The 83,500-nt window shown below is 55.3% G+C and carries 63 protein-coding genes, 1 tRNA gene and 3 pseudogenes (1 of these 67 cut by a window edge); 23 read left to right on the plus strand and 44 right to left on the minus strand.

Annotation, left to right across the window (positions count from 1 at the left end; all coding sequences use genetic code 11):
* Positions 1-360, plus strand: the final stretch of a protein-coding gene (locus ACR0DU_RS18820) for an L-malyl-CoA/beta-methylmalyl-CoA lyase (RefSeq protein ID WP_480876562.1). Its footprint begins 603 nt before the window's first position; the window shows 360 of its 963 coding nt (coding positions 604-963); the start codon falls outside the window, past its left edge; its stop codon occupies positions 358-360.
* A gap of 48 nt (positions 361-408) precedes the next feature.
* Here ACR0DU_RS18820 and ACR0DU_RS18825 read toward each other — a convergent pair whose 3' ends face one another.
* Both ACR0DU_RS18825 and ACR0DU_RS18830 read right to left on the minus strand, forming a co-directional pair.
* A complete protein-coding gene (locus ACR0DU_RS18825; RefSeq protein WP_480456072.1) occupies positions 409-987 on the minus strand; it encodes a PA14 domain-containing protein in 579 nt (192 codons plus the stop codon).
* Between the two features lie 119 nt (positions 988-1,106).
* Positions 1,107-1,559, minus strand: coding sequence for an Lrp/AsnC family transcriptional regulator (locus tag ACR0DU_RS18830; protein WP_319546047.1), 453 nt, complete (start codon positions 1,557-1,559; stop codon positions 1,107-1,109).
* Between the two features lie 74 nt (positions 1,560-1,633).
* Between ACR0DU_RS18830 and ACR0DU_RS18835 the strand changes: the two genes are divergently transcribed.
* Positions 1,634-2,230, plus strand: coding sequence for a LysE family translocator (locus ACR0DU_RS18835; protein ID WP_480876566.1), 597 nt, complete (start codon positions 1,634-1,636; stop codon positions 2,228-2,230).
* Between the two features lies 1 nt (position 2,231).
* Here ACR0DU_RS18835 and ACR0DU_RS18840 read toward each other — a convergent pair whose 3' ends face one another.
* Entirely contained in the window at positions 2,232-3,065 is an 834-nt protein-coding gene (locus ACR0DU_RS18840) for an AraC family transcriptional regulator (RefSeq protein WP_480876568.1), read from the minus strand.
* Positions 3,066-3,187: 122 nt separating this feature from the next.
* Between ACR0DU_RS18840 and ACR0DU_RS18845 the strand changes: the two genes are divergently transcribed.
* A complete protein-coding gene (locus ACR0DU_RS18845; RefSeq protein ID WP_480456068.1) occupies positions 3,188-4,150 on the plus strand; it encodes an acetyl-CoA carboxylase carboxyltransferase subunit alpha in 963 nt (320 codons plus the stop codon).
* A 4-nt stretch (positions 4,151-4,154) separates the two neighbouring features.
* On the opposite strand, the gene ACR0DU_RS18850 is transcribed toward ACR0DU_RS18845, so the two are convergent.
* The 3 genes from ACR0DU_RS18850 to ACR0DU_RS18860 all read right to left on the minus strand — a co-directional run bounded on the left by ACR0DU_RS18850 (position 4,155) and on the right by ACR0DU_RS18860 (position 6,768).
* Positions 4,155-5,285, minus strand: coding sequence for a lytic murein transglycosylase (locus ACR0DU_RS18850; protein WP_480876572.1), 1,131 nt, complete (start codon positions 5,283-5,285; stop codon positions 4,155-4,157).
* A gap of 112 nt (positions 5,286-5,397) precedes the next feature.
* Positions 5,398-6,045 carry a GntR family transcriptional regulator gene (locus ACR0DU_RS18855; RefSeq protein ID WP_319546045.1) on the minus strand — a complete coding sequence of 216 codons (648 nt, stop codon included), beginning with the start codon at positions 6,043-6,045 and terminating at the stop codon, positions 5,398-5,400.
* Between the two features lie 30 nt (positions 6,046-6,075).
* Positions 6,076-6,768: a M48 family metallopeptidase gene (locus ACR0DU_RS18860; RefSeq protein WP_480876575.1), complete on the minus strand. Its 693-nt coding sequence runs from the start codon at positions 6,766-6,768 to the stop codon at positions 6,076-6,078.
* A gap of 100 nt (positions 6,769-6,868) precedes the next feature.
* Between ACR0DU_RS18860 and ACR0DU_RS18865 the strand changes: the two genes are divergently transcribed.
* The 3 genes from ACR0DU_RS18865 to ACR0DU_RS18875 all read left to right on the plus strand — a co-directional run bounded on the left by ACR0DU_RS18865 (position 6,869) and on the right by ACR0DU_RS18875 (position 8,399).
* On the plus strand, positions 6,869-7,192 hold the full coding sequence (locus ACR0DU_RS18865; protein ID WP_010443532.1) for a TIGR02300 family protein: 324 nt from the start codon (positions 6,869-6,871) through the stop codon (positions 7,190-7,192).
* Between the two features lie 139 nt (positions 7,193-7,331).
* A tRNA-Ala gene (locus ACR0DU_RS18870) sits at positions 7,332-7,407 on the plus strand.
* Between the two features lie 392 nt (positions 7,408-7,799).
* Entirely contained in the window at positions 7,800-8,399 is a 600-nt protein-coding gene (locus ACR0DU_RS18875) for a hypothetical protein (protein WP_480876579.1), read from the plus strand.
* Here the strand turns inward: ACR0DU_RS18875 and ACR0DU_RS18880 are convergent.
* Positions 8,307-8,948: pseudogene (locus ACR0DU_RS18880) on the minus strand (transposase); the annotation flags it as partial. The gene ACR0DU_RS18875 and the pseudogene ACR0DU_RS18880 overlap by 93 nt on opposite strands.
* A 45-nt stretch (positions 8,949-8,993) precedes the next feature.
* Between ACR0DU_RS18880 and ACR0DU_RS18885 the strand changes: the two are divergent.
* The 6 genes and pseudogenes from ACR0DU_RS18885 to ACR0DU_RS18910 form a co-directional block, all read left to right on the plus strand.
* Positions 8,994-9,515: pseudogene (locus ACR0DU_RS18885) on the plus strand (UbiX family flavin prenyltransferase); the annotation flags it as partial.
* A gap of 109 nt (positions 9,516-9,624) precedes the next feature.
* Entirely contained in the window at positions 9,625-10,254 is a 630-nt protein-coding gene (locus ACR0DU_RS18890; RefSeq protein WP_480876582.1) for a polysaccharide deacetylase family protein, read from the plus strand.
* Positions 10,255-10,715: 461 nt separating this feature from the next.
* Positions 10,716-22,592, plus strand: a complete 11,877-nt coding sequence (locus ACR0DU_RS18895; protein ID WP_480876584.1) for a hypothetical protein — start codon at positions 10,716-10,718, stop codon at positions 22,590-22,592.
* On the plus strand, positions 22,589-30,364 hold the full coding sequence (locus tag ACR0DU_RS18900) for a hypothetical protein (protein ID WP_480876587.1): 7,776 nt from the start codon (positions 22,589-22,591) through the stop codon (positions 30,362-30,364). Before ACR0DU_RS18895 ends, ACR0DU_RS18900 begins: the two co-directional genes overlap by 4 nt.
* Positions 30,365-30,394: 30 nt before the next feature.
* The gene (locus tag ACR0DU_RS18905; RefSeq protein WP_480876590.1) at positions 30,395-31,498 is read left to right on the plus strand and encodes a hypothetical protein; all 1,104 of its coding nucleotides are present in this window, start codon (positions 30,395-30,397) and stop codon (positions 31,496-31,498) included.
* Positions 31,499-31,522: 24 nt separating this feature from the next.
* Positions 31,523-32,314, plus strand: a complete 792-nt coding sequence (locus ACR0DU_RS18910; RefSeq protein ID WP_480876593.1) for an alpha/beta fold hydrolase — start codon at positions 31,523-31,525, stop codon at positions 32,312-32,314.
* 800 nt (positions 32,315-33,114) lie between these two features.
* Here ACR0DU_RS18910 and ACR0DU_RS18915 read toward each other — a convergent pair.
* Genes ACR0DU_RS18915 through ACR0DU_RS18945 form a run of 7 tightly spaced genes read right to left on the minus strand, consistent with a single transcriptional unit; the run spans position 33,115 to position 40,477 of the window.
* Positions 33,115-34,773, minus strand: coding sequence for a Na/Pi cotransporter family protein (locus tag ACR0DU_RS18915; RefSeq protein ID WP_480876596.1), 1,659 nt, complete (start codon positions 34,771-34,773; stop codon positions 33,115-33,117).
* 39 nt (positions 34,774-34,812) lie between these two features.
* Positions 34,813-35,607 (minus strand): metallophosphoesterase, encoded by a 795-nt coding sequence (locus tag ACR0DU_RS18920; protein ID WP_480876599.1) that lies wholly within the window; start codon positions 35,605-35,607, stop codon positions 34,813-34,815.
* Between the two features lie 2 nt (positions 35,608-35,609).
* Entirely contained in the window at positions 35,610-36,419 is an 810-nt protein-coding gene (locus ACR0DU_RS18925) for a carbohydrate ABC transporter permease (RefSeq protein WP_170352096.1), read from the minus strand.
* Positions 36,416-37,309: a carbohydrate ABC transporter permease gene (locus ACR0DU_RS18930; RefSeq protein ID WP_117872581.1), complete on the minus strand. Its 894-nt coding sequence runs from the start codon at positions 37,307-37,309 to the stop codon at positions 36,416-36,418. The genes ACR0DU_RS18925 and ACR0DU_RS18930 overlap by 4 nt, the downstream gene beginning before the upstream one ends.
* A 59-nt stretch (positions 37,310-37,368) precedes the next feature.
* Positions 37,369-38,625, minus strand: a complete 1,257-nt coding sequence (locus tag ACR0DU_RS18935; protein ID WP_480876602.1) for an ABC transporter substrate-binding protein — start codon at positions 38,623-38,625, stop codon at positions 37,369-37,371.
* A gap of 56 nt (positions 38,626-38,681) precedes the next feature.
* Complete coding sequence (locus tag ACR0DU_RS18940; protein WP_480876605.1) at positions 38,682-39,698, minus strand: ABC transporter ATP-binding protein; 1,017 nt, start codon at positions 39,696-39,698, stop codon at positions 38,682-38,684.
* 2 nt (positions 39,699-39,700) lie between these two features.
* The gene (locus ACR0DU_RS18945; protein WP_480876608.1) at positions 39,701-40,477 is read right to left on the minus strand and encodes a DeoR/GlpR family DNA-binding transcription regulator; all 777 of its coding nucleotides are present in this window, start codon (positions 40,475-40,477) and stop codon (positions 39,701-39,703) included.
* A 268-nt stretch (positions 40,478-40,745) separates the two neighbouring features.
* Between ACR0DU_RS18945 and ACR0DU_RS18950 the strand changes: the two genes are divergently transcribed.
* From ACR0DU_RS18950 to ACR0DU_RS18975, 6 genes are all read left to right on the plus strand, one after another.
* Complete coding sequence (locus ACR0DU_RS18950; protein WP_170398787.1) at positions 40,746-41,630, plus strand: HAD-IIA family hydrolase; 885 nt, start codon at positions 40,746-40,748, stop codon at positions 41,628-41,630.
* A gap of 1,072 nt (positions 41,631-42,702) precedes the next feature.
* Positions 42,703-43,056 (plus strand): roadblock/LC7 domain-containing protein, encoded by a 354-nt coding sequence (locus ACR0DU_RS18955; protein WP_170407448.1) that lies wholly within the window; start codon positions 42,703-42,705, stop codon positions 43,054-43,056.
* A 111-nt stretch (positions 43,057-43,167) separates the two neighbouring features.
* Complete coding sequence (locus ACR0DU_RS18960) at positions 43,168-43,845, plus strand: response regulator (RefSeq protein WP_480876612.1); 678 nt, start codon at positions 43,168-43,170, stop codon at positions 43,843-43,845.
* Positions 43,832-45,202: a sensor histidine kinase gene (locus ACR0DU_RS18965; protein ID WP_480876615.1), complete on the plus strand. Its 1,371-nt coding sequence runs from the start codon at positions 43,832-43,834 to the stop codon at positions 45,200-45,202. The genes ACR0DU_RS18960 and ACR0DU_RS18965 overlap by 14 nt, the downstream gene beginning before the upstream one ends.
* 92 nt (positions 45,203-45,294) lie before the next feature.
* On the plus strand, positions 45,295-45,618 hold the full coding sequence (locus ACR0DU_RS18970) for a hypothetical protein (protein WP_480876617.1): 324 nt from the start codon (positions 45,295-45,297) through the stop codon (positions 45,616-45,618).
* Between the two features lie 526 nt (positions 45,619-46,144).
* Positions 46,145-47,509, plus strand: a complete 1,365-nt coding sequence (locus ACR0DU_RS18975; protein WP_480876619.1) for a sensor histidine kinase — start codon at positions 46,145-46,147, stop codon at positions 47,507-47,509.
* Positions 47,510-47,693: 184 nt separating this feature from the next.
* Here ACR0DU_RS18975 and ACR0DU_RS18980 read toward each other — a convergent pair whose 3' ends face one another.
* The 5 genes from ACR0DU_RS18980 to ACR0DU_RS19000 form a co-directional block, all read right to left on the minus strand.
* Positions 47,694-48,365, minus strand: a complete 672-nt coding sequence (locus tag ACR0DU_RS18980; protein WP_480876622.1) for a response regulator transcription factor — start codon at positions 48,363-48,365, stop codon at positions 47,694-47,696.
* Positions 48,366-48,461: 96 nt separating this feature from the next.
* Entirely contained in the window at positions 48,462-50,045 is a 1,584-nt protein-coding gene (locus tag ACR0DU_RS18985; protein ID WP_480876625.1) for a sensor histidine kinase, read from the minus strand.
* A 1-nt stretch (position 50,046) separates the two neighbouring features.
* Entirely contained in the window at positions 50,047-51,576 is a 1,530-nt protein-coding gene (locus ACR0DU_RS18990; RefSeq protein WP_480876627.1) for an ABC transporter transmembrane domain-containing protein, read from the minus strand.
* Positions 51,573-52,637 carry a DUF1611 domain-containing protein gene (locus ACR0DU_RS18995; RefSeq protein ID WP_170766188.1) on the minus strand — a complete coding sequence of 355 codons (1,065 nt, stop codon included), beginning with the start codon at positions 52,635-52,637 and terminating at the stop codon, positions 51,573-51,575. Before ACR0DU_RS18995 ends, ACR0DU_RS18990 begins: the two co-directional genes overlap by 4 nt.
* Before the next feature lie 219 nt (positions 52,638-52,856).
* Positions 52,857-53,267 carry an EF-hand domain-containing protein gene (locus ACR0DU_RS19000; RefSeq protein WP_480876630.1) on the minus strand — a complete coding sequence of 137 codons (411 nt, stop codon included), beginning with the start codon at positions 53,265-53,267 and terminating at the stop codon, positions 52,857-52,859.
* A 365-nt stretch (positions 53,268-53,632) separates the two neighbouring features.
* Here ACR0DU_RS19000 and ACR0DU_RS19005 point away from each other — a divergent pair.
* Positions 53,633-54,389 (plus strand): IS5 family transposase gene (locus tag ACR0DU_RS19005; RefSeq protein WP_480876632.1). Its coding sequence is split into 2 segments (ribosomal slippage): positions 53,633-53,958 and positions 53,957-54,389, totalling 759 coding nucleotides; the frame shifts between segments, so codons are not numbered across the junction.
* 113 nt (positions 54,390-54,502) lie between these two features.
* On the opposite strand, the gene ACR0DU_RS19010 is transcribed toward ACR0DU_RS19005, so the two are convergent.
* Positions 54,503-54,790: a potassium channel family protein gene (locus ACR0DU_RS19010; protein WP_480876635.1), complete on the minus strand. Its 288-nt coding sequence runs from the start codon at positions 54,788-54,790 to the stop codon at positions 54,503-54,505.
* A gap of 54 nt (positions 54,791-54,844) precedes the next feature.
* Between ACR0DU_RS19010 and ACR0DU_RS19015 the strand changes: the two genes are divergently transcribed.
* Positions 54,845-55,507, plus strand: a complete 663-nt coding sequence (locus ACR0DU_RS19015; RefSeq protein ID WP_480876638.1) for a hypothetical protein — start codon at positions 54,845-54,847, stop codon at positions 55,505-55,507.
* Between the two features lie 351 nt (positions 55,508-55,858).
* A pseudogene (locus ACR0DU_RS19020) lies at positions 55,859-55,974 on the plus strand (IS5/IS1182 family transposase); the annotation flags it as partial.
* 23 nt (positions 55,975-55,997) lie between these two features.
* Here ACR0DU_RS19020 and ACR0DU_RS19025 read toward each other — a convergent pair.
* From ACR0DU_RS19025 to ACR0DU_RS19075, 11 genes are all read right to left on the minus strand, one after another.
* Positions 55,998-56,483, minus strand: a complete 486-nt coding sequence (locus ACR0DU_RS19025) for a prepilin peptidase (protein ID WP_480876641.1) — start codon at positions 56,481-56,483, stop codon at positions 55,998-56,000.
* Positions 56,473-57,285: a helix-turn-helix transcriptional regulator gene (locus ACR0DU_RS19030; protein ID WP_480876644.1), complete on the minus strand. Its 813-nt coding sequence runs from the start codon at positions 57,283-57,285 to the stop codon at positions 56,473-56,475. The genes ACR0DU_RS19025 and ACR0DU_RS19030 overlap by 11 nt, the downstream gene beginning before the upstream one ends.
* 266 nt (positions 57,286-57,551) lie before the next feature.
* Positions 57,552-58,553: a type II secretion system F family protein gene (locus ACR0DU_RS19035; protein WP_480876647.1), complete on the minus strand. Its 1,002-nt coding sequence runs from the start codon at positions 58,551-58,553 to the stop codon at positions 57,552-57,554.
* A gap of 10 nt (positions 58,554-58,563) precedes the next feature.
* Positions 58,564-59,535, minus strand: a complete 972-nt coding sequence (locus tag ACR0DU_RS19040) for a type II secretion system F family protein (protein WP_480876650.1) — start codon at positions 59,533-59,535, stop codon at positions 58,564-58,566.
* 3 nt (positions 59,536-59,538) lie between these two features.
* Positions 59,539-60,927: a TadA family conjugal transfer-associated ATPase gene (locus tag ACR0DU_RS19045; RefSeq protein WP_319546039.1), complete on the minus strand. Its 1,389-nt coding sequence runs from the start codon at positions 60,925-60,927 to the stop codon at positions 59,539-59,541.
* A gap of 14 nt (positions 60,928-60,941) precedes the next feature.
* On the minus strand, positions 60,942-62,150 hold the full coding sequence (locus ACR0DU_RS19050; protein WP_480876653.1) for a CpaE/TadZ family protein: 1,209 nt from the start codon (positions 62,148-62,150) through the stop codon (positions 60,942-60,944).
* A 24-nt stretch (positions 62,151-62,174) separates the two neighbouring features.
* On the minus strand, positions 62,175-62,870 hold the full coding sequence (locus tag ACR0DU_RS19055; RefSeq protein WP_010443525.1) for a TadE/TadG family type IV pilus assembly protein: 696 nt from the start codon (positions 62,868-62,870) through the stop codon (positions 62,175-62,177).
* On the minus strand, positions 62,867-63,373 hold the full coding sequence (locus ACR0DU_RS19060) for a TadE/TadG family type IV pilus assembly protein (protein WP_480610201.1): 507 nt from the start codon (positions 63,371-63,373) through the stop codon (positions 62,867-62,869). Before ACR0DU_RS19060 ends, ACR0DU_RS19055 begins: the two co-directional genes overlap by 4 nt.
* A gap of 5 nt (positions 63,374-63,378) precedes the next feature.
* On the minus strand, positions 63,379-64,947 hold the full coding sequence (locus ACR0DU_RS19065; RefSeq protein WP_480610203.1) for a pilus assembly protein TadG-related protein: 1,569 nt from the start codon (positions 64,945-64,947) through the stop codon (positions 63,379-63,381).
* Between the two features lie 23 nt (positions 64,948-64,970).
* A complete protein-coding gene (cpaB, locus tag ACR0DU_RS19070) occupies positions 64,971-65,786 on the minus strand; it encodes a Flp pilus assembly protein CpaB (protein ID WP_010443522.1) in 816 nt (271 codons plus the stop codon).
* A gap of 134 nt (positions 65,787-65,920) precedes the next feature.
* Complete coding sequence (locus ACR0DU_RS19075; RefSeq protein WP_010443521.1) at positions 65,921-66,094, minus strand: Flp family type IVb pilin; 174 nt, start codon at positions 66,092-66,094, stop codon at positions 65,921-65,923.
* Between the two features lie 336 nt (positions 66,095-66,430).
* Between ACR0DU_RS19075 and ACR0DU_RS19080 the strand changes: the two genes are divergently transcribed.
* Positions 66,431-67,147 carry a DUF6629 family protein gene (locus tag ACR0DU_RS19080; RefSeq protein ID WP_170782038.1) on the plus strand — a complete coding sequence of 239 codons (717 nt, stop codon included), beginning with the start codon at positions 66,431-66,433 and terminating at the stop codon, positions 67,145-67,147.
* 400 nt (positions 67,148-67,547) lie between these two features.
* On the opposite strand, the gene ACR0DU_RS19085 is transcribed toward ACR0DU_RS19080, so the two are convergent.
* From ACR0DU_RS19085 to ACR0DU_RS19140, 12 genes are all read right to left on the minus strand, one after another.
* Positions 67,548-69,329, minus strand: a complete 1,782-nt coding sequence (locus ACR0DU_RS19085) for a thiamine pyrophosphate-binding protein (RefSeq protein ID WP_480876658.1) — start codon at positions 69,327-69,329, stop codon at positions 67,548-67,550.
* Positions 69,329-70,738 (minus strand): aldehyde dehydrogenase family protein, encoded by a 1,410-nt coding sequence (locus ACR0DU_RS19090; protein ID WP_480876661.1) that lies wholly within the window; start codon positions 70,736-70,738, stop codon positions 69,329-69,331. Before ACR0DU_RS19090 ends, ACR0DU_RS19085 begins: the two co-directional genes overlap by 1 nt.
* A complete protein-coding gene (locus ACR0DU_RS19095) occupies positions 70,719-71,633 on the minus strand; it encodes a sugar phosphate isomerase/epimerase family protein (RefSeq protein WP_480876663.1) in 915 nt (304 codons plus the stop codon). Before ACR0DU_RS19095 ends, ACR0DU_RS19090 begins: the two co-directional genes overlap by 20 nt.
* A 154-nt stretch (positions 71,634-71,787) precedes the next feature.
* Positions 71,788-72,978 (minus strand): Gfo/Idh/MocA family protein, encoded by a 1,191-nt coding sequence (locus tag ACR0DU_RS19100; protein ID WP_480876666.1) that lies wholly within the window; start codon positions 72,976-72,978, stop codon positions 71,788-71,790.
* Entirely contained in the window at positions 72,971-73,645 is a 675-nt protein-coding gene (locus ACR0DU_RS19105; protein WP_480876669.1) for a hypothetical protein, read from the minus strand. The genes ACR0DU_RS19100 and ACR0DU_RS19105 overlap by 8 nt, the downstream gene beginning before the upstream one ends.
* A complete protein-coding gene (locus ACR0DU_RS19110) occupies positions 73,635-74,822 on the minus strand; it encodes a Gfo/Idh/MocA family protein (protein WP_480876672.1) in 1,188 nt (395 codons plus the stop codon). The genes ACR0DU_RS19105 and ACR0DU_RS19110 overlap by 11 nt, the downstream gene beginning before the upstream one ends.
* The gene (locus ACR0DU_RS19115) at positions 74,812-75,627 is read right to left on the minus strand and encodes a citryl-CoA lyase (protein ID WP_480876675.1); all 816 of its coding nucleotides are present in this window, start codon (positions 75,625-75,627) and stop codon (positions 74,812-74,814) included. Before ACR0DU_RS19115 ends, ACR0DU_RS19110 begins: the two co-directional genes overlap by 11 nt.
* Positions 75,627-77,477, minus strand: a complete 1,851-nt coding sequence (locus tag ACR0DU_RS19120; protein ID WP_480876677.1) for a bifunctional sugar phosphate isomerase/epimerase/4-hydroxyphenylpyruvate dioxygenase family protein — start codon at positions 77,475-77,477, stop codon at positions 75,627-75,629. The genes ACR0DU_RS19115 and ACR0DU_RS19120 overlap by 1 nt, the downstream gene beginning before the upstream one ends.
* A 38-nt stretch (positions 77,478-77,515) precedes the next feature.
* Positions 77,516-78,811: a TRAP transporter large permease gene (locus tag ACR0DU_RS19125; RefSeq protein WP_170473842.1), complete on the minus strand. Its 1,296-nt coding sequence runs from the start codon at positions 78,809-78,811 to the stop codon at positions 77,516-77,518.
* Entirely contained in the window at positions 78,808-79,383 is a 576-nt protein-coding gene (locus ACR0DU_RS19130; RefSeq protein WP_170473839.1) for a TRAP transporter small permease, read from the minus strand. Before ACR0DU_RS19130 ends, ACR0DU_RS19125 begins: the two co-directional genes overlap by 4 nt.
* A gap of 29 nt (positions 79,384-79,412) precedes the next feature.
* On the minus strand, positions 79,413-80,423 hold the full coding sequence (locus ACR0DU_RS19135) for a sialic acid TRAP transporter substrate-binding protein SiaP (protein ID WP_010443510.1): 1,011 nt from the start codon (positions 80,421-80,423) through the stop codon (positions 79,413-79,415).
* A 102-nt stretch (positions 80,424-80,525) separates the two neighbouring features.
* Positions 80,526-81,608 (minus strand): Gfo/Idh/MocA family protein, encoded by a 1,083-nt coding sequence (locus tag ACR0DU_RS19140; protein ID WP_480876682.1) that lies wholly within the window; start codon positions 81,606-81,608, stop codon positions 80,526-80,528.
* A 209-nt stretch (positions 81,609-81,817) separates the two neighbouring features.
* Between ACR0DU_RS19140 and ACR0DU_RS19145 the strand changes: the two genes are divergently transcribed.
* Positions 81,818-82,471: a GntR family transcriptional regulator gene (locus ACR0DU_RS19145; protein ID WP_010443508.1), complete on the plus strand. Its 654-nt coding sequence runs from the start codon at positions 81,818-81,820 to the stop codon at positions 82,469-82,471.
* A 524-nt stretch (positions 82,472-82,995) separates the two neighbouring features.
* Here the strand turns inward: ACR0DU_RS19145 and ACR0DU_RS19150 are convergent.
* Complete coding sequence (locus ACR0DU_RS19150; protein ID WP_480876692.1) at positions 82,996-83,496, minus strand: transglycosylase SLT domain-containing protein; 501 nt, start codon at positions 83,494-83,496, stop codon at positions 82,996-82,998.
* Between the last annotated feature and the right edge of the window lie 4 nt (positions 83,497-83,500).

An 83,500-nucleotide genomic window follows, 5' to 3' on the forward strand; every position in this document is an offset into this window, starting at 1 on the left:
CACTGGGCGCAAGCCGCCATCGTCGCCGCCTGCCGCACCCATGGCGTGCTGCCGGTCGATGGCCCGTTCGGCGATTTTTCGGATGATGAGGGATATATCGCGCAAGCCAAACGCTCGGCCACACTAGGCATGGTTGGCAAATGGGCCATCCACCCCAAGCAGATTGCATTGGCTAATCAGGTTTTCACCCCGTCAGATGAGGCGGTGTCTGAAGCGCGCGAAATTCTAGCCGCAATGGAACAGGCAAAGGCCAACGGTGAAGGCGCAACCGTCTACAAAGGACGTTTGGTGGATATCGCCTCGATCAAGCAGGCCGAAGTCATTGTAGCGCAGTCCGAACTGATCGCGGCAGGCGGCTAGCGCACAAATTAAAAAGGCGCTCGATCGAGCGCCTTTCATTTTATGTAATCAGCGGCCGAAAACGTCGTTGGGTGTCCAGGTAATTCTCTGACCCTGTTTACCCCATTTCATCATCAAGCAAGACGTACCGTATTTCTGAAAGTACTTGATGTTGAGAGGATACCAACCAGCTTTCGGAACTTCGACTTCGGTCCGTTGGTTAGCCTCACAGCCTTGGCGACCATTGACATATCCAATTTGCTGCCCACCGACCCACGCATCAATCCCGTCATTCGACCAGGTTTCAAGCTCGTATATCCCGGGTGAATCAAAACGAATATAACCCGTGATTTCCGCGGCAACATTGAAGGCTTCGTTGAAAGTCAGGACAGGATCGCCCTCATTCGTATCACGGTAGTCCAGCCCTCTAAGTGGCGCGCCGGGCTTGGCCTTCCTCAATAGTTGTTTAACTTTGGCGAGGTTTTGGATTTTGCGAGGCGGATTACCTTCCCAGCTATACTTTGCATTCAACCCCGCTTTTGGACTGGGTTGAGGATTTGCAGGCGTTAACTTCAAAGGTGCAGCCGTCGCCGCACCCGCAAAAACTGCTAAGACGGCAACAAGCGCTCCGGTCCGGAAAAATTTCATGGTCTTCTCCCTGAATTCGCGCCCGCTTGGGGATCAATCCCTGCCGGCGACACTGTTGCAAAGACCTTAGGCTGTGAATTTTTGACCTGCAAGGTGGTTAGAATTCACTTTTTCGGCCTTTACGCGCGCATATCCTTGGGCGACCCCATAACCACATATGAGGTAATCGAGGTCACATGCGGAAGCGTTCCCAATACCTCAGTATGGAAGGTTTTGTAGGATGCGAGGTCTGCACATTCGACCCGCAAAAGGTACTCGATCGTGCCGGTGATATTGTGACATTCGACCACCTCGGGCGCCTGCTGCAGTGCTTCTTCAAATCCTTCTTGGGCGGCCTTGGTATGCTCACCCAGCCCGACGCCGATATAGGCAACAAAACCTATGCCCAAGGCAGACGGATTCAGAACTGCGCGATAGCCTGATATTACACCCGCGCGCTCCAACTCTTGCACCCGACGCAGACAGGCAGACGGCGACAGGCCAACGCGGTCGGCAAGATCGAGATTGCTGATACGACCATCTTGCGACACTTCTCGCAATATATGTTGATTAATTCGGTCAATCTTCGCCATTTGTTGTGAGCAATATCCTATGGCCGCACAAAAAAAGCAATTTCATTCGCCGCGATTGGCGAGAAAATGCGTTCATGACATACGAGATTCTGATGGCCCTGATCGTGTTCGCCTTTGTGTCCTCGATAACTCCGGGGCCAAACAACCTCATGCTCATGGCGTCAGGTGCAAATTTTGGCTTCCGGCGAACGATACCACATATGTTGGGTATCGGGTTGGGTTTTACCTTCATGGTATTGCTGGTGGGCACAGGGCTGATTCAGGTTTTCGACCGATTCCCGGTTAGTTATACGGTGCTTAAGATCGCATCCGTAATTTACCTGCTGTATCTGGCATGGAAGATCGCACATGCAGCGCCTGTAAAGGGACAAGCAGCAAGCGGTACGCCGATGACGTTCCTTCAGGCTGCCAGCTTTCAGTGGGTCAATCCAAAGGCCTGGGCCATGGCGCTTACGGCAACTGCAGCATATGCGCCGGGACAAACGCTCGAAGCCATCATACTGGTTGCGCTGGTGTTCGGAGCGATCAATCTGCCATCGGTCAGCGTGTGGACGGTTCTGGGCCAACAAATGGCGCGGGTCCTGACCAACCCGCACCGCTTGCTGATATTTAACTGGACGATGGCCGTACTTCTTGTTGCATCGCTTTACCCTGTTCTTTGGCCGCACTAAGTCATTTGAGCGGTAGGCAGATTTCGGTCAGCAGGTCCTCGGGGGCAGTTTCACGCGGATCATTCAGATAGATTTCATAGCAAGGCTGATCGGCAGGCTCCTCGCCAGAATCAGGCAACCAATTTCCGAACAGTGTCTGATAGGCGGCGTGTATGCCGGAATACGGGCCTTTGTAGGTCAGAACCGCCGTCTTGCCGCCAGGGATGCTGAGGTCTTCCATCCCCTCCGGAATATCTTTGCCGCAGAATTGAGCCCCGGCAAAGCTGCGCAATTCATCTTCCTGCACGTCTTCGGGGCTGTCGAGATAGAGCCCGATCATCGGGCCGACCTGTGGCCACAGTTTTCGGGATTCGCATAGGGCACCAAAGGCCTCAAAACTGCGGCCAATCTCGGCATAAGCCCCTTTATGCGGAAGTGCTACGACACGGCGGGACGGTTCGGTGCGGGTTGTCACGGGATGCATGGGGTATTCTCCGGTTTTGAATTTTGGATGAGCCGGCAGAATCTGCCCCGCCTTGCGAAACACGGTGGGGCTGCTGCCGTAGGCCTCGGAAAAGGCTCGCGCAAAAGATTTCAGGTTCGGATAACCAATATCGGTTGCTATCTGCGCAACAGGCCTTTCCGACTGCACCAACCAACAGGCGGCACGATGCAATCTGATCCGGCGCGCAGCCTGCGCGCAGGTTTCACCGGTGATGGCACGAAACACGCGATGCCAATGAAATCGTGACATCGCCGCGACATCGGCCAAGGCATCCAGCGACAAATCCCCAGCGGGGTGATCGTGGATATAAGCCAACACGCGCAACACGCGATCTTCATAGCTGGCGACCATCGGTATCCTTCCTAAATCTTCGCCCGCCTGTCTTCGCATATTGTGAAACCACAAATCTTGCTGAGTTGCATCCGGGACAAGCATTAGTCATATAGCAGGGAACTTCCGCGTTGAGAGGCGTCATGACCCAGTATCTGGATTTCGAAAAACCGCTGGCCGAGATCGAAGGCAAAGCTGAAGAGCTGCGCGCGCTGGCCCGCGCCAATGAAGAGATGGACGTGGCCGAAGAAGCTGCCGCGCTGGATGCCAAGGCCGCCAAACTGCTGGATGAGCTCTATGGCGACCTCACTCCTTGGCGGAAATGTCAGGTCGCGCGCCACCCGGAGCGGCCTCATTGCAACGATTACGTGGACGCGCTGTTTACCGAATTCACACCTTTGGCCGGTGACCGGAACTTTGCCGACGATCTGGCGGTCATCGGTGGATTGGCGCGGTTCAACGATCAGCCGGTGATGGTGATTGGCCATGAAAAAGGCAGCGACACCAAATCGCGGATCGAACGTAATTTCGGTATGGCCCGCCCCGAAGGCTATCGCAAAGCCGTGCGCCTGATGGAGATGGCCGGTCGCTTTGGTCTGCCAGTGATCACCTTGATCGACACGGCCGGGGCCTATCCCGGCAAAGGCGCGGAAGAGCGCGGCCAGTCCGAGGCCATCGCGCGTTCAACCGAGATGTGCCTGAAGATTGGAGTACCACTGGTTTCTGTCATCATCGGCGAAGGCGGATCGGGCGGCGCGGTTGCGTTTGCGACAGCGAACCGCGTGGCGATGCTGGAGCATTCGGTCTACTCGGTGATTTCGCCCGAGGGCTGCGCTTCGATCCTGTGGAAGGATGCCGAGAAGATGCGTGAAGCCGCCGAAGCGCTCCGTCTGACGGCTCAGGACCTGCACAAACTGGGTATCTGTGACCACATCATTCCAGAACCCAAAGGCGGGGCGCATCGCGACCGCCCTGCAGCGGTTGAATCCGTGCGGACTGCAATTGCTTCGATGCTGAAAGAGCTTGACGGAAAAGATGCGGCTGCCCTGATCAAGGACCGCCGTCAGAAATTCCTGGATATCGGCTCAAAAGGGCTGGCGGCTTAAGCCGTCAGCCTCCCAAACTCTGCAACAACGCCACTGAAGGCTGACCGGTTACGGGCAGCCCGTTGGCGCGTTGATATGCGCTGATTGCGGCCTCGGTGTTTTTCCCGATCACTCCATCTGCACCCTGCGTGTCATAGCCCGCAGATGTCAGGCGGCGCTGTAGTTCTTTACGATCGTCAAGCGTCAACCCGGTTGCATCCGGCCCGAATGAGGCCTGGAACGGTGCCCCGCCCGCGATCCGATCCGCAAGATGGCCCACACCAATCGCGTAACTGTCCGAGTTGTTATAGCGCTTGATCACTTGAAAATTGCGGAACACCGCAATGCGTGGTCCGGGCGTCTGAGGTTGTAACACTGCCACCGGAGAGCCCGAGACTGTACCGACTTCCCCACCCCAAGGCTGACCCCGCACCCAACCGGCGCGCGACAGATACGCGGCGGTTGAGGCCAACGAATCTGCCGGATCTTCGGACCAAATATCGCGGCGTCCATCACCGGTGAAATCAACGGCATAGGCTAGATAAGAGGTAGGGATAAACTGGGTGTGCCCCATCGCTCCGGCCCAGCTGCCGGTCATGTTGGCCGGGGTTGTATCGCCCTCTTGAATGATCTTCAGCGCCGCCACCAGTTGCTTTTCAAAGAACGCCCCGCGCCGCCCATCATAGGCCAGCGTCGAGGTCGCCGAGATCACCGGCACATCACCGCGCCGCGCGCCATAGCGGCTTTCTAGCCCCCACACTGCGACAACGATTTCCTTGTCGACGCCATATTGCGCTTCGATCTGCGACAGAGTCCCTGCGTGCCGCACAAGCATCTGTTTGCCGGTGCTGATCCGCTCGTCCGACGCGGCAATGGCCAGATAATCCTCAAGCGAGCGCTTGAACTCGACCTGATTGCGGTCGCGCTCGATCACATCGGGCAAATATCCCGCCCCCTGAAAGGCGCGATTTAGGGTAGATTGAGAGATACCCTGCGACGCTGCCCGGCCTTTGAAACCAGCAACCCACGCATCCCATCCAGCGTTCGGGACAGCACGCATTCGTGACGCTGGAGCACTGGTTGGTGCGCTGCCGGTTGAACAGGCTGCCAACAGGGTCGACCCTAGCCCGATAGAAAAAGTTCTTCGATTGATCATGATTGAAATCTGCTCTTGTTGTGATTTGCTTTCAGGATAACGCAGCCCGCCCGTTCAGACCAGCAGAGCAGCACCTGAAACCAACCTGTCGATGAGATGGGCAACAAGCCGCTCAGGTTACGAGCAGACGCAATCCCTGCGTCACGTCCGAGCGCACCGCCAATCTAAGACCTGGCTCATCCCCGGCCTTGAGCGCTGCGATAATCAAACGGTGGTAATGCGGCGGCTCAGTTCGTCGCAGCCGGCCATAAAGTGCCCTCATCGTGGGACCAAGCTGCAGCCAAACGGTCTCGGCCATCGCAAGCATCGCGGGGGCCTGTGCGCGCAGGTACAGCGTCCGATGGAATTCCAGATTGGAACGGATATAACCAACCGCGTCGCGTTTGGTGACCATCTCGGCGACTGTCATGTTGATGCTTTGCAGCCGGTCAATCAGCGCCATGTGCGCGCGTGGCAGGGCACGACTGGCCAATTCAACCTCAAGCAGCGCACGCAATGCGGCCAACTCCTCGATCCGATCCCGTGTCAGTTCAGGGGTCGACACGCGGCCCGAGGTGGACAGCGACAGCGCGCCTTCCGCCGCCAGCCTCCGCACTGCTTCGCGCGCAGGCGTCATCGACACACCGAATTCCTTGCCTATACCGCGCAATGTCAGCGCCTGCCCCGGAGCCATCTCACCATGCATGATCCGAGACCTGAGTGATCGATATACTCGATCATGGGTGGCGGTGTGAGACTCGGCGGGGCGTGTGGTCAGCATGAGCTTATGTGATCACAAACTTTCCCGGCGTCAAGCGGCGGGTTCGAAGCGATAGCGGTGAAGTTCAGCCCCATTGTCGCGCAACCAGCGGCGGGCCTCTTTGTACGGGCCAAATATCCGCTCGACCTGCGCCCAGAAGGCGGGAGAATGGTTCATTTCGATCAGATGCGCCACTTCATGAGCGGCCACATAGTGCAGCACCTCAGGCGGTGCGAGGATCAGTCGCCATGAAAACATCAACGCACCAGCAGAACTGCAGGATCCCCAACGCGAACGCGTATCACGCAGCGTAATGCTACGATACGAACGACCCAACATCGCCGCATAGTCATCACACGCTCCGGTCAAACGATCGCGGGCAAGTTCTTTGAGAAACCGGGCGAGTCTCCGCGCCTCCGCCCCGGCAGGAACACCGATCTCGTCACCTTTCAGCAGCACCCGCCGACCTGAGATTTGAACGATTCGCCGTGCTTTTCCCTCTATTGATATGGATTGACCGAACTCAACGGTTTCCTGGTCTGGCCCGTCCTGAAGATGACCGCGAATCCAATCCTCTTTCTGATGCGCGAAATCCAGAGCCTCGGCTTCGGGGACACCTTTCGGGTAGGTCAGCGTAACCCGCCCATCCAATTGGGAAATCCGCAAACTGATCCGTCTTGCCTGCGCAGATTTGCGCAATGTCAGCGGCACCGGAGGGGTTCCAGGCAATGCGTGTCGCCCCATGGGCCGATCTCCTTCGCGCAAAGGCTTTGACAGTGCCTGCCGCTTATGGCAGGTGACCTGAATCATTGATGAGATTCACCTGATATCAAGGGGATTTGATATGCCCAAGGAAGAATGGGGCGTAAAGCGTGTTTGCCCGACCACTGGTAAACGCTTTTACGACCTTAATAAGGACCCGATCGTAAGCCCCTATACCGGCGAGATCGTTGAACTGGAAACCGGCAAAAGCCGGATGATCGCGGCAGATGCCGAAGATGCGGCTTCGGTTAAAGCACGTGAAGCTTCGTCGGACGAAGATATCGTGTTGGATGATGACGACAACGTCGATGTCGAACTGGACGACGATCTGCTGGACGATGATGACGACAGCGACAACGTTTCGCTGGACGATATCAAGGACATGTCGTCAGAAGACGAAAATTGATGGGTTTCGAGGCAGCCCCGGCTGCCTCATCCCAGTCCACTGGATCGGTTCGCACTTTTTCACCGAATCCGATTTTTGGACTTGCACTCTACGGCGACGTCTCATAAACGTCCGTCCACCGCTTTGGCGGTACCTGCATGGGGCCTTAGCTCAGTTGGGAGAGCGCTTGCATGGCATGCAAGAGGTCAGGGGTTCGACTCCCCTAGGCTCCACCATTTTTCTCCTTGATCCGACACCCATAGTTCTTCCTTTTTGGCAGCAAGATTTTCCTTTGGTGGAAAATTCTCCATACATTTTGTTAATTTGCGAATTTCTTCGAACTTTTAGGACAATGCGGCCTATGGGGTTCTGCATGCAGCCGTCACCACGCCATGTCCAATTGGTAGCTGTTTTTTTGCCATAAGCGCATCGTCGCCGTTTTGAATACAAGCATTTGTGCTGACGTTTCGCCAATCCACCTGCTTTCCCGACGACTAGGCCTCCAACTTTTACAAGCCCAAGATTCAAAAAACTCTGTTCGATTCCTATCTTGCACAACATTAGATGGTTAAATGACAATCGCTGATCGAGACCGCGATCTTTGTGATCATTCTTCTGAGACGAAAATATGATCCTCTACAAGACAATCGCCTTGCAGTATGGGCGCTATCTCGAAACCGGCCAGCCCGGAGACGAGTACGATCTCGTGGCTCGTTTGGGTCCAGAAGAGGAAACCCGCGTGCAACGGCGAGGTATCCTCCACGATCTCGCCGCGGCCCGCATATACCTGCTTGACCATCGCGCTGCGAATTACCTGGATAGCCTGCGAATGGATGTCCAGGGTATGCCGTGGGAGGATCGACCGGAAGCCCACATCCAGGACTATGTCCGAGAAGTTGATTTCCCGCAGGACTTGGTTTGGATCGAGTATGACAGCCAACAACTCTGGAAGGACCGCATTGCGCGCGGCCTGACGACCATGAGCGAGTACGAGCTGAGCAACTTTCACCAACGCGGGTTCCTATTCGACAATCGGTCTCCGGACACGCTGACCGTGCGGCTCTTCACTGCCATAACCGATCGTATCTTCTGGGACCCGCCTGTCACACTGGTTCTGAACAAATCACAAGGCGGCCACATGATTGCGATACTCCGGCCTCAGCCGAACACACGAGCCATCGTTCAGCCAGAGCCGCCCTTTCTTCGGTTGTTTCACTGGCACTTTTAGCCCCTCTCGTCGCCAAAGCCGTTCATTTCGCCCATCGCTGACAGACCATCCAGCCTCTCTCAGCAATGCAGCGATCCTGCGATAGCCATATCGGCCGTATTGACGGGTCAGCTCGATCATGTCGGCCACCAATCGGTCTTCGTCTGCGCGACCTTGTGGGACACGCCGTTGCGTGGACCGGTGTTGTCCAAGCACGCGGCAGGCGCGTCTCTCGGAAACGCTCATGTTGGTTGCGAACATGGTCAATACAAGCACGACGACGAGCGGGGCTCAGTAGTTTCCCTTCGCGGCTTCCGTCAGGATCAGCTTGTCCAACGTCAGATCGGATACCGCACGTCGCAGTCGCTCATTCTCTTTCTGAAGCCGTTTCAGTTCTTTCAACTGATCTACGCCCATTCCGCCGTACTTCTTGCGCCAGCGGTAATAGGTTTGTTCAACAACACCGATCTGCCTGATCGCATCAAGACGGGACATGCCTTGCCCCATCAGAACTTCAACCTGCCGTAACTTCGAGACAATCTCTTCGGGCTTCGGTCGCTTGTTTGCCATTCGTGGTCCTCCGTTTCCTAAACATAGCGGTGGACCAGTTCAGTTGGGGAGGCTCACGCCGCGCGATGGCTGGCCCGGCTGAAGGTCGAGGTTGATCTTGTGGTCAGCCCGGCGGCGCAGCGGACGCTGGCGCAGGAATGTGGCCCCGATGGCTTTGCCAAATTATGCGGTCTGGCGACCCGCCATCACGCCGAGACCGATGTGGGGGCCAGTATCGCGTCCGGTTCAGTTCCGGTGGCGGGGATGATCGTCGCGCCCTGTTCGATGCGATCCCTTGCAGCGATTGCGCATGGTCTGGATGACAACCTGCTGACGCGCGCGGCCAGCGTACAGTTGAAAGAGCGCAGGCCCCTGATCCTGCTGACCCGGGAAACGCCGCTGACCCTTGCCCATTTGCGCAACATGACAGCAGCGACGGAAATGGGGGCGGTGATCATGCCACCGGTTCCGGCCTTCTATCTCGGCCCGCGCGACACAGCCGATTTCGTTGATCAGATTGCGGCGCGCGCCGTCGACAGCCTGAGGCTTGGCGATCCGGTGGCGCAAAGATGGCTGGCAACCGCATAGACGGTAACGGTCATTCAATTTGCACGGCCTCTGATCAGGTTATTTCAACAGAAAACTTGCCCGCCACCGGCAGCGCGGCTAGCTTTCTGTCGGAAAGGGGGGAAACAACATGCCGCAGACATCCAAGAAAAAACCGCAGGTAATTGTTCCGAACTATCTGGACCTCAAGTCGGGGGACAGAAAGGTTTGGATTACAGTGGATGACGGTCCTCATGAAAAACACACGAAAACTGTTTTGAAAGCGCTGGCGGACAACAATGTTCGCGCAACTTTTTTCCTGTTGGGGGTCAATTTAAAAGCAAATCCAAAGGTGCTGAAGGAAATTGTTGCAGGTGGGCATCGCATTGGAAACCATGCCTATTCCCACAAGATTCTGACCGACAAAACTGAAAAGCAAATAAAGTCGGAAATAGAACGGTGTGAAAAGCTGATTGGAGATTCAATCGGCAAGGACAAGTTGTTTCGTGCGCCTTATGGAGCGATGAACAAGAAAGTGGAAAAGGTTGTTCGTGACCTTGGCTATCGCCATGTGGGCTGGAACGTAGATACCGAAGATTGGAAGCCCGAAAACCAACCTGACGGTTGGGTCCAACAGGGTGTAGAACAAATTCGAAAACGATCCAGTAACATTGTTCTGGTCCACGACATACATCCTACAACAGCGAGATATTTTGATACCTTTTTGAAACGTGTCGCCCAGATATCGAAAGTGAAGTATCAATCTCCGACGGATCTGTAGCGACAGATCAAATACGACTCGAATCTTGCTGCTACGGAGGTGCAGCCGCTCAAATTTCTACTGCACAATTGCCTCGAATTACGAGCGCAATCTGCGAATTCTGCGGTCGCTCGAAATCTTGTAGCGAAGCCTTTTCGATTAGCGTGTTACGAACGCATGACCTGCAAGAGGCTTGACAGAACTCTATCTGCGATCCACTCTGAAGAGCGTTGTCGGAACTGGATTTTCGAATGTTGAGTAAGGCGTTTGCTGTATTGCTCAGCTTTTATGGAATGCAATTTTCGTATGCCAATAGATCGAGTTGGAATACGTGGAACATAATTTTCAAGATCGATTTCATAATCGAGAGACGCCCGGAATTATCTTCGAAACCTGATTTGCAATTTTCATAGGATTGTGATGCATCAAGCATATCTTGAACTCCCAAATACGCATCAGACTGCAGTAGAGAGCCGGACCAGATGGCCGATGTAATCCTGCATCAAGCCGGTTTACGGATTGCGCTTGGTCAGGGTGCGGGCGCTGGGTCGGAACTGAGTTTTGATCGCCTGATCGTGACTAAAGAAGGCACTGCTGATACAGCGACCTTGGTTTTGGCTGAACCCATCGTTTTTGATCCGCCCGATTTTGAAATACTGTTCGATAATAGCCGTAATTTGCGGTCCTTCGAACGCATTGCCTCAGACCGGCGCACCCGGGATCGGGTGATGGCCCGGCTTGGGCGGCTGCGCAAGGAGTTGGCACGACAGACCGTCAGGACCGACGGAAGTGAGCTCGGTTTTTTTGGCATCACAAACGGCCTTGCGGCAACGCAAACCGGGTTTTCTCTGGATCTCCCGATCCTGTCGCCTGGCGGCGGACCTCTGATCAGGCTGAGAGCGTGGGCGAGTGCCAATACCAAACTTCGTGCGCGGGCCAATGACCTCAACATCAACGTCTCTGACATTGATGTATCGATTGCCTTGGAGGTTGTTGCCGAGGTCAGCACAGATGGTGTTGTTAAGGCCCTGAACGCTGCTATCCGGCCAATAGCCCGAGGGTTGGAACAGATCCTGCCCGATATCTCAGGAATCCCGTTTGATTCACTCAAGTTTGACGGCGTGCAACTGCCCGATTTCAGTTTCCTGCAGTTGCCAGTGCCTGACATTCTGCGCACTTTGACTGACGATTTATCCGTCGCTGTCATTTCCAGCGATTTCACAACAACAGTCACCGTGCAGGGTGGCGACCTCGACATTGTTTGCAGCGCCTCAAGTGCAGAAATGGTGGTGCGCTGGAAAACGTCGGACATTCTTAAGGCAACCATCACAGATTATGCTTTCGGTCTACAGGATGGCCATCTGAGCAGTGAATTCGGCACGATCACGATCGTGCCGAACGATGTTGCCATCGGCGAAGAGTTCGAGTTCGGCGGTGGGGCGTTCCCGATCCTCGGCAGGGTTCGTCTGGGCCGCGTCAAGGATGTTCAGGTCGATCTGAACGATGGGATGGAGATCACCGCCACATGGGAGTTCAGCCGCATCCAGGTGGAAGTAACCGGAGATCCGCAAACGCGGCTTGCGGTATCGCTGGATGTTGTGACGAGATCGAAAAACGGCGAAGTCGATACCTCAATTGCCAATCTTATACTTTTGGATCTGGGCGGTGCCATCACTCTGCCCGAGGTGGATCTGCCCGAGATTCCAGACGATTTCCTGCCCATTCCATTCATCATTCCACCGGATCTGACCGAGCTTGAAGAATTCGTGAAGCGGCTTGCACGCATTTTGGCGGCTCTGTTGGAGTATGCGGCCAAAGGGCTTGGCGCCGTGGCAGGATTCCTGTCGGAGATCATCGAGAGTGCTTTTGATGTTCTCTCCGATATTCTGCGCAAACTTCTGGGATTGCTGCACGGCGCGACCAAAGGTCTGCTGATCGAGGTGCGGCTGGACAAGAAGACCTTTAAACCCATTCAGATTGTGGTCACAGGACCGACTCCCACCGCTCCGGAAGGAAGGGAATTGTTCGCCGATATCGGTGTCCTACAGGTCGAGATCGGAAACTTCACGCAACCCGCATTTGTATTTGACCTCCGGGACAGTTGGGCCGGGCTGATCTTGTTGAACAAGGAAACCGGGGAAAATACCCACGATGTGGCGATAAGCACGGACCTTTGGTTTGCTCCGGAAAATGGACCGACGCAGTCGGTCGGCACCGTTGGAGATGAGGCCCGGGATCCGTTGATACAGGTCACGGCCGACCTCAAGGATACCGGAGCAGGGTTTCCTGAACTTGTTTTGATGGCGTTTCAGGACGGCGAGGCTGCATTCTTCAAAAAACTCCAGAACGGAAGCCAGAACGCCGTCACATACAAAGATGACAATGGCGCGGACATAACGATCCGAACAGTGAGCGGTCTGCAACGACCGCGTGATCTGAGCTGGGAACTCGGACAAGAAGATATCGACATCAAGGTCAATGCCGAGGGTTTAAGGGAGAAGGCGCTGGCGCTTTTGCCAAGCGGTCCCAAGCGCGGTGGAGGCGGTTTAGCCGATAGCCTGTCGCAGCGTATCACAGTCACAGACATCACAGAAGGGGACCATGTTGTCGACGGGGCTGTGCAGGTGGTGCTGGACGTCAAAATCGAGGTCGGCACTGCACCCGATGCCCTGACCTTCGAGACCGTACTTACGCTGGGCCTGAACCTCACCACGTTGAAGACCTCGTTGAAGGGGGACGAAATCGCCATCAAGGCGGAAAACGGGGATCGCCGGGAACTGAATGGGTTTGGCCTCAGGCTGCTTGTGACACCCAATGATGCGCACGAGTTGTTCGTTCTGAGTTTCAGGGAGGGTAACCCGCGGGTCGATCTGGCTGACAACGCAAAGATGGAAGTTATCTATGACCGGTTGTCCAGTTCCGGACGTGGTCTGATCCTGAAGGCCAGTGAATTCGGCATCGGACATGGCGGGCTGGATTTGGTAGCGCAGGCCGAACCGGAAGAGCCGGTGCGGCTGGCGGGGGTTGAACAGGCGTTTCGCTTCACTTCTGGCGGTATCCGTATCGAAAGCGGAGAGCTGATCGGCGGCTCACTCAGCGGCTCGGGTCCCTTGCCGCCAGCCTTGATAGGCGACGCGATCGCGCAGATAACCCTGACCTTTGGTGCCAGAAACGGTCGTTTCAAAGTTGTGGCGGCCAAGGCCGATTTTTCAAAAAGGGGTGAGCCACTTTATTCCACCGGAACGCGCTTTCGGGTCACGCTCGACAAAGTTGAACTCGATTATCGGGACGTGGATTCCGGGGGCGAACATTTCTTCTTTTTACTCTGGGGTGAAGCTGCTTTTGAACCGGCAGCCGGAGAGTTTGCCGCCGGGTTGATGAAGAATCTGCGATCTGTTGCGATTAAGCTCGAGGCCGCGCCGCTGACCGGAGATGCGAGTGAGCTACTCAAGCACATCTCGTTTTTGGTCGAGATCGATCCGCCGTTCCGGGAATCCTTGTTTGACATTTTTGGGTTCGAACTTCGGGGCATCGCTTTTCATCCACGCAGTGATGCGTGGTCTGACACACCACCAGCAATCGGCCTGAACGGCCAGGTGTTTGTCTCGGGTTCGAACGACATTGTACAGGCGGCTATCAATTGCCATGAACTGCTGATCACCTATCCCGACAGCGATAGCCCGCTGCCCAGATTGCGCGCGGATGGATTGACCGTGATGCTGGAAATCGGCGGTCTGGCCAGGGTCGAAGCCACTGCAGTAGCTGTGGACGATAGCATTCCCTCTCTGTATGCGCCGGTGGCTCTACCTGCGGATGTAACGGCTAACGGGTTTCTCGCCTCCGGCCGGGTCGATATTTCCGGTCTGGGCGCCTATGCTGGTGCGATGGGCTTTCTGGAGTTGCACAAGGAGTCCACGAACAAGCGCAAGCACGCCATGTTCCTGTATGCGCAGGCCGAAAAGCTGGCTGAGCGTGTTGATACCCCGATTGGACCGATCTGGATCAGAGAAGTCGGCCTTGGTCTCGGGCTGAACTATACGCTGACCGCGCTGGCCGCCGCAGATCAGGCCAAAAGCCCGAGAGAACTGGTTCGTTCCCTGGATGAAGTCTCGAAATACCAGGGGAATCTGACCACCTTCAAATCGTGGACGCCGCAATTTGACAAGGACGCACTCACGCTGGCGCTGAGGGGCATGTTGTCTTTGACCAGTGCCTCGCAAAGCTCTGCCGCGTATAACGAGGCCAATGAAAAAACCATCGCCAACCCGTTGTTGATGGATATCGTTCTGGCACTGCGCACGGACCTGACCTTTTTTGCCAATGTCCGGGGCTGGATCGCAACCAACTACCAGGATTGGTTTGATGCTTTGGCATCGGATGCCTGGAAAGAACAACCCACAATGCGCGGATATTTGTACTTTTCGGTGCCCCGCAAAGAATTCCTTGCCCGCTTTATAGCCGACGGAAAGGGCCATATCGGAAACCACCCGGAACTGGATGAAAACTTCAAGAAGGCGCTGCAGGCAAGCCGGTTTGCAGCGACACTGTATATTCGTCCAGGGCTATATCACATGGAACTGGGCTGGCCATACGAGCTTGGCTTTGATCTTGGCAAACGCAGTGACAATTTCTGGCTCAGCGTTTCCGGAGGCACGATTTTCCGCATCGAGGATGCGACAGCCCTGCTGGGCGTTGCCTTCCGCGCCAGCGGCGAGATCAATTTCGAGGGCCGGGTCGGTGGTTCCAGCCTCGGTGCAGCGGTGGTCGCGCGGGCCAGCTTTGCCATTGGCGCGAAGTTCATTGCCTTTCTTGCCCCGTTCGAGCCCAAGGACACGATGTTCTATGGTGATGTTTACCTGTCGATCACCGTGGATTTCGGGGTCTCGTTCTGGTTGGAGATCGGATCAGGCCGGTTCAAGGTACGTTTCAGCATCAGCTTCTCGATAATGCTGACCGTGTCGGTCGCTGCCGAGGTTGTGCTGGGTGTGGGCGGGGTCGGCGCCCGGGTTCAGGCCGCCGTCGGCGTTCGGGCCTTTGGGCGGACCCTGGCCGTTGGAATCGGGTTCTCATTCGGCGACAGCAATCTTGAGCGCGCGCGCGCGCGGGTGGCGCGTTTCATGACCCTGGGTCTGGGCGTCGATTTGCCTGACGGAGATGTGCTGCACACTCCCGCGCCGGTGCCGGAACCTGCTCGAAAACAGCGCGCGCAATCCTCTGATGCCCAACTGAATACTGAGACCCCGCCGCCGCTGCCGGTACTTGACGATGATGCCCCGCCGATAACGCAGGGTGTTGTCGGTGATCCGATCACGAAAACCGAGTTCTGGGCCATGTTGGTACAGTTGCAGAGTGATCGCGAGAACCCCGATCGCTCGGTTTACATCATGCAACTGTTGCCGAAGGACTTGTCCCGGTTTGGGGACCAGATGCCAGATGACATCCCGTCGACCTTCTTTGCTGAACCCTTTGGTCTGAAACAGCAGGAAGGTGGCCAGAACGGGCCCTTGGAGACCGATCTGAACGGGCACACTCAAACCGGCGACTATATTTTGCGTTCGACCGACGGCTTCCCGGGTCGTGTGCTGGGCGACGATGGCTGGCAAGAAGCACCTACCACTGTTGTCGACGGAGAAACTGTAATGCGTCTGCACGCGGCGCTAGGGCGCGTGATCGAGGGCCAGTTGAACCTCAACACGCTATTGGCTGATTGCTTCTTATCCGGCCCCCGCCTGAATGACGGATCCCTCACATTCACAGAACCCACGCCGGTCCTGTTCGCTTCCCCTCGTGATCCATCGGGCGCTGTTGCGTCCAAAGCGCTGCGCGAGCAATCCACCCGGCTGGACCTGAGCACCGACGGTGAGGATGCAGACGCAGCGCGCAAGCGGCTCGCCTCGATCAACACGAACGAGCGCCGTAGCGCGCTGATCGGCAAGATTGGAGAGAGCCTGCGCGATCTGGCCGAGCGCGCGCGGGAGCCTGATTTTGATGAATCCGAGTGGCTAGCGTCACCAGGCGGGATTGATGCGCGTCATTTCGGTTTGACTTTCCGCGTCACCGGCACCGAGATCGCAAAGTGGTTCGGAGCGTCGTCGGCTCTGACGATTGCCAAGCGCATAGGTGAGGACAGCTGGTCCGATCCAGTGGACATTGAATTGCTGCGCCACCCTGATCAGAGCTTCGAGAATCGTGAACCGATATTGAGAGACGCAGAAGTGCGCCAGACCTCAAGAGGGCTTGACCTGATCTGGGATCTGGAGCCGGAATTTGGATCGTCGAAAGATTTCCTATCGGATCCGGAGACTTTCCTGGACTACTACTCCATCGAACGCAGCTTCGAAGGTATCGATTTCAACTGGAGTCAGGAATTCCGGACGCGAACGACCACGCCCTTGCAGTTTCACGACGATGGAAACAACCTGCTGATCACACGTGAACGCGCGCAGGTGCATCTTAATGATGATCTGACCGGTGGTGGAGTGCCCGAGGATTTCCGCGCGCTGGTTCTTGGCACGCCGATCCCATCGGGGCGCACCGCTCTTGATGTCTGGAATGACGTGGCGTTGGGTCGCGACGCGGTCACAGTGATCTATAAGATCACGGCAGTTGACGAAATGGGCACCCAGACCACTCAAAGGGTATTGGAACGCAAGATCAATCGCCCCGCTGACGTGCTGAAGGCACCGATCAGCGCCAGTCTGACGATCGTATTCGATTCCGGGATGGCCGAAGCCAGCGGATCGGATGTGCCGGGTCTGGCGTTCGAACTGATATTCGCCGACCGGCAGGAGGCCGAGGCAGAGGCCCGGCGCATCGATAACGCGCAGGAACGGTTCCCGGCCTCAGAGTATCTGCTGCGTGTCCGAACCGCCCGGATATTGGGGGGTGGCCAATATGGTTCCGATGCGGTCGACGATGCACGCAGTGCACCGAGCGCGCAAGCCATTGAGAAAAAGCAGGAAGATGATCAGGATTTCCTGCTGGTCTACGCTGGATCGGGCTCGGCCGGGGAGCCCGCCGCGCTGAGCGTGACTTTGCGCTACGGCGACGAGGATGAGGCCGTCGCGGGTGAGTTTGGCTTTGAGGTTAGGTTGCCCGACGGCGCGGAACCACCCGTTGGCACGACCGAGAAAGAAGCGCTGCTGGCCGCACTGGGTTTGGTCGGTTCGCTTGATGGCAATGGCCGCCGCGTCTTTTTGCAACGCCAGCAGGGAACCGAACGGTCGAAGATCCGGTTGAAATCCAGTTGGGTTATTGCGCAAACCCAGTTGATTATCCAGCCTCCGAACATCCCGGAAACCGCTGGGACCGATGGCGCAAAGCCTTCGGCATATAACAGCATTGTGGAAATTCTCGAACGTCCGGCAAAGCTTGAATTCCCGGCTCTTGACCGCCGCTTTTTGCGGCGTGATGCAGGCCGATTGGAACTAAAGCTGCCCGACCCGGATATGTCCTTGCAGGACCTGCTGACGCCCGAGGCGAAAGGGGAGCGTATTTTGCGCCGCCCCGATCCCGAATTGCGTGCCGCCGTTGAATTGGAGGTCAATGTCCACGGTATTCAGCGACCGTTGAATCTGCAGAGCGATGCCGAGCACCCGGGCACTGAACATGTCATGTGGCCGCGGCACTGGATCGAGTATGCTGGAGGTTTTGACATATTTTCGTTGGACCCTGCGCGGCTGCGGTTGACGGCTGATCGTCCGGGTTTCGATACCTCTGAGGCGTCGCTTCGTCGGGCGGTGCAAGGTTTGGCGCAGCGCAAAGCAACGATTAAAGTCCTGCCCCGGTCTTTGGCAGGTCTTTTCCCGGCGACGGTGCCGGATTTCAAAACTCTGGCGCCACATTACCCGAGTCTTTCCCGCCGCACAGACCCTGCGCGCAGCAGAGATCGCCGTGAGGCACCTTGGTACGGCCCGGCGGAAAGCCTCGTCGCATTCCCGACCGCCCGCCTGCGCCGATGGCTACTTCCCGACCCGTCCGAGGCATCCATTTCACATCTTCTGGACAGGTTTGACGCGCAAGCTTTGGAAATTGAGATTACGCATCAACCCCTGAATACCGGGACCGTGGTGGGCAGGATCGACCTGGGTCAGGTTGGATTCTCCATCGACATGCAACATTGGTCACCGGGTGGCGAACCAGATCCGAATAACCGCCAGCGTGTGTTTCAAAAAACGGCTGAGTTCAGGCACATCACAACCATTTCCGATCCCGACGGAAAGGCATTGCGTACAAGAGACATACGAGCGGCTTTGCGCAGCTTGCGGTTTGGTCTCGTGCATGATGTGACCAGTGAAAACTGGTCCGCGCAGGTCAATGCTGACCGCGCTTATGCCGAGTGGCGTCGCAGCCTGACGGCGGATCGTTTGGACGGCTTGGCCGACGAACTGAACCATCTGAATATTCAGATCAAGGTTTCGACCATCGGAAAGAACCATGTTCTGAGCCCGGAAGATACGCCGCCGCCACGTCGTAGAGAGGATTTCACGGTTGCGTTGCACAGTGATTTGCACCCGGTGCTTGAGGACGCCTTAGCTGAGCTGGCCTATGCGCCTTACGTGCAGGGTTCTGACCATCCCGGCGAGGTCTATCGTGCCTATGAATCGGTGCGGGAGCCGCGCGCTCCGCTGGATATTGCACCCGGATCAGATGCGCCAGACGATGCCAAACCCCTGGAAGCATTCCTAGATGCCTTTTCTCCTACCGTGGATCCGATTGGCTGGGGGGCTCTGCGTGCCCTTGGTCTGGCGGAAGGCCTGCGGGTTTATGACATCGAAAGGGAGCGCTATGTGGCGGGTGGCGCGCTTTTGAACAAGGTCAATGAAGCCTTCGCCGCCGCCCTGTCGGTCTACGGCGCTGCCCCCGAGGATGCGGACGGCAATATCAGTCTGGGCCGGGGGCTGAACGATCCGCGCAATCTGGGTGCGCCTTTTGTAGAGCTTTTGGGGCAGGCCAGTGCATTTATGTCCGTTGGATCCTATGACGGGAGCGATCCGGCGAATGCTGGGGACTGGGAGGATATCGATACCAGTTCCGAAGCCAACATCGTTCAGATCAGCCTGCGACCGCGTCCCGCGCAGCAGGCGGTGTTCGATAACCGGCAAGATAACGAAATGGCGCCCTATCCGGTGCAGTATCTTGTATTGCGCAAAGCCGATGACCCTGTTGAACCACCACAAGATGATGCGCACGAACCGATCACGTTGGATCTGGGGGACGAGATGGCCTTTGTGGCTGATCTTATCCTGCAGGCTGATGTCACCAACCAAAGCCGTAGTCGGCAATGGATGCCCGAAGAATTGGCAAACATCCTGTTCGACCCTGAGATGGCAGGGGAACGCAGCGCCAAACCGGTTTTGACCTCTGATATGCTTAGGCGTATTTCGGCGCTGAAACCGGGTGAGATCGTCGGTTATCTTCGCATTGCCTGCGTAGGCCGGATGCACGAAGGCGTGGTTGGGCCGCCGGCCTTACGCGGGATTTGGCAGCGCGCACTGGACCGGATGCTAGCACCGCTGTCGCATATCGTGGTCCCCGCCCACGATATGATATCTCATCCCCGCTATTTCGCGGTAGACGGCCATCCAGAGCAAAGCGCGCCAATTCCCTTTGACCGTTTCTCGCGGTTGGCGCCGGAATTGTTGGGTATGATCGAATTCGGCGTTACACGGGCCGAGGCCGATGGCCCCCACCACCGGGAATGGGAACGGCCGCTTCTCATGATGCTGTGCCATTTGCCCCCCGGGTTGGCGCCGCGCCTTCCGCGCTGGCACTACAACGATACGCCCGTGCGCAAGGACATCGTCGAGGTCGCCAGCGACCTAGCAGCCCGCATGTCGAAATGGAGCGAGCGTTTCTTGCGTCATGGCACGGGTTTGGGGGTCGGGTTGGAGGGCCCCGTTGACAGCCCGCCAACTGATCGCAACCGTATTGATCTGGCTCTGATCGGGATGACAACCGAAGACGCCATGGCGCGGGTCCCTGACGCGAATGGCCGTGTGCGGGTCTTTTTCGTGGAACCGACCCGAAACGGGCGCGAGGTGCTCTACGCTGTACGACCCTTTGGACGTTATGCGCTGATTGACGCACAGTTGTCTGGCAGGGTTCGCGTGCCAGAACTGGCATCTGCCGCCCTCGAAACCGATTGGAAACGCAAGTTTGTCCATGCCTCGCTGCCCCGCAGCCGCCCGCTCGACAAACCGGCAATCTTGTCGATCGCGCAGATCCCGGGCGACGGGGCGACTCATGCAGGCGAGGTTGAGCTGGTTGTCGGACGCACACCCGATCAGATGATCGCACTTGGCAACACGCCTGCCGAGCGCGCGTTGCAGCCTGCCTGGTCGGCAGTGGAACTGCGGGCCGATTTCCCGGCCAAAGCCGAGGGGCGCAAGCTATTTGGTTCGGACTTCGATTGGAAAACACATGTGTTGTCGCCAAGTGATGATCAGACCGTTTCCGCTACAAGCCTGACCGGCGAGATTATCACGCCTGACGATCTGCTGGAAATGCGCCGCCGGGTGCCGGACGCCTGGCGTGGTTCAGTTAGGTATGGGTTCCGTGGTTTACCGCATTTCCTGCGTGTAACCGCTTTGGCGCATCAATCTGCAGGGGTTGTGGTTTCGGATCCATCCGGTGTCGTTCTGCCCGAAGCCGGCGGTGTTTTGCGGTTTCCGCCTGTTCCAGTCGCTCGTGAGAATGATCCGGGCGATCCGCGGCCCGGTTGGGGTGTTACCGCCGACCCGTTCTGGTGGCTGGAACGGATTGAACACCGTACAGAAGTTGACGGAACCTACTGGCCGCAGACGATTACCGAAACCTTGGTCATGCACTTCGATCTGCCGATGATCCGCAATCTGGATCTGATGCCGGATGTAGATCTTCGCGCCCTCACGGCTGGGGAATTTGCGCGCGTGCCCGGTACTTATCGTTTGCCGGATGCGAAAGTGAGCTATCAGATCGCAGCGCTTTCGAATGACAACACCGTTGTCACGCCGCAAATTGAAATCCTGCCCACTGTCGAAGGTGCACCAGGGCCAACCGCGGGCACGGTGCCGGTGGCTACAAACCCTGTTGGCGAGGGGCTCTACGCGGGCACCTTATCAGGAAGACGCTTTACCAGCGTTTCGCAGATCGAGATGCCTCAGGCCAAGGACGCTCAAGGGCAGACTATTGACATGAGTGACGAAGATGCGCCCGAAAAAACAGCCAATTGGCGTCTGAAGGCACAGGCAGAATTACCTGACCGTAGCGTCACAGCGTGCGAGTTCACAGTCGTTGCGGACCTGAACGCCAAAGCGCAGAGTTTTGGCGAACAGCCTTCATGGTCTGCTGAGTTGAATGTCGCGGGTTGGTCGGAATGGGCGCCCCGGCGCAAAGTGACAATAGTCTACAGCTATCCCGGTACAAACCCCGACGCGACAAAGGCTGCTGCCAAACAGGCCCATGATGCCTTGGCGCGGTATATTGGGGATTTTGGTGCTCTCCGCATGCGTGATCTTCTGCTCGCTCTGTCAGAGATCGATGACAGTCAGCCGGAACTTATCCCTATTGAGATCGGCGAAAACATAACGGTGACGTTTGACCTTCCCATGGGTATCGTCTCTCCCACTGGTGCTGGTGATCTACGCATTTCCGACAGCAACTCGTATCTGCCACGCTACCATTGGCAAAAACCGGATGAACCATATGACTTCGTGAAGTGGATGAAGCATACGCGCGCGATCCTCACGAATATCGACGACCCAGATAGGCGCGATTTCGCCCGCGAGCTTACAAAGAATATGCGTGATTTTGACGTCATGAGATTGAGACAGGAAACGCTTGATCGCGAAATAACCAGCGTGGTGACGTCAATTGAACCAAAGAATCTTCCCTTCCCATTCCTGTTTTTCGAATGGCGCAGGTTCAAACCCGATGACCCTGACGCAGGAAGTTTCGGCAGGCGAATTGCGCAGCTAATCGTAGCAATTGCCAATCTGCTGCCCGAGCAGGGAGATCCGTATCTTCTTCGCCGTTATTGGGAGGCCCGTGTCAGGGGTTTGGTAGAATTTAACCATACCGGTCTGAATGAACTCGTCCTGCCGCTACCAGCCATCCTTTCCGGCCAGAACATCGAAGCGCCCGAGTGGTCCGAGGCGCGCAGTGACGAAGTGCAAATGCATCTGGGTCTGCATCGTTTGCCCTCTGAAACTGAACTGGACACCTTGACCGAGGTGTATCCGCAGGCGCTTGAGACGGTCGAGAAGCTCATCGAAGCTGAATTGTTGGGGGCAGGCGGTGTTCGTGTGACCGCCTTCCGAGGTGCGGCGGCGCCCGCCAGCCTTCGAATCAAACCGAAGATTCAGGGAGGTCAGTCATGATCGGACCGGGCCTGCGCCAGATTTATGTCGAGGGACCGAGGGCTAAAGACGGTCCTATCTACCGGCTGGTTTGTGACGTCGTTTACGATGACGACAATACGTTGCAAAACGCGGTAGACCGGATGCCAGCGCTGCGCGCCATGGGGCTAAATCCACCACCTGCGAATGTCGTTGAGATCGGAAACATAGGTGGGGCCGGTCCCGATCTGGAAAGGCTGGACTTTCTGGCGCCATCGCTGATGCGGGCGCGAGTCGATCCCGCATCCGGTCGACTACCGACTATCGCCGCACCTGTACATCAGGAAGGCTCCGATAGCGAGGTGCACTATGCCGAGGATCGGGTGAAGGATCTTGTTTTGGTCCCCAATCAGACTTGGCCGGTCGAAACGGACGCCAATCAAATCTTGGTGCCTTCCTTCCGTTTGGCAGCGGGATCGGTAGCGGTCCGGCTGCGGACCGAAGATGATCATGACGCGGCATTTGCGCGTTTTTTGAACTACGACAGAGCCAACAATACGGTGTTCGGGGGGTGGCGCCTGTTTGAGGCCACAAGCGTTACCTCCGACGAGGGACTGCTTGCCCATCTGGTACCAGAAGGGGTGGAACTGGATGTTCTGATGCCCAATCCCGTCAAGGCCATGATCGGAACCGGGGCATCGGACTTGCCCGCGCGGTTACGCTTGGAACCCGATGGCGCCGACGGCTATCGCGCCCAGGTGGTTGGGGGGCCGACTGCGGAAGCCGCCGACGCGCTGGCAAAACACCTTTCCGAGCTTTCAGGAGTATTTGGCGGGTTGCGGCGTCAGCAATCCCCGCTGGATATCCGCATTGATCAGGATCTGGAATTACCCCCCTATTTGTGGCTTTTTTCCGTCGTCGGAGGCAGATTGTTCGCATCTGAGAGCCATGAGTGGCGTCTTCGATTGGCCCCGGAAAATCTGATCATGCGACTTCATAGCGGGAACAGCCCGAATTCGGGCCGCCCGGCTGTTGCGCGGCTTAATCTCGATGGTGGTGGACCGGTATTTACCCGGGTTGCGGACACGGTCGGTATGGAATTAGCGCGGGGCTCCGGCACTGCAGGGACCGTTAAGGCGACCTATGGTCGCCGTCAGCCCGGGACAGCTGGGCTGCCACCGGTCGCCGAAAGCGCCGAGGTAGGGACAATCGGCTTGGAGACGCTGCAGGTTGACGTGCCTGACGTCTATCTTCCTATGGCCGAGGCAGTCGCGCGGGAGAGGGAGCAAAACCCTGCCACTGTGCCCACAGCCGTTGGGCAGGCATCTCCGGAACAACACGCGCAGGATCTGTTCCTGATGCTGGACAACGGAACCCTTCAGGTATCGCCGCTATCTGGTCGATTGAAAGAGCCGGTCATCAATCAAGAGCAGGCTGCGTTCGATGGCGGGATCGTCTTTGGCTTTGAAAACGCGACGCTTGAGTTGGATCGTGCAACGGCCCTGACCGTGCGGGCGACTTGGGCGAACCTGTCGGTCGTTGACATCACAATCAGCGTAGGCGGTGTAAGCGGTGGGTTGCGGAACGCCGTATGGATGGCATTGGAGGCGCCGACGCCCGAGCGCTTGTTGCCGACCGGTCACGCCGATCCAGCCATGAGCCGCGAAATTGTTGCCGTTATCGGTGGCTCTCGTCTGGCTAATTTCCATCTGACGATCCAGAGCCGGTCGGATGTGAATATCGACTGGAAACTGCAGGCCTTTGGCGCTGATCAGCGCCCAGCACGCGATCTGGTATATTGGGTCGCTTCCGACAGATTGCCGTTGGTTTCGGCCATGCCGATGCTTGCGCTGGGCGATGAGGGGGCGGGCCCTTCGGATCTTCGCAATCTGGTGCCGCGCGGTGTCGATGCGGACAGTGATTGGTGCCTTCGGTCGAGTCCCGGCGACGGATTACCCCTACTCGAAGATGATACGCCAATCGCGCTCCGTGACTTTGATTGGCCATGGCCTGATCTGATGTCTGATGCAGGCTTGTCCTGGGGTAGATTGGCCATACCGATGGTCAATCCTCTGGCACCGGGCGTAGAATATTCATTCGACCAAATATCGCGCGAGGTTACACATGCCTCACTACGCTATGACTTGCCGATATTGGACGAGTTTTTCGCGGGCCTGTCTGCAGATGACCCGCCAGAGCCAGAGGATGGGCAGAGTGGCCCTGAGCAGCAGAACCGGCAGGCGCGGACCTTTGACCGACGTGTGCAAGGGGTCCTGTCGCCTGTGGTAATGCAAGCGCATTGGCACGAACAGGCGATCAGGCTTGGGTTATCCCGAACCCAGATGGCCCGCGCCACCGCATGGAGCGACATTGATACCGAGGGTACGCAAGGTCCAGGAAATCTGGTGCGCGGCATTGATTCGACGGCGCAAGTCCAGTTTCCGGATGCCTATTCACTGACCGACTATGCCCGGGATTTGTCGCTCGGTGCTTATTCCATCGCCTGGCCCTTGCAGTTGCCGACCCGATATTCCGGTGAGGACGCGCTGATTGGTCTTCGCGGTGAATATGTGATCAACGGCAGCGTGATAGAGCCCCTGACGACATCCAATCAGGACGAAACGCATCTGCGGATCGAAGGGTTTGCCACGGCTCTCTACGAAGAGTCAGAAGATGTTCTACATGATGCCAACAGGACGGGTTTCAAGCGCGGACCCGAGTCAGAGAGCGCTACGGTCTTTGAGCGCATCGCCAAGGTCACAGGCCCTCAGGACGGGGCCGAGGAACAAACCGTAACGCTGCATAGTCTCGTCGAGCCGATAGCATTGGACGGGGATCTTATGTTCTGGGCGCGGGATCTGCCCTTGAAGGGAGGGGTTTTCGAAGGCAAGGACTCCCCTCTTGAGGCGTATCTCGGCCCGACCACAAACCCCTTCAAACCCGGTCAAAGCGCCTTGTCCCTGTACGAATGGCGTTTCGGGCGGGCACCGCAAAGCAATATGCGGCCAGGCTATTGGTTCCAGCGCGGTTTGCTTCGGTATTGGCCGCTCCGATTGTTACATTACCAGCCCAACGTGCGGTTGAAGTTACTGTGCCGGATCGAAATGGCCGGTCCCTTGCCGGACGATGTCAAAGGTCAGGCCAGATTCCAAAGCGATCGACCCTATGAAACCGGGGATCTGGTGGAATGGGACTACGATCTGAGTGCGGAACCCCGTGCGCGGGTCATGGAACTGGTTGCTGGGGCGGAGACCTTGGAATTCACAGGCGTCGAGCCACGGCTGAGTTTTTTGCTGTCTGTAACGATGGCAACGCATCTGGCTGGCGCAACCCATCTGTCCGACGAACCGGAGGCGCGCCGGGCGATCCGCTTGTCGGGGAGGCTTGGAACCGACGGAAAACTGGTTGATGTCCGTCTTGAGTTTTCGATGCTTGGCCGAAACCTCGTGGTCGATCTTGAGGAGGAAACATCAACGCTCGAAGATAAAGATGTTCTGTTCCGGTTGAAAACGCGCGACGCGCATCTTCCGCATTTTGGTTTTTCTTTGGAGAACCTGCGGTTGAATGCCACGACAAGCCGACTTGATGCTTGGTTGGTTGGCGGAATCCCAATCGATGGCCCGCAGGAAAATAGGCCCATGGCGTTGTTGTGCAAACATGAAGCGGGTGCCTACAAAAGCTATTGGTTAGGGTTGGGCGGGCTAACCTTTGCTCAATTGGATGCTGATCATGATCGTGGCACGTTGCAGCTCGCGACTAGGGAGGGGCCATTGCTGACCGGTGCGCCCATATCCGGTTTGCCAGTTGACCGGGGGCTGCTTGAAATGGCCGCGGTGTTGGTTTTGACCGCGCCGGACCCAGAGCATGATGATCCAACGCATTGGCGGGTCGATACAGGCCATGTGACCGCGAAGCTGACCGCTGATCTGAAGACGGGGGACAGTGGTTCGCAAGTAACCCTCTATTCATCCACAGATGTGGGTCATGGCGACGATGGCAAAGCCGGGGTCAAAGTCACTTCGAATATCCGGCTTGACTGGGTTGCGGATGCTCCTCGGACCAGTGGCGTTCAATGGGATCCCGAAGCTATCAAGGTGATCGAAGAGGATCCGGCACAATTGGGCAATCCGTCCTCTACAATGCTTGAGATCGAAGGCTCTCCCGCCACGAAACGTTATGAACATCGCGTCAGAACGTCGTTGCAGGGCCACGCCCTGGAGACGGATCTTTTGCAACTGGCCAGCGCGCGTGTGGCGGGTAGTGCCGAAGTGGTGCAGCTTGCGGATCAGATACCGGTCACACTGTTTGTCGAGCATGAACTAATCAAAGATGCAGGCGGCAAGCGGATATTGTCTTGGGCTGCTCTGGAACCGGCCGTGTTGACGCAGGCGCGATTGTGGGCAATCGGTTATGATCCGGATTCAGATGGTGACGATGCCCGGGTCTTTGGACCCAGATACAAGTTTACTGCCAACAAATACCGGGGAGAGCCACAAAGCGGCATATCACATCCCGGCATCGGTACACGCCGTGAAATGTTGGGTGGTTTTGATGACCGGTCGATTTGGGACGGTGCCGTTGTGACAGCGGATCGGGATCCGATTGTGTTGATCGGAGGTGGTCCGGGGCTGGTCCAGTTTGATGCCAGCACTATGGTTTTCGGTCTTCCCTGGGTCATCCCGTTCCAGACGCAAAGCTTGCCGCCCATATTTTCGAATCTGATGGCGTTCGACGGCATCCGGCGCAAATGGCGGGCAGCACGATTTGACGCGACAGTGACCTCACCCGGACCATCCTTACCGGATGCCCCCCTCCCGGTCCCGCATGACGCGCGCGGCGCGAGCGATATCAGAAAATTCCTTATCAAGGGGTTGCCGGTTGAAAACGGGTTCGCGTATCGGGCCATGGCGCGGCTGGTCGAGCAAACCTTTGTGGAACCTGCCGAAGCCGGAGCCGACGTACCAGACCGTACAGTGCCGATTTTCCTGTATGCACTGGTCGCATTGCGCGCTTTGTTACAAAAGATCGGTGGTGGCGAACAAGCCGTGCTGTCGGTTGCGACGCTCCATCCGATACGTCGGTTTGACGATGGGGGTCTCGAGGATGCGTTTGCGCAGCTTACTATCGCAAAGGCAGACCCTGCACCGCACGTGCCTGCCGCATCCAAGAGTATCATTCCAACTGGTCACATTGAGTTGGTGGCGTTGCGGCGCGGCGGCCTTGTAGAACGGCGGCAACTGCAGCAGGCCCCGGCAATCGATCCGCAAAACGCAGAATTGCACATCAGCGATATCGGGGCCGTCGCGGATGGTTATGGGCCGGTATTACTGAGAAAGATGGCAGAGAACCTGTTGGAACGCCCCGATGCGGCGCTGTTGGTTCAAAGCGATTCCGAAGGCCGCGCAGAAGCACTGTGGGGTATCCCGTTTTTACCCGAACCGCGCCCATTTGGTGCAGATGCAGGCGCGCTGACGGATCCCGGTCACGAGGTCTATCCATCACCGGCCATGGGTTGGCCGGAATTTCCGTGGATTGGGGGCGGAGGCAAGCCTGGGCGGAGTGCGGCCCTTCTGGGCTTGCGGACCGGCGGCGATGATCCGGTTCTGTCGCCGGCAGCGGGATTGTCAGCGCGTTCGGCAGGGTTTGCGTTGGCTGCACCTGCCGCAGCGCCAGAAAACTCGGTGGATGCGCGGTATGTCGCTACGCAGGCAAGGGCGTTGTTTGAACATGGTTCGTCATCCGATCAAATAACCTTTCCTAGCCCTCCGTCCCGCAACATGCAAATTATGTCACCGCGCGCGCGAACCCCGCTTTGGGAACCACGAGAAAAAGCAATGCGCGAGGCGGGATCCCAAGGAGATGGCGGTTCGGACGCCCTGGCTGAAACTGTGAATATCCTGCCCCTGGGGTACAGCCGCAGCCTGATTGGAGAACGCCCCGGAGCCTTTGAAACCATGGTCGATTGCGTGCTTCAGGACGGTAGCGGTCGGCGGTCTGATGAGGATGGCGATTCGCTGTCCAAGACAGCATTGCACGAAAGCTCGGTGGCGTTTGGACGAGCGGCCTCGGTGGCACCGTTGGTCATGCGTCAATTACGCATCCCGCGAAGCCCGGCCCTGCCGGTTGGGCAACTCGACGGCAGCGTGGATGAGGCGTTCGATCCCGCTGTTCGTCGGCGGACCTATGTTTCCTTCGGCGATCTTTCCGGCGCGGCGGAGTCGGACCCGAGACCCGATCCGATCGCTAACCATCTGGCCCGTCCGTTCCCGGCCAGTTTCTGGCGCGGGAAACTTGAGGATACCCCGTTTCGCATCGTTGTCGAATTGCTATCGGAAACACTGCAAGCCCCCCAGATCGAGGCCGCGATGGCCAGCGGGCGGGGATATGACGTGCAACTCAATGCACGGGTGCTGAGTGACGGGCGAGTGCCTATGTCAGAGCGTCAGGCAATCGAGGCCCTGCAAAGTAGTGGCGTTTTGCCGTCCACGGGAGCTGAAATCGGATCGAAGAAAGTATCTACGTTTGACGCCTGGATAGCCATCGGCGTCCGCCGTTTCGACGCGGTCGCCATTGCACTGGGCCATGATCGACTTGCCCCATTCGTCCAGACAGATGCAGGCAATGGCGCTGCGACTGAGCCAGCGCCCATAAGCGAAATTGACGGGGCGGATCGTGTCATTCAGTTGCGGGTTGAATTCCCGCCCGATCGTGCGGCCGATTTTCTGGAAGAACTGGTCGCCCCGGACGCAAATGAACGTGCGTCGCTGCATCTTGCGATGCGCGATATCGGGGGTTCGCCCGACACACTGGACACGAGCGCCGTGTCGCGCTTCGAGATACGCCGGATGGAGGTGCTGGAACCGGCCGGCGTCGAGGGCATTGAGACTTTCAAGCTGACAGGCGGCTTACCAAGATCGATCTCGCTGCAACTGAGCCGGGCGCCTGCTCAGCGATTGTCGCGGGCCGTGACATCCACGACCTATCTCTTCGCTGATCCAGCCTTTGATCGAATACTGACCACGCCCGCCGGGCACTCCAATATCGTCAAGCAGGTCACGACAAACGAAGAGTTCGACTGGCTTCTGGCGCTGGACCGTATGCAATATGATGCGGATGGTACGCTGTTCCTTACATTTGGCAGGTTGGATGCAGCCGAAGGTGGGATGCTGTCGCCCAATACTATGGCTGCCGAGAACGCTAATCTTAGTTTCCGTGCCACGTTCCCCGGTGCGACGAAGGCGGTTGATCTCAGGCTTAGCCCGGGTGAGATGCCTGCCAGCTATCTGATAAATGAAGCTCAGACTTATGCCATCCCGATATCGATGCTTACGTCAGCAATGGACACGGAATCCCAGGTTGAGATCCCTGCAGGATCCAGACCCCCGCCCGGCAGTAAAATAGAAATACAGGTGTCGGATTTTCTTACGGTTGGTGGCGTGCAATCCGGCACCCTGATTTATGTTTTCGAACTGGCCAAAAAGATTAAGAATCCTGCGCCCGCGGCTGTCTATTCCACCTTGCGTCTGGATGGGACCTTTGAGGGTGACAAAGTTCCGACGAACCCACAAATATTGCTGCACCGGACTGCACCGATGCCTTCACGCACCGATTTCCCGGATTTGCTGGATGATCTCGCACGCGGCAGCGTGCGCCGCAGCGCAATTTTTGAATGGACGCATCGCAGTGCGCGGCACGTCGCGTCCGAAACACAGTCCTTTCTGATAAAAACCGACCGTTCCGGCGGGGCGCAACTGCCAGTTCATGCATCAGATTTTCAGACGATCAAACGAAAACGCGCAGGCCGAGCGCCATGAGATTTCGCACTGACGAAAGGGGGGAATGAAATGAACAACCCAGGTATTGGCAAAATATTCTTGATCGCGGCGGCCTTTTCAGGCGCGTCGCTTCTGGCGGGGCTCGCGATATTTTTTATCCGGGCCAATGATGTTGTGCTGACATTCCACACGGATATCGAGGGTTTCTGGAACCGCATCTACTATTTGTTTGCCCTGTCGGTTCTTGTTGAGCGTTCAGTGGAAGTATACCTTAAAATCGGCAATCTGGACGGTGGAAAAACCAACCCGCAAACGGGCGGAGTGACACCGCCCGCTACCTCGATGGCGATCACGGCGGCGCTGGCCATATCGGTCATTTTGGCGATTGTCGGTGTCCGCATATTGGATTCGCTGGTCGATATGACCATCGCCCCCGGTGTGGACGGGGACAAGGTTCTTGCACAAACACTATTCTTCGGGATTGATGTGCTTATTTCCGCAGGTTTGATGGCTGGTGGTTCTGCTGTCTTCCACCCGTTGATCAAAAGTCTGACGTTAGTGTTCGAGGGAATGCAAGCCGGAGCCCAAGGGCGTCTTGATGCCCAGAACGGAGGCGGGCAGGTCATAGCCGCGAAATCTTCGTCAGATGTGGTTGATCTCAGCACGGATGAGTTCGCAGATGCCTATTCTGCCCAGAGCACCGTTGGGTTGAACATTGCAGAACTAAATCTGATTGAACCGGCATTGGCCGGTGCCAAGGCACTGAAGTCGGCGCATCCGGATGACGTTGTCTTCATTTCCGGTCGCCGGACCGTGGCCTCTCAGGCCGAAGCGATGGCCGGGAACGTCCTGTTGAACCGGTACTGGATCGAAGAAACCTATGCCCTGAGCCCCCAACGCACGGCGTTGCAAACCTGGGTCAATGACAATCCCGAGGCCGTCAGCAAGGCGGCCATTGCGACGGGGCTTGCCGGGGTGATGGCCCCGTGGAGCGATGCCGACAAGCTGAAAATTTCGCGCCATCTCGCAGGATTGGCCTTTGATCTCAAGCCAGTGGCCGGCACCAAGGGCAATGCCATTAAGAAAACGATCGCGACACTGCCGAATTTGAGGAGATTTCTGGAAAAAGAGGGTGGGCTGGTCCGTTGGCACGCCGAGTTCAAGACCGTTTGAGAGCAACCAGATTGTAGGAACGTTATGACCCGACCAACGATTATTTTTGTTCACGGCATGAACGCCAATGCTGAAAGCTGGAATGGATTAGAGGCCCATCCATCCATAGCCACGGAGTGGCCTGACCGCCGGACGGTTACACTGGCGGGACATGACGAGCCCGCCTTTACGCCAGGCAGGGAACCCGAACCGGACCCGTATGGTATGTGGTGCCCGTTATTTGGGCTGGCTCTGGCGCAGCCATCGACCGCAAATGTCACAATGGACGACTATGTCGCCTCGGTTATCGATGCGTTTCCCGAGCCGCCACCTGCGGGCTCTCCGTCTCGGGATGTGATCCTTGTCGGTCATTCGATGGGCGGTGTTGTGATATCTCAGGTCGCGGTCCACCCAGCTTATAGCGCCCGTATCCGACAATTGGTCTATGTAGCTGCGATGTTGCCTGCGAAAGGGGACAGTATCGAAAGTTTGCATAGTCAAATCGTCATTGATTCAGGTGCAAGCTTTGATCCCTTTGGTGTTTGCACCGATTTCAAACCGCATTTGCCTGATTGCGCCTCGGCTCTGGTCAAACAGCCGAAAGGCCCGCTTGATGCTGTCTTTGAACCGACACCCGCGTTCGAACAGATCGAGGCGGTCTATATCGGGTGTTCTGACGACAAGATCATTCCGCCGCCAGCTCAAACAAAAATGTTGAGTCGGGCGCAAACGCCGCCGATGGTGGTGGAATTTGACGCCTCGCATCTGCCGCAATACCTGAAACACGATGAATTTGCCGCGTATTTGGCCGCTCTGATGAAAAAAGATGTGATCTGAGTTGCGCGCGATTATGTAATGCGCACCGCAAAACCGGAGAGCCCGGTGCCACCTCGTTAATCCCGTGGGCCAACGATTTGCGTCGCCAAGGTCGAGGAATTGATGACCATCTGCGATCAACTAGAAGCAAGCCTCAGCGCCGTTGAGACGACCCGAGCCCAATTGCTTGAGGCGAAGCGCTGTTGAAGAACGTGCGGTAGACGGAAGCAGGTGCGGCGTGCATGCGGACATTCGTGCATCACGCAGCATCGGTAATTCCGGGCTCTCCTGGCACCTTCGCCGCGATCTGCGCTAAGGGCGGGTCAGATATGGATCGACTTTCGCTACACACCACGTGAACAAGCAAGACGCAAACAAATTCGCCATCGGCAAAATCGCAAACAATGGCGGTTGTCCAGCCCACAGCAGGTATAGTTTTTTTGACGCCGAGCAGTTTGCGAACATACGATAGGGCGATTGTGAATACCACAACCGATGGCGAGACATTTGACCAATCATTCACCCAATTTTCGTGGCAACCACGTAGCCTTGGCAACAAAACAATGGGAAACAAATATTTAGCTATTTCCTCTCAACACACTCGTAAATTTTTCTGTTACGCCCCCGGTCAATTTGAATTTGAGCGACCGTGTTTGGCTGACACAATATTATTTCCAATCAACTTAGTAAGCTGACCCATTGGATGAACTGTTTTAAGTTTGATCAATTTCCATTTTTTCGTCTGATTGCCAGCGCTTCCCGGCTCGGGAAAGTGGATTGTCTTGAACTAGGACTGTATCTTCATCACTCTATGAAACCGTCTATTCATTTGCCAATCGGCTTTCCAACAACTGTCCACTTTCTTTCAAAAGCGGATAGGCGATCATCGCGAATGCCGTGTTTAACATTTTCAGGGCGCGCAACAGATCAAGGTGAATCGCACTGGTTTCGATGGTTTCGGACGCCCCAGAACGCAGCCGGGTAAGATGCGCGCGCTCCAGCTTTCTCTCGATCTCGCGGATCATTTCCTTTTGCTGCACCAGCTCCCGTGCTGCCCCGGCATCCTCGGTCATCAGTACCGCGATTCCGTGCTGAACGTTGCGCAACACACGGTCATAGAAATCGGTCAGTTCCTGCCAACCCTCTTCCGAAAAGTTCACGTTTTCCGCACTCTTGCGCTTGGCCAATTCGACCATTTTTCGTGCAATCGTATCCGCCCCGGCCTCAAGGCTCACTGCCACGCCGGACAGATCAAATGCCCGCGTACCGGTGTCCTCTTTCGGATTGTCGCTTTTGACTCCAGACAAATACACCCGCAGGTCAAGCGACATTCGGTCAATTTCGACTTTTTCCCTCTTCAGTTGTTGAGCAATGGCATCATCGTAATTGTCAAAGAGTGACATTGAGTCCCGCACCATGATCTCGATCCTATTGCCCATTTCGACCAACTCACGATGCGCACAGGCAAAGGCGCGCGCCGGCTGGTTCTGAACCGAAGGATCCAGGGCCGTACGTCCGTTGGCCTTGGTGCTGTATTTATTGTCATCAGCGAAAACACTCTCCGCCAAACGCATTATCGGGCCAAGAAACGGAATACAGACAACAAGAAGCGCAAGGTTGAACAGGAGATGCAGGTTCAAAACCTGCTGAACGGGGCTGGCCCCGGGAATAAGGTCGACACCGTCAAGCCGGTAGAGCAAAAACAGCACCAGCCCCGCCCCACCGCCACGCAGGAACAAATTGCTAGACACGACCCGCCGCACCGAGACATCGGCCTGCAAGGTCAGAACAAACGCAATAAAGGCACCGCCCAGATTGGCCCCAAGGACCATGGCAAACGCCGCCGACAGGGGCATAACGCCCTGAGCCGCAAGGGTTGCAAACAACAATATCGCCGCAACGCTGGAATGCACCAGCCAGGCAAAAACCGCCGCCAGCAAAAAGGCCGTCAGTGGATCAGCAGACAGGTAAATCAAGCCCCCCGAAGCGGCCTCGCTGTTTGCCAGCGGCGCGCTGGCATCGCGAATAAGGTCAAGCGACAAAAAAATCAGGGCCAATCCAATCAGGATCCGACCAACCTGGCGCACGCCGCGCCGGGAACTGCGCAGGAAAATCAGCACCCCAATCAAAAGTAGCAAGGGCGTCAGCAAAGCAATCCGGGAATTCATGATCTGCGCTACGATGGCAGAGCCAAGGTCCGCCCCCAGAATAATGGCCAACCCGGCGGTGCTGCCAACCGAACCCGCGGCCATGAATCCGGCAAGCAGCATTGCGACGGCGGTGGAACTTTGCAGGAGGATCGCGGTCAGCGTTCCGGTTCCCGTCGCGGCCAACCGGTTTCCCGTCGACCGACGCAACCAAAGCCGCAACTGGCTTCCAAAGGCTCTCTCAAAACCGGTGCGCACAATGCGAACAGCCCAGATCAGAAGTGCCGCAGCAGCAGCCAAATTCAAAACAATAATTATGGGTGAGTTATCCATCATCACCGGGTCTTTGGTTTCCGGGCCAATCCGGCCACTTCAGAATGAATACGGTCCCTCGGCAGCGTCTAGCGAAACAACGCTCCATACACCGCTCTTTCCGGTTTCGAGAACTGCACAGCCCGTAGGACCAGAAAAAAAACCAGCAGGAGCCACCGCGCGCCGGTCCAGTGCAAAACCGCTGCAAAGGCCGGGCGCCGTCATGGCAACGTGACCGCCAACGCGACCAATGTGAACGCCGTGGACATGCCCAGCTAACACTGTGATGTCCCCAGAGTGCACTGCAAGAATTTCTTCCAGATCGGAATGGTTCTCCAATCCGATAACATCCATGAAATCAATCCCGGTGTTAAATGGCGGATGATGTAACATAACGACAACCGGCCCGTCGGACCCAGAAAGCTCCCGCTCCAAAAGATCAAGACTATCCACGCGCAGCCTGCCACCACCCTGTCCTTCAACCAGCGTATCAAGCCCGATAACACGGGTATCGCCCACCGTGTCCGCCCAATCGATAAGCCCGTCCACCGGCATGATGCCCAAACTTGAAAAGGCCTTTTGCATTGGCTTGCGCGCATCATGGTTTCCAGGAACAACATAAATCGGCAGGGCAAACCGCTCCAATTGCGCGCGCGCGAAATCGTAACTGTCCGGGCTGCCATCTTCGCTGACGTCACCAGTGACTAGAACCGCGTCGAGCGGGCCAAGAGCTTCGCCTTTTTCGATCAATCGGTCGATGACCCCAATCAGGATCGCGCGGGTATCAAGCACGCCTGAACACAAATCGCCGCGCGATACCGCGTGCAAGTCACTTAGATGAAGAAATGTCGCCACGGCTATTTGATCCCAGCGCGCAGGAAGGCCTGAACGAATTGACGCTGGAACACGAGGAACGCGATCAACAAGGGTGCAACGGACATCATCGTTGCCGCCGAAATGACGCTTATATCCACACCATTTTCCGGTGCGCCAAAGATCGACAGGCCAACCGTCAGCGGGCGTGTGTCGGGCGAATTGGTCACGATGAGCGGCCAGAGGAAGTTGTTCCAGTGGGTCGATACCGACACCAACGCATAGGCAAGATATGTCGGGCGCGCCAAGGGCACATAGACTCGCCAAAGAATTCCGAACCAGCCGCAGCCTTCGACGCGCGCGGCCTCATGCAGTTCTATAGGAACGCCCTTAAACGCCTGCCGCATTAGGAAAATGCCAAAGGCAGAGGCCATATAGGGCATTCCGACGCCAAGAATCGTGTCAAACAATCCGAGGCGTGAAACCATCGCATAGTTTTCCACGATCAACACTTCGGGCAGGATGAAAAGTTGCATCAGTACGAGGATGAACACGAAATCCCGACCCGGAAACTGGACCTGGGCAAAGGCAAATCCTGCCAGCGTCGTGACAAAGAACTGACCAATAAGGATCACCGTCACTAAAAGGAAGGTGTTGAGGAAATAGCGTAGCCACGGCGCGCCCTCCCAAGCGGTGCGGAAATTGTCGAGCGTCCATGGCGATGTGATGTTAAAGTTTACCGCGTCAGAGGTGCTGTGGAACGCCGCCCAAAAGGCAAAGACCAGCGGGGAAATCCAGATCACGGCCAACAAGAGTGCGCCAAAGGATTCGATATGCCTGGAAAATCCGCTCATTGGTAATGGGTCCGCTTGTCGAGAATGGTGAACTTGACGCCGGCAACCACCCCAAGCACAACAAGAACCAGGATGGTCATTGCCGCTGCGTGGGGCGCATCAAAGAAGGCAAAGGCCATTTCCCAGATGTAATAAAGGATAAGCTTGGAGGCGTCGTTTGGCCCGCCCTTGGTCAGGATGAACAAATGATCGATCAATTTCACAGAGTTGATCAACGCATTGACCATGATAAACAGCGTCGTCGGCATCAACAACGGCAGCACGATCCGGCGCGTATAGGTCCAGCGGCTGGCGCCTTCAATGTCGGCAGCTTCCTTGAGGTCCTCAGGGATCGTCTGCAAGGCCGCCAGATAGAAGATCATGAAAAACCCAGCCTCTTTCCAGATCGTCACGATGATTACAGCCCACAGCGCAGTTTCAGGCTGTCCCAGCCAGTTGATTGAGGGAAGGCCAAACAGACCGCCGATCTGGTCGAGCACACCCAACCCGGGAGTATAAAAAAACAGCCAAAGGTTTGCCGCTGCGATCATTGGCAGGACCGTGGGCGTGAAATAGGCGGTGCGTACAAACCCGCGAGCCGGGATCTTGGAGTTCGCCCAAAGCGCCATCGAAAGCGCAATTGCAATAGAAATAGGGATAGTCGCGCCCGCATAGATCAAGTTGTTCACGACAACTTTCCAAAAGGTTGGGTCGGCGAACAGGTCGGCATAGTTCTCGCCGCCGACAAATTCGCTGGGGCGTCTTCTGGTTTCTCGGCTGAACAAGCTCGACCACAAGGTCGCAAGCGAAGGATAAAACGCAAAGGTCGTCAGTAGAATTGCCGCTGGTGACAACAGGATCCAACCGTAGATGGCCTGTCGACGACGCTCGATATTCACATGCTCTGCCATATAGCGACCCTCAAGGTTGGGTGCGTCGGGCATCTCTGCCCGACGCCAGGGAGTTGAGGTTACTGGTAATCACGCAGCAGGCGCACAGCCGCTGTCTGGGCTTCCCCTAGCGCGTCTTCAGCCGATTTTGTCCCGGTCAAAGCCGCCTGAATTGCGTTGTTCAGACCCTCACGCACGCGTGCGGTTTCAAAGGTCGAGAACTCAGCAACCGCGTTTTCCAGCTGGTTCCGGGCAACGAGAGCGGGTGGGAACTCTTCTGTGTAGGATTTCAGCGCATCGGTTTCATACGCTGCCGGAGACACGCCCATATAGCCGGTCGCGATGGACCACGCTGCCGCTTGCTCGGGCGAGGTCATGAATTCGATCAGCTTCATGGCCGCAGCGCGCTCTTCGTCCGATGTCTCCTTGAAAACATAGAAGTTGCCGCCGCCGGTAGGCGAACCCAGCCGCACATTGGCCGGAAGCTCGGCGACGCCAAAGTCAAAACTGGCGTTGTTCTTCACAGCCGTAAGGTTGCCGGTCGAATGCCACATCATCGAGGTCTGACCTTCGAGGAACGCCTGCCTCAGGGTACCCCATTCAACGGTGCCAGTGGGCATGATGCCATGCTCCTGCGACAGCGACTGCCAGAATTCCAACGTATCGACAACAGTTTCGTCATCGAAATAGGTGGTCAGGCCGTCATCGGACATCACCTCCTTGCCGTTCTGGATCGCCAACGCCTGGAACATCCAATAGGGATAGCCTGTCGATGGGATCATCAGGCCATAGGTGTCGTCGTTGGTCAGTGCCTTGCCCATGCTAATCAGCTCGTCCCAGGTCTTGGGCGGTGCCTCAGGGTCAAGACCTGCCGCACGAAACTGGTCCTTGTTGTAATAGGCAACGATAGTTGAACGCTGGAACGGAATGCCCCAAGTTTTACCCTCGATCCGGCCATTGGCCATCAATGCAGGATAAAAGCTCTCTAGCCAGTCCGGGTTAACCCCGTCGATATCTTCGTAGGCCACGATCAGATCCTGCTCGATCAGATCATAGGCATCGATTGAGAACATCACCGCCAGCTGAGCCGGTTCACCCGATGCAAGTGCGGACAAGGCACGAACGCGCGTGTCGTCATAGTTGCCTGAATAGATCGCGTTGACCTTGATGTCAGGGTTGGCGGCTTCAAAATCGGCAACGATGCCATCCACTACATCGGTCAGCGCGCCGCCAACCGCGATAGGATAATACATTGTTAGTTCCGTCTCAGCCGCCGCCGCCGATGTCAGCGCGGTGGCCGCGACGGCAGCCAAACTTATCTTCTTAATAACGTTCATTTTTTCCTCCCAGTGATGACAGTTATCCTTGTCTTTCCAAAGTTCAGTTGCTCGACCTACCCGGCCAGTCGCTTGCCCATGTCGTCAAAGAAATGCAGGTCTTCATCGGCAAAGCTGATCTCCAGATCTTCTCCTGCCGGAATATGTTTCAGTCCGGGCATGGATACGGTAAGACCATTGGCAGCAGGATGTGACAGGCCAATGAATGTTTCGGAACCCAGGAATTCGCATTCCGATACTTTACAAGTCAGCCTGCCCTTGCCCGATTCCACCACCTTCACCGCTTCGGCGCGAAGGCCAATTGTCGTTGCGCGCTCAAATCCCGGCACGCCTTCTGACTTGATCAGCGCCATTGGCGGGGCACCGACAAACTCGGCGACAAAAGTGTTAGCAGGCTTGTAGTAAAGCTCTTCCGGGGACCCTGTCTGCTGGATATGGCCGTCTTTCATCAGCACGACCATGTCGGCCATGCTCAACGCTTCGGTTTGGTCATGCGTGACGTAAACTACGGTGATGCCCAAATCGATCTGAAGTTTTTTGATGTCCTTGCGCACAGAGGCGCGCAGCTTGGCATCAAGGTTCGAAAGCGGCTCATCCATCAGGCACAGCGGCTGGTTTGCCACGATCGCACGTGCAAGCGCCACGCGCTGGCGCTGACCACCCGACAATTCCCCCGGCTTACGCTGCTCATAGCCCAGCAAGCCAGTGATCTCGAGCGCCCGGGTCAGTTTCTCGCGCCGTTCCGCCGCTACGACTTTTCGCACCTTGAGGCCAAAAACAACGTTTTCCGCGACACTCAGATGCGGGAACAATGCATAAGACTGGAACACCATCGACAGATTGCGTTCTGCAGGGGCAGAAGTAGTGATGTCACGCCCGTCAATGACGATCCGCCCCTCATCCGGCAATTCTAGTCCCGACAGCAATCTCAGCGTCGTTGACTTGCCGCAGCCCGACGGGCCAAGCAGCGCTACGAACGAACCACGCGGGATCGAAAGATTAATATTCTCGACGCCAAGCTGCCCATTCCAGCGCTTAGCAATATTGTCGACGTGAACAAACGGTTCTGCCATATTCAGCGCTCTCCTTGTGAGTAAGTAATGGCTTCGCCCAAACTGTCTGCGAGATCGGAAAATTTAGGGCCCGGAGGACGGTCGCACACGACAACGTCGACATCCGAGATGTTGCCGCCCAATGCTGGCGCAATGCGACCAAATTTACTGCTGTCTATTACGAGGATCGATTTGGCTGCGTGCTGCTGCATTTTCATTCTCACCCGAACCTCAGCTGGATGAAATTCTAACAACCCACCATCATGCGCCACACCGGCAACGCCAAATATTGCGAACTCGGCACGAAACCTGTCAAAGAAATCGGTTGCTTCTTCGCCGATAAAATCACGATCGGGCAGGCGCAGCTCGCCTCCTGGCAAAAGGATACGGTTTGAGATTTCATTACTCAGCGCCATCGCGGCACTCAGGTTGTTCGTGATGACCGTTAACTCCTGGTGGCCGGACAGTGCCTTAGCCACTTCGAGCGGAGTCGACCCAATTGAAAGGAACACGTTCGCCCCATTGGGGATCATGCTCGCAACAAGTTCGGAAACCGACCGTTTGCCACGTAAGTTCGTTCCGGCTCTCAGATCAAACGGGGTATTCAAACGGCTTTCAGCCAGCTCGATCCGCCCGTGCGCGCGTCGCAGGTTTTCACCGTCGCACAAAATGTCCAGATCACGGCGGATGGTTTGCGTTGAGACCCCTAGCATTTCCGCTAAGGCCCCCACACTGACACCGCCACGCTCTTGCACGACCTGCTGGATTAAATCCCTCCGTCTGATCTTCTTTGACGCCATCTATCCCCCTTCAAGTTGCCAGAACCATATCACCAAAAAACAACAAAACAACATTTTTCAATCAAAGCCACATAGAACGTTGAAGGGTGACTTGATCGCAAGTGTCGAAAAATTATATTTTTCAAAGCTTTGCGCGCAAAGCTTCAAAACTCGCTAGTGGCGACTTGCTAAAAATGTTGTTTTTTCTTCCATTTTGTTTTGTTGATGTTACATTCCGAATTGCGTCAAACCTGTCGGGGGCGCCCATCAAAAAAGGACATTTGGACACATGCTTGACGCCAACTCGATATTTTCGCGTTATCAGTCCATACGTCCCAGACTCCCAAAAGCAACATTCAACGCGGCCACTCTGGATATTGAGTCACTTCTGGATATTGGCAACGAAGTAGACGCCTTTGTTTTTGATGCTTTTGGCGTTCTAAATGTTGGCGAAACTCCGATTCCCGGCGCGGCAGCTCGTTTGAAAGAGCTCAGGGAGGGCGGACACCAGATTCGCATTCTTTCCAATGCTGCCAGCTATAATCACCAGGGCGCGACTGCCAAGTTTCAAAAACTCGGAATGCAAGTTGACGCAGATGAGATCGTAACCAGCCGCGACGCAGCCTTGGCAAACCTGAACGACGGTCTGTGGGGCTGCATCGCCTCTCCGTCTGACGACCTGACGGACATCTTATCCGAGACGATCAGGCTTGAGGCAGACCAGACAGACTTTGACCGCGCTGACGGTTTCTTGTTTCTCTCGACCGAAATCTGGCAACAATCTCAACAATCCATGCTTTGCGACAGCTTATTGGCGAACCCGCGCCCAGTGGTGATCGCAAATGCTGATCTGGCAGCGCCACGAGACTTCGGATTCTCACTGGAGCCCGGTCACTACGGGCATTTGCTGGCAGATGAGGGCCTTCAAGACATCAAGTTCTTTGGCAAGCCATTTCCGGAAGTATTTGAAATGGTCGAAGCCACGCTTCCAGGAATTCCACCCGAACGCATCGCGATGTGCGGTGACACTCTTCACACCGATATCCTCGGTGCAGCAGCACGGGGTTGGCGCACAGTCCTTGTCGCGCAAGATGGAGTGTTTTCGGGGCTGGATACTCGCACTTTTTGCGAGCAATCGAGCTTGACACCGAGCTGGCGCCTACTTCGCATATAGAAAACATCGTGATGCTCCCACTTTTGGCGAAGTATCAGACCGAAAATTAGCCTTGGTTCGAACGGCGGCTATTCAACTCGCAGCATAGGATTGATGGAAAAGGCCCTGTTGGACGGCTCGTCAGTATCTGTGATGGAAGCTTCCGTCATACCTAGCGGGCTCAGGATTATTGACGGGCAAGCTGGCTTCCCTCCGCTGTCTAAAGTCGTGATATCTGTTCATCATTCAGGAGCATGTGAGGCACATGTTTCTCTCGCAGCAGATTTTCTTGCTTACAAACTGGGCAGGGTCGCATTGCAAGCCGTCTCTTACACAACTGTCAATTAAGAACTGTTGCCCAGCTCGTTCAAAACCACTGCCGGCGGCTGAATACTCGCAAGGACAGTCAAAGAGCCAATTGCGCCTAAGGCTTCACTTCACACCAACGTAAAATCACATCCTTTCAAATTTTTAATCTGCCTGAAAGGTCGGTTAAAACTCCCAGTACTCTACGAACCGCTTAGTTGATTGGTAACGAGGCGAGGGTCTTATGCTGAGTTCTGTTTTACCCATTTTGGCTGGTGTTCTTTTTGAACTCGGGCATCTGTGCTTCGCATTCCTTCTGAGCCCCGAAAGTGTCTTGGCCCTTTCAGCCAACAATGCCCAATATTTGGCCCTAGCCTGCATTGCCGCACTTAGTTTTTTGCATAGAGACCGCAATCACTCTCAGGACTTCGGTGCATCAGTTCTGAAAGTGACTTCAATTCCCAAGTGTCACGCCCATCGGAGCACAAGCACCCTCCCAAGTTTGGATGACAGATTGGTGGATCAGCTATTCCTTCATGCCCAGACAATTCGAAGCGGCAGGCATCCAGTTCGACGTTCTACCACTAGGATCACAGCGAGAATTGGATAGCGGATGTCGAAACCCAAAGGTGATGCCACCTCTGTGCTGGCCAGATTTAACGAAAGATTTGGCCTGGTTCAAAGGTACGTCATCACCATTCCACCATCAAACAACAGAGTTCGTCCAGTCAATCAAATATCTGGTGCGGTTCAGACAAACAAATCCAAGGCCAAAAAGGAGCCAAACATGTCATTGGACATTTCTAAACTAAGTGAAATCAAAGGTCTTTTGGGGGCGTGTCTCGTCGACAGTGACACAGGCCTAGTCCTAGACACAGAGGGTGGTTCAAAGTTTGATCTTGAAACTGCAGGCGCAGCGAATGTTGAAGTCGTTCGCGCCAAGCTTCAGGCAATCGAAGCACTGAAACTTAACGATACTATCGAAGACATTCTGATCACACTTGGCAAACAGTTTCATCTGGTCCGCCCGCTGGACAAAAACCCAAACATCTTTGTGTATGTCGCGTTAGACAAGAAGACCGCCAATCTGGGTCTCGCGCGGCTTCAGGTGAAAGCTGTCGAAGAAACGTTGAGCCTCTAGTCTGCAACGATTTGCCAAATGGACTTAGCCATCTGGTTATGGCTGGGTTCACTTAACCGACTATTGGTAATTGCAATAAGCGGAACCACTGACTTATTCGGAGGTCTTGAAATGAAAATACTCGTCGCAGAAGACGACAAAAAGACTGCCGACTTTGTCAATTCTGGACTAAGGTCAAACGGTTTTAGTGTTGAGTGGTACGAAGATGGTCGGGATGCCCTGTCATATTGTTTGTACAATGAATGTGATGCCATCATCCTAGACCGAATGTTGCCAGGAATGGATGGTCTTTCCGTTCTCAAGGCCCTAAGGGCTGCACAGAAACAAACCCCAGTTCTATTTCTCACGTCTTTAGGAGATGTTCAGGACAGAGTTGAGGGCTTGACCGAAGGTGCAGATGACTACTTGGTCAAGCCTTTTCATTTTTCAGAACTTCTGGCCCGTTTGTACAGCATTGTCAGGCGACAACCCTCCGGCGTCTCGACGACTAAGCTTCAAATCCACGACCTGTCAATGGATCTGCTCAGCCGGGTGGTAAAGCGGCAGGATGTTACAATTGACTTGCTGCCCCGTGAATTTGCGCTGCTGGAAGTTTTGATGCGAAACACAGGGCGAGTGGTGACACGCACCATGCTTTTGGAGCAAGTCTGGGATTACAACTTCGATCCAAATTCGACTGTGATCGAGACGTATATCAGCCGTCTGAGGTCGAAGATCGACAAACCCTTTGAGACGCCGCTTCTGCACACGTCTCGAAACGTTGGATACAGCCTTCATGGGCCGCGCTAGCATTCTCTCAGGCGCTCCCTTCCAGACAGCTTGTTTCGCAGCATTGATCGTATGGATCATTACTGCTGTCTTCGGATACGCTGCATATCTGGCGCTGGAAGACCGGCTCCGTTCTGACCTTGAGCAACAAATCCTCGACGAAGAGCTCCTGCTTCATGAGATATTGCTGGACGGTGGGGCAGACGCAGTTCAGCGAGCGATTGAACACTTGAACAGTCCCAATCGAACCAGGCTTCACATTATCGCATTGTTCGACCAGCACGGTACAGCCCTTGCTGGATCAATTGCGAAATCGCCCGACGAGATTGGTTGGCACGAGGTCGATCCGGATTTTGTTCAAGTCGGTGGAGCATCCCCTGTCTATATGCTTCATACGTCTGATTACCTTGGATTTCGCACAGTCGTCGCCCGCAGCCTGACTTCACTCAATCAGGCTTTGACGACGCTTTGGGAGGGGTTGCTGCTGCTGACACTTGCGACAACTGCCGCTGTCTTGGGGCTTGGTTACTACTTCAGTTCTCAGAGCTTTCGGAAACTCGAGTGGATCGAGCGGACTCTCGATCGGGCTTTTCAAGAAAACGCCGCTATTTGTCTACCGGTCTCAGGTACAGGCGATCAATTCGATCGGATTTTCCAAATAGTTAACCGACGTCTCGACCGGATTTCGAATTTACTCAACAGCACTCAAACCACTGCAGTCACAATTGCACGGGACTTGAGAGTACCATTAACGAACGGGTTCATGTCGTTGCAGAAGGTATACAGCGAAGTTGAGTATGGGGGCGATCCGAAACCAAGCCTCAACGATTTAGAGTGCAACCTTAAGCGCATCAGAACTGTCTTCGACACAATACTCAAAGTATCTCAGATCGAGACGGGCAGGCATCAAAACAACTTTAAAACGGTCAATTTGAGTACGCTCGTTGAGAAAGTTGCAGAGGCTTTCTATCCGGTTGCGGTCGACGAGGGCAAACACATCTCGGCTGAATACAACGCCGACACGATTTTGATACGAGGCGACGAAAGCATGCTGAAACAGCTGCTCGTCAATCTTGTGCACAACTCACTTCGGTATTGCCCCTCGGGAACTTGGATCAGTATTTCCCTTACGGCCAAGTCTGAAGCTATTGAACTGGTCGTTGCGGACAACGGGCCTGGGGTTCCGGAACCTCAAATCAGCAAGATATTTGAAGCTTTTTTCCGAGCTGACAGCGCAAGAAGCGAAGCTGGCAATGGACTTGGCTTATCGCTTGTGAAGGCCGTCGCGATACGGCACGGCGCAATAGTCACCGCTGAGAGCAACGAACCAGGCTTGCGGGTGTGCGTGAGCTTCGGGAAGCCCCTCATCGCCGCCTGAATATAAGTCGAAGACCTATACCGCTCTAAATTTTACCCAACTCTCGGACAACTCAAACCTGAAGGCTCAACTTTTTGAACGGAAGAACAACGATGAAGAAAGCAATATTCCTGTCGGCAGTCTTGCCTGCGGCTGCGGCGTTCGCAGACGAAACAGAATTCCTATGCACGTCGGATACAAATGGTGAAGTCATTCATATCTTTCAGGAAGCTGATCTCTCAGAAGCGCGCCTGATAGTTGATAACACAGAGGGCATGGCCTCCGTTGCGCACGGTTTGGATGGCGTGACATTCATCCACATCAAGCCCGACGAAGTCTGGACCTTGGCGCTTCATTTTCCAACTATGACCTATGAGTTATCCACGCATGGGGCCTCATCAATCGAAGACCACGGGCATTGCACAAAGGGTGAGTGATCGACATAGAGCCCTCATTAATCAGGGGCCCAGATACGAGAACCTTTCAAAAATGTAAGGTTAGTGAAAACCCATTGGAAAGAACGCGCTGCAGAAGATGTCATCGGGGTTGAAACTAAAACCAATCACTCAGCTGAGGAAGCACTCGTAGCCCTCCTATAGGGTGTCACCGGTACCGTGAAAACATGGGCCACTCACTCGTAAGCAAGCGTCCCTCAGCCAAAGCAGCGCTCCTTTCCACCCCCCCTCGGAAAGGGGCGCTGCAAATTCGCCCTAACTTACGGTCTATTCGTTGCTGTATTGGGTGGAAACGCTCAGCTAACAAGATACGCGTAAAACTCAGTGCATCGGCCTTTTTGCACTTCGCCGAGCCTAAATTAGCAGTGGTGCGACAATCTCAGGCAATTTCCCCATACTTTTATTCCAATATTAAGTACAACCGTCGGATCACGCGCTTGGCTGGCCAGAATAGGTTTGTTTTTTCGAACCCAGATGTGGTCTTCACTATCACCGGATGAAGAGACGAATGAAACGCTCAAACATAGTATCTGGGGCAGCGTTTACCACAGCGTTATATGCAGCAGTGGTGATACTGCTTTCCGTTACAGCATTGGCATTTTTGACATTCGAAAGAATTCGTGGCGACCTGCAGCGGGAAATGGACTCGTTGTTAATCGACGAAATGCGTTTCATTCAGGAAATTTTGGACGACAACGACAACGATTCCGATGTCGTACAAGCGATCGATGATGCGACCCTCTGGTTGCCGTTCGACACCAGTTTGATCGGCCTGTTCGATAGCCAGGGGACGCGTCTGGCTGGAAACATCGATAATTACCCCTCCTTTCGAGGTTGGGGAGAAATCGAAGATGATGGCATAAATCTGGGCGGTGAGAAACGTATCCATCGGGTAAATGTGCAAACCTACCGTGGCTTTGTAATCGTGGTTGGTCGCGATCTTGCATTTGTGAAAAGCACACTTCGTTCGTTGGCATGGTCCTTGGTCGCAATCGGATTTGGAGCAACGTTGTGCACTTTGTTAGTTGGGTACGTCTCCAGCATAAGAACATATCGCAAACTCGATCAAATGGCGAAGACGCTGAACAAAGTCTCAAAAGGTGAAGTAAAAGCGAGGCTTTCAGTCGGCAAAAACAACGATCAGATAGACCGGGTTGCACGGCTGATGAACGGGCATCTCGACAACCTGACAGCATTGATGTCAACGACTCGATCGGCCGCTGCCGCCATTGCGCATGATCTGAAAAACCCGCTCACTCATGCTTATATCGCGCTCCAGGAAGCGAAGGATTCCCTACAATCAGATGGTCAATCTTTAGAGCCGATTGACAAAATTCAATCTGAACTTGATCGTCTCAAATGGACCTTCGAAACAGTTTTACGGATCAACCGTATCGAAGAAGGTAACAGTCCCAAAGCTTTCAGCTATCTGAATTTGAACAGACTGGGTCGAGAAGCAGTTGAGAACATGATACCACTTGCGGAAGTTAAGGGCCAAAGTCTCAGTTTTGTGGAGAACCAATCAGGACGTACACTAATCGAAGGCGATGAAGGTATGCTGAAACAGCTTTGTGCAAACCTTTTGCAGAACTCAATCGATCACTGCCCGCAACATTCCAATGTTCGCCTGACCGTTGAACAAGATGAAAACACCATTGCGCTCTCGGTTATTGACGATGGCCCCGGCGTTCCCGAAATCACACTGGGTAAGCTTTTTGTTCCGTTTTATAAGCTTGAAAGCGAGCGAAGCAGTGTTGGCAATGGTTTGGGTTTAGCACTGGTGAAGGCAATTGCAGACCATCATTCAGCGCTCTTGACGGCTACAAACAATTCACCTGGGTTGGCAGTTTCTATTCAATTTGAAATTGCGTAGCGACTTATCAAATATTGTTTGGCGTGCTGCGTTCTCTTGCACAGAATGGGCAAGAAAGTTCTGTGAGAGTCTTCTTTTCAAATCCTGAGATCGCTCAAGAACCGGAGCAAGGGTATTCAACCTTCCACAAATCGAAGGCCTCTTCACTGGAGGCACCTCTCCGACGGATCCACAAACGAAGTATTCAGCTCATACGATATCCAACATTCCTGAGTGTCACGATCCGCTGACCTTCTGCACCGATTTTGCGTCTGAGGCGCCCGACATATACATCGACAACATTGGTCAATGGATCTTCATTCATACCCCAAACCGAATTCAAAATCCGCTCTCTGGATAAAACGCGCCCAACATTGGTTAAAAACAAAAGGAGAAGATCGCGCTCTTTTTTTGACAGCTGGATTTCTTGACCATCAACAGCAACCTGAAGGGATTGCTTGTCAAATGTAAGTGCTCCGCATGTAATCACAGTGTTGCTGAGGTCATTTGCATAGCTGTTGGCGCGGCGGTGCAACGCTTCTATCCGAGCGATGAGTTCGTCGAAATCAAAGGGTTTAGGAAGATAGTCGTCTGCACCAATCTTCAACCCTTCTACCCGTTCCTCAGAGCTATCCAAGGCGGTCAACATTAGGATAGGGATCTTTGACTTTCGGGCACGTAGCTTGCGACAAACATCTTGTCCCTGAATTCCCGGTAACATCAGATCCAACAAGATAATATCATAATTGCCGGAGGCTACGTGCTCCAATGCATCTTCCCCGCTTGGTGCGTGATCTACGGACCAACCTTCAGCAGACAATCCGCGGCGTATGAAGTCAGCTACGCGGGTTTCGTCCTCGACAAGTAGAATATTCATAGTGTGCCTCAGTTTTCTTTCTCTCTGAAACCGTGTATTTGCAAAGCTGCGTGAGGTATTACCGGTATTGCAATTTGTTTCTGAAGCAGACAGGCATTAGCCCGTTTCTCGTTGAACATCGGATTGTACAATTTTCATTCGGGGTGTTTTGGGCAACGTTATAATGATTTGCAGCCCGCCCTCCTGGCGATCTTGAAGGTCAACAGTCCCTCCATGGGCTTCGACAATCGATTTAACGACCGGAAGCCCGAGACCGCTTCCCTCGATACCCTGCCCCGAGGCGTTTGAGCCCCGAAAGAACCGATCGAATGCCTGAGACTTTTCCGCTGCACTCAGTCCGGGACCGTCGTCTTCGATTCTAATCGAGCAAGACGCGAGCCCTTCTTCCAATGTTGCGCTGATTGTTGGGCCTCCGTATCGTCGTGCATTTTGCAGCAACGCGAGTACTGACTGGCGAAGCCGAACCTCATCGACCGAAGCCATCACCATACCTTCCGGGCTTTCGACCTGAACCGGATCAGGAAACATCGCCACGGCATCCCGCACCACCTTTCGTAGGTCCGTTTCCTTGCGATCCAGCCTAAGTTGACCCGCCTCGAACCGAGCGACCGTTAGCATGTCATCTACGATTTGATTGGTGTGCTTTGCGGAATCGCGAATACGGGCGAGAGAGTCAGAAGTATCCTCTGACAGCGTGTCTGATGTCCTTAAAGTAACGTCGGCCTCTCCAAGGATAATTGCCAGTGGTGTCCGCAACTCATGACTAATATCTGCCATCAATCGTTTGCGGTTCTCTTCGCCCATCTCAAGCTTGTCGATTAGTTGTTGAAGTTCGAATGTTCTAGCTGCAACCGTATCTTCAAGTTGCCTTTTTTGCTCGGCGCGACTTGCTTCGCGGGCGGCCAAGCCTTCCGCCATGCTATTTAGAACAGTGCCTAATTCTCTGAATTCACGGCTACCACCAAGATCTACGGGCTTCGAATAGTCGGCCCTGCGCAGGCGCCCAACGCCGTCAGCAAGCAACGTAAGTGGTTTTCTGATTTGGCGGTTGAACGACACAACGGCCACCAGTAACACACCTATGGCGGCAAGAACGATCACGTAAACCAATCGCTCATTCCATTTTCGAAAGGTTGCTGCTTCGGCCAAAACTTCTTCAACCTCCTCCACTTCTTCATCTAGCGCAGCCTGAATTTTTTGATCAAGTTCATCGTCAATATCCCCGTCCAGCAAAGCGGCCAGGCGCTCGATCCGCACAAATGTCTCAATCGGGCTACCTACCTCTGAAAGGTTTGCGATAGCTGCGTTGACGGCTTCTATATCGTCTTCGATCTCATCAAGAAGCTCCAGTTCCTCGAACTCCTCTTCGCCCACCATCTGGATTTCCCGGGCAATGGTTTTTCGGATTGCATCCAAAGTCCGGGCGATTTTCTCCTGCAGTTCTACTTCGCTTACCCCATCATCGCGATCGCCAATTAGAAGTGCGTCACCGTGTTGCTTGAACAGGCGGTACAGATCCGCCTCAAGCCTCAGATGCAGGCCATATGACTCTTGAGCCAGTGAAATCCGGGCATCCCACCATCGGGTTTTTTCAAGGCTGTACAGGGTAAGGCCCGCAAGCCCACCCAAAAAGCCGACCAGAACAGCGGCATAGATTCCAAACAGAGTAGACGAACGCATATCAACAGACCTTTGACTTCTGCTTCAAACTAAGCGGGATGGCGTCTTCGGCCAATACAATGGTGGCTGACGAAAACTCTTGCAGCGACTCAAGAAACTCGACCCTGTGATGCAGGCAAGACGTCCACCTGATAGACGCGATGACGACGACGTCAGCTTTGCCAAGAACAGCGCGCACGAGATCCAATTGCAGGGTCTGAAGTGGCAACAAACCTTTACCGTTCTCCGCCAAACATTGATCAAGGCCGCGGCGCGCCGCGAGGAGATCGGACAGCCCAAAAATCCGCATGACCGTTGCTATCTTCCGGTCGCTCGGTCGCCTCCGACAGCTCAGCGTTGCAGATCGGCGCAAACTTCCCTGAAGTCCAACATGGTTGTCTCCGATAAAGGCGATTTTCGGAGTAACAGCTCGCCCACCATAACAGACATCAATACCATCGTTTGCGTCGAGCCCGGCGATGATACGCGCGAGGCTGTTTGCATGTTTGTCTGTTAGTTTGGAAACTGATCCGGGCGGGGCTACAAATGAGATAGGCACCCGTTCAAGTTCTCCGGTCACCTTGATGGCAACCGGACCGTTTTGATTTGTTGCAGATCTGGTCACCACTGGTTCCGAAAGCAGTCTTTCGGCTTTTTCACGGGCGACCCTCCACGCGCAATACTGGTCCCACGCCCCGGCCAGATTTTGCAACGGCAGGGCAATCAACGCCAATACCGACAGGCAAGCTGCAACTGTCGACGGTGCAATGGCGTGCCGACTGGCCTGCCAGAGCATTAGCAGACCGGTTAACGCGACACCCAGTTGCAAGACTGCCTGAAGGCTGGTTGTTCTACCGCGACGCGCCAGCGCATCACTGCGCAGTGATGCGCCCTGTCTATCAAGCTTACGCAATTCACGGTCGGTCCGACCCATCAGGTCCAGCTCGGGCGCGATAGAAATGCGTTCAATCATGGAAATGGCGATGTTGGCGCGATTTCGACGAAGTTTTTGATGGCGCCGGGCAAGATGCCAGGCCAGCAACCCCATTGCGACCAGTGCAACACTCAGCGAGGCGACACCATTGATCGCAAGCATAGGGTTGAGGAAATACAGAATGGAAGCCGCGCCAGGTATCACAATCATTGCAGACCAAGCATCCGGTAATCCGCGACCAAACCAAAGTCGCGCTGCGGACAGGTCACCAACAAACCTAAGGGACAATGCGCCAACGCGGCGTTTTTCGTGTCGGGACTTTGGAAGTTGCGCGATCTTCCGATACAGCGTCCGGCGCAATGAAATTGCGTAACTCTGGCCAAGCGCTTCTGCGCGATATCGTGATAACAGCATACATGCCGCCGCAACGGTACCGGAGATCGCCAATTGCAAGACAGTATTCGTTGCGAGTGCATCTCCTGCGTGAAGCGCCGCAAAAGCATCCCGTGTGGCAAACGCTGCGAAAGCCAGCGCAATAGCCTGCACGATGCCACAGGACACCACGAGGACCGCATCAATGATGCGGTCCCTTGTGGCCAAACTAGGGAGGGGGGTCATGCGGCCACATCTTCTGGTTCGCGCCGCATCAGCGGCGTAACATATTGGGCGATTATCGCTGGCGACCAAAGATCTTCGCGCGATAAAATCGGGCGGCCGGTTACCTCTGCTGCTTCGGCAGCGGCCAATGGGGAACAACTGACCATCCCGGATACCGCAAATGGGCTGAGACCCACTTTGTTCAGAACGGTTACACCGCCCAATGCACTCAGCGCGTCCGGCGCAGCGAATAAAATTCCGTCCAATCGATCCCGAATGCGCGAGGACTGTAAGATTGCCCGCGTTTCCTGTTGAAACACACCATCGGCAATCTCAACAACTACAACTTCGGCACCACGAGACGCTGCAGTTGCGACAAGTGTATCAAATCCGGATTCGATCGCTGCAAGCGGCATCCGATAAGTGGTGGCCATACCAACATCCGTGAAATCGAGGGCCGGCGCACCGCCATCTTCGAAGCTGTTGAAGTCACCGAAGGCTCCGGTTCCGGTGGCTTTGACACCGGCGACGGCAACTCCAGAACGCATAAGTCCATGGCCAAGGCTTGATGCGGCTGTAGTTTTTCCTGAGTTCATCGACGCTCCAAACACACCAATAACGGTTACTTGGTCATTGGCTGGCAGCGACGGCAGCGCATAGTCTGCTACGTTGATCACCTGACCCTTTGCATCGGTCAAAAGGCCGATGGGCTTCAATCGTGTTGGTTCGTCCATGCGGACATGGGCGGCGTCTACGCGACCTGCGACGCCGCCACCAGCGACAAGATCGATAAGATCATCATCAATCACCGCGCTGGCAAGAAACTGGTCTGGTGCGTACCGGTCACCCAGAGCCAGAACAACGTAATCGCCCGGGTAGCTGACTGAGGCGCGACGTTCCGCCAATTGGATTTTCTTGTGATGACCGATCTCGGCGATCTCACAGAGGATAAGATCCCCTGCTTTTGCAGTATTCAACTGCGTGGAAAGCCCATGTACATCGGACCGATCAACTCTGCGGGTTGTAAATGCCCATTTTGCGACTTCGCAGGCAACAGGCGAGACTTGTGGAAACTGTGTCATGCTTTGCTCCGTGACTGGCTGTTCAGTGAAATCGTTTTGCCAGAGTGATGTGAGAACAATTGCAATGTGGAATGAAGGGATGGCATGCGTTCGAATGAACAACAAATGAACACTTTTTCCGGGATCCGCGTTTCTGCCTCAAAGCATTCTTATGCTAGTTCGATCCCCAGTGTGCTTTTGTGGGCAGCCATTTAAAGAGTGAAAACGAACGGTCATCGGTCAGTCATCATCACCGCCGTCGTCACCACCTCCACCGTCATCCCCGCCATCATCGTTGCGATCATCGCCCCGGTCATCGTCTCTGTCATCGTCTCTATCCCGTTCTCCAGACCCTCCGTTGTTGGCTCCGCGATCATCTTGACCTTCCTTTTGATCTCCACGACCGCTGCGGTCATCAGAGCTACCTATCTTGTTTTTTGTGCCCCTGCGTAACTCATTGATCGTGATGCGATTGTCTCGGTTGCGGTCAATGTCCTCAAGAAGTCTGCGCGCACCAACTTCTCCAAATGCGGCGGTCAGCTCATTCAAGCTCAGGACACCGTCAGAATTCGTGTCAACAGACCGAAAACTGGCAGTTTGCGCCGCTGCTTTGTTGAACTGGCTGTTGCCAATCAAAAAGGTGAAAGCCATTAAAACGACGCAGGTCGTGTAGCGAAAAATCCCCAACTTGCGGTGTGCTGACTTACTTCCAGTCTTTATCACAGACGGTCCCCTGCTCGTCGGTTGTTTATGTGAACCAACGTTTATAAAATCCAGTAGGACAATATGGCTCGCAGAGATGAATAGGGCATATAGGTAATATGAACGTTGGATGAACGGTGTTTTCCATGCGAAAAGAAGGCTTGGTTTTGTTGATTGAAAATCTCTCGGTATCAAATCAAGAGATCAGAGCCGCAGGAACAGAAAATGCAGTTTTTTCAGTTTCCTACTAGGCTCAGGACCCATTGATTTCCGTTTGGCTGCGTAATCCATCGCGTTCAAAACGAGCGGTGAACATGTGTGATCTTTTCTGGCTAAGCGACGAGCAGATGGCGCGTCTGGAGCCCTTCTTCCCAAAGTCCCACGGCAAACCTCGCGTTGATGACAGACGTGTCTTGAGTGGGATTATCTTCATCAATCGCAACGGGTTACGGTGGCGCGATGCACCCAGGGAATATGGACCACACAAGACGCTCTACAATCGTTGGAAGCGATGGAGCGATAAAGGTATCTTTGCCCAGATGTTGGTCGGTTTGGCCGCCGACCACGGCGAAGAAAGGACGGTCATGATCGATGCAACGTACCTCAAAGCCCATCGCACAGCGTCCAGCCTTGCGGTGAAAAGGGGGGCGTGGGCGTCTGATCGGACGCACCAAGGGCGGCATGAATACAAAGTTGCATGCGGTTTGTGACAGTCTGGGACGCCCTTTGAATCTGTTTGTCACTGCCGGTCAGGTTAGCGACTACATTGGTGCGAGGGCATTGGTCAGCAGTCTGCCAAATGTCGAATGGTTGCTGGGTGATCGCGGCTGTAATGCCGATTGGTTCAGAGAAGCGTTGAAAGACAAAGGGATACGCGCGTGCATACCAGGCCGCAAACAGCGCAAGACAACTGTCCGATACGACAAGCGCCGCTACAAACGCCGCAATCGGATTGAGATCATATTTGGCAGATTGAAGGACTGGCGCCGTGTGGCGACGCGGTACGACAGGTGTCCCAAAGTCTTCCTCTCAGCAATCGCTCTCGCCGCTTTGGTCATCTATTGGCTATGAGTACTGAGCCTAAGCACTATCGCGGATCACCTCGCTGGGGGAAGATCAAAGCCAAATAAGTGCTGGCTAATTTCGGACTTTGAAGTTCCCCACAAAAATCGAGGCGACCGTCGTTATCGCCGCAACAAAAATCCCGATCCTGGCGACGGTAAAGATCCTGAAAAAACCTTGCCCACTGTCGTGGTTGGCGCGATATCCCCGTATCCAACTGTCGACATCGTGATGACAGAGAAATAAGCCGCGTCCAGAACGCTCCACCCTTCGACCAAAACGTAGAAGCTCGTGCTGACGAACACCAATGATGCCGACATGGCAAGCAAATGCAGGGACCGGCCATCTGTCAAAGCGCTCGCCAGTGCGCGAAACAGGCCAAGGTAGTTGAACAGAAAGTTGCGAACCATACTGCGTTTTGCCTATGAGGCTGAAACCGCTGCCGATTTCCGTTCAACCTGTTCTTGTCTGGTGGCCCACCATTTATTGACATCCACGAAATCGAAGTAAATTCCGAGCACCGTTGGGAACACGAAGATGACCAGCAAAGTGGATGCCAAAAGGCCAAAAGCAACAGCTGCAACCAACGGCACAAGAACTTGCGCCTGCGCCAACAGCTGGATCGAGGCGAAGAGTTGAGAGGTGATGAAATGTCATTAACCGAAGCCACATTGCCTTGTCAGTGCTCCACAATTGAGCTTGTGCGCATGATTCTGAACCACGATATTCCTTTGGTTTCCGCCAATGAGGGTGCAAAAAAGCTGCCAGATCTACTGGTCTCAATTTCGAGGCTGAAGCAATGCATCGGCACGACAACAAGCGGGGCTCTAACACTGTCAGAATCCGCGGAAATCTTGAAACTAGACACTACAACCGTAAGCAACTTGATGAGTGATGGATTTTTAACCCCTGCTCTCACAAAGGGCCGATCGTCGCAAAGATGGAAGGTCGTCGACGCGGCTTCCGTAGCCGAGTTCGGAAAAGTGTATGTCTCGGCTAAAGCTTTGGCAGCGGACCTCCAACGGGACGTATCCAATATGTGTATGGAGCTTTACAGGCAGGGTGCAGAGCCACTGGCAATAAACGGAAGAAACCGCATGGTATTTCGCCGACGCGATCTACACTGAGATCATACATGTTCTTGCAAGCCAGCGTATCGCTGGCTTTTTCTTTGCCATTGAAAGGAAAAACTATGCTGCAAAAAAGGAATGTTGGGTGCAGCAAACGAGTTACCGCGCATTGATTTCATTGTGCTTTTTCGGGCGAAAAAGGTAAACCTTTGAGGGTCGAGCCATCCTCATGATCCACCACCCATAGTTCTTCCATTTTGGCAAAAGAAATTTCCTTTGGGTTCGGAGCGGACGCTCATTTTTCGTCCACACCAGAGTCGCCTAAGCGTTGTCGCCAACAACCTGAAAACCGCCAAAATGAATTTTCCTCACAGTTCATAAAGCGATGTGGTGCTCAACACACCACCCCAGATCATGTTTGGCCGGTTGAAAGACTTGAGGCGCGTTACCACCTACCACGGCAGATTCCTATCGGCCTTCCTTTCTGCCATAGCACTCCAGCAACCGTTATTTATTGGCCATAAGGCCTAAGACTACCCTGGAAGTACTACCCCAAACCCATCGCAACCAAGGGCAATAATACACCCGACATGGCTATCGATACACCCATCGGATAGCTGGCTTTTGGTCGCAATGCGAGCCAGCGACATTCCGGAAATCCAATTATCGAGCGGCTAGTGATCACAAACAGCATGCCCACGACCATGGACATGGTGAAAGTGTAAAAGAACAGCAACAGAAAGTAGCTGGGCACAAACAATGTCAGCGCGGCGATTGCCTTTACGTCGCCTCCACCCCACAGGCGCAGCGTGAAACCAAGAAAACCAACGACAAATACGCCGACGCCGAATACCGCGCGGTATACCGTCTCGTGGAAGGATAGAAACACGGGCGCGGAGAGGACAAAAGCGGCGAGCATTATCAGCACCAGCTTATTGGATATCCTGAGGTTCTTCAGGTCATTCCATGCCATTGCAGCCAAAAGCGGAGTAATGACGATCAAAGGGACGAACTGCGCGACTTCAGGCGACATATTCGCTACCCGCATTCAGCGATTGGCGCTTGACCATCGGGGTCAGCAAATCATGGATCAATTCGGGTTGAGATGACGTTTCTGTTTTGACGTAGATATTGCGAAGATGCGTACGCAGTGTCGAAATTGAAATCGATAACTCGGACAACAAGGCGTTGTTGTTCAATCCGCGCGCCAATAACAGGCAAACCCGATATTCCGAGCGACTCAGCCGACAAGGGTTGTCCATAGACAAAATGCCTTTTGGTTCTTTCTTGATAAGCTTTCGGCGCGTGCTTTTCAGCTTCGCTTCGGAAAACCGACCAAGAGATCTTTTCTTCCAGCAATCCGACAGAACAGGGCCCAAAACGCTCAGAATATCTACCACGGCCGAAGAGATGGGGTGGCTGAAATGCAATTCCAGAAAGTCGGCGACACCATTTTGTCGTTCCAGCAGAATGGAAACTGACTCGGAAAACCTGCGGAATGCATAGAACTCTGACAGATGTTCGTATTCGGACAGGTCATCCTGTCCACCGAACCAAGCCGACCCCAGTTTGGCCCCGCTCATGTTGTTTCCGCAAATGGCAGGCGCGATGCAGAAATCGAAACCGCTGAAACTGTCCGGTGTCTGGTGATTGGCGTCGTAGCTCAGCACCTTTGCCGCATGCTGGTCGCCTTGCAGGTCCACCCGGCTGATTGAAACGACTTCCGCATCAATGGCGCGGGCTGTTTCGTGCAGCGCATTTAGCAGTGGAACTTTCCCCTGTGTCGCTTGGCAAAGGACAGCCACGACTTTTAGAAGTTCTGATGTTGGTGCCATTGCACCGGGCGCGAAACGATGCGCCGAAAACAAACTATTCATACCGTTTAACATTGACCGAAACCCGATCAACCCTCTCGACAAACACCCCCACCCGTCGATTGCGTCTCGATTTTTTGTGTGGCCGGACTCCACTTAACTGCTTATAAGCTTATTCCTTTTCACCTAAACTGGGCAAAATCTGCCAAAATTAGACGCCCGTTTGTCCTCGATTTAGAAACATGACCTGCCCGAACTCGCGATTACCGCGGATCCGGGCGCGAATTTTACGCTCCAAAGCCACGGAAGTATCGAATCATCGAAGGTGCGGCGGTAATGATGATCAGCGTCGGCAGCATCAGCGCAGCCAAAACAGCGGACATCTTTACCGGTAGCTGGTTTGCCAGTTCCTGTGCCCGTGTTTCGCGTGAGTCCCGCATTTCAGACGCATAGGTAGTCAGAGCTTCGGACATACTGGTCCCGTAGCGTATGGATTGCTGGACAACGGTGGCAAAAGACTGGATTTCATCAACCCCTGTACGCCGCGCCATGTCAGACAGCGCAGTTGCGCGGGGGCGTCCGGCCTGAATCTCGTGCTGGGTGTTCAGAAACTCAAACGCTAGGTCAGGGGAGGCCAGCGCCAGTTCGTTCCCGACCCGTGTCATAGCGGCATCAAAGCCCAGCCCAGCATGAAGCGAGATCTGCAGCAGGTCGAGAGCATTTGGGAATGCATCGCGGATACGCTGCTGACGTTCTTTGCGGCGATGCTTCAGCCAGGCCGCGGGAACAAAATATCCGACGGCCGTCAGCAAACCGATAAGCTGAATAGCGTTGGCTTTGCTGATGGATTCAAAAATGCCCGTAATCGCGCTGGGAACGGGGATGCCAGGCGTTCTTGAGGCAACGATGAGCAGACCCACAATCATCGGCACGAAAATCCCAAGCCAAACCCGACTCAGTGTGTAGATCCGCAGGGCATTTCGACCGGTCAGCCCGGCTTGAATCAGCTGATCCTCGATCTTGCGCCGCTCAGCCTCCCTACTGGGCAGTGCGGCCTTAAAAAGACCTTTAGGGGTGACGAGAGTTTCGCGCAACAGTCCACGGTCATTGCGGGCCTCATACCTTTGGGCGCGCAGATTGGCGATGCGGACGGCCGCTGGATGGCGGCGGCTCAACGCCGAAGTTACGGCGACGAACACCAGCAAAACGCCAAGACCAAAGACGGTCAGCAGAATTGTTTCGGCTGGCAGCCCGAAACGAAGCGACATAATTTCCAGAATATTTTCCATGAAACTGCCCTCAGATGCGGAAATTGACGAGTTTGTGCAGGATGATGACGTTCGAGACCATCAGAACGACAACCAGCACTGCAAGTTTGATGAATGCGGGATCGTCACTGACGTCGGTGTAATATCCCGGCGCGTTGATCGTCATTAACCCCATGATCACCAGCGGAATGATCGACAGAAGAAACCCGGACAGCCGTCCTTCTGCGGAAATGGCTTTGATCCGCGCGCGCAACGCGATGCGCCTTCTGACCACGGTTGCCAGAACGGACACGATCCGCTCCAGATCGCCACCGGTGCCATGTTGGATCGCCATGCTTGCCGCCAGGTACTGTGCATCTTCCGAACCGACCCGGTCAGCAAAGTCCTGAACTGCGTCGGGCAATTCGTCGCCAAAACTAATCTGGTCAAAAATGATGCCGAACTCGGACCCGATAGGGTCTTGCATCTCGTCCGCAACGGCTTTGATCGAGGTGTTGACCGGGTGGCCAATTTTCAGGCCACGCGCCATCAGCTCTAGCGCATCGGGCAACTGACTGGTCAATGCTTTTTGGCGTTCAGCCTGCCGCGATTTCACCACCAAAGCAGGCATAAGCACACCCAGGATGAGTGCGATCGGGGCCGCCTGCCAGGGCGCCAGAAACATCATACCGGCGATTGCGATCGCCAAGGTGCCAAACAGGCAAAGCAGCACAAAATTCTTCGCTGAAACATGCAGTCCCGCCTGAATCAACGTATCCGGCAAATTCCCAAAAAACGGAATCTTAGCCAAAAAGCCTGTCTGGGTCTCAGGAAGCAGCAAGGCCAGGCGTTCTTCATCGGACACGCCCTGCCGGACCATGCGCATTCGGCGGTTGCGGGCCTCGGCGTGGTTTTCACCGCGACGGGCAAAGTGGAACACACCGGTAATCAGCATAAAAATTCCGACGAAGACGCAAGCCAGCGTCAGATAGTTAAGAAGTTCGGCTGTGTTAATACTGGTCATGCCTCAGCCTCCTGATACTCGGAAAGTCTCGGGTTCGAGATCGACGCCAGCAGCTGTGAGCATGTCATAGCATTTCGGGCGAATCCCGGTGGGAACAAACTGACCAAGCACCTCGCCGCTTTCCGCGCGGCCTTTCTTCTGGAACACGAAGATGTCTTGCATGGTGATGATCTCACCTTCCATCCCGGTTATTTCCGAAATGCTGGTGACGCGGCGCGACCCATCCGCCAACCGCGACAGATGCACAATAAAGTGCAGCCCCGACGCGATCTGGGATCGAATGGCTGCGGCGGGAAACTCGATACCCGTCATCGTGACCATCTGCTCCAAGCGGCCCAATGAATCGCGCGCCGAGTTCGCATGTACAGTCGTCATCGAACCATCATGGCCCGTATTCATGGCCTGAAGCATGTCGAAAGTCTCCGCTCCGCGAACCTCACCGACAATGATCCTGTCAGGACGCATACGCAGCGCGTTGCGCACCAGATCACGCTGAATGACCTGGCCGTCGCCGGACGGAGATGGCGGGCGTGTTTCCAGTCGCACAACATGCTCCTGCTGAAGTTGCAGTTCTGCTGCGTCTTCAATGGTGACGACACGCTCGCCATGGTCGATATACGAAGACAAGGCGTTCAACATCGTTGTCTTACCCGACCCCGTCCCGCCGGCGATCAGAACGTTCAGTCGCGCGTATACCAGCGATTGCAGGAACCGCGCGGCGGCGTCGTTCAGAGCGCCATTTGCGACCAGCTTTTCCATCGTCAGTTTTGACTGCGCGAATTTACGGATTGAAACGCTTGGGCCATCAATCGAACAGGGGCGGATGATTGCGTTGACGCGGCTGCCATCTTCCAGCCGGGCATCCACCCAAGGCTGCCGTTCATCGACACGACGCCCGATCTTGCTGACGATCTTGTCGATAACCCGCAGCAGGTGCTTTTCATCGCGGAACCGCACGGGCACGCGCTCCAGCAGGCCAGAGCGTTCGACATAGACCGTCTGATAACCGTTAACCAGAATGTCGTTGATAGTCGGATCGGCCAGCAATGGCTCCAATGGGCCAAAACCCAGAATTTCGTCCAGAAGTTCCTCAACGATGCGGTTGAAGTCTTCGGTATTCAGCGGCCTGCCGGTTTGGGACAACGCACCGCCAACAACCCCGGCGACTTCGCGCCGCAGCACGTCTTTTTCAACCTTTTCGATCACCGAAAGGTTCAACCGTTCCAGCAAAGCCTCGTGCAAAGTGCTTTTGAGCTCAAGCCAGTCTGCCAGTTCGGTATCTTCTGCTGTTGTCTCAGGCTGAATATCCTGAGCCAGTTGCTCTGCATGCTGGTTAAGCTGGATTACTTCGGCCTCATTGGTTCGCCCGGCGCGCGTAAACTTTTCAAACATCCCTTAGACTCCAATTAGGCTGCGTTGTTTCTCAGGCCGGTTTTGCCGACCATTGTTTCATTCATGATTTTCCGACCCATCAAGCGGATCGCCTTGGACAGGGCACAGCTGCCTGAGGCTTGCGACAGCAATTGACCCCGATCCAGCGCCTGCTTTGCGTGGCGCGCGTCGCTGGGCAGCCAGAAGCGCAATTCGCGTTCCAGCGCCTTTTGGGCTTCGACATGTTGGCTTGACCGGAATGTCGGTTTCGTTTCCTGGCTGATGACGATCTCAACCGGAGGTTCGAGCCGCTCTTTTGTGAAGAATTCGATCAAACGGCAGGCTTGGCGCACCGAAGAGACCGAGCTGTCACCCACCATCAGCATCCTGTCTGACCCGGTAACTACTGCGCCCAGCCAATCGACCAGCGCACGTGGCAGATCGATAACAACAAAGTCGAATTCCAGACGCAAAGTCTCGATCAGCGCGCTGACCTGTTCGCGTGTCAGAACATCCAGAGGAATGAATTCTTCGGGCGCGCTCAGGACTTCCAAACCGGATGCATGTTGCACCAAAGATTGCTGAAGGAAAGTCCGGTCCGGCATGACACCATCCTGGGCCATTCTCAAAAGCCCCGAGGAAGGCTGCAAATCTAAGGACGTCGCGACCGTGCCAAATTGCAAATCCAGATCTACGACAGCGACCTTGTTTCGCGTCCTTTTCCGGAAGATGCCGGAATAACCCTGCAGTTGGTCCGCCAGGTTGATGGACAGTGTCGACGCGCCGATGCCTCCACGGGCCGGGCATACACTGATAATCTGCCCCAGCCGCTGCGGTTGCGGCGAGTAAATGGTCGGCAGCAAGGACTTGTCGACCGTCAGACGCTGAATCTGTTCGGCCAGTTCGTCCTGCCCGATGGGATAAGGCAGAATCTCGTCCACGCCCGATTTGTTCAGCGCACGCGCTTCGGTCAATGAGATGTCACGGTCGCTAAGTGCCAGCAAGGTGCCGCGCGAACCGGCGCTACGACGAAGATCGCTGACAGTTTCCAGATTCAATTCGCCTGAAAAGCTGAACACCAGCAGGTCATTTTCACCCATCAGATCACAGGCGCGACCGTTTACCGAAGACAAAGTCCCGGAATGTGTCTCTAGCGAAAGATCGTCGAACCGGTCGACGGCCTGGGCGACTGAATCCTTAATCGCCTCATTATCAGAGATTAGGGCTAATGATTTCTGAGTCATTTTTCAGCTCCCATGATTAGAAATTCAACCGTTGACTCCGCTGGCGAGGTCTTCGCCAGGAAGGGTTGCGCTAAAGTCGGAAAATATTTTGAAGCCCGTTGTCGCGGTGGTCAGTGCATCGGTTTCTGGCGTTGAGCCGCCCAAAACCAGCGCTGCGATCGAACCCAACGGAGAGACGAACCGGAACGGGAGTTCTTCGATTGTCACTGTGACCATCGGTACATAAGGGCCACCCAGGAAATTCATTTCCGGGTCGAAGTCGTAAGTGAACGTGATGTTGCTTTCGTCAAAAGTTGCGGTGGGATCGTTGGGAACGGCAAACTGAAGCATGTTCCAAATGTCGGTCACGGTGGTCTGGGCCGCTGCATTCACGGGCGCCGCACCGGTGCATATTGTGGTGGCCGGTTCGACACAGACGCCAGCGGCGAAACTGCAATTGGTTCCGAACCGCGGGCCGGTGATATCGGTATAGGTGCCGCGGCTGTTGGTTGTCGGAACACCGCCACATGCGGGTGGCATCACTGCAGCCATCCGAGCGGCGACCTGTGCTGTTTTTTCAGCAGCCACATAGTGGAAGGCCAATCTGCCGAAATCTATCAGGCCCAGGAAAATCAAAAGGAACAACGGCAGGACAAAGGCAAGCTCAGTGACCGTCGACCCATCTTCGTGACGGCCAAGTCGCGACATTTCGCGGGTTATCTTGTGGATGCGGCGGGTCATGGTCCAAACACCCGGCTGCGATCTGTGATCGTGGTTTGGATCTGCGCCGTCGCCGAACCTCCGACCAGTTGGAACAGAGGCGTAAATGGCAGATTTGAAATCGTCAGTGACGCGGTCAGGACGGCCACTGGTGTGGGCGAAACGCGGTATTCACCTGCGTTGCCGACGCATTCGAGGGACAGCGAGTCCAGACCAACAGCAATGTCAGTGGTCGAAAGCGATGTCAGAGTGGTTGAGACAGCGGTTTGAAAATCGCCGATAGCAGCGCTTGGCGAGGCAGTGCACAGGTCCGACGGGGCGATCCGGCCAACATAACGGGCAGTGTCCCGAACCCCCGTGATCGCATTTTGATAGGACCAGAAAATCCGCCCCCCTTCGACGATCAGGGCAAATGTCACTAACAGGATTGGTAAAAGGATCGCAAACTCGACCAACGCCGCGCCAGACTGGTCGTTGCGGAACCGGCTAAGGGTATTGCTGATATGATGGGATGCACCAAACATGATCATTACTCGTAAAGCTGAACTAGATCGTGAACGATGCCGCCGACTCCGGCGCCGCCGATGCCATTCGATACGGTCTGAATGACCTCACCATAGATGACCGCGTTCGCACCGGTGCTGCCGGATTCCGAGGGGCGGATCAGAAACATCTCGATGAAACTTGTCACCGGAATGGCACCCGACCCGCCGTTCAGCTCATCCTGAAAAGTCGCACAATCGATACCGGCGACGGTGATGACACGACGCGTGGGATCGGCACGACCGGCAGAGGGGGGTTGGCACGAAGGCATGCTGCTTTCTGCTTTACCACCTGCGGTCAGGATAGCTTCCAGAGCGGCCTGGTTGGTAACCTCTGCATTGTAGATGTCATAGCGGGTGCCACCGGTCGGGAACCAAGATGGAATACCGGTTGGAAGAGGACCGCTGAAATCAGCGCCGTAGTTGATGGTAAGATACTCAGTAAGCCCGGTAGTAAAGACGCCATTTCCTATGCGAGGTGTCGGGCAAGTGCCGCTGGCAAAACAATCGTCAAGTGGCAGCCCAACGGTCGCGGCCGGATCAAGGACCCCGTTCGCGTCATAGGTGGGCGACAGCTGGCTGGTGCAGTTGTTTCCGTTACTCGCAGTGATCCAACCGTCCAGGACATGTGGAGAAGAAGCAAAATTGTCGACATCGTAGCGCGAGCCGTTTTTGAACTGCCCGGCGCTGGATTCAAACCGGTCGAAACGTGTGTTAAAGCCAGCCACCATGTTGCCCACGCTCAGACCCGGTCTGGTTTCAACGGCTCTTTGGCTGAAGCACATGGATACAGCGCGCGATGCGGCCAGAGCACATGAATCTTCCTGACCGTTTGGTGCAGGTTCGCAGGCACCAGACGCGTCGATGGCCAGATTCTGATTAGAAGACAAAAAACCAAAGTTTCCGGGACCCCAATGGCCATTGCCGCCCTGACTTACCATTCTGATCAACTGCCCTTCGGTTAGATCGAGGCTGGGCTGCGGCAGGCAGATGAACATGGGGGTGATGTCGCAGGCCATCAAGGTGAAGCCTGCTACGGCATCGGCGTTGACGCTGGAGAAAGGCTGCGCATTGCCCAAAAGAGCTGCCGCTGCCGCCGCCAGCGGAGTGCCGACCTCGTGCGTGTCGACGGTCACCCGAACAAATGCTGCAATCGGCCCGCTGGCAGGATCGGTCGAATCCAGCAATTGCGCGGGTTGAGCGGGATCAGTCGCAGTGGTCGGCGGGTTTTCGTAAAACCGCAGCTGGTAATCCGTTGCACCGGACAACAGCTGATCCTTGTTGCGAATGCCAAAGCTTTGACGGTCGCGGATCATGTTTGCAGCCGCATTCGTGGCGCGGGTGATTGAATCCGGGCGACCATCAAGTTCCCCCGCAGCCGCAAGGGCAACATTGTCCGCAAAGCTCTGCAATTCCGACTGAGTGGTGGTCACCCGACCAATGTCGAATGCAAGGGCGGCCATTCCGACCATCACCGACAGGGCCACCGCAACAAAGACCAGGATCGCGCCGTCTTCGGAGCTACGGAATTGGCGTATGAATTGAGCGAGGGACACGGTCGAAACCTTCTTTGGTCGATTCAGTTGATGATGGATTCTGTCACTTCGGTGCCGCGGCGGACCCGGACTATGGTTTTACGCACCGGTTCTTTGATGTCCTGCGCAACAACCGGCTCATCAATCAGAAGATCGTTAAGTCGCGTCATGGTCAGCGTCTTGTCCTCGGTGTCATCAATGGACCGCAAGGTGAGGCTCAGCCGACCGGCACGTTGCGCCAGAGCAAGGCGCTGGACCTGATCCGGGGTAACGGCAACAGTAACCGTACGTGCAACAACGGGTTGGTCGGTCTGTTCGTCAGATTCCTGATCAACACCAATGACCCTGATGTTTTGCAAAATTGTGACGGCGTGCATGTCTCTTTTTTCGCCAGTGGTCATTACTACATCGACCCGATCACCGGGGGTGACAAAGCCCCCGACGGCGGTTTCGGCATCAACCTCAATGGCCATGGCGCGATGATCTGCGCCCAGCGTCTGAACGATGGTGACCTTTTCACCAAAGTCGGACACCTTGCTGTTCAGGATCAGTTCACCCTGAGTAATTGCGCGACGAGCGCGACGGGACGGCATGCTGGCCTCCGCAATCAGGTCGTCGTAATCTGTAAAGACGCCCACGGGTACAGCACCACGGGGCCAGTCAATGGTTGTCAGCGCGCCGGGCTCGATTTCTTCACCAAACGAAATATCGCGCGATGCAACGACCACGCTCACCATCTCGCTCTCGGCCTCGACATTTGCGGACTGAGCGTCAAATTGAATGTAATCCCGAGCGACGTAAACCGACCCTCCGGCTACGACCAGGCCCGTCAATGCAGTGAAAATGGCAGAGAGTCTCATCTGGTGCTCCTTCAGCTATTTCCTGGCGTTTTTCGAATGAACCGATCTGAACGGTTGCACTTTGCCAGCGGATCAAAAAATTTATCCTGGGCGATAAGCACGCGGAACTGGGTGCACCGCGTGCTTTGTCTTCATTAAGGAATCAGGGTTTCCGCGTTGGTGAACTGACCGTTAACGTCGGCGCCCAAAGCGGTCAGAGTGGCCACTGCAATCGCCGTGACAATGGTCAGGGCGACGCCGTATTCCACGATGGTCGCGCCGCTTTCGTCGCGTGCCATGGTCTTCATCTTTACATAAAGCTTCAACATTTTACTCTCCTAGTTAACTCACTAGTTACTCATGGATGCCGCCCAAATTCGCGGCGTTCTAACCCCCCCATACGGACGGAGCCTTCCACAAGGTTAGGTCCCGCCATCAGGGCGCCGCATCCTCCAAACCACGGAGAAATACACGTTAAGATTGTAAGATTTGGCAGTTTAGCCGGTTCTTTGCCGCAAATTGGCCCGATTCCTTAACGGAATCTGAATGGCCAGGTCCGTGATTCTTTCCCAACTGACGGGCCGCTAATTGCGGTACCAGGCGGCTTTGCTGCACAAGCCAGTACTTCGGAATGAAAAGTGTTCTTTGCCTCAACGACTTCAGCTATGAAAAACGGTAAAGGTGGTCTAAGCATGTGTTTCTCATCACAAGCCAGTTTTGTAGCCGGTGCAGCAATCATAGCCTGCAGTGGTCTTACGATACGTTTGGCGTTGAAAATGGGCGAACGATTTCTTCCGCTAGCCAGCTTTCCACTTTTCTTTGGGATTCAGCAATTGTCCGAAGGCTTTTTGTGGGTGTCCATTGATAACCCGTCGGCGAACCCTTCTTCGGCAGCTGCGTTGACGTTTCTTTTCTTTGCCTATTTTTTTTGGCCGTTTTGGGTTCCGCTGTCCGCGGCTTCGATCGAAAGTAACCGGCGTCGCAGGCTCATATTCCAAGGGATTTGCGGAATTGGTTTCTGCCTTGGCTTGTTGCTTTACTTACCAGTGTTGTTGTCACCAGAAAACCTAGATATTGGCCTCGTTCATCACTCCATTCAGTATGAAAACATAGAAACGTACCCCTCCGAAATTACGAGGAACTTTGCACGTGTTTTCTACGCTTTGGTGATCTGCGTTCCGCTTGTAGGATCGAGCGATAAAGGTTTGCGAGGTTTCGGGTATCTAATTGTCGTTTCCGTTGCTTTGGGGTTCTTTTTTGCTTCTCATGCCTTCACGTCAATCTGGTGCTTCGTTGCGGCTGCTTTGTCTGCCTATATCTACTTCGTTCTAAAGTTTCACTACTGGGAGGTGGACCGCTTAGGTGGGCCCGCCAAAGGTTGAGGGACCTTTTGAAAAATGTGTTTAGGTACTGGCAGGATGCATTTGCTTGAAAGCTGTCATCCGACAGTTTTTGTCAGATGACCGCGTTGAACCCAAAACGAAAGTTCACTCGCCTATGGCGAAACGGGTGGTTTTGGACTATTTTGCATTAGCCTGATCCCAAATAGCAGAGACAAACATCCAAACGCCAATCCCATTGCGAGGGCATTGGCAACGAAGATACCGCCAAACAGGGATAGGCTTTGTTGTTGGACGAACCACTCTCTGGTCTGGACCTGAAGCTCCACAACCCGCTGCTGGCAAGACTGTATAAATTTTCCTCAACCAATTCCACGAGGATGAAATCATATTAGAACTGCGCGAACCAAACCTTCAGTGGATTGTGCTGCGCGCAGCCTATTTATGTCGCGACGTGAGAAACGTCTTTGTCCGGCGAATAAATATCCAAGATGTTCCAATGTCCGGTTGTTGGCGTTGGGTTGTTGATCATCGGGACATCCAAAACCGTTGGCTTGCCACTGGCGATTGCCGCCTCCAATGCGGGCAACAACTCGTCAGCAGCGCTGAGCCTGTGTCCTTCTGCACCATAGGCCCGCGCTATGTCGGCATAGCCCGGCCCGTTTGCGGGTGCTTCGGCCGATCCGGGGAAGGTTGTTCCATAGGTCAGGCCGTAATGCGCTTTTTGCAGTCCTGCGATGGTCCCAAACGCGTTGTTGTTCATCACAAGCCAGATGATGCCCAGATCAAGTTCGACAGCTGTTGCCAGCATTGACGGGTTTTGACCAAACCCACCATCGCCGACCAGGCTAAGCACCACCCGATCAGGTGCCGCCAGCTTCGCGCCGATGGCACCCGGAGGTCCAAAGCCCATCGTGGCGAACCCGCCCGGTGTCAGGATCGAACCGGGAGTCAGGATATCGAACTGTTGCCCAACTCCGTTCTTGTTCCATCCAACATCAGTGGTGATGATGGCATCTTCAGGCAGTGCCTTGCGGGTATCCGCCAGAATACGCTCAGGCATCATCGGAAAGGCAGATGAGGTCGCCATTTCCAAGTTACGCGCTTTGAAGTCCGTTCGGAAGTCAGCGATATTCTGTTCGAGCGCAGGGCGCTTGAAACCGTCCGGATACATCTCACGGGCCACCCGATTGAGCACACGAAGCGCGGCTTTAGCGTCCGCGACGACACCGATCTCGGTGGGATAGTTTCGGCCGATCTCTTGCGGTTCGATGTCAATGTGAATGACCTTGGAACCGGGAATATTGAACGTGTAGCCGGGATACCAGCTGGAACAATCGGCCTCTTTGAACCGGGTGCCCACGGCAAAGATGTAATCCGCATTCAGGCAGGACTGGTTGACCAGTTCGGTGCCCCAAAACCCGGTCATACCCAGTACAAGCGGATGATCGTCTCGCAACGCACCTTTACCCATCAGGGAATGCGCGACGGGCAGATCCATATGTTCGACAAACTCGCGCAACTCCTCGCTCGCCTGCGCCAACAGGATACCGCCACCGACATAGGCAACCGGGTTTTCGGCCTTCGCCAGTGCTTCGACAATCTCTCGTGCGGATTCATCGTCAATCGACGGTTTCTTGAGCGCGCGTGTATTGTCGCGGATACGGTCGAAACTGTCCGAGGGGATCACCTCGGAGAAGATGTCCATCGGCACGTTGACCAGCACCGGTCCGGGCTGGCCGCTTTCGGCAAGATGGAATGCTTTCTCCAGGATTTCGGCCATCAAGTCTGCCCGGTCCACCCGCCATGCACGTTTCACGAAGGGGCGGTAGATCTCCCACTGGGCGGCGTCCGCGTGCAGGTTCACCTCCTGATGCGGATGCTTGCCGTAGTAATGCGTGGGAATGTCACCTGCGATCACGACCATGGGGATACAGTCCAGCGCCGCGTTAGCGACCCCGGTGGCGCAGTTTGTCAAACCTGGGGAGAGGTGAGACAAAACCACCGAGGCCTTGCCTGTCACGCGGGCGTAAGCGTCCGCTGCGTGGCTGGCGATTTGTTCGTGTCGTACTGTAACGAAATCGATGGGACTTTCGGCAAGCGCAGCCAGTACCGCGATGTTCGTGTGGCCGCACAGGCCGAACACATGTTCGACCTCGCGGCGTTCGAGAAAGTCAACGATATGTTCGGCGACGGTTTTGCCTTCCAGTTTCGCTCCGTCCATCACGCGACCTCCTGTCCGTAGAACTCACCGAACAGGTCCGGCTCCGAGGGGCGATCCTCGGGGATCGGACGGCTGACCCAGGTGTAGTTCATCATGTGTTTCATGGTGACGTTTTCATTGGTGATGTTGCCGCCCCAGATGCCGCAACCCAGACTGCTGGTCATAGGCATGCCATTGGTCCAGGCACCTGCGTTGGCCTTTGACTGAGGCTGCCGCACCATCATGCGGCTGACCGGAGCCAAGCGCGCCAACCGATCGATGTGATCGTCATTGTGGCTATAGATGCCGCAGGAGTGACCTTTGCCACCAGTGTTGTAGATCTGGCTGACCGTTTCCAGCGCATCATCGAATGTGTCGAAGTGATAGAGCGCCATCAGTGTGGTCAGTTTTTCCTTGGAGAACTTGTGCTGCGGCCCTATTTGCCCCTGATTTTCAACCATCAGAAACTTGCGATCATCCGGGATCGAGAACCCGGCGACCTTGGCCGTTTGCTGAGGCGGACAGGCGATGGTCGGGAAGGTGCGGTTGCCTTTGTCGTCCCACATGGCCGCTTCGAGCATGGCCTTCTCTTCGTCCGAACACAGATACCCGCCTTCGGCCTTCAGCGCTTTGACCATATCGTCGTAGACCGAACGCTGGATAATGATGTTACCGTCGGCCGAACAACCCGAGCCAAAGTCAGAGGTCTTAGAGATGCGAGTGTTCCGCGCAGCGATGTCCAGATCGGCTGTCTCATCGATGACAATGGACGAATTGCCCGCGCCGACGCCATAGGCCGGACGCCCTGAACTGTAGGCCGCTTTGACCATGGGTTTGCCACCCGTTGCCAGTGTTAGATCACAAATTTCCATCAGATGCTGCGTCAACGGGATCGACGGTTTGCGGATCGACTGGAACAGGTCTTCGGGGGCACCGGCGGCGCGGCAGGCTGCGCGCATGACCTCGGCCATCTCAAAGGTGGTATGGGCGGTTCGCGGGTGCGGGCTAAAGATGACGGCATTCCTGGCGTTCGCGGCGGACACGCCGGTCACCGGTGGCGTCATCGCAGGATTGGTCATCGGGATCAGAGACGCGATCACACCGGCAGGTTTGGCATATTTAACCAGGCCCTTTTCTTCGTCGACTTCGACGATCCCGGTCGACGGTGTGCGCAGTACGTCGCGCAGGACCATGTGTATCTTGAACCGCTTCGCAGGACGCCCTTCGCGATCACCAATACCGCTCTCGTCCACGCCTTGCTGTGCCAGACGCGTAAAGGTCTTCTCATTCCCTGCATACCACGCGATGGCCTGAGACAAGCGGTCCAGCCGGTCCTGATCCCAATCCTTGATTTCGGCCATGGCAGCGCGGGCGCGCGCCAGCATATCGGCCGCGAGTTGTCGGTCGTTTTCAGTGAGCTCTTTGCCCATGATAATCCTCTTGGTGTTTTGGAATTGCTGCATCGGGCATACGGCGCTGTGACCGCGCCTCGCCGAATGTTCGCTTGGCGTGGCTGAGACAACGACGCGCGTGTTCTTCATACCCCAACTCGGCAACGCGACTTTGGTTGGGCAGTTCAATAGAATAATCGACGGGAGGCATCCGTTCGATGATGCCGGTGAAGTCAATCCAGCCTTCGCCAGGATAGAGCCGCGCATCGCGGGCAAGTTGGATCATGCCCTCGCGCGTATCAGCGATGCCGGGCAGGCAATCAGAGATGTGCAGGAAGTGAAACAGGTCCGAAGGGACGTGCAAAAGCTCCCCGAGATCCACTCGGCTGAGGTGCAGATAGAGCGTGTCGACCAGAATACCACCATTCGGCTGATCAGAGGCGCGGACAATATCCAGCGCCTCATCCAGAGTACGAAGGCGGGAAAAGCTTGGGAACTCAAGGTCCACCGTCAGTCCATAGGGTGCTGCCAGTTCGCAGGTCTCAGAATAGACGTCGATCAGAAAGTCACGATCATCGCGGGTGTTGGTCCACGCGCTCATGATCATGCGTTTGGCGCCGAGTTCCCCGCCGATTTCCAACGAGCGCTCAAAGCCGCGCGGGTCCACGTCTTCGGTGATGCGCGCAATCTCAACATCAAGGACTTTTAGGCCGGTTGTCGAAAGAGCCGTCTTGGTGGCCTGCACCTGCGCCTTGTCGATCGGGGATTGGGTGAATTCACCGGGCACATGCATCGGAATGAACCGGGGACTGACGGCATCGTAACCGGCCCGCGCGGCGATATAGACCAGCTCGGGCGGCGTACAGCCAATCAGCGTCAGATGCGCCAAGGAATAGAGAGAGGGGCCTGCGCCAGCCTCTTCGGGTTTCACCATGAACGACAGCTCCACGTGTCTGCGAATCTAAAATTCATCACACGTAGTAAAAAATATCTGGTATTTTTTAAAATATCAACTTTTAATACCGAGCAGGAAATGAAAATGCCCGGGCCCTAGCCCGGGCGTGCTTAACCTTCGTATTGGCAAAGCTTTAGATAGTGACCCAGTCGCCTCCGGACTGGTGAGAGCGCACAGAGGCATCAATGAATCGAACACCGTCTGCGCCTTGATCGACACTGGGATAAGAGAGCCAATCGGCCGGAACGGTAACGCGATCCCGACGCGCGGCGACGGCCATGGCAAATTCCGTATAGAGATTTGCCCAGGCTTCGATAATCCCTTCGGGGAAGCCGCGCGCCGTACGGATCAGACGTTCCGCACCGGGGCCGATGCCATGCCCGTGACCTCGGCTGATGATACGATCCGGCTCACCGAACCGATTGAACTTCAGCTGTTCCGAATTCTCCAAGTCCCACTCGAGGCCTCCTTCGCTACCGAATATCCGCAACCGCAACCCACCCCGATTTCCGGGGGCAAGGCGTGTTGCCATCAGGGTTCCCGGAACCTCGTTTTGATAGCGGGTGAACATGAATACCGTGTCTTCCAACGGCTTTGGCGCGCCGCAGACGTGAAACTCGGCCCGCAGGTCGGTCATCGGCAGGCCCGAGACAAAACTGGCAAGATGCGCGGCATGGGTGCCGATATCGCCAACGCAGCTGGTCGGGCCTGAAATCTTGGGATCCAGCCGCCACTTTACATGAGGCGCATCGGCCACATCTTCGGGCGTCATCCAGTCTTGCATGAACTCAACATGGATTTGGTTGATTTTGCCGATGCCGCCTCCGGCCACGATTTGCTTGGCCTGCCGGATGACCGGGAAACACGACATCGCATAACCGACGGCAAAGACTTGCCCCGTGCGCGCGGTGATTTCCTCAAGCCCTTGGGCCTCGGCGACTTCGTTGGTCAGGGGCTTGTCGCACAGCGCGTCAATGCCCGACTCCAGAAAGGCTTTGGCCACGTCGAAATGAACGTGGTTCGGGGTGGTGATCATCACTGCATCCACGCCATCCGGACGTGCCGCCTCGGCCTTTGCCATCTCGTCGAAGGACGCATAGCACCTGTCTGCTGGCAGGAACCACTCAGCCCCGCGCGCTTTGCTGCGCGCGGCGTCAGAACTGAGCGCGCCTGCGGCGACCTCCCACCGGTCGGCCATCCGCGCGGCCGTTGCTTGCGTGATTGAGATCCGTCCTCCACCAACAACGCCCAGCCGCAAACGGCGAGACAAGCGAGGAAAGGGGCCGTCAAAGTTCAGGTCTTCGGGTAAAAGTCTCTCAGCCATTCTGAACTTCCATTTCCGGGACCAGTGCGCCCTCGGGCAGGATTTCAACCGCCATGAAGATGCTGGGGGTAATCGTCTCGTATTGATGCCAGGGATAGTTGCCTTCGGCGTCATACATCGGCTTGTGGGTCGTGCCCGGGGCCATGAATTCTTCGAGATAGAGCGTCTCAACGTCCCGTTCTCGGCATTGCTGCATTTTACCGAAGCCAACGATTTGCGTGTGCACTTCGCGGAACCCCGGAACCGGGCAGAACGGATGATCCTTGTGCAATCCAACATTCAGTGGGACCGAGCCGGAATGGTACATGGTCAGGCCGACGTTACCCACGAAGACCTTTGGCGACATGTAGTGGCTAACGCCACGCAGACGCTCCTCTTGGCGGATATCAAAAGCAGATGGCCACATATCTTTCACCCATGCGAACAGCTCGTTGTCATCACCATGGGTGTCGAAACCGTAGACAATTACCGCGCGTTCTACGCTGTTAAGCGTGCTGTCTTGCACGATGACAGACGAAAGCGGTGCAACGATCTGATCCACGACCGAAAGGTCTCGTCCCCCAAGGTTCAAAACAATTGCACGACCCTCGACAGACATTCTGTCTTCATCGGTAATGTGCTGGACGTGAAAGAATGGTTGGGCAAAGTCGAGTGTCTCAACCGGCATGGACCAGCTCCTTCCTCTCATTCAATAGGAAATCGACCGGCAGAGGCTCCGGAGCCGTGCAAAGGCTTTCTATCGTCTGATAGGCGCCAAATTTCGGTGCCCGTTCAATCGCGTCCATGACTTCGAAAACGTGGTAGGCAAGTGCTCCACTTGCACGGGGTTGGCGTCCTTCTTGTGCCGCCAGGGCCAGATCCAAAAGGCCGAGCCCGCGGCTGTCCTCATTGAACCCGTGTTTGTTTTCGACCACCTGCCAGTCTTCGCGACCGGTTGGACGAGGTTGATGAGACCAGCGTGAGGTGTCCCGCGTTTTCAGCCAGACATCCCCCTGAAAGATGTTAGCTCCATGAACCGGGTCAGGGTCGGGAATGCTGATGGTGCCGTTTTCACCGTAGACTTCGAACCGCGGAGTTTCGCTGTCCCAGACGTCGAAGCTCATGGTCATCGACCCAATGGCGCCGGAGGAGAACTGCAGCAAGCTTAGGGAGTGCGTGTTGACCTCGACATCCATCCATTCGCCGTTGCGCGGGCCGTTTTCGATCATCCGCTGGTCAAATGTCCGCCGCGCCATTCCGGCTACGCGGTCAACGGGACCAAGGCAGCAGATCATGGCGGTCAGGTAGTATGGCCCAAGGTCTAGCAAAGGCCCTCCGCCCGCTTGGTAATAGAAATCCGGGTTGGGATGATGGCGTTCCGTCCCGTGGGTACCGACATGGGCAAAAACCCCTGTCGGCTTTCCGATGGCACCTTCATCAATCAAGCGCCAAACGGTCTGCCAACGACCGCCCAGAAACGTGTCGGGCGCGCAACCGACCAGTAGCCCATTTTCAGAGGCCATGTGCAGGATCGCCTTGCCATCCGATCGGTTCATGACCAGTGGCTTTTCGGAATAGACGTGCTTACCCGCCTCCAACGCGCGCAGGCTGATGTCGGTATGGGCTGCCGGAATAGTCAGGTTCAGAACACAGTCAATTGTCGGATCGTTGAACACTTCATCCGGCGTGCAGGCCTTGGCGATGCCGTATTGTTCCGCCTTGGCGCGGCTTTCTGATGGATCGAGGCTCGCGCAGGCCGCGACCTCGACGTTTGAGAATTTGGATAGTGTTTTTAGATAGATATCACTGATACGACCACAGCCGATAAGGCCGACCCGGAAGGATTTCGATGTCTCACGTGTCATCATTCCTGTCTTCGTAGAAAGGCAAGTAGTTCGGGGGCATCGGCCCTTTGTTGCGGCCACCCTGGTTCATCTGCTCCCAAGCGTGGGCCAGAATACCGACCGAGCGGGACAAGCAGAACAGCCCGCGCGACAAGGGCGCGGGAAAGCCAAGTTCGCAAAAGATCACCGCCGTTGCGCCGTCGATATTCATGGCGATTGGTCGACCGCCACGTTGACGGCCGAGTTCGGCCTGAACCTCTTCTCCGATATCGGCAAACCGGCCAGAAACTGTGCCTTCTGTCGCCGCATCACGAACAAGTTGCATCAATCGAGGCGCACGTGGATCGACGGGTTTGTGAAACCTGTGACCAAAGCCCGAGACGATCTTGCCGTACGTCTCGCGCCAGCTGTCCAAGCCGTCCCGAACAGCGTCATTCAGCGAAACTCCCGCATCCATGCGGACCGCGATATCATAGTACAGCTCGGCGCATTGTTCGCCAGCTCCGCCATGCACATCGCCCAGCATGTTCACCGCAGTCGCCATAGCATTATTGAGACCGACCCCGCAGGTGGCGGCCATACGCGCCGCCGCGATCGAGGGGGCCTGCGGGCCGTGATCCACGCCTGCGACCAGGGCAGCCTCGAGCAGACGTGCCTGAGCATCGCTGGGCAGATCGCCCCGCACCATCAACCAGATCATCTGAGGGAAGGAAACGTTCCCGATCAGGTCCTCGATGGGATGGCCACGAAACGCGATCTGGCCGGGCTTCATGTCGATGATGGAGGTGCGCCACCATTGGCGCACAGCTTGCTCGTCGCTCGTCATTATGTTTGCACCTCTTTCATCGTCTGGGTTTTGCTTTGCGCGGCAAGGCGAATGGGCGCGTTGCGCGCGCCATAACCAGCATAGCCCATACGGCGTTCAACGATTTCGAAGAAGAAGCCGTTAAAGATCGGGCGGCTATAGATCTGAAAATACTCTGCACCCGCTGCCCGGTCGTAGAGAATGTTGCCCTCGCGCAGTTGGGTGATCAGATCATCATCCAATCCGAAGGTCGCTTGCAGATCGGCGTAGTAGTTCTCTGGGATCGTCAAACTGGGAAAGCCGGATTTACGCAGCTGATCCGACGTTTCAAAAATATCGTCCGACTGGAAGGCGATGTGCTGAACACCGGCCCCAAACCCATCTTCAAGGAATGACGCTGCCAGAGTTCTGCGCCCAACGGCCCCGTTCAGGTTCAGGCGCACTTCGCCTTCAGGGCTTTCGATAGCCTGGCTTTGCACGACACCGGACGGGTCGGCGACGTTTACGATCGGCGATTTCGCCATCTCAAACGTCGAGATGTAATAGAGCAACCAGCTTTGCATCTCATCATGGCGCATTGTCTGTGCCAGATGGTCGATACGGCGCAGACCGGCAGGCTGGGTTGCTTTTGTTTTGGCGACTGGCTCGAATTCGATGTCCCAGACACGGTGCAGATCAGATTTCTCATCGATGAAATGGACAACATTACCACCGACACCTCGGATTGCGGGGATGTCCAGCTCGCCGGTGCCCACTGGTTGCGAGAAATTCGGCGCGCCCAACGCGGTCGCGCGCTGAACCGTCTGATCCGCATCTTTGACACGCAACCCCATGTCACAAACCGAGGGGCCGTGGCCCAGAAATGCCGAATGCGCGAAACCTTCCTTTTCGGTATTCACGACGATGTTTATCGCACCCTGCCGCCACAGCTCGACAGACTTGCTGACATGCTTTCGTTCCATGCGAAAACACATGGCCGAGAGCATATCGGCCAGCTGCGCGCCGCTTGTTTCGTCAGCTGTAAATTCGACGAATTCGAAGCCCGACGCATAAACGCGTTCAGGCAGGTCCGGGATACCGAAATCGGCTCCCGGCTCGGTCCGCGACACCTCGTCCAAAAGGTTGACCAGCGACCTGAAGCTGTCACGTGCCAGTGTTTGACCACCGGGTTGCGGCGCTGCCTCGTTGACCCGCGCAATGGACCACGGCCCCTTGTATCCCGCGCGGGACAGTACGCGCACGAAACCCGCTAGGTTCAGCGACCCAAGCCCCGGCAAGAGCCCGAAATGCCGCTTGAGCCTGCGGATATCCATTTCAAGCCGGGGTGCATCGGACAGTTGCACATGGAACAGGCGCTCTCCGGGAATGTCCCGAAGGCGGGCGGGCTTGGACCCGTCGGCCAGCGAGAAGAAGGAGTTCAAGGCCAACCCGAAATGTGGACTGTCAATCGCCTCGACAATGCGCAGCGCCTGCGCGTCCGAGTGGATGAGGTCGGACCAGGGCAAGCCCAAATAGGCCAGACGTACCCCCATCAATTTTGCAATCTCGGTCGCTTCCCCAAGGTCAGTGATCACCTGATCTTCGGTGGCGTCGGCCTCCACCTCAAAAGCTGAACCAATGAGCAATAGTTCTGTGCCCAACTCACCCATCAGATCGAGTTTGCGTTTCAACCGATCAAAAGCGCGCTGTCGACCGCCGCCAGATTGACCTTCAAGGTTATGGAACGGTTGCAGCAGGCAGATTTTCAATCCGAGGTCTGAGGCAATGTCCCGGATTTGCGATGGTGACCCGTCAAAGGCAGTCAAATCCGGTTCATGCAGTTCAACCCCGTCAAATCCGGCCCCGGCTATGGCATGCAGTTTCTCAGCCAAATCGCCGGGGATGGATGTTGTCGAAACCGACAGGCACATTACCCCTGGTACCCAAACATGCGCGGCAACCACAGAACCAGATCAGGCATCAGCATCATGATTATCAAGGCGAAGATGAGAACCGCGAGGAAGGCCCAGATTTCCGAGATGATTTCACGCAGCGGGATGTCCGTCACGGCGTTGATCACAAAGAGCAAAATGCCATAGGGCGGTGTGATCAGGCCGATCATCGAGTTCACGACAACCAGCACTCCGAAATGCACCAGATCAATCCCAAGCGCTTCGCAGGTGGGGATGAACAGGGGCACAATCACCAGGATGATCGTTGTCGCGTCCAATACACAACCCAGCGCGAGGATCAGCAGGTTGACGAGGATCAGGAAAACAATCGGGCTAACATCCGAACCCTCCAGCAAAGCCGAGATCGACTGTGGAATCTGCTCCTGAATGACGATGAAGTTCAGAATGAACGCGCCACCGATGACTACCCCAACGGCTGCCGACGAACGGGCACTGTCAACGAAGACCTGATAGAGACCACGGAACGACAGGGCACGATAGAAGAACGCTGCCAGTAGCAGGGCGTAGAATGCAGCCACGGCGGCGGCCTCGGTCGGTGTGGTGACACCCCCGTAGATACCGTAGAGCAGGATCGCGGGCATCAACAGCGCCGGAAACGCGTTGGCGGTTTTTGCGGGCAACTCGCGCAGAGGAATTGGTTCTTCCAGGGCAAAGTTTCGCTTTCCAGCCAGATAGTAGTTCATCGCCATCAGAACGACGCCCATGATCAGGCCTGGCAGAATACCAGCAAGGAACAACGACCCGATAGACGCCTTTGAGACCAGCGCATAAAGAACCATCGGGATCGAGGGCGGAATGATCGGGCCGATCGTCGCCGACGCCGCAGTGATTGCGGCTGCATAGCCCCGGCTGTAACGGCCATCCTTGGTCATCATCTCAATAATGATCTTGCCGATCCCGGCAGCATCCGCGACAGCCGAACCAGACATTCCTGAGAAAATCAACGACGCAACCACGTTGACGTGCCCGAGGCCGCCCTTGAACCGCCCGACCGCAGCGACGCAGAAGTTCAGCAAGCGGTCGGTGATCGACCCCGCGTTCATGATATTGGCGGCGACTATGAACAAAGGCACGGCAAGCAGGATCGTGCTTTTGTAGAAGCCCTGCAGGATTTTTTCACCCGCCAGCGCGACATCCAGACCAGCGACACCCAGATACATCAGTGACGCCAAAAGGATGGAATAGCCGATAGGGGTCCCGATGCCTGCCAGAACAAAAAGGGTTAGCAGGCAGGAAAGGAGTTCGAAACTCATTTGCTTGCGTCCTCGTCGTCTTCCACATCAACGCGGGGGTGATCGTCGACCACGTTGTATCCCACGACCATTTCAAGCTCGGTTTTTGGTGGGCCGTTGCGCATGATGTCAAAGAACAGCCAAGCATACCGCGCAGCAACGACCAGCATGAACACGGCATAGATCGAAAAAACGGTGCGCAGCGGTATCTTTTCGCCCGAGAAGGGATTGCGAACGGTCGCGGTCTTGCGGATTTTCATCCAGTCAATGTAGTCCCAAGTTGGCAGAAAGCTGTAGAGCATCCCGACTACGATTGCCGCGGCTGCCAGCATCGCAAAGACCTGACGGACGCGTCGGGGCACAGACAGATAGATAATGTCGAATTTTACGTGATCCCGCTCGCGCACGATGAAGGCGCAGCTGAAAAAGATCACCCAGACCCAGAGGATGCCGATCAGTTCAAGCGTCCATCCTGCAGGGGTAAAGAAGTACCGCAGCAGGATTTGAAGAAGGAAGATCAGGAAGATTGCCGCCAGCATCCCGCCGGCAATCGCTTCGGTCAGTCGGGAGAACCCCTTTATGAAGTCTTTCATTGCGGTTCTCCCTCCCTTGCAATGCGGGCTTAGTTGCCCAGCGCGTTGATCTTATCCAAAACGCCTTCGGGCCACGAACCGGCGAATTCGCTGTCCAGATACATGGACTGTACCTGATCGCGGAACGCTGCGAGATCGGGTTCGTAGATCTCCATGCCCTGCTCTTTCAGGAAGCTTACGAGATCCTCTTCTTTCTGAAGCTGCTTTTGGCGACCCGATTCAGCAGCTGCATCTGCAGCTTCTTGAACCTTAGCTTGCTGTTCAGGGGTCAGGCTGTCCCAAACCTCTTTGCCGATGGCAATATAGTTCAGGTCCACCAGATGTGACGTTAGAACGATCTGGTTGGTCACTTCGTAGAACTTTGCGTCCACAACGGTCGGTAGCGGGTTGTCCTGACCGTCAACAGCACCGGTCGACAACGCAGTGTAGACCTCCGAGAACGCCATTGGTGTCGGAGCCGCACCCAGAGCCTTACCCAGGAACTGCCATGCATCAGTGCCGGGCATCCGCAGGTTCACACCTTCCAAGTCGGCCGGTGTCGAAACCGTCAATTCATCTTTGGGCTGGCGCAGGTTTACCTGGCGACGACCCAGATACATCACCGACAGCAATTTGACACCCAGCTCTTCTTCGGCCTTCTGCTTGAAGGCATCCATCAAGGGATCGTTGAAGACAGCAACCTGATGCGCGGCGTCCTGATGGACATAGCCTGCGGTGAAAATCGAAAACTCGGGGAAGAACTGTGCCAGTTCCTGCGCCGACGTGATCGACATTTCCAGGTTACCGCGGCTGATCGCGTCCAACTCGGTACCTTGTGCAAAGATGGTGCCGTTGTAGCTGGGCTCATAACTCGCGAAGTCGGCAACCATCGGCGCGAAAACCTCGGCCATGGCAACCGAACGCTGATCGGTTTCCGACCCCGAGGTTGCGAGGCGAAGTTGCACTTTATCCTGCGCCAGCGCTGCACTTGTTGCGCTGAACAGAACACCGGTGGCGACCAGGGCTGACACAGCAGCCCGGCGTGTAAGTTTGAAAGTCACTTTTTTCCTCCCTGAGACATCATTGATGCTTCTTTTTTGACGATTCCAAGTTTTGACCTATTTTGGACATTTTGCAAGATTTTTTACAAAATATCTGATATTTTATACAACCGAAATATTTGCGATCGGTGCTTGCTGAAACCTTTCTATCCTGATCGTTTCGCCTGTTCTGCAAGAATTCTGAATAGCCTCAATGACTTGAAGCGTTCTAAAACCTTCCCATCCCGATACGATCGGCTCGGCTTCGTGCCGGGCCACTTCAACAAAATGCCTGAGTTGATTGACCAACGGGTCAGAGGCGCCCTTCTTGAGCGCTGTGGACGAAATGGGGGTCCACCAGTCTCTTTGCTCACCCCGATAGCTCCAGAGCCGGAGGTCAGGGACGGATAGCGACCCATGAGAGCCGCCGATCATGTAGCTGCTTTCAGTGGTTGATGGATAGATTGGATATTCCTGAGACGTCATCTCCCAACTCCATGGTGCGACGATGCTGTCAGACACGCTTATGGTGCCAATGGCTCCGCCTTCGAACGTCAGCAACGCGCCAGCAACATCCTCGTTGTCGTAGCCGCGCTGCGATGCAGCCGATTGCGCCTGAACGGTTACGACCTCTCCGGCCAGATACCGCAGAAGATCGACGTCATGGACAAGATTAACCGAGATGGGTCCCGCGCCAGGTTTCTTTCGCCAGGGCGCAGTGTCAAAATACTCGTCGGGCTTATAGAACCAACAATTCGCATGGATTGCACGAACATCACCGATCTGCCCATCCGAAATCGCCTCCTTGGCCGATTTGATCAGTGGATTGTACCGGCGATGGTGTCCAACCATAAGCGGTACGTCTGCCTTCTCCGCCTCTTGAACAAGCTCTAGTGCCGCGCCAGCTTCTACGGCGATCGGCTTTTCCACGAGTATGGGGCAACCGTGCCGAATGCAAGTGAGGCCCTGCTCGACATGAAGTGTCGTTGGGGTCGCCAGCACAGCGCCGTCCGGGGCCTGATTGGCGAACATTTCTTCAAGCGTCTCGTAACACGCAACCCCATGTTCATCAGCATACGCGCGGCCTTCGTCGCTGGGGTCGACAAATGCAACAAGATCGACATGACGCAACGCACGGATTGCATCTGCGTGGCGACGTCCAACAAGGCCAATGCCGACGATGGCAATGCGAAAGTTCTGAGACACTTTGGTTCCTTCCGGAGGATCCAAAAAAGCTCTGGATCCGATGTTTGCGACTAGGCTGCATCGCCCAATTTGAACACGACCGTATTGGGGTTTTCCCGATTCCGCAATAATGTATGATATTTTTATTTATACCATACATCAGTTTGGATTGCTGATGACCTTTAAAAATGATAGATGAACGAGGAAACCAAGAATATCGGGTGAAATGCATGGCGAAGCAGCCGTCTACGATAGGCGCAAGCACCTATCAGCGCATCAAACGGGATATCATTTTCGGAGAGTTGCAGCCCGGCTCGAAACTTAAGCTGGACGCTTTGAAAGAGCGGTACTCAGCAAGCCTTTCGACGCTTCGTGAAACGCTGAACAGGCTTGCCAGCGATGGGTTTGTCGAAGCTCCCGAGCAAAGGGGATTTCTGGTTACGCCAGTTTCCCGTGAAGACCTGACCGAGATCGCAGAGCTGCGCGCCCTGTTGGAATGCCACGCATTGGAATTGTCGATTGCAAACGGCGACACGGATTGGGAAGGCAACCTTGTCGCCGCGCACCATAAGCTGCACCTGATGGAACAGCAGCTGCTAAAAGGAGATGACTCTGAGAAAGAAACCTGGAAACGGTATGATTGGGAGTTTCACCAAGCCATGATCGCGGCGTGCAACTCCAGAAACCTTCTGACGCTGCACTCGATCATCTACGATAAATACCTGCGCTATCAAATGCTTGTACTAACCTATCGCGGCGAAGAAGCCGTCGAGGAGCATAAAGGCATGTTCAATGCCGCCTTGGCCAGAGACGCGGATACAGCCAAGAAGCTACTAGTGGATCATATCCGAAATGGCCTCGCACATACGTTAGAGGCCATGTAGCCTGCCACAACTAATTGAATTGCTGTAGATCCACCCGCGAACGACTACGGACGCGTCTAAGAAGCAATGTAGGTGCGTGCTTAACGCTGCATTCCTATCATTGATTTTATTCAGAAAATTTGGGTGTCTTCGCCCATAATTTTGCATAGCACTTGCGCATAAGCCTGCACGATTTGCCCATAAGTTTGCACGATTCACTATACGCGCTCAATTGTCGATTGTCGTAACGTGGCTCGATCAACTTGGACACACCAAACTCAATCTAAAGTGCATTCTTCTTGGAAGAATTCAATCCAAAACTGAACAACACAACTCAATTGCGAGGTTATGGTAGATCACTTTCAATGTAGCGCGGCTCGGTCGGCCTTCTCGCAGGCAGCCAACTAGTACTTTGGCGACATACAAGTTTTGCAGCAGCTCTGCAAAACGCGCAAATACATGGCTCCGTAGTGCGAGCCCACTCTGTTTGGAGGAGCTTGGTTACGGTTAAATTGAAGCTGTATCTAGCTCCTGTGGAAAGGGCTTCAGCCGCAGTACTTTCGTACCTCAGTATCCCTAAGCCCGGTGGCCACAAGCATGCATCTGTTTCGCGCCTCGTAATAGTACCCACGAGCATACCACATGACCGCTTCGGGCTCGTTTCCATCTGAAACCATCCAAGCTCCGCGCAAGTATTTCACGGCGTATGTCAGGTTGGTCTGAGCGTCCAAGAGGTCGGAAGGCTGCCCGCGAAATCCCATCTGGCGCGCTGTCGCAGGCAGAATCTGCATCAGGCCGTAGTATGGGCCATTTCGAGCATTGGGACGATAATCGCTTTCTCGTTGGATCACACGGTGTACTAGGCTGCGCGGTACTCCGTTTGCGTCCGCAGTTTCGTCGATCATCATACGCAGCTCAGGGGTCTCACCGGGATAAAGTCGGGTAATTGGCTCTGCGGGTTCCTTGCCGCAAGCGGTAATAAATAGCGCGGCAAGAATGACTGTGTATCGCATCAAAATTCTCATCTCATTAATTACAAGATTCATCAGC

The sequence above is a fragment of the Ruegeria sp. G2 genome (assembly GCF_056533505.1).

Coding starts and splice junctions, on each gene's coding strand:
- ACR0DU_RS19040 (WP_480876650.1), bottom strand. CDS start 59,535: ATGACCAGTATTAACACAGCCGAACTTCTTAACTATCTGACGCTGGCT.
- ACR0DU_RS19000 (WP_480876630.1), bottom strand. CDS start 53,267: ATGGCTTTCACCTTTTTGATTGGCAACAGCCAGTTCAACAAAGCAGCG.
- ACR0DU_RS19085 (WP_480876658.1), bottom strand. CDS start 69,329: ATGGACGGAGCGAAACTGGAAGGCAAAACCGTCGCCGAACATATCGTT.
- ACR0DU_RS19010 (WP_480876635.1), bottom strand. CDS start 54,790: ATGGTTCGCAACTTTCTGTTCAACTACCTTGGCCTGTTTCGCGCACTG.
- ACR0DU_RS18875 (WP_480876579.1), top strand. CDS start 7,800: ATGATCCTCTACAAGACAATCGCCTTGCAGTATGGGCGCTATCTCGAA.
- ACR0DU_RS19050 (WP_480876653.1), bottom strand. CDS start 62,150: ATGACTCAGAAATCATTAGCCCTAATCTCTGATAATGAGGCGATTAAG.
- ACR0DU_RS19055 (WP_010443525.1), bottom strand. CDS start 62,870: ATGACCCGCCGCATCCACAAGATAACCCGCGAAATGTCGCGACTTGGC.
- ACR0DU_RS19130 (WP_170473839.1), bottom strand. CDS start 79,383: ATGAAAGACTTCATAAAGGGGTTCTCCCGACTGACCGAAGCGATTGCC.
- ACR0DU_RS18980 (WP_480876622.1), bottom strand. CDS start 48,365: ATGAATATTCTACTTGTCGAGGACGAAACCCGCGTAGCTGACTTCATA.
- ACR0DU_RS18840 (WP_480876568.1), bottom strand. CDS start 3,065: ATGGTCGCCAGCTATGAAGATCGCGTGTTGCGCGTGTTGGCTTATATC.
- ACR0DU_RS18995 (WP_170766188.1), bottom strand. CDS start 52,637: ATGACACAGTTTCCACAAGTCTCGCCTGTTGCCTGCGAAGTCGCAAAA.
- ACR0DU_RS18890 (WP_480876582.1), top strand. CDS start 9,625: ATGCCGCAGACATCCAAGAAAAAACCGCAGGTAATTGTTCCGAACTAT.
- ACR0DU_RS18950 (WP_170398787.1), top strand. CDS start 40,746: ATGCTTGACGCCAACTCGATATTTTCGCGTTATCAGTCCATACGTCCC.
- ACR0DU_RS19075 (WP_010443521.1), bottom strand. CDS start 66,094: ATGTTGAAGCTTTATGTAAAGATGAAGACCATGGCACGCGACGAAAGC.
- ACR0DU_RS18940 (WP_480876605.1), bottom strand. CDS start 39,698: ATGGCAGAACCGTTTGTTCACGTCGACAATATTGCTAAGCGCTGGAAT.
- ACR0DU_RS19060 (WP_480610201.1), bottom strand. CDS start 63,373: ATGTTTGGTGCATCCCATCATATCAGCAATACCCTTAGCCGGTTCCGC.
- ACR0DU_RS18825 (WP_480456072.1), bottom strand. CDS start 987: ATGAAATTTTTCCGGACCGGAGCGCTTGTTGCCGTCTTAGCAGTTTTT.
- cpaB (WP_010443522.1), bottom strand. CDS start 65,786: ATGAGACTCTCTGCCATTTTCACTGCATTGACGGGCCTGGTCGTAGCC.
- ACR0DU_RS18965 (WP_480876615.1), top strand. CDS start 43,832: ATGGGCCGCGCTAGCATTCTCTCAGGCGCTCCCTTCCAGACAGCTTGT.
- ACR0DU_RS19035 (WP_480876647.1), bottom strand. CDS start 58,553: ATGGAAAATATTCTGGAAATTATGTCGCTTCGTTTCGGGCTGCCAGCC.
- ACR0DU_RS19125 (WP_170473842.1), bottom strand. CDS start 78,811: ATGAGTTTCGAACTCCTTTCCTGCCTGCTAACCCTTTTTGTTCTGGCA.
- ACR0DU_RS18930 (WP_117872581.1), bottom strand. CDS start 37,309: ATGGCAGAGCATGTGAATATCGAGCGTCGTCGACAGGCCATCTACGGT.
- ACR0DU_RS19090 (WP_480876661.1), bottom strand. CDS start 70,738: ATGGGCAAAGAGCTCACTGAAAACGACCGACAACTCGCGGCCGATATG.
- ACR0DU_RS18935 (WP_480876602.1), bottom strand. CDS start 38,625: ATGAACGTTATTAAGAAGATAAGTTTGGCTGCCGTCGCGGCCACCGCG.
- ACR0DU_RS19110 (WP_480876672.1), bottom strand. CDS start 74,822: ATGACACGTGAGACATCGAAATCCTTCCGGGTCGGCCTTATCGGCTGT.
- ACR0DU_RS18945 (WP_480876608.1), bottom strand. CDS start 40,477: ATGGCGTCAAAGAAGATCAGACGGAGGGATTTAATCCAGCAGGTCGTG.
- ACR0DU_RS18925 (WP_170352096.1), bottom strand. CDS start 36,419: ATGAGCGGATTTTCCAGGCATATCGAATCCTTTGGCGCACTCTTGTTG.
- ACR0DU_RS18905 (WP_480876590.1), top strand. CDS start 30,395: ATGAACAACCCAGGTATTGGCAAAATATTCTTGATCGCGGCGGCCTTT.
- ACR0DU_RS19105 (WP_480876669.1), bottom strand. CDS start 73,645: ATGCCGGTTGAGACACTCGACTTTGCCCAACCATTCTTTCACGTCCAG.
- ACR0DU_RS18955 (WP_170407448.1), top strand. CDS start 42,703: ATGTCATTGGACATTTCTAAACTAAGTGAAATCAAAGGTCTTTTGGGG.
- ACR0DU_RS18975 (WP_480876619.1), top strand. CDS start 46,145: ATGAAACGCTCAAACATAGTATCTGGGGCAGCGTTTACCACAGCGTTA.
- ACR0DU_RS18915 (WP_480876596.1), bottom strand. CDS start 34,773: ATGGATAACTCACCCATAATTATTGTTTTGAATTTGGCTGCTGCTGCG.
- ACR0DU_RS19030 (WP_480876644.1), bottom strand. CDS start 57,285: ATGGCACCAACATCAGAACTTCTAAAAGTCGTGGCTGTCCTTTGCCAA.
- ACR0DU_RS18860 (WP_480876575.1), bottom strand. CDS start 6,768: ATGGGGCGACACGCATTGCCTGGAACCCCTCCGGTGCCGCTGACATTG.
- ACR0DU_RS19080 (WP_170782038.1), top strand. CDS start 66,431: ATGAAAAACGGTAAAGGTGGTCTAAGCATGTGTTTCTCATCACAAGCC.
- ACR0DU_RS18895 (WP_480876584.1), top strand. CDS start 10,716: ATGGCCGATGTAATCCTGCATCAAGCCGGTTTACGGATTGCGCTTGGT.
- ACR0DU_RS18845 (WP_480456068.1), top strand. CDS start 3,188: ATGACCCAGTATCTGGATTTCGAAAAACCGCTGGCCGAGATCGAAGGC.
- ACR0DU_RS19045 (WP_319546039.1), bottom strand. CDS start 60,927: ATGTTTGAAAAGTTTACGCGCGCCGGGCGAACCAATGAGGCCGAAGTA.
- ACR0DU_RS18830 (WP_319546047.1), bottom strand. CDS start 1,559: ATGGCGAAGATTGACCGAATTAATCAACATATATTGCGAGAAGTGTCG.
- ACR0DU_RS18835 (WP_480876566.1), top strand. CDS start 1,634: ATGACATACGAGATTCTGATGGCCCTGATCGTGTTCGCCTTTGTGTCC.
- ACR0DU_RS18970 (WP_480876617.1), top strand. CDS start 45,295: ATGAAGAAAGCAATATTCCTGTCGGCAGTCTTGCCTGCGGCTGCGGCG.
- ACR0DU_RS18990 (WP_480876627.1), bottom strand. CDS start 51,576: ATGACCCCCCTCCCTAGTTTGGCCACAAGGGACCGCATCATTGATGCG.
- ACR0DU_RS19145 (WP_010443508.1), top strand. CDS start 81,818: ATGGCGAAGCAGCCGTCTACGATAGGCGCAAGCACCTATCAGCGCATC.
- ACR0DU_RS18985 (WP_480876625.1), bottom strand. CDS start 50,045: ATGCGTTCGTCTACTCTGTTTGGAATCTATGCCGCTGTTCTGGTCGGC.
- ACR0DU_RS18960 (WP_480876612.1), top strand. CDS start 43,168: ATGAAAATACTCGTCGCAGAAGACGACAAAAAGACTGCCGACTTTGTC.
- ACR0DU_RS19095 (WP_480876663.1), bottom strand. CDS start 71,633: ATGGTGAAACCCGAAGAGGCTGGCGCAGGCCCCTCTCTCTATTCCTTG.
- ACR0DU_RS19100 (WP_480876666.1), bottom strand. CDS start 72,978: ATGGCTGAGAGACTTTTACCCGAAGACCTGAACTTTGACGGCCCCTTT.
- ACR0DU_RS19115 (WP_480876675.1), bottom strand. CDS start 75,627: ATGACGAGCGACGAGCAAGCTGTGCGCCAATGGTGGCGCACCTCCATC.
- ACR0DU_RS18865 (WP_010443532.1), top strand. CDS start 6,869: ATGCCCAAGGAAGAATGGGGCGTAAAGCGTGTTTGCCCGACCACTGGT.
- ACR0DU_RS19025 (WP_480876641.1), bottom strand. CDS start 56,483: ATGTCGCCTGAAGTCGCGCAGTTCGTCCCTTTGATCGTCATTACTCCG.
- ACR0DU_RS18855 (WP_319546045.1), bottom strand. CDS start 6,045: ATGCTGACCACACGCCCCGCCGAGTCTCACACCGCCACCCATGATCGA.
- ACR0DU_RS18910 (WP_480876593.1), top strand. CDS start 31,523: ATGACCCGACCAACGATTATTTTTGTTCACGGCATGAACGCCAATGCT.
- ACR0DU_RS19150 (WP_480876692.1), bottom strand. CDS start 83,496: ATGAATCTTGTAATTAATGAGATGAGAATTTTGATGCGATACACAGTC.
- ACR0DU_RS18900 (WP_480876587.1), top strand. CDS start 22,589: ATGATCGGACCGGGCCTGCGCCAGATTTATGTCGAGGGACCGAGGGCT.
- ACR0DU_RS18850 (WP_480876572.1), bottom strand. CDS start 5,285: ATGATCAATCGAAGAACTTTTTCTATCGGGCTAGGGTCGACCCTGTTG.